72 protein-coding genes are annotated in these 81,331 nt (G+C 71.6%); 61 read left to right on the top strand and 11 right to left on the bottom strand.

Annotation, left to right across the window (positions count from 1 at the left end):
* Positions 1-190: 190 nt before the first annotated feature.
* Positions 191-571: a VOC family protein gene (locus ACFV9T_RS26375; protein ID WP_385444501.1), complete on the top strand. Its 381-nt coding sequence runs from the start codon at positions 191-193 to the stop codon at positions 569-571.
* A 7-nt stretch (positions 572-578) separates the two neighbouring features.
* Here the strand turns inward: ACFV9T_RS26375 and ACFV9T_RS26380 are convergent, their stop codons facing one another.
* The gene (locus ACFV9T_RS26380; RefSeq protein WP_385444502.1) at positions 579-1,304 is read right to left on the bottom strand and encodes a 3'-5' exonuclease; all 726 of its coding nucleotides are present in this window, start codon (positions 1,302-1,304) and stop codon (positions 579-581) included.
* Between the two features lie 161 nt (positions 1,305-1,465).
* Between ACFV9T_RS26380 and ACFV9T_RS26385 the strand changes: the two genes are divergently transcribed.
* The 4 genes from ACFV9T_RS26385 (at position 1,466) to ACFV9T_RS26400 (ending at position 6,041) form a co-directional block, all read left to right on the top strand.
* Complete coding sequence (locus tag ACFV9T_RS26385; RefSeq protein WP_385444504.1) at positions 1,466-2,044, top strand: DUF4365 domain-containing protein; 579 nt, start codon at positions 1,466-1,468, stop codon at positions 2,042-2,044.
* Positions 2,044-3,300, top strand: coding sequence for a hypothetical protein (locus tag ACFV9T_RS26390; protein WP_385444506.1), 1,257 nt, complete (start codon positions 2,044-2,046; stop codon positions 3,298-3,300). The genes ACFV9T_RS26385 and ACFV9T_RS26390 overlap by 1 nt, the downstream gene beginning before the upstream one ends.
* Before the next feature lie 126 nt (positions 3,301-3,426).
* Positions 3,427-5,406, top strand: coding sequence for a threonine--tRNA ligase (thrS, locus tag ACFV9T_RS26395; RefSeq protein ID WP_385444507.1), 1,980 nt, complete (start codon positions 3,427-3,429; stop codon positions 5,404-5,406).
* 68 nt (positions 5,407-5,474) lie between these two features.
* Positions 5,475-6,041: an HIT family protein gene (locus tag ACFV9T_RS26400; protein ID WP_385444508.1), complete on the top strand. Its 567-nt coding sequence runs from the start codon at positions 5,475-5,477 to the stop codon at positions 6,039-6,041.
* A gap of 74 nt (positions 6,042-6,115) precedes the next feature.
* Here ACFV9T_RS26400 and ACFV9T_RS26405 read toward each other — a convergent pair whose 3' ends face one another.
* Together ACFV9T_RS26405 and ACFV9T_RS26410 are read right to left on the bottom strand one after the other, a co-directional pair.
* Positions 6,116-7,771 (bottom strand): hypothetical protein, encoded by a 1,656-nt coding sequence (locus ACFV9T_RS26405; RefSeq protein ID WP_385444510.1) that lies wholly within the window; start codon positions 7,769-7,771, stop codon positions 6,116-6,118.
* A 201-nt stretch (positions 7,772-7,972) separates the two neighbouring features.
* Positions 7,973-10,183, bottom strand: coding sequence for an elongation factor G-like protein EF-G2 (locus ACFV9T_RS26410; protein WP_385444512.1), 2,211 nt, complete (start codon positions 10,181-10,183; stop codon positions 7,973-7,975).
* A gap of 206 nt (positions 10,184-10,389) precedes the next feature.
* On the opposite strand from ACFV9T_RS26410, the gene pgsA reads away from it, so the two are divergent.
* The 15 genes from pgsA (at position 10,390) to ACFV9T_RS26485 (ending at position 26,011) form a co-directional block, all read left to right on the top strand.
* The gene (pgsA, locus tag ACFV9T_RS26415) at positions 10,390-11,058 is read left to right on the top strand and encodes a phosphatidylinositol phosphate synthase (RefSeq protein WP_385444514.1); all 669 of its coding nucleotides are present in this window, start codon (positions 10,390-10,392) and stop codon (positions 11,056-11,058) included.
* Complete coding sequence (locus ACFV9T_RS26420) at positions 11,055-11,963, top strand: phosphatidylinositol mannoside acyltransferase (RefSeq protein ID WP_385444515.1); 909 nt, start codon at positions 11,055-11,057, stop codon at positions 11,961-11,963. The genes pgsA and ACFV9T_RS26420 overlap by 4 nt, the downstream gene beginning before the upstream one ends.
* A complete protein-coding gene (locus ACFV9T_RS26425; RefSeq protein ID WP_385444517.1) occupies positions 11,960-13,120 on the top strand; it encodes a glycosyltransferase family 4 protein in 1,161 nt (386 codons plus the stop codon). The genes ACFV9T_RS26420 and ACFV9T_RS26425 overlap by 4 nt, the downstream gene beginning before the upstream one ends.
* Before the next feature lie 53 nt (positions 13,121-13,173).
* Positions 13,174-13,716, top strand: coding sequence for a hypothetical protein (locus ACFV9T_RS26430; RefSeq protein WP_385444519.1), 543 nt, complete (start codon positions 13,174-13,176; stop codon positions 13,714-13,716).
* A 202-nt stretch (positions 13,717-13,918) separates the two neighbouring features.
* Positions 13,919-14,851 carry a pyridoxal 5'-phosphate synthase lyase subunit PdxS gene (pdxS, locus tag ACFV9T_RS26435; protein ID WP_385444521.1) on the top strand — a complete coding sequence of 311 codons (933 nt, stop codon included), beginning with the start codon at positions 13,919-13,921 and terminating at the stop codon, positions 14,849-14,851.
* Positions 14,852-14,969: 118 nt separating this feature from the next.
* The gene (gene pdxT, locus ACFV9T_RS26440) at positions 14,970-15,569 is read left to right on the top strand and encodes a pyridoxal 5'-phosphate synthase glutaminase subunit PdxT (RefSeq protein WP_385444522.1); all 600 of its coding nucleotides are present in this window, start codon (positions 14,970-14,972) and stop codon (positions 15,567-15,569) included.
* Between the two features lie 116 nt (positions 15,570-15,685).
* Positions 15,686-16,438 carry a YebC/PmpR family DNA-binding transcriptional regulator gene (locus ACFV9T_RS26445; RefSeq protein WP_385444523.1) on the top strand — a complete coding sequence of 251 codons (753 nt, stop codon included), beginning with the start codon at positions 15,686-15,688 and terminating at the stop codon, positions 16,436-16,438.
* Positions 16,439-16,606: 168 nt separating this feature from the next.
* Positions 16,607-17,155 carry a crossover junction endodeoxyribonuclease RuvC gene (ruvC, locus tag ACFV9T_RS26450; RefSeq protein ID WP_385444525.1) on the top strand — a complete coding sequence of 183 codons (549 nt, stop codon included), beginning with the start codon at positions 16,607-16,609 and terminating at the stop codon, positions 17,153-17,155.
* Positions 17,152-17,772: a Holliday junction branch migration protein RuvA gene (gene ruvA / locus ACFV9T_RS26455; protein ID WP_385444526.1), complete on the top strand. Its 621-nt coding sequence runs from the start codon at positions 17,152-17,154 to the stop codon at positions 17,770-17,772. Before ruvC ends, ruvA begins: the two co-directional genes overlap by 4 nt.
* 67 nt (positions 17,773-17,839) lie before the next feature.
* Positions 17,840-18,943: a Holliday junction branch migration DNA helicase RuvB gene (ruvB, locus tag ACFV9T_RS26460; RefSeq protein WP_385444528.1), complete on the top strand. Its 1,104-nt coding sequence runs from the start codon at positions 17,840-17,842 to the stop codon at positions 18,941-18,943.
* Between the two features lie 204 nt (positions 18,944-19,147).
* Positions 19,148-19,654 (top strand): preprotein translocase subunit YajC, encoded by a 507-nt coding sequence (yajC, locus tag ACFV9T_RS26465; protein WP_385444530.1) that lies wholly within the window; start codon positions 19,148-19,150, stop codon positions 19,652-19,654.
* Between the two features lie 149 nt (positions 19,655-19,803).
* Complete coding sequence (secD, locus tag ACFV9T_RS26470; protein WP_385444532.1) at positions 19,804-21,594, top strand: protein translocase subunit SecD; 1,791 nt, start codon at positions 19,804-19,806, stop codon at positions 21,592-21,594.
* 1 nt (position 21,595) lies between these two features.
* Positions 21,596-22,729 (top strand): protein translocase subunit SecF, encoded by a 1,134-nt coding sequence (gene secF, locus ACFV9T_RS26475; RefSeq protein ID WP_385444533.1) that lies wholly within the window; start codon positions 21,596-21,598, stop codon positions 22,727-22,729.
* Positions 22,726-23,319, top strand: a complete 594-nt coding sequence (locus ACFV9T_RS26480; RefSeq protein ID WP_385444535.1) for an adenine phosphoribosyltransferase — start codon at positions 22,726-22,728, stop codon at positions 23,317-23,319. Before secF ends, ACFV9T_RS26480 begins: the two co-directional genes overlap by 4 nt.
* Before the next feature lie 166 nt (positions 23,320-23,485).
* Positions 23,486-26,011: a RelA/SpoT family protein gene (locus ACFV9T_RS26485; RefSeq protein ID WP_385444537.1), complete on the top strand. Its 2,526-nt coding sequence runs from the start codon at positions 23,486-23,488 to the stop codon at positions 26,009-26,011.
* Between the two features lie 91 nt (positions 26,012-26,102).
* On the opposite strand, the gene ACFV9T_RS26490 is transcribed toward ACFV9T_RS26485, so the two are convergent.
* Both ACFV9T_RS26490 and ACFV9T_RS26495 read right to left on the bottom strand, forming a co-directional pair.
* Entirely contained in the window at positions 26,103-27,332 is a 1,230-nt protein-coding gene (locus tag ACFV9T_RS26490; protein WP_385444538.1) for a DUF349 domain-containing protein, read from the bottom strand.
* Positions 27,333-27,546: 214 nt separating this feature from the next.
* The gene (locus tag ACFV9T_RS26495) at positions 27,547-28,407 is read right to left on the bottom strand and encodes a peptidylprolyl isomerase (protein WP_385444539.1); all 861 of its coding nucleotides are present in this window, start codon (positions 28,405-28,407) and stop codon (positions 27,547-27,549) included.
* Positions 28,408-28,565: 158 nt separating this feature from the next.
* Here ACFV9T_RS26495 and ACFV9T_RS26500 point away from each other — a divergent pair, with 158 nt between their 5' ends.
* From ACFV9T_RS26500 to ACFV9T_RS26515, 4 genes are all read left to right on the top strand, one after another.
* Positions 28,566-29,285 carry an MBL fold metallo-hydrolase gene (locus ACFV9T_RS26500; protein WP_385444541.1) on the top strand — a complete coding sequence of 240 codons (720 nt, stop codon included), beginning with the start codon at positions 28,566-28,568 and terminating at the stop codon, positions 29,283-29,285.
* A 14-nt stretch (positions 29,286-29,299) separates the two neighbouring features.
* The gene (gene hisS / locus ACFV9T_RS26505) at positions 29,300-30,562 is read left to right on the top strand and encodes a histidine--tRNA ligase (RefSeq protein ID WP_385444543.1); all 1,263 of its coding nucleotides are present in this window, start codon (positions 29,300-29,302) and stop codon (positions 30,560-30,562) included.
* A gap of 258 nt (positions 30,563-30,820) precedes the next feature.
* On the top strand, positions 30,821-31,468 hold the full coding sequence (locus ACFV9T_RS26510) for a vitamin K epoxide reductase family protein (protein WP_385444545.1): 648 nt from the start codon (positions 30,821-30,823) through the stop codon (positions 31,466-31,468).
* Between the two features lie 91 nt (positions 31,469-31,559).
* A complete protein-coding gene (locus tag ACFV9T_RS26515) occupies positions 31,560-32,930 on the top strand; it encodes a replication-associated recombination protein A (RefSeq protein ID WP_385444547.1) in 1,371 nt (456 codons plus the stop codon).
* A 106-nt stretch (positions 32,931-33,036) separates the two neighbouring features.
* On the opposite strand, the gene ACFV9T_RS26520 is transcribed toward ACFV9T_RS26515, so the two are convergent.
* Complete coding sequence (locus ACFV9T_RS26520) at positions 33,037-33,783, bottom strand: DUF2470 domain-containing protein (protein WP_385444549.1); 747 nt, start codon at positions 33,781-33,783, stop codon at positions 33,037-33,039.
* 193 nt (positions 33,784-33,976) lie between these two features.
* Here ACFV9T_RS26520 and rpsD point away from each other — a divergent pair, with 193 nt between their 5' ends.
* From rpsD to nusB, 14 genes are all read left to right on the top strand, one after another.
* Complete coding sequence (gene rpsD, locus ACFV9T_RS26525) at positions 33,977-34,588, top strand: 30S ribosomal protein S4 (protein WP_009713641.1); 612 nt, start codon at positions 33,977-33,979, stop codon at positions 34,586-34,588.
* 261 nt (positions 34,589-34,849) lie between these two features.
* Positions 34,850-35,290: a DUF948 domain-containing protein gene (locus ACFV9T_RS26530; protein WP_385444552.1), complete on the top strand. Its 441-nt coding sequence runs from the start codon at positions 34,850-34,852 to the stop codon at positions 35,288-35,290.
* A gap of 8 nt (positions 35,291-35,298) precedes the next feature.
* On the top strand, positions 35,299-35,628 hold the full coding sequence (locus ACFV9T_RS26535) for a DUF6167 family protein (RefSeq protein ID WP_385444554.1): 330 nt from the start codon (positions 35,299-35,301) through the stop codon (positions 35,626-35,628).
* Positions 35,628-38,315, top strand: coding sequence for an alanine--tRNA ligase (gene alaS, locus ACFV9T_RS26540; protein ID WP_385444556.1), 2,688 nt, complete (start codon positions 35,628-35,630; stop codon positions 38,313-38,315). The genes ACFV9T_RS26535 and alaS overlap by 1 nt, the downstream gene beginning before the upstream one ends.
* 2 nt (positions 38,316-38,317) lie before the next feature.
* On the top strand, positions 38,318-38,782 hold the full coding sequence (ruvX, locus tag ACFV9T_RS26545; protein ID WP_385444558.1) for a Holliday junction resolvase RuvX: 465 nt from the start codon (positions 38,318-38,320) through the stop codon (positions 38,780-38,782).
* 91 nt (positions 38,783-38,873) lie between these two features.
* A complete protein-coding gene (gene mltG, locus ACFV9T_RS26550) occupies positions 38,874-40,700 on the top strand; it encodes an endolytic transglycosylase MltG (RefSeq protein WP_385444559.1) in 1,827 nt (608 codons plus the stop codon).
* Positions 40,701-40,706: 6 nt separating this feature from the next.
* On the top strand, positions 40,707-41,549 hold the full coding sequence (locus tag ACFV9T_RS26555) for a shikimate dehydrogenase (RefSeq protein ID WP_385444561.1): 843 nt from the start codon (positions 40,707-40,709) through the stop codon (positions 41,547-41,549).
* 187 nt (positions 41,550-41,736) lie between these two features.
* Positions 41,737-42,921 (top strand): chorismate synthase, encoded by a 1,185-nt coding sequence (gene aroC, locus ACFV9T_RS26560; protein WP_385444563.1) that lies wholly within the window; start codon positions 41,737-41,739, stop codon positions 42,919-42,921.
* Positions 42,922-42,968: 47 nt separating this feature from the next.
* A complete protein-coding gene (locus ACFV9T_RS26565) occupies positions 42,969-43,451 on the top strand; it encodes a shikimate kinase (protein WP_385444613.1) in 483 nt (160 codons plus the stop codon).
* Positions 43,448-44,557: a 3-dehydroquinate synthase gene (gene aroB, locus ACFV9T_RS26570; protein WP_385444565.1), complete on the top strand. Its 1,110-nt coding sequence runs from the start codon at positions 43,448-43,450 to the stop codon at positions 44,555-44,557. Before ACFV9T_RS26565 ends, aroB begins: the two co-directional genes overlap by 4 nt.
* Before the next feature lie 269 nt (positions 44,558-44,826).
* Positions 44,827-45,708, top strand: a complete 882-nt coding sequence (locus ACFV9T_RS26575; protein ID WP_385444567.1) for an AAA family ATPase — start codon at positions 44,827-44,829, stop codon at positions 45,706-45,708.
* A gap of 73 nt (positions 45,709-45,781) precedes the next feature.
* Positions 45,782-46,888, top strand: coding sequence for a M24 family metallopeptidase (locus ACFV9T_RS26580; RefSeq protein ID WP_385444568.1), 1,107 nt, complete (start codon positions 45,782-45,784; stop codon positions 46,886-46,888).
* Positions 46,889-47,000: 112 nt separating this feature from the next.
* Complete coding sequence (efp, locus tag ACFV9T_RS26585) at positions 47,001-47,567, top strand: elongation factor P (protein ID WP_385444570.1); 567 nt, start codon at positions 47,001-47,003, stop codon at positions 47,565-47,567.
* A 2-nt stretch (positions 47,568-47,569) separates the two neighbouring features.
* Positions 47,570-48,043, top strand: coding sequence for a transcription antitermination factor NusB (gene nusB / locus ACFV9T_RS26590; RefSeq protein WP_385444571.1), 474 nt, complete (start codon positions 47,570-47,572; stop codon positions 48,041-48,043).
* A gap of 135 nt (positions 48,044-48,178) precedes the next feature.
* Here nusB and bldD read toward each other — a convergent pair whose 3' ends face one another.
* On the bottom strand, positions 48,179-48,679 hold the full coding sequence (gene bldD, locus ACFV9T_RS26595; RefSeq protein ID WP_014056259.1) for a transcriptional regulator BldD: 501 nt from the start codon (positions 48,677-48,679) through the stop codon (positions 48,179-48,181).
* Between the two features lie 220 nt (positions 48,680-48,899).
* Between bldD and pyrR the strand changes: the two genes are divergently transcribed.
* The 14 genes from pyrR (at position 48,900) to ACFV9T_RS26665 (ending at position 65,639) form a co-directional block, all read left to right on the top strand.
* Positions 48,900-49,484 (top strand): bifunctional pyr operon transcriptional regulator/uracil phosphoribosyltransferase PyrR, encoded by a 585-nt coding sequence (gene pyrR / locus ACFV9T_RS26600; RefSeq protein WP_385444573.1) that lies wholly within the window; start codon positions 48,900-48,902, stop codon positions 49,482-49,484.
* A 144-nt stretch (positions 49,485-49,628) separates the two neighbouring features.
* Positions 49,629-50,609, top strand: coding sequence for an aspartate carbamoyltransferase catalytic subunit (locus tag ACFV9T_RS26605; RefSeq protein WP_385444575.1), 981 nt, complete (start codon positions 49,629-49,631; stop codon positions 50,607-50,609).
* A gap of 2 nt (positions 50,610-50,611) precedes the next feature.
* Positions 50,612-51,907: a dihydroorotase gene (locus ACFV9T_RS26610; protein WP_385444577.1), complete on the top strand. Its 1,296-nt coding sequence runs from the start codon at positions 50,612-50,614 to the stop codon at positions 51,905-51,907.
* Positions 51,904-52,515 (top strand): hypothetical protein, encoded by a 612-nt coding sequence (locus ACFV9T_RS26615; RefSeq protein ID WP_385444578.1) that lies wholly within the window; start codon positions 51,904-51,906, stop codon positions 52,513-52,515. Before ACFV9T_RS26610 ends, ACFV9T_RS26615 begins: the two co-directional genes overlap by 4 nt.
* Positions 52,512-53,651: a glutamine-hydrolyzing carbamoyl-phosphate synthase small subunit gene (gene carA / locus ACFV9T_RS26620; protein WP_385444580.1), complete on the top strand. Its 1,140-nt coding sequence runs from the start codon at positions 52,512-52,514 to the stop codon at positions 53,649-53,651. The genes ACFV9T_RS26615 and carA overlap by 4 nt, the downstream gene beginning before the upstream one ends.
* Positions 53,644-56,964: a carbamoyl-phosphate synthase large subunit gene (carB, locus tag ACFV9T_RS26625; protein WP_385444582.1), complete on the top strand. Its 3,321-nt coding sequence runs from the start codon at positions 53,644-53,646 to the stop codon at positions 56,962-56,964. The genes carA and carB overlap by 8 nt, the downstream gene beginning before the upstream one ends.
* 82 nt (positions 56,965-57,046) lie before the next feature.
* Positions 57,047-58,147: a quinone-dependent dihydroorotate dehydrogenase gene (locus ACFV9T_RS26630; protein WP_385444583.1), complete on the top strand. Its 1,101-nt coding sequence runs from the start codon at positions 57,047-57,049 to the stop codon at positions 58,145-58,147.
* A gap of 95 nt (positions 58,148-58,242) precedes the next feature.
* The gene (pyrF, locus tag ACFV9T_RS26635) at positions 58,243-59,100 is read left to right on the top strand and encodes an orotidine-5'-phosphate decarboxylase (protein ID WP_385444585.1); all 858 of its coding nucleotides are present in this window, start codon (positions 58,243-58,245) and stop codon (positions 59,098-59,100) included.
* Positions 59,101-59,305: 205 nt separating this feature from the next.
* A complete protein-coding gene (locus tag ACFV9T_RS26640; RefSeq protein ID WP_009713618.1) occupies positions 59,306-59,629 on the top strand; it encodes an integration host factor in 324 nt (107 codons plus the stop codon).
* Positions 59,630-59,668: 39 nt separating this feature from the next.
* A complete protein-coding gene (gene gmk / locus ACFV9T_RS26645) occupies positions 59,669-60,235 on the top strand; it encodes a guanylate kinase (RefSeq protein WP_385444587.1) in 567 nt (188 codons plus the stop codon).
* A gap of 58 nt (positions 60,236-60,293) precedes the next feature.
* Positions 60,294-60,554, top strand: coding sequence for a DNA-directed RNA polymerase subunit omega (gene rpoZ / locus ACFV9T_RS26650; RefSeq protein WP_020867048.1), 261 nt, complete (start codon positions 60,294-60,296; stop codon positions 60,552-60,554).
* A gap of 97 nt (positions 60,555-60,651) precedes the next feature.
* Positions 60,652-61,869 (top strand): bifunctional phosphopantothenoylcysteine decarboxylase/phosphopantothenate--cysteine ligase CoaBC, encoded by a 1,218-nt coding sequence (gene coaBC, locus ACFV9T_RS26655; RefSeq protein WP_385444588.1) that lies wholly within the window; start codon positions 60,652-60,654, stop codon positions 61,867-61,869.
* Between the two features lie 327 nt (positions 61,870-62,196).
* On the top strand, positions 62,197-63,405 hold the full coding sequence (gene metK / locus ACFV9T_RS26660) for a methionine adenosyltransferase (protein WP_009713614.1): 1,209 nt from the start codon (positions 62,197-62,199) through the stop codon (positions 63,403-63,405).
* An 83-nt stretch (positions 63,406-63,488) separates the two neighbouring features.
* Positions 63,489-65,639, top strand: coding sequence for a primosomal protein N' (locus ACFV9T_RS26665; RefSeq protein ID WP_385444590.1), 2,151 nt, complete (start codon positions 63,489-63,491; stop codon positions 65,637-65,639).
* Between the two features lie 70 nt (positions 65,640-65,709).
* On the opposite strand, the gene ACFV9T_RS26670 is transcribed toward ACFV9T_RS26665, so the two are convergent.
* Entirely contained in the window at positions 65,710-66,225 is a 516-nt protein-coding gene (locus ACFV9T_RS26670; protein WP_385444591.1) for a hypothetical protein, read from the bottom strand.
* A gap of 263 nt (positions 66,226-66,488) precedes the next feature.
* Between ACFV9T_RS26670 and fmt the strand changes: the two genes are divergently transcribed.
* The 4 genes from fmt to ACFV9T_RS26690 all read left to right on the top strand — a co-directional run bounded on the left by fmt (position 66,489) and on the right by ACFV9T_RS26690 (position 73,262).
* Positions 66,489-67,421, top strand: a complete 933-nt coding sequence (gene fmt, locus ACFV9T_RS26675; RefSeq protein ID WP_385444592.1) for a methionyl-tRNA formyltransferase — start codon at positions 66,489-66,491, stop codon at positions 67,419-67,421.
* Between the two features lie 141 nt (positions 67,422-67,562).
* On the top strand, positions 67,563-69,458 hold the full coding sequence (locus ACFV9T_RS26680) for an ABC transporter ATP-binding protein (protein ID WP_385444594.1): 1,896 nt from the start codon (positions 67,563-67,565) through the stop codon (positions 69,456-69,458).
* 52 nt (positions 69,459-69,510) lie between these two features.
* Entirely contained in the window at positions 69,511-70,959 is a 1,449-nt protein-coding gene (locus ACFV9T_RS26685) for an RsmB/NOP family class I SAM-dependent RNA methyltransferase (protein WP_385444595.1), read from the top strand.
* 83 nt (positions 70,960-71,042) lie between these two features.
* Positions 71,043-73,262 (top strand): NADP-dependent isocitrate dehydrogenase, encoded by a 2,220-nt coding sequence (locus ACFV9T_RS26690; protein ID WP_385444597.1) that lies wholly within the window; start codon positions 71,043-71,045, stop codon positions 73,260-73,262.
* A gap of 74 nt (positions 73,263-73,336) precedes the next feature.
* Here ACFV9T_RS26690 and ACFV9T_RS26695 read toward each other — a convergent pair whose 3' ends face one another.
* The gene (locus ACFV9T_RS26695) at positions 73,337-74,260 is read right to left on the bottom strand and encodes a serine hydrolase (protein ID WP_385444599.1); all 924 of its coding nucleotides are present in this window, start codon (positions 74,258-74,260) and stop codon (positions 73,337-73,339) included.
* A 159-nt stretch (positions 74,261-74,419) separates the two neighbouring features.
* Here ACFV9T_RS26695 and rpe point away from each other — a divergent pair, with 159 nt between their 5' ends.
* The 3 genes from rpe (at position 74,420) to ACFV9T_RS26710 (ending at position 77,751) form a co-directional block, all read left to right on the top strand.
* Entirely contained in the window at positions 74,420-75,103 is a 684-nt protein-coding gene (rpe, locus tag ACFV9T_RS26700) for a ribulose-phosphate 3-epimerase (protein WP_385444601.1), read from the top strand.
* Between the two features lie 127 nt (positions 75,104-75,230).
* A complete protein-coding gene (locus ACFV9T_RS26705) occupies positions 75,231-76,220 on the top strand; it encodes a sugar-binding transcriptional regulator (protein WP_385444616.1) in 990 nt (329 codons plus the stop codon).
* A 91-nt stretch (positions 76,221-76,311) separates the two neighbouring features.
* The gene (locus ACFV9T_RS26710; protein ID WP_385444603.1) at positions 76,312-77,751 is read left to right on the top strand and encodes a GuaB1 family IMP dehydrogenase-related protein; all 1,440 of its coding nucleotides are present in this window, start codon (positions 76,312-76,314) and stop codon (positions 77,749-77,751) included.
* Positions 77,752-77,822: 71 nt separating this feature from the next.
* On the opposite strand, the gene ACFV9T_RS26715 is transcribed toward ACFV9T_RS26710, so the two are convergent.
* A complete protein-coding gene (locus ACFV9T_RS26715; RefSeq protein ID WP_385444605.1) occupies positions 77,823-78,689 on the bottom strand; it encodes a DUF2637 domain-containing protein in 867 nt (288 codons plus the stop codon).
* Positions 78,686-78,934, bottom strand: coding sequence for a hypothetical protein (locus ACFV9T_RS26720; RefSeq protein WP_385444607.1), 249 nt, complete (start codon positions 78,932-78,934; stop codon positions 78,686-78,688). The genes ACFV9T_RS26715 and ACFV9T_RS26720 overlap by 4 nt, the downstream gene beginning before the upstream one ends.
* 314 nt (positions 78,935-79,248) lie before the next feature.
* On the opposite strand from ACFV9T_RS26720, the gene ACFV9T_RS26725 reads away from it, so the two are divergent.
* Positions 79,249-80,721, top strand: a complete 1,473-nt coding sequence (locus tag ACFV9T_RS26725; protein ID WP_385444609.1) for an amino acid permease — start codon at positions 79,249-79,251, stop codon at positions 80,719-80,721.
* A gap of 10 nt (positions 80,722-80,731) precedes the next feature.
* Positions 80,732-81,187 carry an Lrp/AsnC family transcriptional regulator gene (locus tag ACFV9T_RS26730; protein ID WP_385444611.1) on the top strand — a complete coding sequence of 152 codons (456 nt, stop codon included), beginning with the start codon at positions 80,732-80,734 and terminating at the stop codon, positions 81,185-81,187.
* The last annotated feature ends 144 nt before the right edge of the window (positions 81,188-81,331 follow it).

Genomic DNA, 81,331 nt, shown 5'->3' on the forward strand with positions numbered 1-81,331 from the left:
CAAACTCCGCCGCCTCCTTATTTTTTTTATACCCCCCCCCCCCCAGTGGTACAGGTGCACCACCCACGCACCCCCCCCCCTCGGGGGGCCGCCCCCCCCCCCGCCGCCCCGGCCCCGGCGTTTTCCGGGCTTGCCGCCACCGGACATGGGTACCCGCCCGCTCACCGCGGATGAATCGGAGGGGAAGCCCATGGCCGCCGTCGCCACCACAGCCGTCCTGTCCCTGGACTGCGCCGAGCCCGAAGAGCTGGCCGAGTTCTACGCCACCCTGCTCGGCGCCGAGATCACGCCGGTGACCAGCCTCGACCGGATCGACATCGTCGCCCCCGGCGGGACGCGCATGTCCTTCCTCCGCGACCACGGCTACGCCCCGCCGAGCTGGCCCCGGCCGGACGACTCCCAGCAGGCCCACCTGGAACTCGTGGTCGACGACATGGACGCCGCGGAACGCCAGATCGTGGACCTGGGGGCGCGGCCGCTGGACACCAAGGACAACGGCGGCCCGAACGACGTCCGCCTCTACTCCGACCCGGCGGGACACCCCTTCAGGCTCCGCACGCCCCCGCGTTAGGGAGCCGTCACGCCGCCGCCGGGAGGTCCGGCCGCAGCGGCCACGCCGGGTCGCAGACCTCGTCCGAGCCGTTGAGCGCGAACCACGCCTGGAGGCCGCGCGCCTGCGCCGCGTACCAGACCGTCTGCCGGGCGTGCAGCTCACTGGGCGTCAGCTTCTCCAGCCGTGACGCGAAGCGGCGGCCCACCGCCCGGACGACCTCCAGGGCGGCTGTCGCGTCCGCCGCCGCGTCATGCGCGCCCGTCAGCTCGACCCCGTAGTGCGCGCACAGATCGGTGAGCGTGCGGCGCCCCTTGCGATAGCGGTCCAGGTGCTTGTCCAGCACCCGGGGATCGAGGACGGACAGCGAACGCAGCGACAGATACGTGGCAAGGGTGGCATTGCGATGCCGCTTCAACTCGCGGTCCAGCAGCGTCAGATCGAACGGCGCGTTCATCACCACCACCGGGGTGCCGCGCGTCGTCTGCTCGGCGAGCGCCCGCGCCACCTCGTCCATCACCGGCGCGGGCCACCGGCCGTGCCGCTGCAGATGCGCGTCGGTCAGCCCGTGTATCTCGGTCGCCGCCTGTGGCACCGGTATGCCCGGGCTCACCAGCCAGCGCCGTATCTCCGGCAGACTCCCCGTGCCCCGCTGGACGACGAGAGCGGCCGACACGATCCGATCGTGCTCGACGTCGATCCCGGTCGTCTCCGTGTCGAACGCGGCGAGCGGCCCCTCGAACCAGGACGACATGGCCTCAACTCCTCGTGCATATGTGCCCCATGACCTCCGTATCCCGCCCCGACCTGGTGATACCCGGAGGGAGGTGGCCGAACCACCACTGTTTGCACGGCATCTGACGGGGAGACAACACAGATGTACGGACACCGGCGACGACCGGAAGGCGTCACATCATGGCGCTCGCGCAGCCCGAACCGGCCCCGTCGGCGAGCGGTTTGCTGCCCGAGCGGACCGCGCCTCTACGCGGCCACATCGCCACCACCGCCTGCATGGAGACCCTGCAGGTCGGCTATCTGCACGCGGTCGCGGCGGCCGCGGGCTGCTCGCTCGCGCAGCCCTTCCCGGACCACGGCATCGACTGGCACGTCAGCCACAGCGCGCCCGGCCACGTGGCGGACGACGAGGTGACGATCAAGGTGCAGCTGAAGGCCACGTACCAGCTGGCACCGCATCCGCCCGGCCCGACCTTCGCCTTCACCCTCGACAACGACCACCTGGTCAAGCTCGCCCGCAGCCCGGTCTCCGTGCACAAGATCCTCGTGGTGATGATCGTGCCGCGCGGCCGGGACGACTGGATCCGGGCCGGGCACGACCGTCTGGCACTGCGGCACTGCTGCTACTGGATCAACCTGGCGGGCCACCCGGTGACGGGCCGCCGCCGGACCACCGTGCGGATCCCGACCTCGCGGATCTTCGACGATCGCGCGCTGTGCGAGATCATGACCCGGGTCGGGGCGGGAGGGAGACCCTGATGGACCGCGACCCCCTGCGCGCCCCTCCGACGGACCGCGACCCCCTGCCCGATCCTCTGCGGGACCCCGGCCCCGCGCCCCGCCCCGACGAGGTGGACCCCGCCGTCCTCGGCGCCCTGCTCGCCCGGCACGGCTGGCACCGCCGAGGCGGCGCCCAGGGGCGGTACGCCCGCTGGACGCCCCCGGGCGAGCTGCCCGGCACCAGCCTGCTCGTGCCCGAGAACCGCGACTTCCCCGACAGCGGCGACCTCCTCGGCGAGGCGCTGCTCGCCCTGGCCCGCAGCGCCGCGCCCTCCGCGCGCGAGGTGCTCACCGGCCTCGCCGTGCCCAGCGACGAGATCCGCTGGTGGCGCGAGGTGCCCGAGTCGCTGCTGCCCGGGTCGCGCGGCGGCACCGCCGCCTGGCCCGCGCAGGAGCGGCTGCGCGCCGCCGCCCGGGCCACCCTGCTGGCCGGGGCGCTCGCCGCCCGCGCCAGGGCCGGGTACTACGGCGCGCGGCACCGCAGGGCGGCCGAGGCGTCCCTGGAGCACGTGCTGACCGGCCCTACGGGCACCGTGTCCGGCGGCCACCAGCTGACCGTCTTCGTCCCCGTCGAGGACGGCCGGGCCACCACCGCCACCCTGCTGCGCGCCCTGTACGCGCTGCGCGACGCCGTCGACTACCGGCGGACCACCGGCGGCATGGAGGCCTTCGACGCGGCCGTGGCGGCAGGGGTGAGCCGCGAGCTGACCGAGGCCGTCGTGGCGCTCGTCCAGGGCACCGAGGGCGCGCGCATGGCCCTGGAGTGGTCACCGGCCGCCGGTCCGCCGCCGGGGCTCTCCACCCGGCCCGCACCGGTCGAGTTCACGCCCGGCGACCTGCCGGGGCTGCGCGAGGCCGGGGCCCGCTACGTACGGGACGAGCCGTCCGTACCCGTGCGGGTCACCGGCGCCGTGGTGCGCCTGGGCCGCGCCGGGCCTGGCGGGCCCGGGACGGTGCGGCTGCGGGTGCTGGCCGGGGCGGACGTGGCACGCTTGCGGATCGTGCTGGACGAGGACGACTACCGGATCGCGGGCCATGCCCATCTGGTCGGGCTGCCGATCCGGGTGAGCGGGCGGCTGGAGAGTCGCGGCGGCTTCCGGCGGCTGAGCGGCGCCGGTGGCGTCACCCCGGTGCGGGTGGACGACGCGGAGCGGGACCGGCTGCTCAAGTCGCTCCAGGAGAACCTGGACTTCTTCGAGGAGGCGTGTGGCGAGGAGGCGTGCGGCGAACCCTGATCGCGCCGGGGCGCCGCCTTCGCCGATCGCGCGGATAACCGTTTCGCGGTCGGGCCCGTCGGCTCGGTACGATTCTCGCTGCGCGGCAATCGCCGCGGGTAGCGATCCTTCAGTCAGGAGAGACCGGTGTCAGACGTCCGTGTGATCATCCAACGCGATTCCGAGCGGGAAGAGCGCGTGGTGACGACGGGCACTACGGCGGCGGACCTCTTCGCCGGCGACCGCTCGATCGTCGCCGCGCGCGTGGCCGGGCAGCTGAAGGACCTGGCGTACGAGCCGGGCGACGGCGAAGAGATCGAGCCGGTGGAGATCACCAGCCAGGACGGTCTCGACATCCTGCGCCACTCGACCGCACATGTGATGGCGCAGGCCGTGCAGGAGCTGTTCCCGGAGGCCAAGCTCGGCATCGGCCCGCCGATCAAGGACGGCTTCTACTACGACTTCGACGTCGAGACCCCGTTCCAGCCGGAGGATCTCAAGCGCATCGAGAAGCGCATGCAGGAGATCCAGAAGCGGGGCCAGAAGTTCTCCCGCCGAGCGGTGACCGACGAGGCCGCGCGCGAGGAGCTGGCCGCCGAGCCGTACAAGCTGGAGCTGATCGGGCTCAAAGGCTCGGCCGCCGACGCCGCCGAGGGCGCGTCCGCCGAGGTCGGCGCGGGCGAGCTGACCATCTACGACAACCTCGACGCGAAGTCCGGCGAGCTGTGCTGGAAGGACTTGTGCCGCGGTCCGCACCTGCCGACCACCCGGAATATCCCGGCCTTCAAGCTGATGCGCAGCGCCGCCGCGTACTGGCGCGGCAGCGAGCGCAACCCGCAGCTCCAGCGGATCTACGGCACCGCCTGGCCGACCAAGGACGAACTGAAGGCGTACCTGGAGTTCCTGGCGGAGGCCGAGAAGCGCGACCACCGCAAGCTGGGCGCCGAGCTGGACCTGTTCTCCTTCCCGGACGAGCTGGGCTCGGGCCTGGCGGTGTTCCACCCGCGCGGTGGCGTGATCCGCAAGGAGATGGAGGACTACTCGCGGAAGCGGCACGAGGAGTCGGGGTACGAGTTCGTCAACACCCCGCACATCACCAAGGCCAAGCTTTTCGAGACCTCCGGTCACCTGCCGCACTACATGGAGGGCATGTTCCCTCCCATGGAGTTCGAGGGGCAGGACTACTACCTCAAGGCCATGAACTGCCCGATGCACAACCTGATCTTCAGGGCGCGCGGGCGGTCGTACCGTGAGCTGCCGCTGCGGCTGTTCGAGTTCGGCACGGTCTACCGGTACGAGAAGTCCGGCGTCGTCCACGGCCTGACCCGGGCCCGGGGCTTCACCCAGGACGACTCGCACATCTACTGCACCAAGGAGCAGATGGCCGATGAGCTGGACAATCTGCTCACCTTCGTGCTGGATCTGCTCCGCGACTACGGCCTGAACGACTTCTACCTGGAGCTGTCCACCCGCGACGACTCCGACAAGTTCATGGGCGAGCCGGAGCAGTGGGAGGAAGCCACCGAGGAGCTGCGCAAGGCCGCCGAGAAGCAGGGCCTGGAACTGGTCATGGACCCGGGTGGCGCGGCCTTCTACGGGCCGAAGATCTCGGTCCAGGCGCGGGACGCGATCGGCCGTACCTGGCAGATGTCGACCATCCAGGTCGACTTCAACCAGCCCGCCCGGTTCAACCTGGAGTACACGGCGGCCGACGGCTCGCGCCAGCAGCCCGTCATGCTCCACCGGGCCCTGTTCGGGTCGATCGAGCGCTTCTTCGCGGTGCTGCTGGAGCACTACGCGGGCGCCTTCCCGGCCTGGCTCGCCCCGGTCCAGGCGGTCGGCATCCCGATCGGCGACGGCCATGTGCCGTACCTGGAGGAGTTCGCCGCCCAGGCGCGGGCGAAGGGCCTGCGGGTGGAGGTCGACTCGTCGTCCGACCGGATGCAGAAGAAGATCAGGAACGCGCAGAAGAGCAAGGTGCCGTTCATGGTCATCGCGGGTGACGAGGACGTGGCGGCCGGGGCGGTCAGCTTCCGCTACCGTGACGGCTCGCAGAAGAATGGCATCCCGATCCAGGAGGCCATCGCCGAGATCGTCGACGTCGTGGAGCGCCGGGTCCAGGTGTGACCGAACTCCGAGGGGCGGTCCCGTGCCGGGGCCGCCCCTCGGGGCATCCCCATCCGGCGGGGACGAATATGCTGGCCCGCATGACGAGTGAGCCGGAACAGCAGATCGGAGTGGGAACGCCGGACGCGTTCCAGCGCCTGTGGACCCCCCACCGGATGGCGTACATCCAGGGCGAGAACAAGCCCACCGGCCCGGGGGCGGGCGACGGCTGTCCGTTCTGCTCCATCCCGGACAAGTCCGACGAGGACGGCTTGATCATCGCCCGGGGGGAGCGCGTCTTCGCCGTGCTCAACCTGTACCCGTACACCGGCGGCCACCTCATGATCGTCCCGTTCCGGCACCTGGCCGACTACACCGAGCTGGACGCCGAGGAAACGATCGAGCTGGCGGAGTTCACCAAGACCGCCATGACCGCGCTGCGCACCGCCTCGGGCGCGCACGGTTTCAACATCGGGCTCAACCAGGGCACCGTCGCCGGGGCCGGGATCGCGGCTCATCTGCACCAGCACGTGGTGCCCCGCTGGGGCGGTGACAGCAACTTCATGCCGGTCATCGGCCGCACCAAGGTGCTGCCGCAACTCCTCGCCGACACCCGCCGGTTGCTCGCCGACGCCTGGCCGAAGTCGAAGCCGTAGCGCACACCCTGGCCCTAGGGCCCGGCGGCACCGCCGCCGGGCCCTTTGCCTTGCGCGTCGCCTTACGCGTTGCTTTACGCGTCGTACAGGTCGGCCTTCTTCGGGGAGGCGTCCTGGACCTGGCCGCTGAGGGCCAGCGAGCGGTTGCCGAAGCGCTCGGTGTCCACGCCGTGGTGCTTGAGCACGCCGATCGCCGCCTCGTGGACCACCCGCAGCACGGGGGCGGCGGTCCGCAGCGCGTCGTCCGCCATGAAGCGGTGCCGCCAGGGCTTGTCGGCCCAGGCGTGCCGCAGCCCGAACGGCTCGGGCAGCACGAGCTTGCCGCCGAGGTGGTCGAGGATCGGCGGGTACCAGGTGAAGGGGGCGCGCGCGGCGAGCCGCACCACCTCCTGGGGCTTCACGAGCGGCAGCGGGACCGACTTGGTCTCCCAGAACCGGAAGGTCTTGGGGACCGTCTTCGAGGGCGCCGACGGCTTGCCGAAGAACAGCGGGTGCACCGGGCCCAGCGCATGTCCGGTGACCTCGATCCGCAGCGTCTTGTGCAGCAGCGTCACCGTGATCATGAGCGTGATCACCAACTGGCCGTCCCACAGCACGAACTGCACGCCCAGGTAGTGCCGGTCACCGGCGCCGAACTGCTGCTGATCGCAGATCCGCTGCAGCTCGACGCCCTTTATCTGGAAGCCCTCCTCCTCGGAGGTGCCGCCGCGCTCGACCGACTTGGCGCCCTCGGTGACGGCGGAGACCACCCAGTGGCGCACCTGGGGCGGGGCGGTGAAGCCGCCGGTGTGCAGCGGGGTGCGCTCCAGCATGCGCAGCTGGTCGTGGATCGCCCGGATGACGTCCCAGCTGCGGAAGGGGTCGATCTCCTTGTCGGGGTCGGCCGACACCAGGTCCTCGGCGAGCTGCCAGCTGCCCCAGCGGGTGCCCATGCCGAGTATGCCCTTGGCTCCGGCGTAGAAGACCACGTTGCTGTACTGCTCGGCGGTGAGCTTGTGCAGTGACTTGCGCAGCACCTCGGCGGAGGTCTGGCCCGGGTGGTTGGGCACGGTCTCGGGCACCTTGGCGCCGACTCCGGTGCCCGAGACCAGCCCGCCCCAGTAGTCCCGCAGCTCCTTGGCGGTGCGCTCACAGATCTGCTTGGCGATGTACCAGCCGATCACCGGGGCGACCACCACGCCCCGCAGGTATATGCCCCAGAAGCCGCTGAACGGCAGCTTGATCAGGAAGATGAGGACGAAGATGCCGAGCGCCGCCATCAGGGCGGTGCCCAGCGCTCCCATCCGCTTGTCCTGGGCCCCGGCCACCGAGCGGCGCAGCTGGAAGGCGCCGAGCCACAGCAGCGCCCCGGGGAGGAACAGCAGCCCGAAGATCACCATGACGACGGTGAGGCGGGCGTCCCGGACCTTGCGGATGCGGTTGGCGGCCAGGCAGTGCTCGACGATCGTCTGGGGCTCGGTGCCGAAGGACTGGATCACCTGGTTGCGGCCGCCGCCGAGCATGCGCAGCTGCACGGCGCGCGAGAACGCCTCGCCCAGGTTCGGCTCGAACAGCGAGATCTTGGGCGCCTTCACCTCCGAGACCGTCCACTCGGAGTTGGCCTCCAGCAGCTTCGCCACCGGGTCGTCACGGTAGGCGGCCGAGGCCAGCGCCTGTGTCGCCGCCGTCTCTCCCGCAGACCCGGACAGGGGCACCTGTGCCCCGGGACTGAAATCGAATCCGTCCGTCACCAACGCCCCCAATACCGCACGCTGTTTGCGCTGCGACCTCAGCGTATAGGGGGTGCGTACCGCCTGTCGCCAGGGCGTCGTGGCCTGTGGATAACTTCCCGGCTCACAGGCGCGCGCCGCCCGCCGCCCGCCCCCGCCGCGTTGGCGGCGTGCGGCGGGCTGCAGGCGACGCGCGGCGGTCGACTGGCGGCGGCCCGTGAACTACGCCCCCGCCCCGGCCCGTTCGCCGCGCATCCGCTCGGCGATCTGCTGCGGCATCGGCTCGTGCCGGGCGTACGAGCGGCTGAACCGCCCGGTGCCGTGCGACAGCGACCGCAGGTCGACCGCGTACCGGCCGATCTCGATCTCCGGGACCTCCGCCTGGATCAGGGTCCGGCCGCCGCCCGACTGCTCGGTGCCGACGACCCGGCCGCGCCGCCCGGACAGGTCGCTCATGACGGCGCCGACATAGTCGTCGGAGATCAGGACGCCGACCTGGACCACCGGCTCCAGCAGCTCGATCCAGGTGTCGGCGGCCGCCTCGCGCAAGGCGAGCGCGCCCGCCGTCTGGAACGCGGCGTCGGAGGAGTCCACCGAGTGCGCCTTGCCGTCCAGCAGCGTGATCCGCACGTCGACCAGCGGGTTCCCGGTGGAGACGCCGCGCGCCGCCTGGGCCCGTACGCCCTTCTCGACGGACGGGATGAACTGCCGGGGCACCGCGCCGCCGACGACCTTGTCCACGAACTCGATGCCCGAGCCGCCGGGCAGCGGCTCCACCTCGATCTCGCAGATCGCGTACTGGCCGTGGCCGCCGGACTGCTTGACGTGCCGCCCGCGCCCGGAGGACTTGCTTCCGAACGTTTCGCGCAGCGCCACCTTGTACGGGACGGCGTCCACCTGTACCCCGTAGCGGCCGCGCAGTCGCTCCAGCGCGACGTCCATATGGGCCTCGCCCAGGCACCACAGCACCACCTGGTGGGTGTCCGGGTTCTGCTCCAGCCGCATCGTCGGGTCCTCGGCGACCAGCCGTGACAGGCCCAGCGACAGCTTGTCCTCGTCCGCCTTGCTGTGCGCCTCGATGGCGACGGGCAGCAGCGGGTCGGGCATCTGCCACGGCTCCATGAGCAGCGGCCGGTCCTTGGCCGAAAGCGTGTCCCCGGTCTCGGCGCGGGTCAGCTTGGCGACGCACGCCAGATCGCCCGCGATGGCCTGGGACAGGGTGCGCTGCTGCTTGCCGAACGGCGTGGACAGGGCGCCCACCCGCTCGTCCACGTCGTGGTCCTCATGGCCTCGGTCCTCCAGGCCGTGCCCCGAGACATGCACCGTCTCGTCCGGGCGCAGCGTCCCGGAGAAGATCCGGACCAGCGAGATCCGGCCGACGTACGGATCGGAGGAGGTCTTGACGACCTCGGCGGCCAGCGGGCCGTCCGGGTCGCAGGTCAGCGCCGGGCAGGGGGCGCCCTGCGGGGTGGTGACCTCGGGTGCCTCGCGCTCCAGCGGGGTCGGGAAGCCGCGGGTGATCAGCTCCAGCAGCTCGGTGGTGCCCAGGCCCTGCCGGGAGCCTCCGGCGGCGGGCGCGGCGGCCAGCACGGGGTGGAAGCTGCCGCGGGCGACGGCCTTCTCCAGGTCGTCGATCAGCGTCTTGACGTCGATCTCCTCGCCGCCCAGATAGCGGTCCATGAGGGTCTCGTCCTCGCTTTCGGCGATGATCCCCTCGATGAGCCGGTCGCGGGCCTCCGAGACCAGCGGGACCTGGCCGTCGGTGGGCGGGGTCTCGGTCCGCGACCCCGAGGAGTAGTCGTAGACCCGCTGGGAGAGCAGGCCGATCAGCCCGGTCACCGGGGCGTGCCCGTCCGGGGCCGGTTCGCCGCGCAGCGGCAGGTAGAGCGGCAGGACGGCGTCGGGGTCGTCGCCGCCGAAGGTCCGGCGGCAGATCTCCGTCATGTCCTCGAAGCTGGCGCGGGCCGCCTCCAGGTGTGTGATCACGATGGCGCGCGGCATCCCGACCGCCGCGCACTCCTCCCACACCATGCGGGTGGCGCCCGCTATGCCCACCGCGTCCTGGGCCGCGGAGACGACGAAGAGGGCCGCGTCCGCTGCCCGCAGACCGGCCCTCAGCTCCCCGACGAAGTCGGCGTATCCCGGGGTATCCAGGAGATTGATTTTCACCCCGCCCCATTCGACGGGGACCAGTGACAGCTGTACCGAGCGCTGCTGCCGGTGCTCGATCTCGTCGTAGTCGGAGAGGCAGCCGCCGTCCTCGACCCGGCCCGCCCGGTTGATCGCGCCGGTCGACAGCGCCAGAGCCTCCACGAGTGTCGTCTTCCCGGACCCGCTGTGGCCGACCAGCACCACATTCCGCAGGGAGCTGGGCCGGTCGGCCGCCGCTGCCCTTCCGGCGGCCCCTGGGTGTGTGTTCGTCTTCTCGCCCATGTGTCTCGCCTCCCGGTCGACACCTTGCGATACTTCGAGCTTTCCACCGAGGTCACGGCGCGTCCATACGTCGCACATCGGGGCGTCACACGGGAGGGGCGTGGGAGCGGTCCGACAGGTGCGCGGCGCCCCGGTAGCGCCTGGCTACGATGGGCCCGCCGGTGGCCTCTTGGCCATCCGGCCCGTATCGACCCACCGGGAAGGCCATGCTGAACAAGTACGCGCGTGCTTTCTTCACGCGTGTTCTCACACCGTTCGCCGCCCTGCTCATCCGTCTCGGCGTCAGCCCGGACGCGGTGACCCTCACCGGAACCGGTGGTGTGATCGCGGGAGCGCTGGTCTTCTACCCCCGCGGCGAGTTCTTCTGGGGCACCGTCGTCATCACGCTGTTCGTCTTCTCGGACCTGGTCGACGGCAATATGGCGCGGCAACTGGGCCGCTCCAGCCGCTGGGGCGCGTTCCTGGACTCGACGCTGGACCGGGTCGCCGACGGGGCGATCTTCGGCGGTCTGGCGTTGTGGTACGCGGGCGGGGGCGACGACAATGTGTTGTGTGCGGTGACCATCTTCTGTCTCACCAGCGGCCAGGTCGTCTCGTACACCAAGGCGCGTGGCGAGAGCATCGGGCTGCCGGTGAACGTCAACGGGCTGGTCGAACGTGCCGAGCGGCTGGTGATCTCGCTGGTCGCCTGCGGCCTCTCGGGCCTGCACATGTTCGGTGTGCCGCACATCGAGATCCTGCTGCCGATCGCGCTGTGGATCGTCGCCGTGGGCAGTGCGGTGACCCTCGTGCAGCGCGTGGTCACCGTGCGCCGGGAGGCGGCCGAGGCGGACGCCGCGGACCGGCCGGTGGCCCAGGGGGGCGAGACACGGTGAGGGAAAAGCTGACCGACGCGCTGTACGGGCTCGGCTGGAGCACGGTCAAGAAGCTCCCGGAGCCGGTCGCTGTAGCGCTCGGGCAGCGCATAGCCGATCAGGCGTGGAAGCGGCGCGGCAAGGGCGTGCTGCGCCTGGAGGCCAATCTGGCGCGCGTGGTGCCCGAGGCCTCGCCGGGGCGGCTGGCCGAGCTGTCGCGGGCGGGCATGCGCTCGTACATGCGCTACTGGATGGAGTCCTTCCGGCTCCCCACGTGGAGCAGGGAGCGCATCCGCGGCGGCGTCGAGATCAAGGACGTGCACTACCTGGTCGACGGCCTGGCCAGCGGCCGGGGCGTGGTCCTCGCGCTGCCCCACATGGGCAACTACGACCTCGCCGGGGCCTGGGTCACCACCAAGCTGGAGGTGCCCTTCACCACGGTCGCGGAGCGGCTGAAGCCGGAGTCGCTGTACGACCGGTTCGTCGCCTACCGCGAGGGGCTGGGCATGGATGTCCTGCCGCACGAGGGCGGAGCCGCGTTCGGCACGCTGGCGCGGCGGCTGCGGGCGGGCGGGCTGGTCGCTCTGGTGGCCGACCGGGATCTGTCCGCCTCCGGGGTGGAGGTGTCGTTCTTCGGAGAGTCCGCGAAGATGCCCGCGGGCCCGGCCCGGCTCGCGGCGCAGACCGGTGCGCTGCTGCTGCCGGTCACTTTGTGGTACGACGAGTCCCCGGTCATGCAGGGCCGGGTGTATCCGCCCGTCGAGGTGCCGGAGAGCGGCACCCGGGACGAGCGCACCGCCGTCATGGCCCAGCAGGTCGCCGACGCCTTCGCCTCGGGGATCGCCGAACACCCGGAGGACTGGCACATGCTCCAGCGACTGTGGCTGGCCGACCTGGATCACGGTCCTGGAATGGAGAAGCCTTGAGGATCGGGATCGTCTGCCCCTACTCCTGGGATGTCCCGGGCGGGGTGCAGTTCCACATCCGCGACCTGGCGGAGCACCTCATCCGGCGCGGCCACGAGGTCTCCGTCCTGGCGCCAGCGGACGACGAGACCCCGCTGCCGCCGTACGTCGTCTCCGCGGGGCGCGCGGTCCCGGTGCCGTACAACGGCTCGGTCGCCCGGCTGAACTTCGGCTTCCTGTCGGCCGCCCGGGTGCGGCGCTGGCTGCACGACGGCGCGTTCGATGTCATCCACATCCACGAGCCCACCTCGCCTTCGCTCGGGCTGCTCGCCTGCTGGGCGGCGCAGGGGCCGATCGTCGCCACCTTCCACACCTCCAACCCCCGCTCGCGGGCCATGATCGCCGCGTATCCGATCCTGCAGCCCGCCCTGGAGAAGATCAGCGCGCGGATCGCGGTCAGCGAGTACGCGCGGCGGACCCTGGTCGAGCACCTGGGCGGCGACGCCGTCGTCATCCCCAACGGCGTCGACGTGGACTTCTTCGCGGACGCCGAGCCGAAGGAGGAGTGGCAGGGCGACACGATCGGGTTCATCGGCCGCATCGACGAGCCCCGCAAGGGGCTGCCGGTGCTGATGCGCGCCCTGCCGAAGATCCTCGCCGAGCGGCCCGGGACCCGGCTGCTGGTCGCCGGGCGCGGCGACGAGAAGGAGGCGGTCGCGGGGCTCCCGGAGGAGCTGCGGGGCCGGGTCGAGTTCCTGGGGATGGTCAGCGACGAGGACAAGGCGCGCTTCCTGCGCAGCGTGGACGTGTACATCGCGCCCAACACGGGCGGCGAGAGCTTCGGCATCATCCTGGTGGAGGCCATGTCCGCGGGCGCCCCGGTCCTCGCGAGCGACCTGGACGCGTTCGCCCAGGTCCTGGACGGGGGAGCGGCCGGTGAGCTGTTCGCCAACGAGGACGCGGACGCGCTGGCGGCCGCCGCGGTACGGCTGCTGGGCGACCCGAAGCGGCTCGCCGAGCTGCGCGAGCGGGGCAGCAGCCATGTGCGCCGCTTCGACTGGTCGACGGTCGGGGCGGACGTCCTGGCGGTCTACGAGACGGTGACGGACGGTACGTCGTCCGTCGACGCGGATGACCGCGTCGGCCTGCTGACCCGGCTGGGCCTGACCCGCGACTAGGGTCCGCGACTGGGCTCCGGCCGCGCGGGCCGTAGGCGGTAGCGTGGCGCGCCGTGAGCACACTGATCTGGATCGCGGTCGCGCTGGTCGTCGTCGCCGTCTATCTGAGCTGGACCGCGGGGCGGCTGGACCGGCTGCACAGCCGCCAGGACGCGGCGCGGGCGGCGCTGGACGCGCAGCTGCTGCGCCGCGCCTCCATCACCCAGGAGCTGGGCACCGCCGGGGTGCTCGACCCGGCCTCGTCGATGGTGCTCTACCAGGCCGCGCACGCCGCCCGGCAGGCCGAGGAGGAGCACCGCGAGGTCGCCGAGAGCGAGCTGAGCCAGGCGCTGCGGGCCGTCTTCGAGGAGCCCGCGCAGGTCGAGGCGGTGCGGGAGGCGCCGGGCGGTGAGGCGGCGCTGGAGGAGCTGGCGGAGGCGGTGCGCCGGGTGCCGATGGCGCGGCGGTTCCACAACGACGCGGTGCGGGCGTCGCGGGCGTTGCGGCGCCACCGCAAGGTGCGCTGGTTCCGGCTGGCGGGGCATGCCCCGTTCCCGCTGGCGTTCGAGATGGACGACGAGCCTCCGGCGGCCCTGGTGGCGCGCGCGGCGCACTGATAGCTGGAGCTGCCGGGCTTCCGGAGGGCGTTGGAGCCACCGGCCTTCGATTGGCCCTTGCCGAGGCCCGGCCGGACCGGGTTTCGTTGATGCGTGTACCACACACGTCCATGACCCGGACCGGATGGCCGGGTCATGAACAGGTATCGAACGGCCCTACGATGGGCTCATCGCACTTTTCACTATCGAGTGAGGTCAAACCGTGTCCACCACGTCCGCCAGCACGTCCCCGTCCGCCCAGAACCCGGCGGCTCCCGCGACCGGCACCGCCCGCGTCAAGCGCGGCATGGCCGAGCAGCTCAAGGGCGGCGTGATCATGGACGTCGTCACGCCGGAGGAAGCCAAGATCGCCGAGGACGCCGGTGCCGTCGCGGTCATGGCGCTGGAGCGGGTCCCGGCCGACATCCGCAAGGACGGCGGCGTGGCCCGGATGTCCGACCCGGACATGATCGACGGCATCATCAGCGCGGTCTCCATCCCGGTCATGGCGAAGTCCCGGATCGGCCACTTCGTCGAGGCGCAGGTGCTGCAGTCCCTGGGCGTCGACTACATCGACGAGTCCGAGGTGCTGACCCCGGCCGACGAGGTCAACCACAGCGACAAGTGGTCCTTCACCACCCCGTTCGTGTGCGGTGCCACCAACCTGGGCGAGGCGCTGCGCCGCATCGCCGAGGGCGCGGCGATGATCCGTTCCAAGGGCGAGGCCGGTACCGGCAACGTCGTCGAGGCGGTCCGTCACCTGCGCCAGATCAAGAACGAGATCGCCCGGCTGCGCGGCCTGGACAACCACGAGCTGTACGCCGCGGCCAAGGAGCTGCGCGCCCCGTACGAGCTGGTCGCGGAGATCGCGCAGACCGGCAAGCTGCCGGTCGTGCTGTTCTCCGCCGGTGGTGTCGCCACCCCGGCCGACGCCGCGCTGATGCGTCAGCTCGGCGCGGAGGGCGTCTTCGTGGGCTCCGGCATCTTCAAGTCCGGCGACCCGGCGAAGCGCGCCGCGGCGATCGTGAAGGCGACCACCTTCTACGACGACCCGAAGGTCATCGCGGACGCGTCCCGCGACCTGGGCGAGGCCATGGTCGGCATCAACTGCGACACCCTCCCCGAGGCCGAGCGGTACGCCAACCGCGGCTGGTAGCCACGGGCTGATCAGCACCGCATGACGCGTCCGGTGGACGGTCCGCGCCGCCCGCGGGCCGTCCACCGTTCGCGTATCTCCCGTACAACCGAGCTGACATCCGAGAGGTCCCCGTACCGTGTCCGAGACGTCCCAGACTCCCCTCATCGGCGTGCTCGCCCTCCAGGGCGACGTCCGTGAGCACCTGGCCGCGCTCACCGCCGTCGGCGCCGAGGCCCGGCCGGTGCGCCGCCCCGAGGAGCTGGCCGAGGTCGAGGGTCTGGTGATCCCCGGCGGCGAGTCCACCACCATGTCCAAGCTCGCGGTGATCTTCGGGCTGCTGGAGCCGCTGCGCGAGCGGGTCCGGGCGGGCCTGCCGGTATACGGCACCTGCGCCGGTATGATCATGGTCGCGGACAAGATCCTCGACGGCCGGGAGGACCAGGAGACCCTGGGCGGCATCGACATGATCGTGCGCCGTAACGCCTTCGGCCGCCAGAACGAGTCCTTCGAGGCCGCCGTCGGCATCAAGGGCATCGAGGGCGGCCCGGTGGAGGGCGTCTTCATCCGTGCGCCGTGGGTCGAGTCGGTGGGCGCGGGTGCCGAGGTGCTGGCGACGTACGAGGGGCACGCGGTCGCGGTCCGGCAGGGCAATGTCCTGGCGACGTCGTTCCACCCGGAACTGACCGGTGACCACCGGGTGCACGCCCTGTTCGTGGAGATGGCTCAGCGCGCGTAGCGCTCCGTTGAGGGTGGCGGTGGGCGACGGGAGGGCGCGGACCGCGCGCTGAGCGGCGATCCCGGTAGGATCTCAGGCGTTCGTACAGAATTGGGTAACGCGAAGGAGACAGGCGGATGTCCGGCCACTCTAAATGGGCTACGACGAAGCACAAGAAGGCCGTGATCGATGCCAAGCGCGGCAAGCTCTTCGCGAAGCTGATCAAGAACATCGAGGTCGCGGCCCGGATGGGCGGAGCCGACATCGACGGCAATCCGACGCTCTTCGACGCCATCCAGAAGGCCAAGAAGCAGTCGGTTCCGAACAAGAACATCGACAGCGCGGTCAAGCGCGGTGCCGGTCTTGAGGCGGGCGGCGCCCAGTACGAGACGATCATGTACGAGGGCTACGGCCCCAACGGCGTCGCGGTGCTCATCGAGTGCCTGACCGACAACCGCAACCGCGCCGCCTCCGACGTCCGCGTGGCCATGACCCGCAACGGCGGTTCGATGGCCGACCCGGGCTCGGTGTCGTACCTGTTCAACCGCAAGGGCGTCGTGATCGTCCCCAAGGGCGAGCTGTCCGAGGACGACGTGCTGGCCGCGGTGCTCGACGCGGGCGCCGAGGAGGTCAACGACCTCGGTGAGTCCTTCGAGGTCCTGAGCGAGGCCACCGATCTGGTCGCGGTCCGCACCGCGCTCCAGAAGGAGGGCATCGACTACGACTCGGCCGACACCAACTTCGTGCCCACCATGCAGGTGGAGCTGGAGGAAGACGCCGCGCGCAAGATCTTCAAGCTGATCGACGCGCTGGAGGACAGCGACGACGTGCAGAACGTCTTCGCCAACTTCGACGTCTCCGACGAGGTCATGGCCAAGGTCGACGCCTGAGGGCACATCAGCGCACACGCGGGGCGGGCGGGTCGGCGGGGACACACCCCACCGGCCCGTCGGCGTTGTCGGCCGGTGCTGTCGGTGGCAGCCGCTAGCCTGCAGGAACACATGACCGAAGCGTGATCGGGGCGACAGCGTTATCAGGGTGACGAGGGGAGGGCCGCGGTGCGGGTGCTGGGCGTGGACCCGGGGCTGACCCGGTGCGGCATCGGCGTGGTCGAGGGGGTCGCGGGCCGCCCGCTGCGGATGCTGGGCGTCGGCGTCGTACGGACCCCGGCGGACGCCGCGATCGGCGACCGCCTCGTCCTCGTCGAGCGCGGCATCGAGGAGTGGCTGGAGGCGTACCGGCCCGAATACGTCGCGGTGGAGCGGGTGTTCAGCCAGCACAACGTGCAGACCGTGATGGGCACCGCCCAGGCCAGCGCCGTCGCCATGCTCTGCGCCGCCCGCCGCGGGCTGCCGGTCGCGCTGCACACCCCCAGCGAGGTCAAAGCGGCCGTCACCGGCTCAGGGCGCGCCGAGAAGGCCCAGGTCGGCGCGATGGTCACCCGGCTGCTGCGGCTGGACGCCCCGCCCAAACCGGCCGACGCCGCCGACGCCCTGGCGCTCGCCATCTGCCACATCTGGCGCGCCCCCGCGACCAACCGGCTCCAGCAGGCCGTCGCCGCCCACCGCACCACCCCGAGCCGCCCCAGGAAAGGCCGTATTACATGATCGCGTTCGTCTCCGGTCCGGTCGCGGCCCTCGCCCCGGACACCGCCGTCGTCGAGGTCGGCGGCGTCGGGATGGCGGTCCAGTGCACCCCGGGCACCCTGGCCGGGCTGCGGGTCGGCGAACCGGCCCGGCTCGCCACCTCGCTCGTGGTCCGCGAGGACTCCCTGACGCTGTACGGCTTCGCGGACGACGACGAGCGCCAGGTCTTCGAACTGCTCCAGACCGCCAGCGGGGTCGGCCCCCGGCTCGCCCAGGCCATGCTGGCCGTCCACGCGCCGGACGCGCTGCGGCTCGCCGTCTCCACGGGAGACGAGAAGGCGCTCACCGCCGTCCCCGGCATCGGCAAGAAGGGGGCGCAGAAGCTGCTTCTGGAGCTGAAGGACCGGCTCGGCGCGCCGGTCGGCAGGAGCGTGCCCGCCGCCCGCCCGGCCGCCGCCGGGGGCTGGAGCGACCAGCTGCACACCGCCCTGGTCGGCCTCGGCTACGCCACCCGGGAGGCCGACGAGGCGGTGGCCGCCGTCACCCCGCAGGCCGAGGCGGCCCTGGCCGAGGGCGGTGCGCCGCAGGTGGCGCAGCTGCTGCGGGCCGCCCTGCAGACCCTGAACCGCACCCGCTGACCGGCCGCCGGGGCGCGATGCCGCGCCCGGCCGGACCGCTCGATGAGATCTCGCGAGGCGAAACGCAGTGAACTGGGACGAGACCGCACCGGCCGACGCCGACGACGCCCTCACCGGCGCCCTGCCCGGCGACGCGGGCAGCCGGCTGGTGGGCGCCGACGCCGACGGGGACGACCAGGCGGTGGAGGCCGCACTCCGCCCCAAGGACCTGGGGGAGTTCGTCGGCCAGGAACGGGTCCGCGAGCAGCTGGACCTGGTCCTCAAGGCGGCCCGGCAGCGCGGCGGCACCGCCGACCACGTGCTGCTCTCCGGCGCGCCCGGGCTCGGCAAGACCACCCTCTCGATGATCATCGCGGCCGAGATGAACGCCCCGATCCGCATCACCTCAGGACCGGCCATCCAGCACGCGGGCGACCTCGCCGCGATCCTCTCCTCGCTCACCGAGGGCGAGGTGCTGTTCCTGGACGAGATCCACCGCATGTCCCGGCCCGCCGAGGAGATGCTGTACATGGCGATGGAGGACTTCCGCGTCGACGTCATCGTCGGCAAGGGGCCCGGGGCCACCGCCATCCCGCTGGAGCTGCCGCCGTTCACCCTGGTCGGCGCGACCACCCGTGCCGGGCTGCTGCCGCCCCCGCTGCGCGACCGCTTCGGCTTCACCGGCCACATGGAGTTCTACGCCCCCGCCGAGCTGGAGCGCGTGATCCACCGCTCCGCCCGGCTGCTGGAGGTGACCATAGAGCCCGAGGGCGCGTCCGAGATCGCCGGGCGCTCCCGGGGCACGCCCCGGATCGCCAACCGGCTGCTGCGCCGGGTCCGCGACTACGCCCAGGTCAAGGCGGACGGCCTCATCACCCGGGAGATCGCCGCGAGCGCCCTGGCGGTCTACGACGTGGACGGCCGCGGTCTCGACCGGCTGGACCGGGCGGTGCTCAGCGCCCTGCTCAAGCTGTTCGGCGGCGGCCCGGTGGGCCTGTCCACCCTGGCGGTAGCGGTGGGGGAGGAGCGTGAGACGGTGGAAGAGGTCGCCGAGCCGTTCCTGGTACGCGAGGGCCTGCTGGCCCGTACGCCCCGGGGCCGGATCGGGACCCCCGCGGCCTGGGAGCATCTGGGCCTCACCCCACCGCAGCGCGGTGCCGGGGGCGGCCAGAGCGGCCTCTTCGAGGCATGAAGGCGCGTAACCCCGGCATCATGGCGTTAAGACCGAATAATGGTGGGGTCAGGAACCCCGGTGCCACGCCGGGCGTTGTTCCATAGGTGCGGGCTCGCTTAGACTCCGCCGATGCCGTCCGTATGCCGTCCGTTCTTCCGGCTGGCATACCCACCCCCGTAGACCAGGCCGCGCCCCAGCGGTCGTGTGAAGGATCTCCGTCCCGTGAATATCGTGACTCTCCTGCCGTTCATCGTGCTCATCGGGGCCATGTTCCTGATGACTCGGTCGGCCAAGAACAAGCAGCGCCAGGCCGCACAGATGCGCGACACCATGCAGCCGGGCACCGGCGTGCGGACCATCGGCGGCATGTACGCGACGGTCAAGGAGGTCCACGACGACACGGTCCTTCTTGAGGTGGCCCCCGCCGTTCACGCGATCTACGCGAAGAACGCGATCGGCGCCGTCCTCTCCGACGCCGAGTACAACCACATCGTCCACGGCATCGACCCCGACGAGGACGAGGCCGCCAAGACCTCGGTCGTCCCGGACGACGCCTCCTCGCTGACCACGCCCGCGGGCGGCGCCGACGACGCCGCCGACGCCCCGGCGTCCGGTGAGCCGGAGGACGAGAAGGCCGGCGCCAAGAAGATCGACCTCGGCAAGAACGACGCCGACGCGGCCGACGCGCCCGAGGACGAAAAGCGGGACGGCGGCGCCGACGCGAAGTAGTCCTGCACTGTGTGAACACGGCGTGCCCCCGCTCGGCGCGCCGTGATTCATGGACGGTCTAGGCTCCGGCGGGGGCACGTCCCCACAAGACTTCGTGGCCGCCCCGCGCGCATGCGTCGCGGGGCGGCCTGACAGGGAGATACGACAAGGTGGCAGCACCGAAGAAGGGCCGCAGGTCCCCAGGGTCGCAGGGCAGGCCCGGGCGCGCGCTGGCCGTGATCCTGATCGCCATGGTGGCGCTCACCGCGGGGATGTTCATCTCCGGTCACACCACACCGCGCCTGGGTATCGACCTCGCGGGCGGCACCAGCTTCACGCTGGAGGCCAAGAACCAGCCGGGCAAGCCCAACGCGATCAACACGGCCAACATGAACACCGCCGTGGGCATCATCGAGCGGCGGGTCAACGGCCTGGGCGTGTCCGAGGCCGAGGTCCAGACACAGGGTCCGAAGCACATCATCGTGAACATCCCCAAGGGGACGAACGCGAAGCAGGCCCGGCAGCAGGTCGGCACCACCGCGCAGTTGTACTTCCGGCCGGTGATGACCACCACGTCCGGCGGCAAGACCAAGCAGCCCGGCAGCACCCCGAGCCCCTCCGCGAGCGCGTCCAAGGGCAAGCCGGACAAGGGTGACCAGGGCAGCAGCGGGAAGCCCGAGAACGCACCCAGCCCCTCCGCGAGCACCCAGGGCCGTGCCGTCCCCGAGGCGCTGAAGGCCGATAACGCCGATAAGGCCGACAAGGCCGCGCCGACCCCGGACCCGTCCAAGACCCCCCAGAGCGGCGAGACGGGCAAGCCGTCGGACGCCCCCAGCCAGCCCGACCAGGAGAAGCTGGCCAAGGACTTCGCGGCGCTGGACTGCACCACCAGGGCGGGGCGTGCCGCGGCAGCGGAGAAGGCGGCCAACACCAAGCCGACCGACCCCGTTCTGGCCTGCAGCCAGAAGGGTGACTCGAAGTTCGTCCTGGCCCCCTCCGAGGTCGAGGGCACCGACGTGGACGACGCCTCGTCCGTCTTCGACAGCCAGAACGCCTCGGGCTGGATCGTGCAACTCGACTTCAACAGCAAGGGCGCCAAGAAGTTCGCGAAGACGACCGGTGAGCTGACCAAGCAGCAGTCGCCGCAGAACCGCTTCGCGATCGTCCTGGACGGCGAGGTCGTCTCCGACCCCGAGGTCACCCAGGGCGCCATCACCGGCGGCCGCGCCACCATCTCCGGCGGCTTCACCCAGCAGAGCGCCTCGGACCTGGCCAACGTGCTGTCCTTCGGCGCCCTGCCGCTGTCCTTCGACATCGCGGACGAGACCACCGTCTCCGCGGCCCTCGGCGGCGAGCAGCTGAACGCCGGTCTGATCGCCGGTGCCATCGGCCTGGCCCTCGTGGTGATCTACCTGGTCGTCTACTACCGAGGCCTGTCCCTGGTGGCCATGGCGTCCCTCGCGGCCTCCGCCATACTGACGTACACGATCATGGTGTTGCTCGGCCCGGGCATCGGCTTCGCGCTGAACCTGCCAGCCGTCTGCGGCGCGATCGTGGCCATCGGTATCACCGCCGACTCGTTCATCGTCTACTTCGAGCGCATCCGTGACGAGATCCGTGAGGGCCGCTCGCTGCGCCCGGCCGTCGAGCGCGGCTGGCCCCGGGCCCGGCGCACCATCCTGGTCTCCGACTTCGTGTCGTTCCTCGCCGCCGCGGTGCTCTTCATCGTGACCGTCGGCAAGGTGAAGGGCTTCGCCTTCACCCTGGGGCTCACCACGCTGCTCGACGTCGTCGTGGTGTTCCTGTTCACCAAGCCGCTGATGACGCTCCTCGCCCGCCGCCCGTTCTTCGGGAACGGTCACCCGTGGTCCGGTCTGGATCCCAAGCGCCTCGGGGCCAAACCGCCACTGCGCCGCAGTCGTCCCGCCGCCCCCGGCCCCGCCGACACGAAGGAGGCGTGAGATGTCGCGACTCGGCAATCTCGGCGCCAGGCTCTACCGAGGCGAGGTCGGCTACGACTTCGTCGGCAAGCGGAAGATCTGGTACGCCATCTCGATACTGATCACCATCACGGCCATCGCCGGCCTGGCGGTGCGCGGGCTCAACATGGGCATCGAGTTCTCCGGCGGCGCGGTCTTCAACACCCCGAGCAGCAACATCTCGGTCTCCCAGGCCCAGGAGGTGGCGGAGAAGGCGTCCGGCGGCCACACCGCCGTCGTCCAGGAGCTGGGCCGCGGCGGTCTGCGGATCCAGATCAGCGAACTGGGCACCAAGGAAGCGGTGCCGGTCCAGGAGAACCTGGCCAAGGAGCTGGGCGTCAAGACCGACAAGATCGACACCCAGCTGGTCGGCCCGAGCTGGGGTGAGGAGATCGCCGGCAAGGCATGGCAGGGCCTCGCGATCTTCATGGTCCTGGTGGTGATCTATCTAGCCATCGCCTTCGAATGGCGGATGGCGCTGGCCGCCCTGATCGCCCTGATCCACGACCTCACCATCACCGTCGGTGTCTACGCGCTGGTCGGCTTCGAGGTCACCCCGGGCACCGTGATCGGTCTGCTGACGATCCTCGGTTACTCCCTCTACGACACCGTCGTCGTCTTCGACGGTCTCAAGGAGGGCGCCAAGGACATCACCAAACAGACCCGCTACACCTACGCCGAAGTGGCCAACCGCAGCCTCAACTCGACCCTGGTGCGCTCCATCAACACCACGGTCGTGGCGCTGCTGCCGGTCGGCGCGATGCTCTTCATCGGCGGCGGTCTGCTCGGCGCGGGCATGCTCAACGACATCTCGCTCGCCCTGTTCGTCGGCCTCGCCGCCGGTGCGTACTCCTCGATCTTCATCGCCACCCCGCTGGTCTCCGACTTCAAGAGCCGTGACCCGCAGATGAAGGCGCTGGCCAAGCGGGTGCGCGCCAAGCGCGCCGCGGCCGCCAAGGCCGAGGCCGAGCGCGAGGGGAAGGACGAGGACCACCCGGCCGACGACGGCGACGAGGCGGACCTGGAGGACGCGGCCCCGGCCGGAGTCGTCGGCCAGCGCCGCCAGCCCGCCGCCCGCAACCGGGGCCGCGGCCGACCGTCGGGGAAGCGCCGATGAGCGGGCAGGCCGCGGAACAGACCACGACCGCGACCCCCGGCCCCCTCGGCACCGAGGAGCTGCGCGGGCTGCTGCTCAGCCGCATCCAGGACGTGCCGGACTACCCGCAGCCGGGCGTGATGTTCAAGGACATCACCCCGCTGCTGGCCGACGCCGCCGCCTTCTCCGCGCTGACCGAGGCGCTCGCCGAGCTGTGCGTGCGGCACCGGGCGGACAAGGTCGTGGGCCTGGAGGCGCGCGGCTTCATCCTCGCCGCCCCGGCCGCCGTGCGCGCCGGGATCGGCTTCGTACCGGTCCGCAAGGCCGGAAAGCTCCCCGGGGCGACCCTGGGGCAGGCGTACGAGCTGGAGTACGGCACCGCGGAGATCGAGATACACGCGGACGCGCTGGCCCCCGGCGACCGGGTCCTGGTCATCGACGACGTGCTCGCCACCGGCGGTACCGCCGAGGCCTCCCTCCAGCTCATCCGGCGGGCCGGCGCGCAGGTCGCCGGAGTCGCCGTGCTCATGGAGCTGGGCTTCCTGGAGGGCCGCAGACGCTTGCTGAGCGCGCTCGACAGCGCCCCGCTGGAGGCCCTGATCACGGTCTGACCGGAATCCGCCGAAACCGCCGCCGGAGGGCGGGGACCTGCGCAAGGAACAGGTCCCCGCCCTCCGGCGTTCCCCAGCATCGCGGCCGAGAGGCAAGCGGAGTGGCGGGATCGATACCATTGGCACCCCGACCCCCCGGGGTCCGGACCGCTTGAGGAGTGCTCTCTTGCCAGACGAGGCCCAGCCGCTCTCCCCCGGAGTCCGTCCCGCAGCGGACGCGACCACCGCCGCCGAGCCGACGGCGGCCTCAGCCACGCCCGGAAACGGCGCGGACCGTCCGGCCCCGGCGTCCGGCGCCCCCGAGCAGACGCGCCCGAAGCCCCCGGCGGCGGGCCGCCCGGGCGAGCTGAGGCCCGCCCCGGCCGCGCCGCGCACCACCCAGAGCCCGGCCCCGCGCTCCGGCTCGTCCAACCGCGTACGCGCCCGCCTCGCCCGCCTCGGCGTGCAGCGCTCCAGCCCGTACAACCCGGTCCTGGAGCCCCTGCTGCGCATCGTGCGCGGCAACGACCCCAAGGCGGACGGCGCCACGCTGCGCCAGATCGAGCGCGCGTACCAGGTGGCCGAGCGCTGGCACCGGGGCCAGAAGCGCAAGAGCGGCGATCCGTACATCACCCACCCGCTCGCGGTGACCACGATCCTCGCCGAGCTGGGTATGGATCCGGCCACGTTGATGGCCGGGCTGCTGCACGACACCGTCGAGGACACCGAGTACGGCCTGGACACCCTGCGCCGCGACTTCGGCGATCAGGTCGCCCTGCTCGTCGACGGCGTCACCAAGCTGGACAAGGTCAAGTTCGGCGAGGCGGCCCAGGCCGAGACCGTGCGCAAGATGGTCGTCGCGATGGCCAAGGACCCCCGGGTGCTGGTGATCAAGCTCGCCGACCGGCTGCACAACATGCGCACCATGCGCTACCTGAAGCGGGAGAAGCAGGAGAAGAAGGCCCGCGAGACGCTGGAGATCTACGCCCCGCTCGCCCACCGGCTGGGCATGAACACCATCAAGTGGGAGCTGGAGGACCTCGCCTTCGCGATCCTCTACCCCAAGATGTACGACGAGATCGTCCGGCTGGTCGCCGAGCGCGCCCCCAAGCGCGACGAGTACCTGGCCGTCGTCACCGACCAGGTCCAGGGCGATCTGCGGGCGGCCCGCATCAAGGCGACCGTCACCGGCCGCCCCAAGCACTACTACTCCGTCTACCAGAAGATGATCGTGCGGGGCCGGGACTTCGCCGAGATCTACGACCTGGTGGGCATCAGGGTGCTCGTCGACACCGTCCGCGACTGCTACGCGGCGCTCGGGACCATCCACGCGCGGTGGAACCCGGTGCCCGGGCGGTTCAAGGACTACATCGCGATGCCCAAGTTCAACATGTACCAGTCGCTGCACACGACGGTCATCGGGCCCAGCGGCAAGCCGGTCGAGCTGCAGATCCGCACCTTCGACATGCACCGCCGCGCCGAATACGGCATCGCCGCGCACTGGAAGTACAAGCAGGAGGCCGTCGCGGGCACCTCCAAGGTGCGCACCGACGTGCCCCGGGGCAAGGCCGGCAAGGACGACGCCGTCAACGACATGGCGTGGCTGCGGCAGCTCCTGGACTGGCAGAAGGAGACCGAGGACCCGGGCGAGTTCCTGGAGTCGCTGCGGTTCGACCTGTCCCGCAACGAGGTCTTCGTCTTCACGCCCAAGGGCGACGTCATAGCGCTGCCCGCCGGGGCCACCCCGGTGGACTTCGCCTACGCCGTCCACACCGAGGTCGGCCACCGCACGATCGGGGCGCGGGTGAACGGGCGGCTGGTGCCGCTGGAGTCGACCCTCGACAACGGCGACCTGGTGGAGGTCTTCACCTCCAAGGCGGCCGGTGCCGGGCCGTCCCGCGACTGGCTGGGCTTCGTCAAGTCGCCGCGGGCCCGTAACAAGATCCGCGGCTGGTTCTCCAAGGAGCGCCGCGACGAGGCCATCGAGCAGGGCAAGGACGCGATCGTCCGGGCGATGCGCAAGCAGAACCTGCCGATCCAGCGGATCCTGACCGGCGACTCGCTGGTCACCCTCGCCCACGAGATGCGCTACCCGGACATCTCCTCGCTCTACGCGGCCATCGGCGAGGGCCATGTCTCCGCGCAGAACGTCGTCGGCAAGCTCGTCTCGGCCCTCGGCGGCGAGGAGGCCGCCAACGAGGACATCGCCGAGACCGCCCCGCCCATCCGGCGCTCCAAGCGCCGCTCCAACGCCGACCCGGGCGTCGTCGTCAAGGGCGTCGAGGACGTGTGGGTCAAGCTGGCCCGCTGCTGTACGCCGGTGCCGGGCGACCCCATCATCGGCTTCGTCACCCGCGGCAGCGGCGTCTCCGTGCACCGCGCCGACTGCGTCAACGTCGACTCGCTCTCCCAGCAGCCCGAGCGCATCCTCGACGTCGAGTGGGCGCCCACCCAGTCGTCGGTCTTCCTGGTCGCCATCCAGGTCGAGGCGCTGGACCGGTCCCGGCTGCTGTCGGACGTCACCCGCGTCCTGTCCGACCAGCACGTCAACATCCTGTCGGCGGCCGTGCAGACCTCCCGCGACCGGGTGGCCACCTCGCGCTTCACGTTCGAGATGGGCGACCCCAAGCACCTGGGACACGTCCTGAAGGCCGTACGCGGCGTCGAGGGCGTCTACGACGTGTACCGGGTCACTTCGGCCCGGGCGCGCTGAGAAAGCGCCGCAGAACGCCCGCAGAACGCGAAGGGCGGCCCCGGACTCTCCCGGGGCCGCCCTTCGCGTTCAGACGTTCAGCTGTCCGGCGTCAGCCGCCGAACTCCTCCAGGCCCTTGAGCGCCTGGTCCAGCAGCGCCTGCCGGCCCTCCAGCTCCTTGGAGAGCTTGTCGGCCTTCGCGTTGTTCCCCGCCGCGCGGGCCGCGTCGACCTGGGAGCGCAGCTTGTCGACGGCGTCCTGGAGCTGACCGGTGAGCCCCTGGGCGCGCGCCCGCGCCTCCGGGTTCGTACGCCGCCACTCGGCCTCGTCGGCCTCCTGGAAGGCGCGCTCGACCGTGTGCAGCCGGCCCTCGACGCGGGCGCGGGCGTCCCGCGGCACATGGCCGATGGCCTCCCACCGCTCGTTGATCGACCGGAACGCCGCGCGGGACGCCTTCAGGTCCGAGATCGGCAGCAGCTTCTCGGCCTCGGCGACCAGCTCCTCCTTGCGCTCCAGGTTCTCCCGCTGCTCGGCGTCGCGCTCCGCGAAGACCGCGCCCCGGGCCTGGAAGAAGACGTCCTGAGCGCCCCGGAACCGGTTCCACAGGTCGTCCTCGTGCTCGCGCTGCGCGCGGCCCGCGGCCTTCCAATCGGACATCAGCTCCCGGTAGCGGGCCGCGGTCGGCCCCCAGTCGGTGGAGCCGGACAGCGCCTCCGCCTCGGCGACCAGCTTCTCCTTGGTCTGCCGGGCCTCCTCGCGCTGCGCGTCCAGCGCCGCGAAGTGCGCCTTGCGCCGCTTGGAGAACGCCGAGCGGGCGTGCGAGAACCGGTGCCACAGCGCGTCGTCCGCCTTGCGGTCCAGCCGCGGCAAGCCCTTCCAGGTGTCGACCAGGGCGCGCAGCCGCTCCCCGGCCGCCCGCCACTGCTCACTGGCCGCCAGCTCCTCGGCCTCGGCGACCAGCGCCTCCTTGGCCTGCCGGGCCTCGTCGGCCTGGACCGCCTTGGCCGCCCGGCGCTCCTCACGGCGCGCCTCGACGTCCTTGGCGAGCTGGTCGAGCCGCTTGCGCAGCGCGTCCAGGTCGCCGACCACATGGTGCTCGTCGACCTGCTGCCGGATGTGTTCGATGGCCGCCGTCGCGTCCTTGGCCGACAGGTCGGTGGTCTTGACCCGGCGCTCGAGAAGGTCGATCTCGACGACCAGACCGTCGTACTTGCGTTCGAAGTAGGCGAGGGCCTCTTCCGGCGACCCCGCCTGCCACGATCCGACGACCTGCTCACCGCCGGCCGTACGCACGTACACGGTCCCCGTCTCGTCGACGCGGCCCCAAGGCTCGCTGCTCACAGCGCCTCCTCCACATGATGCCGGGGCGGGCGTGCGGCCCGCGGGCATCGTCCACAGTTTCTTCCGGCCGGGCAGCGACGCCCGGGCCGGTCTCCCAGCAGGATGGTGCGGCCATCGCGGCAGACACCCTGCACAACGCCAACATAGGCGACCGGTGCCCCGGCTGTCCGTATCCTGCGCGACCGAAATTTCGCGGTACGCACGCCCGGCGACCTCAGGACTTGGTGACCGTCGCCTTGTTGATCACCACGCTGGCGTTCGGGGCGGTGTTCTGCATCTGATCGGGGGCCGCCGCTCCGGCGGAGGCGATCTTCTTCAGGACCTTCATACCGTCCTTGGAGATCTTCCCGAAGGGCGTGTAGTCCGGCGGCAGCGGGCTGTCCTGGTAGACCAGGAAGAACTGGCTGCCGCCGCTGTCGCGGCCCTGCTTGGTCTGCGCGTTGTACTGGTTCGCCATCGCGACCGTGCCCGCCGGGTACTTGCCGCCCTTGAGCGAGGGGTCCTTCAGGTTCTCGTCCGGCAGCTTGTAGCCGGGGCCGCCCGCGCCGGTGCCCTGCGGATCACCGCACTGGAGCACGTAGATCTGCTGGGGCACCAGCCGGTGGCACTTGGTGTGGTCGAAGTACCCCTTGCCCGCCAGGAAGTTGAACGAGTTCACCGTGTGCGGCGCCTTGGCCGCGTCCATGTCGATGGAGATGTCCCCGCAGGTCGTCTCCAGGTTCATGGCGTACGAGGCCGACTTGTCGATGGAGACCGCGGGCTCCTTCTTGAACGACATCTTCTTCGGCTTCTTCCCCGCGACCGCCTTCGCCTCCTTGGCGCACGGGTCCGGCGCCTTGCTGGTGGAGGGGGCCGAAGGAGTGGACGCGGCGTCGTCCTTCTTCTTGTCCTTGTCGTCCCCGGAGAAGGCGCCCGCGGCCGCCACGGCCCCGCCGCCCGCCAGCACCACGGCCAGCACGGAAGCGATCACCACATTGCGCTGGCGGGACTTGCGCCGTGCCGTCTCGCGCCGCTGCTGCTGCCGCAGGTACTTCTCCCGGGCAAGCTGCCGCCGCCGCTGCTCGCTACTGACCACCGGGTCGTCTCCTCACGCCGTATGTCATTCGGTGTCCTGCCGGAGGGCTCGGCCGTACCGTATACGGGTTCGCTGTGCCGGGGCCGCCGCCGGTAAGCTCTGGAGCTGCCGACATTCTTCCGCCGGCCGACTCTTCCGGACGACATTTAAGGACGATCGTGCTCATTGCCGGGTTCCCCGCCGGGGCCTGGGGGACCAACTGCTACCTGGTCGCCCCCGCCGCGGGTGAGGAGTGCGTGATCATCGACCCGGGCCACCAAGCGGCCCAGGGCGTCGAGGAAGCCGTCTCCAAACACCGGCTCAAGCCTGTCGCCGTCATCCTCACCCACGGCCACATCGACCATGTCGCCTCGGTGGTCCCGGTCTGCGGCGCCCATGACGTACCGGCCTGGATCCACCCCGCCGACCGCTACATGATGAGCGACCCGGCCAAGGCGCTCGGGCGGTCCATCGGGACGCAGCTGATGGGCGAGCTGACCGTCGGCGAGCCGGACGACGTGAAGGAACTGGCGGACGGCTCCGAACTGAAGCTGGCCGGGATGGAGTTCACCGTCGCGCACGCGCCGGGCCATACCAAGGGGTCGGTGACCTTCAGGCTGCCCGAACAGGCGGACATCCCCCCGGTGTTCTTCTCGGGCGACCTGCTCTTCGCCGGCTCCATCGGACGCACCGATCTGCCCGGCGGCGACCACGCCGAGATCCTCGAGTCCCTGGCCCGTGTGTGCCTGCCGCTCGACGACTCGACCGTGGTGCTGTCCGGCCACGGCCCCCAGACCAGCATCGGCCGCGAGCGCGCCACCAACCCCTTCCTGCGGCAGGTGGCCGCCGGCCCCCAAGGCGCCGCCGACGCGGCCGCGGCTCCGCGACGAGGAATGTGACGAGAGAACCCACGTTGAGCACCTTCAAGGCCCCCAAGGGCACCTATGACCTGATCCCGCCGGTCTCCGCGACCTACCTCGCGGTGCGGGACGCCATCGCCACCCCGCTCCGGCGGTCCGGCTACGGCTACGTCGAGACCCCCGGCTTCGAGAACGTCGAACTCTTCGCGCGCGGTGTCGGCGAGTCCACCGACATCGTCACGAAGGAGATGTACACCCTCACCACCAAGGGCGGCGACGAGCTGGCGCTGCGCCCCGAGGGGACCGCGTCGGTGCTGCGCGCCGCGCTGGAGGCCAACCTGCACAAGGCCGGGAGCCTGCCGGTCAAGCTCTGGTACTCCGGCTCGTACTACCGCTACGAGCGCCCCCAGAAGGGCCGCTACCGCCACTTCTCGCAGGTCGGCGCCGAGGCGATCGGCGCAGAGGACCCGGCCCTCGACGCCGAGCTGATCATCCTCGCGCACGACGCCTACCGGTCGCTGGGGCTGCGTGACTTCCGCATCCTGCTGAACTCGCTCGGCGACGCCGAGTGCCGCCCCGTCTACCGGGCCGCCCTCCAGGACTTCCTGCGCGGGCTCGACCTGGACGAGGACACCCGGCGGCGCATCGACATCAACCCGCTGCGGGTGCTCGACGACAAGCGGGACGCCGTCCAGAAGCAGCTGACCGGAGCGCCGCTGCTGCGCGACTACCTGTGCGACGGCTGCCGCGAATACCACGCGCAGGTGCGCGAGCTGATCACCACGCAGGGCGTGGTCTTCGAGGACGACCCGAAGCTGGTCCGCGGCCTCGACTACTACACCCGGACCACCTTCGAGTTCGTCCACGACGGGCTCGGCTCGCAGTCCGCGGTCGGCGGCGGCGGCCGGTACGACGGCCTCTCCGAGATGATCGGCGGCCCGGCGCTCCCGTCGGTCGGCTGGGCGCTCGGGGTGGACCGTACGGTGCTCGCGCTGGAGGCCGAGGGCGTCCGGCTGGACCTGCCGGACGCGACGAGCGTCTTCGCCGTGCCGCTGGGGGAGGAGGCCCGGAAGGTCCTCTTCGGCGTCGTCGCCGAGCTGCGCAAGGAAGGCGTGGCGACCGACTTCGCGTACGGCGGCAAGGGGCTCAAGGCCGCGATGAAGGCCGCGAACCGCAGCGGGGCGCGGTACGCCATCGTGGCGGGCGAGCGTGACTTCGCGGAGGGCGTGGTCCAGCTGAAGGACATGGAGTCGGGCGAACAGGAGGCCGTTCCGCTGTCCAAGATCGTGACCGCGGTCCAGGCGAAGCTGAGCTGACTCCCTCAGAGGGGGCTGCCGTCAACGCGGCGGGAGCGATTCATCCTGCCAATCGACGCGGCCCCCCGGGGCCGGTCCCGCCCCTCGGGGCGGGATCATGGCCCCCCGCTGCGCCCCGGAGCCCGTGCTTATCCGCGCCCAACGGAAGATCCGCGAAGATGGTCGGGCCCTGACAACGGGGCATTGCGGCGCCATGGGTTGGGGCACAATGGCCGTGCCCGACGGGGCCGGACAGTGTGGAGAGCGACGGACGGCGATATGGCGACGACACTGATGGACGACGTGGAGTCCGACGAGGCGCGGGACGGCGCTCGGACCGGAACGGGGGGCGGCCGCGCCTTCGCGCTCCTGCTCATGATCACCGGCGCGATGGGGCTGCTGGCGGCCTGGGTCATCACGCTCGACAAGAACAAGATCCTTGAGTTCAAGGCCGACGGCAAGGTCTTCACCCCCGGCTGCAGCCTCAACCCCGTGGTCTCCTGCGGCAACATCATGGAGAGCAAGCAGGCCGAGGCGTTCGGCTTCCCGAACCCGATGCTCGGCCTGGTCGCCTACGGGATCGTCATCTGCGTGGGCGTCTCCCTGCTGGCCGGGGCGCGCTTCCCGCGCTGGTACTGGCTGACGTTCAACGCGGGCACCCTCTTCGGCGCCGGTTTCGTGACCTGGCTCCAGTACGAGTCGCTGTACGTCATCGGCTCGCTGTGCCTGTGGTGCTGCCTGGCCTGGGTCGCCACCATCGTGATGTTCTGCTACGTCACCGGCCACAACCTCAAGCACGGCTACCTCCCGGCGCCCGACGGACTGCGGCGCGGGCTGCTGGAGTTCCACTGGGTGGTTCCGGTGATGTGGCTCGGCGTGATCGGGATGCTGATCCTGACGCGCTGGTGGGACTTCTGGACCAGCTAACCCCAGCCCGGGAATCCGCCCGAGCCCGCGAAACCGCTGGCCCGGGCCCCGGGGAAGGGGCGCTGTCGGTGCGGTGTCATAGGCTTCCCGGGTGGAGCCAGATCTGTTCACCGCCGCCGCCGAGGACCGCCAGGAGAAGGACCCGTCCAGCAGTCCGCTGGCCGTGCGCATGCGCCCGCGCACGCTGGACGAGGTCGCAGGCCAGCAGCATCTGCTGCGCCCCGGGGCCCCGTTGCGCAGACTGGTCGGCGAGGGCAGCGGGGGCCCGGCCGGGCCGTCCTCGGTGCTGCTGTGGGGCCCGCCCGGCATCGGGAAGACCACCCTCGCGTATGTGGTCAGCCAGGCCACCCAGAAGCGGTTCGTGGAGCTTTCGGCGATCACCGCGGGGGTGAAGGAGGTGCGGGCCGTCATCGACGGCGCACGCCGCTCCTCGGGGGCGTACGGCCGGGAGACCGTGCTCTTCCTGGACGAGATCCACCGTTTCAGCAAGGCGCAGCAGGATTCGCTGCTGCCCGCCGTGGAGAACCGCTGGGTCACCCTGATCGCGGCCACCACCGAGAACCCGTACTTCTCGGTGATCTCCCCGCTGCTGTCCCGCTCGCTGCTGCTCACCCTGGAACCGCTCACCGACGAGGATCTGCGCGGGCTGCTGCGCCGTGCGCTGGCCGACGAGCGGGGGCTCGGCGGCGCGGTCACCCTGCCCGACGAGGCCGAGGGGCATCTGCTGCGGATCGCGGGCGGGGACGCCCGGCGGGCGCTCACCGCGCTGGAGGCGGGGGCCGGGGCGGCGATCGCCAAGGGCGAGGCGGAGATCACGCTGACCACGCTGGAGGAGGCGGTCAACCGGGCCGCGGTCACCTATGACCGGGCCGGTGATCAGCACTATGACGTGGCAAGCGCTCTCATCAAGTCGATCCGCGGCTCGGATGTGGACGCCGCGCTGCACTATCTGGCGCGGATGATCGAGGCGGGGGAGGACCCGCGGTTCATCGCGCGGCGGCTGATGATCTCGGCGAGCGAGGACATCGGGCTGGCCGATCCGACCGCCCTGCCCACCGCCGTGGCGGCGGCGCAGGCGGTCGCGCTGATCGGTTTCCCCGAGGCCGCTCTGACGCTCAGCCATGCCACGATCGCGCTGGCGCTCGCGCCCAAGTCCAACGCGGCCACGACGGCGATAGGGGCGGCGCTGGCGGACGTCCGGGCGGGGCTCGCGGGCCCGGTGCCGCCGCATCTGCGGGACGGGCACTACAAGGGCGCCGAAAAGCTCGGCCACGCCCAGGGCTATCTGTATCCGCACGATCTGCCGGGCGGTATCGCGGCGCAGCAGTACGCGCCGGACAAGATCCACGGGAAGCGCTACTACGAGCCGACGCGGTACGGGGCGGAGGCCCGCTACGCCGATGTGGTCGAGCGGGTCCGGGCGCGGCTGCGCGGTGACCCGCCGCCGGAGTCCTCGCAGTAAGGGGTCCTCTTAGTAAGGGGTTTCGGCCCGCGCCGCCCCCGCACCCCTGGTCCGGGGGCGCCGTCACGGGCTTGCTCCGTCCCGGGCCGGGCGCCCGGGGCCGCTCCTAGTCGGCGGCCGCCTCGAACAGGGCGTGCATCGCGCGGCGCAGTTCGGAGACGCTCTCCACCGGCTCCGGGAAGTCGAAGCGCGCGTCGAACGGCTGGTCGGCGTCGTCGGTGAAGCGGACGCGCAGGCCGAAGCGGTCGAGGGCCACGGGGATCGCGGCGCCACGGGTGCACACCATGGACGAGCGCTCGCCCAGCAGGGCGCACAGCCCGCTCACCTGGTCGCTGTGGGCCGCGTGCAGATGCTGCAGCAGCTCGGCCTCGTGCGGGGCGAGCGGGTCGGGGGCGGCCTGCGCGAAGTCGTCCGGCTCGACGCCGTCCGCGCCCCACAGGTCGTCCACACAGGCCTCGGCGACCTCCAGCCGCAGCAGCGTCCACGCGGCGGTCCGGCTGCGCGGTCCGGCGGCGGAGTCGGGCTGCAGGGCCTCCCCGAGGCCCAGCAGCTCACCGACCGGGTGGTGCTGGGCGAGCAGTGCCGCGCTCGCGGCGCGGTCGCCGCCGCGTACGGGGGTGAGCCAGCCCGCCACCCAGGCGCGGCCGCGAATCCGCTGGGGCACCGAGACCGGGGCGACATCCGTGATCTCTATCACGCAGGTCAGGTCGTCATCCTGCGCGTAGGCCGCGGCGCGGGCCGCCGGTGAGGCGCCGGAGACCAGCAACAGCACATCCCCGTCCGGGGTGACGGCGCGGGCGGCCGGTCCGTCCGTGCCGAGATCATCGGGGACCTCGATTCCGGGAATCGTCAATGACGCCGTAGCCTTGGCTTCCACGAGAGTTCGTACACGCTCTGCCGCCGTAGGCCGCAGGGCGTCTTCCTTGGGACGCGGCTGACCCTCCTGAAGGCTCTGAGCAGTGCTGGGCAGGGGGATCCCAGGTCGAAACATGCGTTCTCCTCGGCTAAGGTAAGGCATACCTAACTTACATGGAGGTTCGTTCCACGTGAACCAGTCGCGTCCCAAGGTCAAGAAGTCGCGCGCACTCGGCATCGCGCTGACGCCGAAGGCCGTCAAGTACTTCGAGGCCCGTCCCTACCCGCCCGGCGAGCACGGCCGTGGCCGCAAGCAGACCAGTGACTACAAGGTCCGGCTGCTGGAGAAGCAGCGCCTGCGCGCTCAGTACGACATCAGCGAGCGCCAGATGGCCCGTGCCTACGACCGCGCTCGGAAGGTCGATGGCAAGACAGGCGAGGCCCTGATCATCGAGCTTGAGCGCCGTCTGGACGCGCTCGTCCTGCGGTCGGGAATCGCCCGCACGATTTACCAGGCCCGCCAGATGGTGGTCCACGGTCACATCGAGGTCAACGGCCGCAAGGTCGACAAGCCCTCCTTCCGGGTCCGCCCGGACGACGTGGTGATGGTCCGCGAGCGCAGCCGCGAGAAGCACCCCTTCCAGGTGGCCCGTGAGGGTGGCTACGCCCCCGACGGCGAGACCCCGCGCTACCTGCAGGTCAACCTGAAGGCGCTCGCCTTCCGCCTGGACCGGGACCCGAACCGCAAGGAGGTCCCGGTGATCTGCGACGAGCAGCTCGTCGTCGAGTACTACGCCCGCTGACCCAGCGGATCCGTCTGTGCTCAACAGCCCGCGGGTTCCCCATCGACCGCTGTGTCGGAGGGGAGCCCGCGGGCTGTTTGGCTGAGGGGAATGCGTTTCAGCCGGGCCTGCCCGGCGCGATAGGGTCGATACCTGCCGCCCGCGCCGGATGACCGCCCGAGACCGGCGGGCGACGGACGACTCGAATCGACGCACGATTCGAATCGACGGACGACCTGAACGACGACGACCGACGTGATCGGCAGCAGGGAGCGGTGCAACGTGTCCGGTGGAGAGGTGGCCGGGATCCTCGTGGCCGTCTTCTGGGCGATCCTGGTGTCCTTCCTCGCCCTCGCCCTGGTGAGGCTCGCCCAGACGCTCAAGGCGACGACCCGGCTGGTGGCCGAGGTCACCGAGCAGGCGGTGCCGCTGCTCAGCGAGGCGTCAGCGACCGTGCGCGAGGCGAACACCCAGCTCGCGCGCGTGGACTCGATCGCCTCCGACGTCCAGGAGGTCACCTCGAACGCCTCCGCGCTGTCCTCGACCGTCTCCTCCGCCTTCGGCGGACCGCTGGTCAAGGTGGCCGCGTTCGGCTACGGCGTCCGGCGCGCGATCGGCCGTAAGGCGGCTCCCGAGGACGCGCCCGCGCGCACCGTTGTCATCGGCAAGACCCTGCCGTCCGCCCGCCGGGGCGGCCGCCGCAACCGTGGATCGAAGGGCTGAGAGACCGGATGTTCCGCCGCACTTTCTGGTTCACCACCGGCGTCGCAGCCGGTGTGTGGGCCACCACCAAGGTCCAGCGCAAGCTCAACCAGCTCACCCCCGAGAGCCTGGCGGCGCAGGCCGCCGACCGGGCGGTGCTCGCCGGACGGCGGATCAAGGTCTTCGCGCTCGACGTGCGCGACGGCATGGCCGACCGCGAGGCGGCCCTCAAGGACGCCCTGGGACTGACCTCGGCGCCGCCCAACGACCTCACGCAGCTCCCCGCCCAGCGCGGCCGGGCCCAGCTCACCCACACGTCTCCGTACCCCTACCCGAACGCCCGAAATGAGGACCACTGATGGAGTCGGCTGAAATCCGCCGCCGCTGGCTGCGCTTCTTCGAGGAGCGCGGGCACACCGTCGTGCCGTCGGCGTCGCTCATCGCGGACGACCCGACCCTGCTGCTGGTCCCCGCGGGCATGGTGCCCTTCAAGCCGTACTTCCTCGGCGAGGTCAAGCCGCCCTTCGACCGCGCCGTCAGCGTGCAGAAGTGCGTGCGGACGCCGGACATCGAAGAGGTCGGCAAGACCACCCGGCACGGCACGTTCTTCCAGATGTGCGGCAACTTCTCGTTCGGCGACTACTTCAAGGAAGGCGCCATCACCTACGCCTGGGAGCTGCTGACCAGCTCCGTGGCGGACGGCGGCTACGGTCTCGACCCCGAGCGCCTGTGGATCACCGTCTACGAGCAGGACGACGAGGCCGAGCGCATCTGGCGCGACGTCGTCGGCGTCCCCGCCGAGCGCATCCAGCGCCTGGGCATGGGCCCCAACTACTGGTCCATGGGCGTCCCCGGCCCCTGCGGCCCCTGCTCCGAGATCAACTACGACCGTGGTCCGGAGTTCGGCGAGGAGGGCGGCCCGGCCGTCAACGACGAGCGCTACGTGGAGATCTGGAACCTGGTCTTCATGCAGTACGAGCGCGGCGCGGGGGAGGGCAAGGAGAACTTCCCCATCCTCGGTGAGCTGCCCAGCAAGAACATCGACACCGGCCTCGGCCTCGAACGCCTCGCGATGATCCTGCAGGGCGTGCGGAACATGTACGAGACCGACACCCTGCGCGTCGTGATGGACAAGGCCACCGAGCTGACCGGGGTCGCCTACGGCGCCGCCCACGAGTCCGACGTATCGCTGCGCGTGGTCGCCGACCACATGCGCACCTCCGTCATGCTCATCGGCGACGGCGTCACCCCCGGCAACGAGGGCCGCGGCTATGTGCTGCGCCGCATCATGCGCCGCGCCATCCGCAACATGCGCATCCTCGGCGCCACCGAGCCGGTCGTCGGCGAGCTGGTGGACACGGTCCTCAAGACGATGGGCCAGCAGTACCCGGAGCTGCTGACCGACCGCAAGCGCGTCGAGACCGTCGCGCTCGCCGAGGAGTCGGCCTTCCTGAAGACCCTCAAGGCCGGTACGAACATCCTCGACACCGCTGTCACCGACACCAAGGCCGCGGGCGGCTCGGTGCTGGCCGGCGACAAGGCGTTCCTGCTCCACGACACCTGGGGCTTCCCGATCGACCTCACCCTGGAGATGGCCGCCGAACAGGGCCTCTCGGTGGACGAGGACGGCTTCCGCCGCCTGATGCGGGAGCAGCGGGAGCGCGCCAAGGCCGACGCCAAGTCCAAGAAGACCGGCCACGCCGACCTGTCCGCCTACCGCGAGGTCGCCGACACCTCCGGCTCGACCGAGTTCACCGGCTACAGCGACACCTCCGGCGAGTCCACCGTCGTCGGCCTGCTGGTCGACGGGGTGTCCTCGCCCGCCGCCTCCGAGGGCGACGAGGTCGAGGTCGTCCTCGACCGCACCCCCTTCTACGCCGAGGGCGGCGGCCAGCTCGCCGACATGGGCAGGATCAAGCTGTCCTCCGGCGCCGTCGTCGAGGTGCGGGACGTCCAGCAGCCGGTGCCCGGCGTCAGCGTGCACAAGGGCGTCGTCCAGGTCGGCGAGGTGACGGTCGGCTCCGCCGCGTACGCCGAGATCGACGTCGCCCGCCGCCGGGCCATCGCCCGCGCCCACAGCGCCACCCACCTCACCCACCAGGCGCTGCGCGACGCCCTGGGCCCGACCGCCGCCCAGGCCGGTTCGGAGAACTCGCCCGGCCGCTTCCGCTTCGACTTCGGCTCGCCGTCCGCCGTCCCCGGCGGGGTGCTCACCGACGTCGAGCAGAAGATCAACGAGGTGCTCTCCCGCGAACTCGATGTCCGCGCCGAGGTCATGAGCATGGACGACGCCAAGAAGCAGGGCGCCATCGCCGAGTTCGGCGAGAAGTACGGCGACCGGGTGCGCGTGGTGACCATCGGCGACTTCTCCAAGGAGCTGTGCGGCGGTACGCACGTCCACAACACCGCCCAGCTGGGTCTGGTGAAGCTGCTCGGCGAGTCCTCCATCGGCTCCGGCGTGCGCCGCGTGGAGGCTCTGGTGGGCGTGGACGCGTACAACTTCCTCGCGCGTGAGCACACGGTCGTCTCCCAGCTCACCGACCTGGTCAAGGGGCGTCCTGAGGAGCTTCCGGAGAAGATCTCCGGCATGCTCGCCAAGCTCAAGGACGCCGAGAAGGAGATCGAGCGGTTCCGCGCCGAGAAGGTGCTGCAGGCCGCCGCCGGGCTCGCCGACGGCGCCAAGGACGTCCGGGGCGTCTCGCTGGCCACGGGCCGAATGCCGGACAGCACCTCCGCCGACGACCTGCGCAAGCTGGTGCTGGACGTACGCGGACGGCTGGACCAGAAGTCGGGCGCCGTCGACCGGCCCGCCGTCGTCGCCCTGTTCACCGTGGCGAACGGCCGTCCGCTGACCGTCATCGCCACCAACGAGGCGGCCCGCGAGCGCGGTCTCAAGGCCGGTGACCTGGTCCGTACCGCCGCCAAGACGCTCGGCGGCGGAGGCGGCGGCAAGCCGGACGTCGCCCAGGGCGGCGGCCAGAACCCGGACGCCGTCGGCGACGCCATCGAGGCCGTCGAGCGGCTCGTCGCGGAATCGGGCCAGTAGCCGTGCGGCGCGGCCGGCGTATCGCCATCGACGTCGGGGACGCCCGGATCGGGGTCGCCTCGTGCGACCCCGACGGGATCCTCGCCACCCCCGTGGAGACCGTGCCGGGACGCGACATCCCGGCCGCCCACAAGCGGCTGGCGGCCCTCGTCGAGGAGTACGAGCCCATCGAGGTGGTGATCGGCCTCCCGCGCTCGCTCAACGGGCGTGAGGGGCCGGCCGCGACCAAGGTGCGCACCTTCGCCCGGGAGCTGGCGCGGCGGGTCCAGCCGGTCTCCGTACGGCTCGTGGACGAACGTATGACGACCGTCACAGCGACGCATGGCCTCCGGGCTTCCGGGGTGTCGTCCAAGAAGGGCCGTTCGGTGGTTGACCAGGCAGCTGCGGTGGTCATCCTGCAGAGCGCGCTGGAGACCGAGCGGGCCTCGGGGCGGGCCCCGGGCGAGGCCGTCGAAGTGGTCATCTGATCGCGATACTGTAACGTTCCGCGCGACATGGCAGCCGTCGCTTGTGCCGCGAGCGCACACGGTGGCTGCCACCGCCATCGCTAGGGGTTCGATGACTGAGTACGGCCGGGGACCCGGCTCCCAACCGTGGCATCCCGAGGACCCGTTGTACGGGGACCAGGGATGGGGCGGGCATCAGGCGGTGACGGGTCAGGAACCGTATCCGCAGGACCCGAACGACCCCTACGGACAGGTCCCCTACGCACCGGACGGCTACGCGCAAGGCGGCTACGACCCGGCTCTCCACAGCCAGGACGTCTACGGGCAGGACCCCTACGGGCACCAGCAGTACCCGCACGGATACCCGCAGGACGCCCAGCCGTTCCCGCAGCAGCAACAGCAACCCCCCTGGGACCAGCACGGCCAGCAGGGGCAGCAGCAGTACGACACCGGCGGCTGGGACGTCTCGTACGGCGCCGGGATGGACCCGAACGACCCGTACGGCTACGCGGCCCAGGGCGGCGGCCAGGAGGGCTTCCCGCAGCAGGCGGCGCACGAACCCCCGCAGGCGATGCCGCAGGACGCGCAGATGCCGGGGCAGACCCAGCAGATGCCCCAGGTACCGCAGCAGGCACAGCCGCCGCAGCAGGAACAGGAGCCGCAGGAGCCGCAGGAGCCGCAGGAGCCGGAGCAGCGGGCATCCCGGAAGGACGCCCCGGCGGACGACCACCCGTTCTTCCGGAACGACAGCGGCGGCACGGCGGACGACGGCGAGGACGACGCCTCCGAGGGGCGCTCCAAGAAGTCCAAGAGAGCCCAGAAGGCCGAGCGGGCCGAGAAGGCGAAGAAGGGGAAGTCCGAGCCCAAGCGCCGCAACGGGGTCGCCTGTCTCTTCGTCACCGTCGTCCTGGTGGGCGTCGTCGGCGGAGGCGGCTACTTCGCCTACGACTTCTGGCAGACCCGCTTCGGCCCGGCGCCGGACTACGAGGGCCAGGGCTCCGGTCAGGTCGAGGTGGAGGTCCCCGACGGCTCGGGCAACGCCGAAATCGGCGGCATCCTCGCCGAAAAGGGCGTGGTGAAGAGCAGCGGCGCATTCGTGGAAGCCGTGGAGAGCAGCGGCAAGTTCGTCCAGCCGGGCAGCTACAGCCTCCGCAAGGAAATGTCCGGCGAGGCCGCGGTGAAGCTGATGCTCAGCCCCGCGGGCAACAACGCGCTGATCGTCACCGAGGGCATGCGCGATGTGGCGGTCTACGCGGCGATCGACAAGAAGACCGGCGTCAAGGCGGGCACCACGGCGGGCGTTGCCAAGAAGGAGGCCAAGAACCTCGGGCTGCCTTCCTGGGCGAATGACAATGCGAAGATCAAGGATCCGCTGGAAGGATTCCTCTACCCGTCCCGCTACAGCGTGGGCAAGAACGCGAAGCCCGCGGACGTGCTGCGCAAGATGGTCGCCGAGGCCAAGCGGAACTACGCGAAGCAGGACCTGGAGGGCCAGGCCAAGGAGCTGGGTCTCAAGAGCCCGCTGCAACTCATCACGGTGGCGAGCCTGGTCCAGGCAGAGGGCATCACCCACAGCGACTTCCGCAAGATGGCCGAAGTGGTCTACAACCGGCTCAAGGTCGGCAACACCGAGACCAATGGCAAGCTGGAATTCGACTCGACGTACAACTACGTCAAGAACCAGAGCAAGCTCGATATCTCGATCAGCGAGATCAAGGGCTACGACAACCCGTACAACACCTACTTCTACAAGGGTCTGCCGCCGGGCCCGATCGGGAACCCCGGCGCGGACGCGCTCAAGGCGTCGATGAACCCGACCGGCGACGGCTGGTACTACTTCGTGGCGATCGGCAACAAGAGTCAGTTCTCCAAGACCTACGCGGAACATCAGAAGTGGGTCGACAAGTTCAACAAGCAGCAGCGCGAGAACACCGGCTGAGGAAAGATGTCGCACAACCGCAAGGCAGCCGTGCTCGGCTCGCCGGTCGCCCACTCCCTGTCCCCGGCGCTGCACAACGCCGCGTACCGGAAGCTGGGGCTCGACGGCTGGCACTACGGCACCGTCGAACTCGACGAGGCCGCGCTGCCGGGCTTCTTCGAGCGGCTCGGCACGGCGGGCGAGCCGGACTGGGCGGGGTTCTCGGTGACCATGCCGCTCAAGCGCGCGGTCATCCCGCTGCTGGACCGGGTCAGCGACACGGCGGCCTCCGTGGAGGCGGTCAACACGGTCGTCCTGACCGACGACGGCCGGCGGCTCGGCGACAACACGGACATCCCCGGCATGGTGGCGGCACTCGCGGAGCGCGGCGTCCAGCGGGTGGAGCGGGCGGCCGTCCTGGGCGCCGGGGCCACCGCCTCCTCCGCCCTGGCCGCGCTCTCCCGCATCTGCGACGGCGAGGTCACCGCGTACGTCCGCAGCGACGCCCGGGCCGCCGAGGTGCGGCAGTGGGGCGAGCGGCTGGGCGTGACGGTGCATACGGCGGACTGGGCCGACGCGGCCGAGGCGTTCGACGCGCCGCTGGTGATCGCCACCACCCCCGCCGGGACGACCGACGCGCTCGCGGCGTCAGTCCCCGAGCGGCCCGGCACGCTCTTCGACGTCCTCTACGACCCCTGGCCGACCGCCCTGGCCGCCGCCTGGTCGGCGCGCGGCGGCGCGGTAGTCGGCGGGCTCGACCTGCTGGTCCACCAGGCCGTGGGGCAGGTCGAGCAGATCACCGGGCGCGCCCCGGCGCCGCTCGCCGCGATGCGCGAGGCGGGCGAGGCGGCCCTCGCCGCCCGTGGCTGACGCCCGCGCGGCGTTCCCGATCCCGCCCCGACCCGGCCTCGACCCTGTACGGCGTCTCAGGCTCAGGTCCGTCTGATGGACCACTGCCCCGGCCGCCTGGGCGGACGTGGGAGGATCGGAGGAGGCGGGCCAGGCCCCACCAGGTCCCGCCACGAGACGTCGAGGGGCAACGCATGAGGGAGCACCGTTGAGCAGGTTGCGCTGGCTGACCGCGGGGGAGTCGCACGGCCCCGCGCTTGTGGCGACGCTGGAGGGGCTGCCCGCCGGGGTGCCGATCACCACCGACATGGTGGCGGACGCCCTCGCGCGGCGCCGACTCGGTTACGGCCGCGGGGCGCGGATGAAGTTCGAGCGCGACGAGGTCACCTTCATTGGCGGCGTCCGGCACGGTCTGACCCTCGGCTCCCCGGTCGCGATCATGGTCGGCAACACCGAGTGGCCCAAGTGGGAACAGGTCATGGCCGCCGACCCGGTCGACCCCGAGATCCTGGACGGGCTGGCCCGTAACGCGCCGCTGACCCGCCCCCGCCCCGGCCACGCCGACCTCGCGGGCATGCAGAAGTACGGTTTCGACGAGGCGCGGCCCATCCTGGAGCGCGCCAGCGCCCGCGAGACCGCAGCCCGCGTCGCCCTCGGCGCCGTCGCCCGCTCCTACCTCAAGGAGACGGCCGGGATCGAGATCGTCTCCCATGTGACCGAGCTGGCCGCCGCCAAGGCCCCGTACGGCGTCTACCCGAAGCCGTCCGACGTCGAGCGGCTGGACGCCGACCCGGTGCGCTGCCTGGACGCCGACGCGAGCAAGGCGATGGTGGCCGAGATCGACCAGGCCCACAAGGACGGCGACACCCTCGGCGGCGTCGTCGAGGTGCTGGCGTACGGCGTGCCGGTGGGTCTCGGCTCGCATGTGCACTGGGACCGCCGACTGGACGCCCGGCTGGCCGCCGCGCTGATGGGCATCCAGGCCATCAAGGGCGTCGAGGTCGGCGACGGCTTCGACCTGGCCCGGGTGCCCGGCTCCCAGGCGCACGACGAGATCGTGGCGACCGACGAGGGCATCAAGCGCTCCTCCGCCCGCTCCGGCGGCACCGAGGGCGGGCTGACCACCGGCGAGCTGCTGCGGGTACGGGCCGCGATGAAGCCCATCGCGACCGTGCCGCGCGCGCTGGCCACCATCGACGTCACCACCGGCGAGGCCACCAAGGCCCACCACCAGCGCTCGGACGTGTGCGCGGTGCCCGCCGCGGGGATCGTCGCCGAGGCGATGGTCGCCCTGGTCGTGGCGGACGCGGTCGCCGAGAAGTTCGGCGGCGACTCGGTCGCCGAGACCCGCCGTAACGTCCAGGGCTTCCTCGACAGCCTGGCCATCCGGTGAGCGGGCCACACGAGGGGGACGGCCCCGCCGCGGTCCTGGTCGGGCCCATGGGCGTCGGGAAGACCACCGTCGGACGGGGGCTCGCGGAGCGGCTGGGCACCACGTTCCGCGACACCGACACCGACATCGTGGAGAGCGCGGGCAAGGAGATCTCCGAGATCTTCATCGACGAGGGCGAGCCCCACTTCCGCGAGCTGGAGCGGCAGGCCGTGCGGACCGCCGTCGCCGGTCATCAGGGCGTGCTGGCGCTCGGCGGCGGCGCGATCCTGGACCCGGGCACCCGCGCCCTGCTCACCGGCCTCCCGGTGGTCTTCCTGGAGATGGGCGTCGCCGAGGCCGTCAAGCGCACCGGTCTGGACGCCCCCCGCCCGCTGCTCGCCGTCAACCCGCGCCAGCGCTGGCGCGAGCTGATGGAGCAGCGCCGCCCGCTGTACACCGAAGTCGCCCGGGCCGTCGTGACGACCGAGGGCCGCACCCCGGACGAGGTCGTCGACGCCGTCATGGACGCACTGGAGCTGAAAAAGGCATGAGCACCGAAACCCCCACGCGCATCCAGGTCGGCGGCACCGCGGGCACCGCGCCGTACGAGGTCCTGGTCGGCCGCCAGCTCCTCGGCGAACTGCCCGGGCTCATCGGGGATGCTGTCAAGCGCGTCGCCGTCCTGCACCCCGAGGCGCTGGCCGACACCGGTGAGGCGATCCGCCAGGACCTCGCCGACCAGGGGTACGAGGCCGTCGCGATCCAGCTGCCGAACGCGGAGGAGTCCAAGACCGCCGAGGTCGCCGCGTACTGCTGGAAGGCGCTCGGCCAGACCGGCTTCACCCGCAGCGATGTGATCGTCGGCGTCGGCGGCGGCGCCACCACCGACCTCGCCGGTTTCGTCGCCGCGACCTGGCTGCGCGGGGTGCGCTGGATCGCCGTCCCGACGACCGTGCTCGGCATGGTCGACGCGGCGGTCGGCGGCAAGACGGGCATCAACACCGCCGAGGGCAAAAACCTCGTCGGCGCCTTCCACCCCCCGGCCGGGGTGCTGTGCGACCTGGCCGCGCTGGACTCGCTGCCCGCCAACGACTACATCAGCGGCCTCGCCGAGGTCATCAAGGCCGGATTCATCGCCGACCCGGCCATCCTGGAGCTGATCGAGCAGGACCCGGCCGCGGCCCGCACCCCCGGCGGCGCGCACACCGCCGAGCTGATCGAGCGTTCCATCCGGGTCAAGGCCGAGGTCGTCTCCAGTGACCTCAGGGAGTCCGGCCTGCGCGAGATCCTCAACTACGGGCACACGCTCGCGCACGCCATCGAGAAGAACGAGCGCTACAACTGGCGGCACGGCGCCGCCGTCTCCGTCGGCATGGTCTTCGCCGCCGAACTGGGCCGTCTCGCGGGCCGCCTGGACGATGCGACCGCCGATCGGCACCGCGCCGTCCTGGAGTCCGTCGGACTGCCGCTCACCTACCGCGGCGACCAGTGGCCCAAGCTGCTGGAGACCATGAAGGTCGACAAGAAGTCCCGCGGTGACCTGCTGCGCTTCATCGTGCTGGACGGCATCGCCAAGCCGACCGTGCTGGAAGGCCCGGACCCGGCGGTGCTGCTCGCGGCGTACGGGGAGATCTCCCGGGAGACGTCCGGGAGCTGACCGGGTTCCGTCACAACCGTGTCATCACCATCGAAGCCCGCGGCACCGCCGCGGGCTTTCGAACACCCCGGTACGGGACGGAAGTTGCGGCCGCTTGAAGACAAATTGCCTGGCTGACGCGCCGGGACGGGCACTCATCGGGTTTCCGGGGCGTTCACACAGCGCGGGCCTGGGCAGGTACCGTTCGGTAGGAGCGGCCTCACCGCCGCGTCACCACGCGACAGTTGTTCCGTCACGACTGCCGCCTGTACGAGACGGAGTGCCACCGGATGCAGCACGCAGTGGGCGCAGGCTGGGCCCAGAGCGCGAGCCAACCCCCCGGTCCCCATGCGCACCCCCCGGCCCCGCCCGTACCTCCGGTGCCCACCCCACCGGCGCCGCCCGCGCACCCCGCGGTGCCCATGCAGCCGGTGCCCGTGCCCCCGGTGCCCGCCCCGCCCGCGCCCCCGGTGACGGGCCATCCGCAGCCCGCGCACCCCACCCCGCAGCCGCCCGTCGAGCACCCCGGCTCCACCGGCCACATCCAGCTGCCGCCCGGCGGGCCCGTCCCGCTGCCGCACCCGCCCGCCGACCCGGCCATGGCCGACGCCTCCCACGCGGCCGTCGCCGTGCTGCTCATCGGACCGGCCGGAGCGGGCAAGACCACCGTCGCCCGCTACTGGGCCGACCGCCGCCGGGTGCCGACCGCCCACATCAGCCTCGACGACGTCCGCGAATGGGTCAGGTCGGGCTTCGCCAACCCCCAGTCGGGCTGGAACGAGAACTCCGAGGCGCAGTACCGCCTCGCCCGCCGCACCTGCGGCTTCGCCGCCCGTAACTTCCTGGCCAACGGCATCTCCTGCATCCTGGACGACGCCGTCTTCCCGGACCGCCCCGTCGTCGGCCTCGGCGGCTGGAAGCGGCACGTCGGCCCCGGCCTCCTGCCCGTGGTGGTGCTCCCCGGCCTGGAGATCGTCCTGGAGCGGAACGCGGCCCGCAGCGGCAACCGCCGCCTCAGCGACGAGGAGGTCGCCCGCATCCACGGCCGGATGGCGGGCTGGTACGGCTCGGGGCTGCCGATCATCGACAACTCGACGTACGACGTGGAGACCACCGCCCGCATGCTGGACGAGGTAGTGGCCCGCTCCATCGCCAGCCCGCCCGCTTTCTAGGAGCTGAGGCCCGGCCGCTCGTCCGGCGGCGCTCAGACGGCCGGGGCGGGCCGGAGTGCGTACGCTCAGGGGCATGTCCCAGGTGTACGCGGCCCGACGTGCCCGCCTGCACGACCAGTACGCGGCCGCCGGGAGCGAGGCCGCCCTGGTCTCCCGGCCCGCCAACGTGCGCTATCTGTGCGGCGACGCGCCCCCGGGCGCCACGCTGCTCCTCGGGCCCGTCCAGGACGTCCTGGTGGCGCCCGAGGCGTCCTCGTGGGGGCCGGTGCCGGGGCCGCATCCGGAGGATCTGCGGCTGCTCCTGCTGTCCGGGCCTGACAGCGACCCGGCCGTGGCCGCCGCCGACCTGGCGGCGGCGGACGGCGCCGAGTCGCTGGCCGTCGAGGAGCACGATCTGACCGTGGCCCGCCACCGGGCGGTCGGCACCGCCGCCCCGCGGCTGCGCCTGACCGATCTGGGGCGGACCGTCGAGCAGCTGCGGATCGTCAAGGACGACGAGGAGATCTCCTGCCTGCGGATCGCCGGGGAGCTGGCCGACCAGGCCCTCGGCGAGCTGCTGGAATCGATCCTGGTGGGCCGCACCGAGCGGCATCTCGCGCTGGAGCTGGAGCGCAGGCTGGTGGATCACGGGGCGGACGGCCCGGCGTTCCCCACCGTCGTCGCCGCGGGGCCGCACGCGGGCCGGGCCGGGCATCCGCCCACCGACCGGCGGGTGGAGGAGGGCGACTTCCTGACCATCTGCCTGGGCGCCGACTACCGGGGGTACCGCTGCCAGGTGGGCCGTACGTTCGTCATCGGCCCCTCGCCCGCGGACTGGCAGGTCGAGCTGTACGACCTCGTCTTCGCCGCTCAGCGGGCCGGTAGGGAGGCGCTGCTGCCGGGGATGGCGTACCGGGACGTGGACCGGGTGACCCGCCAGGTGCTGGACGCCGCGGGGTACGGGGAGGGTCTTGAGACGCGTACCGGACACGGTGTGGGCCTCGAAATCGACGAGGACCCTCGGCTCTCGCCGTCGGCCATGGGTAAACTGGACGCTTGTGTGCCGGTCACCGTCGAACCGGGGGTCCACCTCCCGGGGCGGGGCGGTGTCCGGATCGACGATACGCTCGTCGTCCGCCCCGAGGCGGACGGCGGACCCGAGCTACTCACCATCACGACCAAAGAGCTGCTCGCGCTGTAGTTCTGGCTGACAGTCTTCGGCTGACGGCACTGTCGGCTGACGGCATTGGCTGATAACGGCGCATCGCGGCTCTCTGGTCTCCACCAGCTGTAGTCCAGGAGATCCCGCAACCGTGGCATCCACGAACGACCTCAAGAACGGCCTTGTGCTCAAGCTTGACGGCGGCCAGCTCTGGTCCGTCGTCGAGTTCCAGCACGTCAAGCCCGGCAAGGGCCCTGCCTTCGTGCGCACCAAGCTCAAGAACGTGCTGTCCGGCAAGGTGGTCGACAAGACTTTCAACGCCGGCGTGAAGGTCGAGACGGCCAATGTCGACAAGCGCGGCATGCAGTTCTCGTTCAAGGACGGCGAGAGCTTTGTGTTCATGGACATGGACACCTATGACCAGATCTACGTCACCCCCGAGGTCGTCGGCGACAACGCCCGGTATCTGCTCGAGGGCTTCGAGGCGGTCGTCGCGATGTACGAGGGCAACCCTCTGTATGTCGAGCTGCCCGCCGCCGTCGAGCTGGTGATCGAGTACACCGAGCCCGGCGTCCAGGGTGACCGCTCGACCGGTGGCTCCAAGCCCGCCAAGCTGGAGACCGGCTACGAGATCGGCGTCCCGCTCTTCATCACCACCGGTGAAAAGATCAAGGTTGACACCCGTTCCGGTGAGTACCTCGGCCGGGTGAACAACTAACCGTGGCTGCCCGCAACAAGGCCCGTAAGCGTGCCTTTCAGATCCTTTTCGAGGCCGACCAGCGTGGCAGCTCCGTGCAGACCGTCCTCGCGGACTGGATTCGGCACGCCCGGACCGACGACCGGCAGCCCCCGGTCAGCGAATACACGATGCAGCTCGTCGAGGGATACGCGGAGCACACCGCGCGAATCGACGAGCTGCTCGCCACCTACGCGGTGGGCTGGACGCTGGACCGGATGCCGGTCGTCGACCGGAACATCCTGCGGCTCGGTGCCTATGAGCTGGTGTGGGAGGACGCGACCCCGGACGCGGTGGTGATCGACGAGGCGGTTCAGCTCGCCAAGGAGTTCTCCACCGACGACTCGCCGTCGTTCGTCAACGGTCTGCTGGGCCGGCTCAAGGAGCTGAAGCCCGGCCTGCGCCGCGACACGGAGACCCGGGACCCGGAGACCCAGGACTCGGAGACCCAGGCCTAGCCCAGGCCCTGGCCGCCCGGTCAGCAGGAGTCAGCACAAAGCCGCCGGGGGCGGTGGAGGCCGTACGGCACTTCCACCGCCCCCGGCGGCACGTTTCTGCTGGTGGAGAGGGTGCGAGAGCGCTATGCGCGCCCGTTACACATCCTCGTGCTGGACCGCGCGACGCGCGTCGGCACCCAGCACTCCCCAGCTGATCAGCTGTTCGGTCAGCACGGACGGCGACTGGTCGTAGATCACGGCGAGGGTGCGCAGGTCGTCCTGGCGGATCGACAGCACCTTGCCGTTGTAGTCGCCGCGCTGGCTCTGGATCGTGGCGGCGTACCGCTGGAGCGGGCCCGCCTTCTCGACCGGCACATGGGCCAGCCGCTCCAGGTCCAGCACCAGCTTCGGCGGCGGCTCCGCCGCCCCGGCCGGGCTGGTGCCCGGCAGCAGCTCCTGCACCGGGACGCCGTAGAAGTCGGCCAGTTCGGCGAGACGCTGGACGGTCACGGCGCGGTCGCCGCGCTCGTACGATCCCACCACCACGGCCTTCCACCGGCCCTGGGACTTCTCCTCGACGCCGTGAAGGGAGAGGCCCTGCTGGGTGCGGATGGCGCGGAGCTTGGCCCCGAGCTGTTTGGCGTATTCGCTGGACATAAAGCTCCCCGGACACTGAATCGACGTGCGGCTCCGCCGCGCGGCTGGTAACTCACTGTGAAGGTTACGTAGCGTAATCTCCATTCGTCAAGCCGAATGGAGCGGAGGGGCTCCCGCCAGGGGTGTTGACGAGCGCCCCATGCGCCCCTGCTACTGTGAATGGCGCAAATCCGACGTCCTTTAAGGTCCGTCCCGTGAGGCGGAGAAGGAGGTCCGTTCCATGGACGCCCGTACCTCGGACGCCGCGCGTTCCGTGCTCGAAGCACCGGACATCGCGCGCGTTCTGACCCGCATCGCCCACGAGATCGTCGAGCGCGCCAAGGGCGCCGACGACGTGGTGCTCCTCGGCATCCCGACCCGCGGTGTCTTCCTCGCCCGGCGGCTGGCCGCCCGGCTGGAGGAGATCACCGGCAGGTCGCCCGGTGAGCTTCCGGTCGGCTCGCTCGACATCACGATGTACCGCGACGACCTGCGGCTGCGGCCCGCCCGCGCGCTGGCCCGCACCGAGATCCCCGACGACGGCGTCGACGGCCGCCTGGTCGTCCTCGTCGACGATGTGCTCTTCTCCGGCCGCACCATCCGCGCCGCGCTCGACGCCCTCGGTGACATCGGGCGGCCGCGCGCCGTCCAGCTGGCGGTCCTCGTCGACCGGGGTCACCGGGAACTGCCGATCCGGGCCGACTACGTCGGCAAGAACCTCCCCACGTCGCTGCGGGAGACGGTCAAGGTCCAGCTCACCGAGGAGGACGGCCGCGACAGCGTGCTCCTCGGCCTGCGCGAGACCACCCCCGCGGACGGGAAGTAGCGCCCCGGTACCGACGGCGACGGCTCCCGGCGATCCCGGGTACCCGGCCTCGGTGCCACCGGTACGGAGCCCCACGGCCCGGCACCGGACCCGGCGCATGCCCGCCCGCACGCCCGCATCCCTCCTCAACCACGGAGCAACCGGATGAAGCGTCACCTCATCTCGGCCGCCGACCTCTCGCGCGACGACGCCGTCCTGATCCTCGACACCGCCGAGGAGCTGGCCCGGCTCGCCGACCGGCCGATCAAGAAGCTGCCGACCCTGCGCGGCCGCACCGTCGTGAACCTCTTCTTCGAGGACTCGACCCGCACCCGCATCTCGTTCGAGGCGGCCGCCAAGCGGCTGTCCGCCGACGTCATCAACTTCTCCGCCAAGGGCTCCTCGGTCTCCAAGGGCGAGTCCCTGAAGGACACCGCGCTCACCCTGGAGGCGATGGGCGCCGACGCCGTCGTCATCCGGCACCCCTCCTCCGGCGCCCCGCACCGGCTGGCCACCTCCGACTGGATCAACGGCTCGGTCGTCAACGCCGGTGACGGCACCCATGAGCACCCCACCCAGGCGCTGCTCGACGCCTTCACGATGCGCCGCAGGCTGGCCTCCGGGGGCGCCGGGGTGGGCCAGGACCTGGCCGGCCGCCGGATCACCATCGTCGGCGACGTGCTGCACAGCCGGGTCGCCCGCTCCAACGTCCACCTGCTGTCCACCCTCGGCGCCGACGTCACCCTGGTCGCCCCGCCCACCCTCGTCCCCTTCGGCGTCGAGAGCTGGCCCTGTGACGTCTCGTACGACCTGGACGCGGTGGTGGGCAAGTCCGACGCCGTGATGATGCTGCGGGTCCAGCGCGAGCGCATGAACGCCGCCTTCTTCCCCACCGAGCGCGAGTACGCGCGCCGCTACGGCCTGGACGCCGACCGGATGGCCCGGATGCCCGAGCACGCCATCGTCATGCACCCCGGCCCGATGAACCGCGGCATGGAGATCACCGCGGAGGTCGCCGACTCCGACCGCTGCACCGCCGTCGAGCAGGTCGCCAACGGCGTCTCGATCCGCATGGCCGTCCTGTACCTGCTGCTCGGCGGCAACGAGCCCGCCGTCACCGCCGCCCGCACCGAGGAGAACCAGTAACCATGAGCGACACGAACAAGACGCTGCTGCGCGGCGCGAAGGTGCTCGGCGGCGAGCAGCGGGACGTGCTGATCGAGGGCGAGCGGATCGCCGCCGTCGGCACCGGCCTCGACGCGGACGGCGCCACCGTCATCGACGCCGCCGGGCAGATCCTGCTGCCGGGCCTGGTCGACCTCCACACCCATCTGCGCGAGCCCGGTCGGGAGGACTCCGAGACCGTCCTCACCGGCACCAAGGCCGCCGCGGTCGGCGGCTTCACCGCCGTCCACGCCATGGCCAACACCTTCCCCGTGGCCGACACCGCGGGCGTCGTGGAGCAGGTGTGGCGGCTGGGCAAGGAGTCCGGCTACTGCGATGTGCAGCCCATCGGCGCCGTCACCGTCGGCCTGGAAGGCAAGAAGCTCGCCGAGCTGGGCGCCATGCACGAGTCCGCCGCCGGGGTCCGGGTCTTCTCCGACGACGGCAAGTGCGTCGACGACGCCGTGATCATGCGCCGCGCCCTGGAGTACGTGAAGGCCTTCGACGGCGTGATCGCCCAGCACGCCCAGGAGCCGCGGCTCACCGAGGGTGCCCAGATGAACGAGGGCATCGTCTCCGCAGAACTGGGCCTGGGCGGCTGGCCCGCCGTCGCCGAGGAGTCGATCATCGCCCGCGACGTACTGCTCGCCGCGCACGTCGACTCCCGGGTGCACATCTGCCACCTGTCCACCGCGGGATCCGTCGAGATCGTCCGCTGGGCCAAGTCCAAGGGCTGGAACGTCACCGCCGAGGTCACCCCGCACCACCTGCTGCTCACCGACGAGCTGGTCCGCTCGTACAACCCGGTCTACAAGGTGAACCCGCCGCTGCGCACCGAGGCCGACGTGATGGCGCTGCGCGAGGCGCTGGCCGACGGCACCATCGACTGCGTCGCCACCGACCACGCCCCGCACCCCCACGAGGACAAGGACTGCGAGTGGGGCGCGGCGGCCATGGGCATGGTCGGCCTGGAGACCGCGCTGTCCGTCGTCCAGCACACCATGGTCGACACCGGGCTGCTGGACTGGGCGGGCGTCGCCGACCGGATGGCCGTCCGTCCCTCCGCCATCGGCCGCCTCACCGGCCAGGGCCGTCCCATCGCCGCGGGGGAGCCCGCCAACCTCACCCTGCTGGACTCCGCATACCGTGGTCAGGTAAACCCCGCGGGCTTCGCCTCCCGCAGCCGCAACACCCCCTACGAGGGCCGGGAACTGCCGGGCCGGGTGACGCACACCTTCCTGCGGGGCCGGGCGACGGTCGTGGACGGGAAACTGGCGTGATATCTCCGAACCCTTTGATCTCCTTGGCGGCCGAGCAGCGGTCCCAGGACGTCACCGACTGGGCCGCCCGCATCGGCTGGGTCGTCGGCCTGCTGCTCTTCATCGCGCTGGTCTACTGGCTGATGCGCGAGGGCTGGAAGTGGCGCGGCACGCTCCAGGGCGATCTGCCCGAGCTGCCCGAGGCCCCGGCCGCACCGGGCCCCGCGCAGCTCACCCTCACCGGCCGCTACCACGGCTCCACCACCGCCGGACAGTGGCTCGACCGCATCGTGGCCCATGGCCTCGGTACCCGCAGCCGCGTCGAGCTGACCCTCACCGACCAGGGCATGAGCGTCGTACGGCCCGGTGCCCAGGACTTCTTCATCCCGGCCGGAAGCCTCCGCGGCGCCCGGCTCGACAAGGGCATCGCGGGCAAGGTCCTCGCCGAGGGCGGGCTGCTGATCGTCACCTGGCAGCTCGGCGACCGGCAGATCGACTCCGGATTCCGCTCCGACCACGCCGCCGAGCACGCGGCCTGGGTCGAAGCCCTCGGCGTCACCGAAGACGTCACGGACGACGTCAAGAACGACGTCAAGAACGCAGAGCTCAACCAGGAAGGCGCACGATGACGACCTCCACCAGGGGGGCCCAGACCCCCGCCGTACTCGTCCTGGAGGACGGCCGCAGCTTCCGTGGCCGCGCCTACGGGGCCGTGGGGGAGACCTTCGGCGAGGCCGTGTTCTCCACCGGGATGACCGGCTACCAGGAGACCCTGACCGACCCGTCCTACCACCGCCAGGTCGTCGTCATGACCGCGCCGCACATCGGCAACACCGGCGTCAACGACGAGGACCCCGAGTCGGGCCGCATCTGGGTCTCCGGCTACGTGGTGCGCGACCCCGCCCGTACGCCGTCCAACTGGCGCTCCCGCCGCTCGCTGGACGACGAGCTGACCGCCCAGGGCGTCGTCGGCATCAGCGGCGTCGACACCCGCGCCCTCACCCGCCATCTGCGCGAGCGCGGCGCCATGCGCGTCGGCATCTTCTCCGGCGAGGCCCTCGCCGACGAGGCCACCCTGCTCGCCCGGGTGCAGGCGGCCCCGCAGATGAAGGGCGCCGACCTGAGCGGCGAGGTGGCGACCAAGGAGACGTACGTCGTCCCCGCGATCGGCACCAAGCGGTTCACCGTCGCCGCCGTCGACCTCGGCATCAAGGGCATGACCCCGCACCGGATGGCCGAGCGCGGCATCGAGGTGCACGTCCTGCCCGCCACCGCCACGGTCGACGACCTCTACGCGGTGAACCCGGACGGCGTGTTCTTCTCCAACGGCCCGGGCGACCCGGCCACCGCCGAGCACCCGGTCTCCCTGATGCGCGCCGTGCTGGAGCGGTCCACCCCGCTGTTCGGCATCTGCTTCGGCAACCAGATCCTGGGCCGCGCCCTCGGCTTCGGCACCTTCAAGCTGAAGTACGGCCACCGCGGCATCAACCAGCCCGTGCAGGACCGCACCACCGGCAAGGTGGAGGTCACCGCGCACAACCACGGCTTCGCCGTCGACGCCCCGCTCGACGCGCCCAGCGACACCCCCTACGGGCGGGCCGAGGTCTCCCACGTCTGCCTCAACGACAACGTGGTCGAGGGGCTGCGCCTCCTCGACCGCCCCGCATTCAGCGTCCAGTACCACCCCGAAGCCGCCGCGGGCCCGCATGACGCCGGGTACCTGTTCGACCGCTTCGTCACCCTGATGGAGGGCCAGCGTGCCTAAGCGCACCGACATCCAGTCCGTCCTGGTCATCGGCTCCGGCCCGATCGTCATCGGCCAGGCCGCCGAGTTCGACTACTCCGGCACCCAGGCCTGCCGGGTGCTCAAGGCCGAGGGCCTGCGGGTCATCCTGGTCAACTCCAACCCGGCCACGATCATGACCGACCCGGAGATCGCCGACGCCACGTACGTCGAGCCGATCACCCCGGAGTACGTCGAGAAGATCATCGCCAAGGAACGCCCCGACGCGCTGCTGCCCACCCTCGGCGGCCAGACCGCGCTCAACACCGCCATCTCCCTCCACGAGGCGGGCACCCTCGACCAGTACGGCGTCGAGCTGATCGGCGCCAACGTCGAGGCGATCAACAAGGGCGAGGACCGCGACCTCTTCAAGGACGTCGTCGAGGCGGTCAACGCCAAGATCGGCCACGGCGAGTCCGCCCGCTCGTACATCTGCCACTCCATGGACGACGTCCTCGCGGGCGTCGAGGAGCTGGGCGGCTACCCCGTCGTCGTCCGCCCCTCCTTCACCATGGGCGGCGCCGGCTCCGGCTTCGCCCACGACGAGGACGAGCTGCGCCGCATCGCCGGGCAGGGCCTGAACCTCTCGCCCACCACCGAGGTGCTGCTGGAGGAGTCGATCCTCGGGTGGAAGGAGTACGAGCTGGAGCTGATGCGCGACAAGCACGACAACGTCGTGGTCGTCTGCTCCATCGAGAACTTCGACCCCATGGGCGTGCACACCGGTGACTCGATCACCGTCGCCCCGGCGATGACGCTGACCGACCGCGAGTACCAGGTGCTGCGCGACATCGGCATCGCCGTCATCCGCGAGGTCGGCGTGGACACCGGCGGCTGCAACATCCAGTTCGCGGTCAACCCCGAGGACGGCCGGGTCATCGTCATCGAGATGAACCCGCGCGTCTCCCGCTCCTCCGCGCTCGCCTCCAAGGCCACCGGCTTCCCGATCGCGAAGATCGCCGCCCGGCTGGCCGTCGGCTACACGCTGGACGAGATCCCCAACGACATCACCGAGAAGACCCCGGCGTCCTTCGAGCCCACGCTCGACTACGTCGTGGTCAAGGTGCCGCGGTTCGCCTTCGAGAAGTTCCCGGCCGCCGACGCCCGCCTCACCACCACCATGAAGTCGGTCGGCGAGGCCATGGCCATCGGCCGTAACTTCACCGAGGCGCTGCAGAAGGCGCTGCGGTCGATGGAGAAGAAGGGCAGCCAGTTCGACTTCACCGGTGACCCCGGTGGCCTCGGTGACAAGGCCGAGCTGCTGGAGCGGGCCGATGTCCCGACCGATGGCCGGATCAACACCGTCATGCGGGCCATCCGCGCCGGGGCCACCCCGCAGGAGGTCTTCGACGCCACGAAGATCGACCCCTGGTTCGTGGACCAGCTCTTCCTGATCAAGGAGGTCGCGGACGAGCTGGCGGCCGCCGACAAGCTGGGCCCGGAGCTGCTCGCCGAGGCCAAGCGGCACGGCTTCTCCGACGCCCAGATCGCCGGGATCCGCTCGCTGCGCGAGGACGTGGTCCGCGAGGTGCGGCACGCGCTCGGCGTCCGGCCCGTCTACAAGACGGTCGACACCTGCGCCGCCGAGTTCGCCGCCAAGACCCCGTACTTCTACTCCTCCTACGACGAGGAGTCCGAGGTCGCCCCGCGCGAGACCCCGGCCGTGATCATCCTCGGCTCCGGCCCCAACCGCATCGGCCAGGGCATCGAGTTCGACTACTCGTGCGTCCACGCCTCCTTCGCGCTGAGCGCCGCGGGCTACGAGACCGTCATGGTCAACTGCAACCCGGAGACCGTCTCCACCGACTACGACACCTCCGACCGGCTCTACTTCGAGCCGCTCACCCTGGAGGACGTCCTGGAGATCGTCCACGCCGAGCAGCAGGCGGGCCCCGTCGCGGGCGTCATCGTCCAGCTCGGCGGACAGACCCCGCTCGGCCTCGCCCAGGCCCTCAAGGACAACGGCGTGCCCATCGTCGGCACCTCGCCCGAGGCCATCAACCTCGCCGAGGAGCGCGGCGCCTTCGGCCGGGTGCTGACCGAGGCCGGACTGCCCGCCCCCAAGTACGGCACCGCCTTCTCCTTCGAGCAGGCCAAGGGCATCGCCGCCGAGATCGGCTACCCGGTCATGGTCCGCCCGTCCTACGTGCTGGGCGGCCGCGGCATGGAGATCGTCTACGACGAGGCCTCGCTCGCCGCGTACCTGGAGCGGCACGCGGGCCTCATCTCCGAGCACCCGGTGCTCATCGACCGCTTCCTCGACGACGCGATCGAGATCGACGTCGACGCGCTCTACGACGGCCAGGAGCTGTACCTCGGCGGCGTCATGGAGCACATCGAGGAGGCCGGTATCCACTCCGGCGACTCGGCGTGCGCGCTGCCCCCGATCACCCTCGGCGGCTTCGACATCAAGCGGCTGCGCGCCTCCACCGAGGCCATCGCGCGCGGCGTCGGCGTGCGCGGGCTGATCAACATCCAGTTCGCGATGGCCGGGGACATTCTCTACGTCCTGGAGGCCAACCCGCGCGCCTCCCGTACGGTCCCCTTCACCTCCAAGGCCACCGCCGTACCGCTGGCCAAGGCCGCCGCCCGGATCTCGCTGGGCGCGACCGTCGCCGAGCTGCGCGCCGAGGGCCTGCTGCCCGCGACCGGCGACGGCGGCACCCTGCCGCTGGACGCGCCGATCTCGGTCAAGGAGGCCGTCATGCCCTGGTCGCGGTTCCGCGACGCCTCGGGGCGCGGCGTGGACACCATCCTCGGCCCGGAGATGCGCTCGACCGGCGAGGTCATGGGCATCGACTCGGTCTTCGGCGCGGCGTACGCCAAGTCGCAGGCCGGGGCGTACGGGGCGCTGCCCACCAAGGGGCGCGCCTTCGTCTCCGTCGCCAACCGCGACAAGCGCTCGATGATCTTCCCGGCCCGGGAGCTGGTCGCCCTCGGCTTCGAGCTGATGGCCACCTCGGGCACGGCGGAGGTGCTGAAGCGCAACGGCATCAACGCCACCGTCGTCCGCAAGCAGAGCGAGGGGGAGGGGCCGGACGGTACGAAGACCATCGTCCAGCTCATCCACGACGGCCAGGTCGACCTGATCGTCAACACCCCGTACGGCACCGGCGGCCGCCTCGACGGCTACGACATCCGTACGGCGGCCGTCGCCCGCGGCGTCCCGTGCCTGACCACCGTCCAGGCGCTCGCCGCCGCCGTCCAGGGCATCGAGGCGCTCGGCCGGGGTTCGGTCGGCGTCCGGTCGCTCCAGGAGCACGCGGAACATATGACGTCCGCCCGCGAGGAGTGAGGCGAGGGAGGGGGACACCGGCCGGTGTCCCCCTCTTCGCGAGCCCCCTTCTTCTCGTCTCGCCGCGCGCAGAAAGCTGCCCATGTACTCGCTGTTCTTCAACCTGATCTTCCGGCGCATGGACCCGGAGAGCGCCCACCACCTGGCCTTCGGCTGGATCCGGCTGGCCGCCCGCGTCCCCGTCCTGCGCACCTTCCTCGCGGCCCTCCTCGCCCCCCGCGACAAGGCGCTGCGCACCGAGGCGCTGGGCCTGCGGATGCACGGGCCGTTCGGGCTCGCCGCCGGGTTCGACAAGAACGCCGCCGGGATCGACGGCATGGCCATGCTCGGCTTCGACCACGTCGAGATCGGCACCGTCACCGGACAGCCGCAGCCCGGCAACCCCAGGAAGCGGCTCTTCCGGCTGGTCTCCGACCGTGCGCTGATCAACCGCATGGGCTTCAACAACGAGGGCTCGGCCGCCGTCGCCGCCCGTCTCGCGGCCCGCCGCGCCGCCTTCCGTACGACGGTCGGCGTCAACATCGGCAAGACCAAGGTCGTCCCGGAGGCGGAAGCGGTCGCCGACTATGTGACCTCGACCGAGCGACTGGCCGCCTACGCGGATTACCTCGTCGTCAACGTCTCCTCGCCCAACACCCCCGGACTGCGGAACCTCCAGGCCGTCGACCACCTGCGGCCGCTGCTGACCGCGGTCCGCGAGGCCGCCGACCGCAGTGTGAGCGGACGCCGGGTGCCGCTGCTGGTAAAGATCGCGCCAGATCTCGCCGACGCGGACGTGGACGCGGTCGCCGATCTCGCCGTCGAACTCGGGCTGGACGGGATCATCGCGACGAACACGACCATCGCGCGGGACGGGCTCGGTCTGACGTCCCCGGCGGGGGTCGTCGGTGAGACCGGCGGGCTGTCCGGCGCCCCGCTCAAGGCCCGCTCGCTGGAGGTGCTGCGGCGGCTGTACGCGCGGGTGGGGGACCGGCTCACGCTCGTGGGCGTGGGCGGGATCGAGACGGCCGACGACGCGTGGGAGCGGGTCCTCGCGGGGGCGACGCTGGTGCAGGGCTACAGCGCGTTCGTCTATCGCGGGCCGTTCTGGGCCCGCGAGATCCACCGTGGGCTCGCCGCCCGGCTTGCCGCCTCGCCGTACGAGACCTTGGCCGACGCGGTCGGTGCGGACGCGCGCGCGTAGTCGGGTGGGGGCTCCGCCCCCACACCCCCGCCGGGGCTCCGCCCCAGACCCCGCTCCTCAAACGCCGGAGGGGCTGAATACCTGAGGAGAGAACCATGACCCTGCCCACCCCCTTCGGCACGCGCCTGCGCCAGGTCATGGACGACCGTGGCCCGCTCTGTGTCGGCATCGATCCGCATGCCTCCCTGCTCGCCGACTGGGGGCTCGGGGACGACGTGGCGGGGCTGGAGCGGTTCACGCGGACCGTGGTGGACGCCCTCGCCGGGCGCGTCGCCGTGCTCAAGCCGCAGTCGGCCTTCTTCGAGCGCTTCGGGTCGCGCGGCATCGCCGTGCTGGAGCGGGCCGTGGCGGACGCGCGGGACGCCGGGGCGCTGGTGCTGATGGACGCCAAGCGCGGCGACATCGGGTCCACCATGGCCGCGTACGCCGCCGCCTACCTCGACCCCGCCAGCCCGCTGTTCTCGGACGCGGTCACCGTCAGCCCCTACCTCGGATTCGGCTCGCTGCGGCCCGCGCTGGACGCCGCTCGGGCGAGTGGTGCGGGGGTGTTCGTACTGGCGCTGACGTCCAACCCGGAGGGCGCCGAGGTGCAGCACGCGGCGCGGCCGGACGGGACGACCGTCGCCGCGTCCGTGCTGGCCCACCTCAAGGCGGAGAACGCCGAGGAGGCCGGGCAGGGCGCGCTCGGCTCGTACGGCGCGGTCGTCGGGGCGACCCTGGGCGGCACCGCGGAGCGGATCGGGGCGGAGCTGGCGATCGACGGGCCGCTGCTGGCGCCCGGCATCGGCGCCCAGGGCGCGACCCCGGCGGACCTTCCGGCGGTGTTCGGCGCGGCGGTCCGTAACGTCGTTCCGAGCGTCAGCCGAGGGGTCCTGAAGTACGGACCGGATGCCTCCGCACTGGTCGAGGCGGCGGCCCGAATGGCTGATGACGTGCGTGCCGTGGCTGAATAACCGGGCTATTTTGTCCATGAATGTCCCAGTCGAGCGAGTCTGACCAGGACTTTTCGTCTGTTCTCGCTGACTGGAGCGGGATCGGCCGCTAGTCTCCGACGAGAGCGAACGCGCTGTTGCGTTGCGCGTTGCTCCCCAGGTGAGGGCCGACTAGGTTCCTCACCGGTCCCTATCCGATCAGTTCGACATCCGAGGTGACGTAGGCGTGGCTCTTCCGCCCCTTACCCCTGAACAGCGCGCAGCCGCGCTCGAAAAGGCCGCCGCGGCTCGCCGGGAGCGCGCCGAGGTCAAGAATCGGCTCAAGCACTCCGGCGCGTCTCTGCACGAGGTCATCAAGCAGGGCCAGGAGAACGATGTCATCGGCAAGATGAAGGTCTCCGCCCTCCTGGAGTCCCTGCCCGGCGTCGGCAAGGTCCGCGCCAAGCAGATCATGGAGCGGCTCGGCATCTCCGAAAGCCGTCGTGTGCGCGGGCTCGGCTCCAACCAGATCGCATCCCTCGAGCGTGAGTTCGGCGGCGCCGCCGGCTGACGTTTTCCGGCACCGCCGGGAACCTGGATAATCTGCTGCATGGCAGCACATCCAGTACGTCCGCGGCTGACCGTGCTCTCCGGCCCCTCCGGGGTCGGTAAGAGCACGGTCGTCGCGCATATGCGCAAAGCACACCCCGAGGTCTGGCTCTCGGTCTCCGCCACGACTCGTAAGCCCCGCCCCGGTGAGCGTCACGGTGTCCAGTACTTCTTCGTGGACGACGGAGAGTTCGACAAGCTCATCGCCAACGGTGAGCTGCTGGAGTGGGCCGAGTTCGCCGGTAACCGCTACGGCACCCCCCGCGAGGCGGTCATCGACCGGCTCGACGCGGGCGAGCCGGTGCTGCTGGAGATCGACCTGCAGGGCGCGCGGCAGATCCGCGAGTCCATGCCGGAGGCCCAGCTGGTCTTCCTCGCCCCGCCCAGCTGGGAGGAGCTGGTCCGCCGGCTCACCGGCCGGGGGACCGAGGCGCCCGAGGTCATCGAGCGGCGGCTGGAGGCGGCCCGGATCGAACTGGCCGCCGAATCCGAGTTCGATACCACCCTGGTCAATACCTCCGTCGAGGACGTGGCGGCTGAGCTGCTAGCCTTGATGCGAGTGGCTTGATCTTCAATTCATTCTTGCCATGAGGCGTAATAAGGAAGGCTAGAGAGTGTCCTCTCCCATGACCGCGCCCGAGGGCATCATCAACCCTCCGATTGATGAGCTGCTCGAGGCGACCGACTCGAAGTACAGCCTCGTGATCTACGCGGCCAAGCGCGCGCGTCAGATCAACGCGTACTACTCGCAGCTCGGTGAGGGTCTGCTCGAGTACGTCGGCCCCCTGGTGGACACCCACGTCCACGAGAAGCCCCTGTCGATCGCGCTCCGCGAGATCAACGCGGGTCTGCTGACCTCCGAGGCCATCGAGGGCCCGGCTCAGTAGGTTTAAGATCGCTCATCACCGGCCCGGCGGCCTCGCTGCCGGGCTTGTGGTGTGTCATGGGTACGTATCTTCGTAAACGGCGGGGAAGAGGCGAGCGATGGCCAAGGCGGACACACCCCGGGTCGTACTGGGGGTCAGCGGCGGGATCGCCGCCTACAAGGCGTGTGAGCTGCTGCGGCGGCTGACGGAGTCCGGGCATGACGTACGCGTCGTGCCGACCGCGTCCGCCCTGCACTTCGTCGGCGAGGCGACCTGGTCGGCGCTCTCCGGGCATCCGGCGGGCACCGAAGTGTGGGAGTCCGTCCACGAGGTGCCGCATGTGCGCATCGGCCAGTCCGCCGACCTGGTCGTGGTCGCCCCCGCCACCGCCGACCTGCTCGCCAAGGCCGCCCACGGCCTCGCCGACGACCTGCTCACCAATACGCTGCTCACCGCGCGATGTCCGGTCGTCTTCGCCCCCGCCATGCACACCGAGATGTGGGAGCACCCCGCGACCCGGGAGAACGTGGCGACCCTGCGCCGCCGCGGCGCCGTGGTCATCGAGCCCGCCGTCGGGCGGCTGACCGGTGTGGACACCGGCAAGGGGCGGCTGCCGGACCCGCAGGAGATCTTCGAGGTCTGCCGCCGGGTGCTGACCCGCGGGCCCGAGGCGACCCGCCCGGATCTGGCCGGACGCCATGTGGTGATCAGCGCCGGAGGCACCCGCGAGCCGCTGGACCCGGTGCGCTACCTGGGCAACCGCTCCACCGGCAAGCAGGGGTACGCCCTGGCCCGCTCCGCCGTGGCCCGGGGCGCCAGGGTGACTCTTGTCTCGGCCAACAGCGAGCTGCCCGACCCGGCCGGTGCCGATGTGGTGCGGGTCGGGACCGCGGTCCAGCTGCGGGAGGCGGTCCTGAAGGCCGCCGCGGACGCCGACGCCGTCGTGATGGCCGCCGCGGTCGCCGACTTCCGGCCCGCCCGGTACGCCCCGGGAAAGATCAAGAAGCGGGACGGGCAGGAGCCCGAACCGGTCGCCCTGGTGCGCAACCCGGACGTTCTGGCGGAAATCTCCGCCGATCGCTCCCGCCCCGGGCAGGTCGTCGTCGGTTTCGCGGCCGAGACCGATGACGTTCTGGTGAACGGCCGGGCGAAGCTCGCCCGCAAGGGCTGCGATCTGCTCGTGGTGAACGAGGTGGGGGAGCACAAGACCTTCGGCTCGGAGGAGAACGAGGCCGTGGTGCTCGGGGCGGACGGCACCGAGACGCCCGTTCCGTACGGCCCGAAGGAGGTCCTGGCCGACACGGTCTGGGATCTGGTGGCGGCCCGTTTGGGCTGAGTCCCCGGGCTCCCCGGTCGGCCGTCGCGCGATCTTCACAGGACATTCGCGTGACCTTTGGCCCTTCGTGGGTAGGGATTGTCGGCACCGTGGGTTGATCGAGGCGGGAGCGCCCGTTCGGGCCATGACAGCTTTCTGTCATGGAGGCCTTGCTGTATTTCAGCTCGAGGCGAGGTATGTTCCAGGTCAGGCCAGCTCGTCCTGTGAGACGGGGATGCTCGACCGGCGGATACGCCGGATAAACTGGCCCAGGAACCGCATCGGGCGCAGCCCCCGGGCGGTCCCGCCCATGATCAGCCAGCAGCCGCTGCAACCCCAGGGAGCGATGTGTCCCGCCGCCTGTTCACCTCGGAATCCGTGACCGAGGGTCACCCCGACAAGATCGCTGACCAGATCAGCGACTCCATCCTCGACGCGCTCCTCAAGGAGGACCCGACCTCCCGGGTCGCCGTCGAGACCCTGATCACCACCGGTCTGGTTCACGTGGCCGGTGAGGTGACCACCAAGGCGTACGCCGATATCGCGACGCTCGTCCGCAACAAGGTCCTCGACATCGGCTACGACTCGTCGAAGAAGGGCTTCGACGGCGCCTCCTGCGGCGTCTCGGTGTCGATCGGCTCACAGTCCCCCGACATCGCCCAGGGCGTCGACTCCGCCTACGAGCTGCGGGTCGAGGGCGACGAGGACGAGCTGGACAAGCAGGGCGCGGGCGACCAGGGCCTGATGTTCGGCTACGCGTGCGACGAGACGCCCGAGCTGATGCCGCTGCCGATCAACCTGGCGCACCGGCTCTCCCGCCGCCTGTCCGAGGTCCGCAAGAACGGGACCATCCCGTACCTGCGCCCGGACGGCAAGACCCAGGTCACCATCGAGTACGACGGCCACAAGGCGGTCCGCCTGGACACCGTCGTCGTCTCCTCGCAGCACGCCTCGGACATCGACCTGGACTCGCTGCTCGCTCCCGACATCAAGGAGTTCGTGGTCGAGCACGTCCTGAACGAGCTGGTCGAGGACGGCATCAAGCTGGAGACCGAGGGCTACCGGCTGCTGGTCAACCCGACCGGCCGCTTCGAGGTCGGCGGCCCGATGGGTGACGCGGGCCTGACCGGCCGCAAGATCATCATCGACACCTACGGCGGCATGTCCCGCCACGGTGGCGGTGCCTTCTCCGGCAAGGACCCGTCCAAGGTCGACCGCTCCGCCGCGTACGCGATGCGCTGGGTCGCCAAGAACGTCGTCGCCGCGGGCCTCGCCCAGCGCTGCGAGGTCCAGGTCGCCTACGCCATCGGCAAGGCCGAGCCGGTCGGTCTCTTCGTCGAGACCTTCGGCACCGCCACGATCGACGCCGAGAAGATCGAGAAGGCCATCTCCGAGGTCTTCGACCTGCGCCCGGCCGCGATCATCCGCGACCTCGACCTGCTCCGTCCGATCTACGCCCAGACGGCGGCCTACGGCCACTTCGGCCGCGAGGACTCGGACTTCACCTGGGAGCGCACCGACCGCGTCGACGCCCTCCGCGCGGCGGCCGGTCTGTAAGGACCACAGCTTGCGGTACGGCCCGGACGCCCCTGCGGCGTCCGGGCCTTCGCATGTCCGAGTCCTCTGCTAAGACTTGATCTGTGAGCAGGGACGACGAGCAGCGTGAGACCCCGGCGGAGGAGCCGCAGGGGGGTGAGCAGCTCGCGCTCATCCGGGACAGTGTGCGCAAGGCCAAGGTGCCCCGGGCCAAGCCTCGGACCTGGCGCGGAGCCGCGCTGGCCAAGGAGCTGCCGGTGGCCAAGGTGCTCGTGGACAAGGGGCCGGTCCACCTCGACAAGCTGTGGGACTACGCGGTCCCGGCCGAGATGGACGCCGAGGCGCGGCCCGGGGTGCGGGTGCGGGTGCGGTTCGGGGCCGGGACGGGGCGGGTGCGCGAGGGGCGGCGCGAGGGCGGCGGGCTGCTCGACGGGTACATCGTCGAGCGGGTCGCCGAGTCCGACTACCGTGGGCCCCTCGCGGCCATCGCCCAGGTCGTGTCGCCCGAGCCGGTACTCGGGCCGGGGCTGCTCGCGCTGTGCCGGGCCGTCGCCGACCGGTACGCCGGATCGCTGGCCGACGTCCTGCAGCTGGCCATGCCCAAGCGCCACGTCCGCGCCGAGTCCGAGACGTCCCCGCCGCCGCTGCCCCCGCCCGGGCCGCCCGCGCCCGGCAGCTGGCAGCGCTATCCGGCCGGGCCCGGGTTCCTGGAGGCGCTGGCGGGCGGCGGCACGCCCCGGGCCGTATGGACAGCGCTGCCCGGGCCGCACTGGCCGGACGAGTGGGCCGCCGCCGTCGCCGCCACGCTCGCGTCGGGGCGCGGCGCGCTCGTCGTCGTACCGGACGGGCGCACCGCCGCCCGGGTCGACGCGGCGCTCACCCGGGCGCTCGGCGGCGCGGGGCGGCATGTGCTGCTGACGGCGGACCTCGGGCCCGAGGAGCGCTACCGGCGGTGGCTGGCGGTCAGCCGGGGGTCGGTGCGGGCCGTCGTCGGCACCCGGGCGGCCATGTTCGCGCCGGTTCGCGACCTCGGCCTGGTGGGCATCTGGGACGACGGCGACCAGAGCCACAGCGACGACCACGCCCCGCAGCCGCACGCCCGCGACGTCCTGCTGCTGCGCGCCGTCCACGAGAAGACGGGCTTCCTGCTGGGCGACCTCGGCCGCACCGTGGAAGCCGCCCAGCTGGTGGAGAACGGCTGGGCGCGCCCCCTGGAGGCCGGCCGTGAGCAGGTCCGCGCGGCGGCCCCGCTGATCCGTACCGTCGACGAGGGCGAGGTGGCCCGGGACGCCGAGGCCCGCGCGGCCCGGCTGCCCACGCTCGCCTGGCAGACCGTACGGGAGGCGCTGACCCGGGGCCCGGTGCTGGTGCAGGTGCCGCGCCGGGGCTACGTACCCCGGCTGGCCTGCGAGCGCTGCCGCGAGCCCGCCCGCTGTCGGCACTGCTCGGGCCCGCTGGAGGCGCGCGACGCGGACCGGCTGGCCTGCGGCTGGTGCGGGCGGGCCGAGACGGCCTGGCACTGCGCGGAGTGCGGGGGCTCCCGGCTGCGGGCGAGCGTCGTCGGTGCCCGGCGCACCGCGGAGGAGCTGGGCCGCGCCTTCCCCGCCGTGCCGGTCCGTACCTCGGGCCGGGACCACGTACTGGACACCGTGCCGGACCGTCCGTCGCTCGTCGTCTCCACTCCCGGTGCCGAACCGGTCGCCGAGGGCGGTTACGCGGCCGCCCTGCTGCTGGATGGCTGGGCCCTGCTCGGCCGCCCCGACCTGCGCGCGGGCGAGGACGCGCTGCGCCGCTGGCTGGAAGCGGCCGCGCTGGTGCGGGGGCAAGAGGACGGCGGGCTCGTCGTGGTGACCGCCGAACCGACGCAGCGGCCGGTCCAGGCGCTGGTCCGCTGGGACCCCGCCGGTTACGCGGCGCGCGAACTCGCCGAGCGGTCGCAGCTGGGCTTCCCGCCGGTCTCGCGGATGGCGGCGGTGGCCGGGCCCGCGGAGTCGGTGGCCGAGCTGATCGCGTCGGCGCCGCTGCCGGAGGGGACGGAGACCCTGGGGCCGGTCCCGCTGGCCCCCACCCCGCAGGGCCGCCCGCGCCGCCCCGGCGATCCGCCGCCCGGTGCGCAGTGGGAGCGCGCCCTGCTGCGGGTGCCTCCGGGCCAGGGCCGAGCCCTGGCGGCGGCCGTCAAGGAGGCCAAGGCGCTACGGCTGGCCCGTGGCGACAAGGACCCGACGGTCCGGGTGGACCCCCTGGACATCGGCTGAGTGCGACCAGCCTCAAAACCAGTCTCAAAACCAGCTTCAAAAACCAGCCTCAAAAAGAGGGCGGGCGTTCTTAGCCGTTGCGGGGGCTCGGGAAGACGCCCGGGCGGGGTTCGGGGAGGGCCGGGGCGGGGTGCGGGACGGAGCGGGCGGCCGGGACCGACGGGACCGGCGGCACGGCGGCGGGCTCGGGGCTGTGCCCCGCCGGGGGCTCGCCGCCCTCCGCGGGGCTCGCCGCCGAGGCGCGGCGCGAGCCGTAACGGCGGTGCACCGCCTGCTTGGTGACGCCGAGCGCCGAGCCCACCGCGTCCCAGGAGAAGCCGAGCGAGCGGTCGAAGTCCACCGCGGCGGTGACCAGGGTTTCGACGCTGTCCCGCAGCTCCTGGGCGAGCCGTACGGTGGGCGCCGGGGCGCGGCCGTAGACGACGAAGCCCGCGGCCGGTCCGGTGCGCCGCGGCCGGTAGACGTTGCCCAGTTGGGCGGTGAGGGTGCGCAGCGCGTCCACCTGTCGGCGGACCCGCTCGATGTCCCGGACCAGGAGGTGCAGGCTGGCCCGTGCCTGGGCGTCGTGAGTTGCGTGGTCGGCCATGAACAAGCCTCTCGAACCGGCGGTGAAGGGGGCGGGCGGGAAGGGTGCCGGGCCGCGGGTCGCGGCCCGGCGCGGTCAATCTCTCTTGACCAACGCGGCACCCGCCCGTCGGTCACGGTCCGGGGCGTGCGGGAGTTGGCCCGTACGCCCCCTGGGGTGCCGGACCATAGACTGAGACGCCGTTTCCGCCGTTTCGCGCTCCGTGTCACGCCCCGCGTCACGGCCCCGTGTCACGCCCCGCAACGAGAGGTAGTCCGTCACCCATGAGGCTCGTCTTCGCCGGTACCCCCGAGGTCGCTCTGCCCGCGCTGGACGCACTGATCGCGTCCGACCGGCATGAGGTGGTGGCGGTCGTGACCCGTCCCGACGCGCCCGCCGGGCGCGGCCGCCGGCTGGTGGCCAGCCCGGTCGCGGAGCGGGCCGAGGAGGCGGGCATCGAGGTGCTGAAACCGGCCAAGCCGAGGGACGCGGACTTCCTCGCCCGGCTCACCGAGATCGCCCCGGACTGCTGCCCGGTCGTGGCGTACGGCGCGCTGTTGCCCAAGGCGGCGCTGGAGATCCCGGCACACGGCTGGGTCAATCTGCACTTCTCGCTGCTGCCCGCGTGGCGCGGCGCGGCGCCCGTGCAGCACGCGGTGCTCGCGGGCGACGAGGTGACCGGCGCGTCGACGTTCCAGATCGAGGAGGGGCTGGACTCCGGGCCGGTGTATGGGGTGGTCACCGAGGACGTACGGCCCACCGACACCAGCGGCGATCTGCTGGCCCGGCTGGCCATGGCCGGGTCCGGGCTGCTCGCGGCGACGATGGACGGCATCGAGGACGGTTCGCTGCGCGCGGTGCCGCAGTCCGCCGAGGGCGTGTCCCTCGCCCCGAAGATCAACGTCGAGGACGCGGAGATCGACTGGTCGGCGCCCGCGCTGCGGGTCGACCGGCTGGTGCGGGCGTGCGCCCCGGCCCCGGGCGCGTGGACCACGTTCCGCGGGGAGCGGCTGAAGGTGGTCTCGGCGGCCCCGGCGGCGGACCGTACGGAGCTGGCCCCCGGCGCGCTCGCCGCGACCAAGAAGGCGGTGTACGCGGGCACGGCCAGCCACGCCGTGGAGCTGACCTGGGTCCGGCCGCAGGGCAAGAAGCCGATGCGGGCGGCGGACTGGGCCCGTGGCGTACGGATCGCCGAGGGCGAGCGGCTCGGCGGCTGACGGGGCCCAAGCGGACGCGCCGGGGGAGGCCGGTCGTTGACTTCAACCTTGGTTGAAGTCCTACCGTCCTGATCGTGCCGCCGGTCCGGACCCACCGGCGTAACTCCGTGGCGGCACCCCGGAACCCTTCGGAGGTGCGCGATGAGCATGGAAGTCACCGCGTGGCATTCCCTGTACCAGGCCACCCACGCCAACGACGACCGGCGGCCCTTCTCGCGGGCGACCCTGCGCCGCATCGGGACCTTCGCCCGCCCGCACCGCCGCCCGCTGCTGCTGTTCGTCCTGCTGAGCACGGTGGTGGCGGTGACCGCGGTCGCCACCCCGCTGCTCGCGGGCCGGGTGGTGAACGCGATCGACCGCCACGCCCACCAGTCCACGGTCCTCGGCCTGGCCGGGCTGATCGCCGCCATCGCGGTGGCCGAGGCGGGCGTCGGGCTGCTGACCCGGCGGCTGTCCGCGAACATCGGCGAGGGGCTGATCCTCGATCTGCGCACCGCCGTCTTCGACCATGTGCAGCGGATGCCGGTCGCCTTCTTCACCCGCACCCGCACCGGTGCGCTGGTCAGCCGCCTCAACAATGATGTGATCGGCGCGCAGCGGGCGTTCAGCGACACCCTCTCCGGAGTGGTGAGCAACGCGGTGACGCTGCTGCTCACCTTCGTCGTGATGGTCGGCATCTCGTGGCAGATCACGCTGCTCGCGCTGGTGATCCTGCCGGTGTTCCTGCTGCCCGCCCGCCGGGTCGGCCGACGGCTCGCCACGCTGCGGCGCGAGGCGGCGGCCCACAACTCCGCGATGGGCACCCAGATGACCGAGCGGTTCTCCGCGCCCGGCGCGACGCTGGTGAAGCTCTTCGGCCGCCCGGCCGACGAGTCCGCCGAATTCGCCGCGCGGGCCCGCCGGGTGCGGGACATCGGCGTCCGCACCGCGATGGTCCAGGTCTCGTTCGTCACCGCGCTGACCCTCGTCTCCGCCCTGGCCCTCGCCCTCGTCTACGGCCTCGGCGGCTACTACGCGCTGCGCGGCAGCCTCGACCCCGGTGCCGTCGTCGCCCTCGCGCTGCTGCTCACCCGGCTGTACGCGCCGCTGACCGCGCTGGCCGGGGCGCGGGTGGAGGTGATGAGCGCCCTCGTCAGCTTCGAGCGGGTCTTCGAGGTGCTGGACCTGAAGCCGCTGATCACCGAGAAGCCGGACGCCCGCCAGGTGCCGGAGGGGCCGGTGGCGGTGGAGTTCGACCACGTCGACTTCGGCTATCCGTCCGCCGACAAGGTGTCGCTGGCCTCCCTGGAGGAGGTCGCCCAGCTGGACACCCGCGGTGGCGTCCAGGTGCTGCACGACGTGTCCTTCCGCGCCGAACCCGGCCAGATGGTCGCGCTGGTGGGATCGTCCGGCGCGGGCAAGTCGACCATCGCGCAGCTGCTGCCGCGCCTGTACGACACCGACGAGGGCGCCGTCCGGCTGTCCGGCGTGGACGTCCGCGACCTGACCGCCGCCTCGCTGCGCGGAGCCCTCGGCATGGTCACCCAGGACGGCCACCTCTTCCACGACACGATCCGCGCCAACCTGCTGCTGGCCCGCCCCGAGGCGGCCGAGGAGGAGCTGTGGGAGGTGCTGCGCCGGTCCCGTCTCGACGGGCTGATCGCGTCGCTCGCGGACGGTCTCGACACGGTCGTCGGCGAACGCGGCTACCGGCTCTCCGGCGGTGAGCGCCAGCGGCTGACCATCGCCCGGCTGCTGCTGGCCCGCCCCCGGGTGGTGATCCTCGACGAGGCCACCGCCCACCTCGACTCCACCTCCGAGGCCGCCGTGCAGGAGGCGCTGGCCGAGGCGCTGGAGGGACGGACCGCCGTGGTGATCGCCCACCGGCTGTCCACGGTGCGGGCGGCGGACCTCATCCTCGTCGTGGAGGACGGCCGGATCGTGGAGCGCGGCACCCATGACGCGCTGCTGGCCGCCGAGGGGCGCTACGCGGAGCTGTACCGCACCCAGTTCGCACAGCGCCCCGCGGCCGGGGAGGCAGCGAAAGCGCTGAGCTGAGCGGCGTAGGCTGGTGTGCTGATCACCCCATACCTTCCGGAGCACATTTCCCGTGAGCCACCAGCCCGGCCCTCCCCGTCGCAGCCGCCCCGGCAAGCCCTACCGCCGACCGAAGAAGGACCCCGTACGGATCCTCGCCTTCGAGGCGCTGCGGGCGGTCGACGAACGGGACGCGTACGCCAACCTCGTCCTCCCGCCCCTGCTCCGCAAGGCGCGGGAGGACGACGGCTTCGACGCCCGGGACGCGGCGCTCACCACCGAGCTGGTCTACGGCACCCTGCGCCACCAGGGCACCTACGACGCGATCATCGCCGAATGCGTGGACCGCCCGCTGCGCGAGGTGGACCCGCCCGTCCTCGACGTGCTGAGCCTGGGTGCCCACCAGCTGCTGGGCACCCGCATCCCCACCCACGCCGCCGTCTCCGCGACCGTCGAACTGGCCCGGGTGGTGCTCGGCGACGGCCGCGCCAAGTTCGTCAACGCGGTCCTGCGCAAGATCGCCGCAGCGGACCTCGACACCTGGCTGGAACGGGTCGCCCCGCCGTACGACGAGGACCCCGAGGACCACCTCGGCGTCGTGCACGCCCACCCGCGCTGGATCGTCTCGGCGCTGTGGGACGCGCTCGGCGGCGGCCGCGCCGGGATCGAGGACCTGCTGGAGGCCGACAACGAACGGCCCGAGGTCACCCTCGTCGCCCGCCCCGGCCGGTCCGGCACCGACGAACTGGTCGCCGCCGTCGGCGAGGAGTCCGCGCTGCCGGGCCGCTGGTCCCCGTACGCCGTGCGGCTCACCGAGGGCGGCGAGCCCGGCGCGCTGGACGCGGTCCGCGAGGGGCGCGCCGGGGTGCAGGACGAGGGCAGCCAGCTCGTCGCCCTCGCCCTCGCGAACGCCCCGCTGGAGGGCCCCGACCGGCGCTGGCTGGACGGCTGCGCGGGCCCCGGCGGCAAGGCCGCCCTGCTCGGCGCGGTCGCCGCCGGGCGCGGCGCGGCCCTGGTCGCCGCCGAGAAGCAGCCGCACCGGGCCCGGCTGGTGGAACGGGCCCTCACCGGCAACCCCGGCCCGTACCAGGTGATCACCACCGACGGGACCCGCCCGCCCTGGCGTCCCGAGAGCTTCGACCGGGTGCTGGTGGACGTCCCGTGCACCGGCCTCGGCGCCCTGCGCCGCCGCCCCGAGGCCCGCTGGCGCCGCCGCCCCGAGGACCTGGCCGGATTCGCCCCGCTCCAGCGCGGCCTGCTGCGCGAGGCGCTGGCCGCCGTACGGATCGGCGGCGTCGTCGGCTACGCGACCTGCTCCCCGCACCCGGCCGAGACCCGCGCCGTGGTCGAGGACGTCCTCGGCGAGGCCCGCAAGGGCGAGGCCGCCACGGCCGAGTGGATCGACGCCCGCCCCCTGATGCCCGGCGTCCCCGCGCTCGGCGAGGGTCCCGACGTCCAGCTGTGGCCCCACCTCCACGGCACCGACGCCATGTACCTGGCCCTGCTGCGCCGCACGGGCTGAAGGGGCGGGGGGCGTTCGAACAGAAGGCGGTCACGGGATATCTTGATGTCGAGCAATGTTACAGACGTGGAGCGGAGCACCCGGTGACTGACTCGACCATCATCTATACGCACACCGACGAGGCCCCGGCCTTGGCGACGTATTCGTTCCTGCCTGTGGTCGAGGCCTACGCCTCGACGGCCGGGGTCTCCGTGGAGCGGCGGGACATCTCCCTGGCCGGGCGCATCATCGCTCAGTTCCCGGAGCGCCTTGAGGAGAGCCAGCGCATCGAGGACGCCCTCGCCGAGCTGGGCGACCTGGCCAAGACGCCCGGGGCCAACATCATCAAGCTGCCGAACATCTCGGCCTCCATTCCGCAGCTGAAGGCGGCCATCGCCGAGCTGCAGGAGCAGGGCTACGCGCTGCCGGACTACCCGGACGACCCGAAGACCGACGAGGAGCGGGACATCGGCGCCCGGTACGACAAGGTCAAGGGCAGCGCCGTGAACCCGGTTCTGCGCGAGGGCAACTCCGACCGCCGCGCCCCGGCCTCGGTCAAGAACTACGCCAAGGCCAACCCGCACCGCATGGGCGCCTGGTCGGCCGATTCCAAGACCAACGTCGTCCACATGACCGGCGACGACTTCCGCTCCACCGAGAAGTCCGCCGTGATCGCCGAGGACGGTTCGCTGCGCATCGAGCTGACCGGTGACGACGGCTCCACCACCGTGCTGCGCGAGTCGGTGCCGGTGCTCGCGGGCGAGGTCGTGGACGCGTCCGTGCTGCGCGTCGCCGTGCTGCGCGAGTTCCTGAAGGAGCAGGTCGCGCGGGCCAAGGCCGAGGGCGTGCTGTTCTCGGTGCACCTGAAGGCCACGATGATGAAGGTCTCCGACCCGATCATCTTCGGCCATGTCGTACGGGCCTTCTTCCCGAAGACCTTCGCCGAGTACGGCCAGGTGCTGGCCGCGGCCGGGCTCACCCCGAACGACGGGCTCGGCGGCATCCTCAAGGGCCTGGAGTCGCTGCCCGAGGGCGCGAAGATCAAGGAGTCCTTCGAGGCGGAGCTGGCCGAGGGCCCGGAGCTGGCCATGGTCGACTCCGACCGGGGCATCACCAACCTGCACGTCCCGAGCGACGTCATCGTCGACGCCTCCATGCCCGCCATGATCCGCACCTCGGGTCACATGTGGGACACCAAGGGCGAGGAGGCCGACACCCTCGCGGTCATCCCGGACAGCAGCTACGCGGGCATCTACCAGGTCGTCATCGACGACTGCCGCGCCAACGGCGCCTTCGACCCGTCCACCATGGGCTCGGTGCCCAACGTCGGCCTGATGGCGCAGAAGGCCGAGGAGTACGGCAGCCACGACAAGACCTTCGAGATCCCGTCCACCGGCACCGTGCGGGTGACCGACGGCCAGGGCAACCTGGTCCTGGAGCAGACGGTCAGCGAGGGCGACATCTTCCGGATGTGCCAGACCAAGGACGCGCCGATCAAGGACTGGGTCAAGCTGGCCGTCACCCGCGCCCGCGCGACCGGCGACCCGGCGGTGTTCTGGCTGGACGAGGGCCGCGCCCACGACGCCAACCTGATCGCCAAGGTCGAGCAGTACCTCCCGGAGCACGACACCGAGGGGCTGCGGATCGAGATCATGTCGCCCGTCGACGCGATCGCGTTCTCCCTGGAGCGCATCCGCCGTGGCGAGAACACGATCTCGGTGACCGGCAATGTGCTGCGTGACTACCTGACCGACCTGTTCCCGATCCTGGAGCTGGGCACCAGCGCCAAGATGCTGTCGGTCGTGCCGCTCATGAACGGCGGCGGGCTGTTCGAGACCGGCGCGGGCGGCTCCGCGCCCAAGCACGTGCAGCAGCTGGTCAAGGAGAACTACCTGCGCTGGGACAGCCTGGGCGAGTTCCTGGCGCTCGCGGTCAGCTTCGAGCACCTCGCGCAGACCACGAACAACGCGCGGGCCCAGGTGCTCGCCGACACCCTCGACCGGGCGACCGCCACGTTCCTCCACGAGAACAAGTCGCCCAGCCGCCGGGTCGGTGGCATCGACAACCGCGGCAGCCACTTCTACCTGGCGCTCTACTGGGCCCAGGAGCTGGCCAAGCAGACCGAGGACACCCAGCTCGCGGAGTCGTTCAAGGCGCTGGCCGCGACCCTGACCGAGCAGGAGCAGACCATCGTGGACGAGCTGCTGGCCGTCCAGGGCTCGCCGTCCGACATCGGCGGCTACTACCAGCCCGACGGTGCCAAGGCGTCGGCCGTGATGCGTCCGTCGCAGACCCTCAACCAGGCGCTGGCCGCCCTGCGCTGACGGTCGTCTCCGTAACGCCCGTGTTCCGCCCCGGCTCGGCCTCGCGCCCGGCCGGGGCGGTTCCGTATCCCCCGCTACGGGACAGCGGGCATCGCTTCCTGCGGGGCGCGGGTCGGGGTGTACGGCGTTGCCGACCTCGGGCCGAGGTCCTTGTGGACCGCGCGGGCCACGGCCTGGATGGCGGCGACCCCGTCGTGCATCTTCGCGTTGTCCTGGGTGAGCACCGTGAGCGTGTAGTCATGGCCGCGCCCGGTGAACGCGCCGATGCTGTGCACCCGCCAGCCGTGCGCCGCCCGGGACAGCCAGCCGTTCTTCACCTGGATCGTGGTGCCGCGCGGCGCGCCCGCCGGGGTGCCCCAGCGCTGGGATGGCACGACGCCACGCATCAGCCGCAGGATGTACGTACGGGAGCGGTCGCCCAGCACCGTGTTGCGCCGCGTCACCCGCTCCAGCAGCTTCTCCTCGTCGTTCGCGGTGATCTGGGTGAGCCCCCAGTAGCCACCGCCGCCGGGCACGGTCCTGGTCATCCCGGCGGCCCGCAGGAACGCCTTCACCCTGACCACCTTGAGCTGCCGCCACAGCGCGCTGGTGGCGCCGTTGTCCGACTTCGTGATCATGGCGGTGGCGAGCCGGGACTCGCGCCGGGTCAGCGTCCGGCCGTGCTTCTCGGCGTCCCACAGCAGCGTGGCCAGCACCGTCACCTTCACCACGCTCGCGGAGTCGAACGGCCGGTCCGCGCGCAGCGTGCAGCGGGTGTGCGTGGCCGGGACCCGGAGGCTGACCGCCGTGGTGGCGGACCGGCCGTGCAGCGCCGCGGTGATGTCCCGGGCGAGCCTGGCGGCCTGCCCCGCCCGGTCGGAGACGCAGACCGTCCGCGAGGGCCGGGGTGTCGCGGCCGTGGCGGTCTCCGCCCCGGTGAGCGCCGGGGCCAGCAGCCCTGCGGCCAGCGCCACGGAGAGTGCGGCGCGGGTTCGCGGGCGTATTCGCTTTTCCGTCATGGTCGGTTGCCTCTGGCTTACGTGGTCCTGTCCGTCACCCCATCGCGGCTCCCGCGCGGCGGCAACCGGAGCGGGGCAACCGGGGCGGACAGCGGGCGGCGGCCGGATCGTGATCATCCCGCGTCCATGGCCCGGCCGCGGGCGTGGCAGGCTGGTCCCATGGCCGTGCAGATCAACCCCAGCATCCTGTCCGCGGACTTCTCCCGCCTGGCTGACGAAGCCAAGGCCGTCGAGGGCGCCGACTGGCTCCATGTCGACGTGATGGACAACCACTTCGTGCCCAATCTGACCCTCGGAGTGCCGGTGGTGGAGGCGCTGGGCAAGGCGACGGACACGCCCATGGACTGCCACCTCATGATCGAGGACCCGGACCGCTGGGCCCCGAGTTACGTGGAGGCGGGCGCCGGTTCGGTCACCTTCCATGTGGAGGCCGCGGCCGCGCCGGTGCGGCTGGCGCGCGAGATCCGGGCCAAGGGCGCGCGGGCGGCGATGGCGCTCAAGCCCGCGACCCCCATCGAGCCGTACGAGGACCTGCTGCCCGAGCTGGACATGCTGCTGGTGATGACCGTGGAGCCCGGCTTCGGCGGGCAGGCGTTCCTCGACATCATGCTGCCCAAGATCCGCCGCACCCGTGAGCTGATCTCCCGGCACGGCCTGGAGATGTGGCTCCAGGTGGACGGCGGGGTCTCCGCCTCGACCATCGAGCGGTGCGCGGAGGCGGGCGCCGACGTGTTCGTGGCGGGTTCCGCGGTCTACGGGGCGCAGGACCCGGACCAGGCCGTACGCGATCTGCGCGCCCTGGCCGAGAAGGCGGCGGGCACAGGCGGACTGTGCGGCCACTGAGCCACCGCTCGGTGAACGTCACGGTAAAGCACGAACCAACTCCACCGTTTCTGACAGGATGAACGGTGAGGCCGGAACATTGACAAGTGAGGAGACCGCGGTGTCGACGGGCCGTTCAGCCACGCGGATGGGACCCGCCGAACTGGTGCAGGCGGCGGCCATGGCGCGCCGCTTCTACCTTGAGGGCAAGTCCAAGATCCAGATTGCCGAGGAGTTCGGGGTCAGCCGCTTCAAGGTCGCGCGCGTGCTGGAGACCGCGCTCGAACGTGACCTGGTGCGGATCGAGATCCGGGTTCCCGCCGAACTCGACGCGGAGCGCTCCGACGCGCTGCGCGCCCGCTACGGGCTGCGCCACGCGGTCGTCGTCGAGTCCCCGGCCGACGCCGAGGCCGACTCCCCGGACCCGGAGAACCTGGGCGAGGTCGCCGCGGACCTGCTCGGCGAGCTGGTGAACGAGGGCGATGTGCTCGGGCTGGCCTGGGGCCGTTCCACCATCCACATGGCCGCGGCGCTGCACCGGCTGCCCCCGTGCACCGTCGTGCAGCTGACCGGCGTGTACGACGCGGGCACGGCCGAGCGCGGCTCGGTCGAGGCGGTCCGGCGCGCCGCCGCCGTCTCCGGCGGCGAGGCCCACCCGATCTACGCGCCGATGCTGCTGCCGGACACCGCGACCGCCGACGCGCTGCGCGGGCAGACCGGGATCGCCCGCGCTTTTGAGTACTTCGACAAGGTCACCGTGGCCTGCGTCTCCATCGGCTCGTGGGAGGCCGGGATCTCGACGGTCTACGACATGATCAGCGAGAAGGAGCGGGCCCACTACGAGAGCCTCGGCGCCGCCGCCGAGATGTCGGCCCACCTCTTCGACGCCGAGGGCCGCCGCATCGGCCGCGACCTGGGCGAGCGCTGCATCACGGTCGAGGCCGACCGGCTGCGCCGGATCCCCGAGGTGGTGGCCATCGCGGGCGGCCGCCGCAAGGCGGAGGCGATCGGCGCGGTGCTGCGGTCGGGCCTGGTCACCAGCCTGGTGACGGACACGGCGGCGGCCGACCACCTGCTCCTGGAAGCGGACCCCGGCCCCCGCCCCGCCCTCGACCGGGCCGACCCCGACGGGGTGTAGCGGCCCGCCCCCGGCGCCCCTGGCGCCGGGCCCGTGGAATGACGGTTCGTATTACGGTTTGTATTGAGGTCCGCATGGGACACTGAAGTACGTGCGTTTCCTCAATGATCAGAAGCCGCAGTACGACCTGACATACGACGATGTGTTCATGGTGCCGAACCGCTCCGCGGTCGGCTCCCGCCAGGGCGTCGATCTGGCCTCACCCGACGGCACCGGCACCACCATCCCGCTCGTGGTCGCGAACATGACCGCGATCGCGGGGCGCCGGATGGCCGAGACGGTCGCCCGGCGCGGTGGCCTCGTCGTCATTCCGCAGGACATCCCGATCGACGTCGTCGCCGATGTCGTCCGCTGGGTCAAGGGCCGCCACTTGGTCCTGGACACCCCGATCGTGCTCGCACCCTCCGGCACCGTCGCCGACGCGCTGTCGCTGCTGCCCAAGCGGGCGCACGGCGCGGGCGTCGTCGTGCAGGACGGCCGTCCGGTGGGCGTGGTGACCGAGACCGACCTGACCGGAGTGGACCGGTTCACGCAGCTGTCCGAGGTGATGTCCCGGGAACTGCTGCTGCTCGACGCCGACATCGACCCGCAGGAGGCCTTCGGCCGCCTCGACGCGGCGCACCGCAAGTTCGCCCCGGCCGTCGACGCGGACGGGAAGCTGGCCGGCATCCTGACCCGTAAGGGCGCGCTGCGCGCCACGCTGTACCAGCCCGCCGTGGACGGGCGCGGACAGCTGCGGATCGCCGCCGCCGTGGGCGTCAACGGCGATGTGGAGGGCCACGCCAAGGCGCTGCTCGACGCCGGGGTGGACACCCTGGTCGTGGACACGGCGCACGGCCACCAGGAGTCGATGATCACCGCGCTGAGGGCGGTCCGCGCGCTGGACCCGCGGGTCCCCGTCGTCGCGGGCAACGTGGTCGCCGCGCAGGGGGTGCGCGATCTGGTCGAGGCGGGCGCCGACATCGTCAAGGTCGGCGTCGGACCGGGCGCCATGTGCACCACCCGCATGATGACCGGCGTGGGCCGCCCGCAGTTCTCGGCGGTCCTGGAATGCGCCGCCGAGGCGCGGAAGCTGGGCAAGCACGTCTGGGCGGACGGCGGGATCCGGCACCCGCGCGACGTGGCGATGGCGCTGGCGGCCGGGGCGTCCAACGTGATGGTCGGCTCGTGGTTCGCGGGGACGTACGAGTCCCCTGGCGACCTCCAGCACGCCGCCGACGGGCGGCCGTACAAGGAGAGCTTCGGCATGGCGTCCGCGCGCGCCGTGCGCAGCCGCACCAGCGAGGAGTCGCCCTACGAGCGCGCCCGCAAGGCGCTGTTCGAGGAGGGCATCTCGACCTCGCGGATGTTCCTGGACCCGTCCCGGCCGGGCGTCGAGGACCTGATCGACTCGATCATCGCGGGCGTGCGCAGCTCCTGCACCTACGCGGGCGCGGGCTCGCTGGAGGAGTTCCACGAGCGCGCCGTGATCGGCGTACAGAGCGCGGCGGGCTACGCCGAGGGCAAGCCGCTGCACGCCAGCTGGGAGTAGGCACATGAGCACATGACGGTGGCCCCACTCGGCTCGGGTGAGTGGGGCCACCGTCATGTCGCTTCACCGCATCACCGGATGACGCCTCGCGGGTCACCGCCCCGGCGGGGCAGGGCGTGCCGGGGCGGGCTGGTGAGGGTGATCTGACGTACCAGCTGGTGGAACGAGACCAGCGCGGCGACCGGGGGGAGACCGGCGACGGCCATGCTGGGCGCGTTCCTGGGGGCGTGCGCGACGCACAGGAACACCGCGATCGTCGAGAAGAGCACGACCACCACCCAGGAGTGCGCCGCCCCGCGGCGGTGCAGCGCGGCCCGCAGCACGGACAGCGAGGCGACCAGCCACGGCCCGTAGACCAGCAGGGGCCACCACGCCGCCATGGACTCCGAGGTGCTGGGGGAGGCCAGATAGCGCAGCGGGCGGTACGAGATCATCCCGCCCAGCACGCTCAGCATGGCGACGATCACGGTGGTCATCGCCGCGAAGATCAGGCTGATCATCTGGAGCCACGGCATGGTCGGCAGCCGGAAACGGACCCGGCGGCGCTTGCCGCGCCCGCGCACGTGGGTGGGCGAGGGGGTTGTGAGGGGGACCGGGCCGGTGGAGTGCACCGGATCCTCGAACTCGAAGGGGACGGCACCGGGGACAGGGCCTGGGACGGAACCGGGGATGGGGCCGGGCACAGCACCGGGGATAGGCCCGGGGACGGGACCGGGCGCCGGGGCCGGGACGGTGGGGATGGCCCCGGTGCTCTGGAGCAGCCGCGCCAGGTCTCCCTCCAGGTCCCAGCGGCCCTCCAGGGAATCCGGGTCCGGCAGGGGGAAAGGATTCATCTGGTACGCGACGCCCGTGTCGAACCGCTCCGCGGGGTCGGGGGGCGGGCGGTGGCCGGTGGGGTGGGGCCCGTAGCCGCCCGGCCTCGGCTCGGTGTACGTCATGCCTGGACGCCCGCCTCGACGCCCGGCTCCGCCGGGCCGGAGCGCTGGAGGAAGTCGTCCTCGATCCTGCCCAGCGTCTTGAGGAAGTCCTCCCAGACCCTCGAACAGTATTCGAGGGGGTAGTCGTGCGGGAACCGCTCGTCCTCCGAAGACCCGTGACCCGAGGGCCCGTGGTCCCGGGCCCGGAACACGGGTTCGGCCGTAAGCGGAGCGTGGTCAGGGGGCTGCAGCCTGTCAGTCGTCACGTCCCCACCAACGACCGCCAAATTGGTGCCGTATCGCGGCATTCGGGTGAACCGGGGGGTGACCCGCGCACGGGTGTCGCAATGATTCCCTGGCGAGCGCCCCCGCGCGCAATGATCGGACACGTATGCGCAAGGATGGTGCATTACGGCCGCGGCCGGACGACTCATAGGGTCTTGCGCTAACGCTGAGTGGCGGGGACCGACTGCTCGGCGATTCCCATCTGCGGATTTGTCACCCGGGCATCCCTATGCCCGCGTTCGGTCGTACGCCACCAGATACCTACGCCGATGGCAGCGATTAAGGAGCCCCCCACGTGTTGGAGCACGGCACAGCCCCTCCCACCCCCCAGCGACCGGAGTCAGGTCCTCCGGCCGGTGGGCTAGGCGCCCGCCTGATGCGGCGCAAACCGGTGGAGCGGCTGGTCGCCGAGGGTGGCCAGGGTGCGGGCGGGAGCCTGCGGCGCTCCATGGGCGTCTGGCAGCTGACCATGATCAGCATCGGCGCGACGCTGGGCACCGGCATCTTCGTCGTCCTCGGCGAGGCGGTACCGGACGCGGGCCCCGCGGTCATCGTGTCGTTCGTCATAGCCGGTCTCACCGCGCTGTTCTCCGCGCTCTCGTACGCGGAACTGGCGGGCACGATCCCGGTCTCCGGGTCCTCGTACTCGTACGCCTACGCGACCATGGGCGAGCTGGTCGCCTGGGTGTGCGGCTGGTGTCTGATCCTGGAGTACGGCGTCTCCGTCGCGGCCGTCGCCGTCGGCTGGGGGCAGTACCTCAACGAACTGCTGGACGGCACGCTCGGCATCACCATCCCCGACGCGCTGGCCGCCCCGCCCGGCGATGGCGGCGTCTTCAACCTGCCCGCGCTGCTGGTGGTGTTGCTGTCCATGGCGTTCCTGCTGGGCGGCGCCAAGGAGAGCGCCCGGGCCAACGCGATCATGGTCGGGGTGAAGATCGCCGCGCTGATCCTGTTCTGCGCCGTCGCCTTCACCGGCATCCGGGCCGGGAACTACACGCCGTTCATGCCGCTGGGCATGGCGGGTGTCAGCGCCGCCGGGGCCACCCTCTTCTTCTCGTACATCGGCTTCGACGCCGCCTCCACGGCGGGCGAGGAGGCCAAGAACCCGCAGCGCGACCTGCCGCGCGCGATCATGCTCTCGCTCGTCATCGTCACCGCGCTGTACTGCCTGGTCGCGGCGGTCGCGGTGGGCGCCCTGCCGTGGAAGAAGTTCGAGGGCACCGAGGCCGCGCTCGCCGGGATCATGGAGGACGTCACCGGTCAGAGCTTCTGGGCCGTGGTGCTGGCGGCCGGTGCCGTCGTCGCGATCGCCTCCGTGGTGCTGACCGTGCTCTACGGCCAGACCCGCATCCTCTTCGCGATGTCCCGCGACGGGCTGGTGCCGCCGGTCTTCTCCAAGATCCACCCGGGGACCCAGGTGCCGCGCGCCAACACCGTGATCGTCTCGCTCTTCTGCGGCGTCCTGGCCGCCGCGATCCCGCTCGGCCAGCTCGCCGACGCCACCAGCATCGGCACGCTCTTCGCGTTCGCGCTGGTCAACATCGCCGTGATCGTGCTGCGGCGGCGCCGTCCCGACATGCCGCGGACCTTCCGGGTGCCGCTGTCGCCGCTCTTCCCACTCATCGGCTTCGGGCTGTGCCTGTGGATGATGAACAGTCTGGAGATGGTGACCTGGGTGGTCTTCGGTGTCTGGATGGCCGTCGGCCTTGTGCTGTACTTCGCATACGGCATGCGCCGATCCCGACTGGCCACAGCAGAGAAGTGACACCCCCTCAGTGCGACTGAACGACCTTGACGAACGCATCGTCCACGCCCTAGCCGAAGACGCCCGCCGCTCCTACGCCGACATCGGCGAACAGGTCGGCCTGTCCGCCCCCGCCGTCAAACGGCGGGTGGACCGGCTGCGGGCCGACGGCGCCATCACCGGCTTCACCGTACGGGTGGACCCGGCGGCGCTGGGCTGGGAGACCGAGGGGTTCGTCGAGCTGTACTGCCGCCACAACACCGCGCCCGACGACATCCGCCGAGGCCTGTCGCGCTACCCGGAGGTGGCGTCCGCGTCGACCGTGACCGGCGACGCGGACGCCGTCGTCCAGGTGTTCGCCGCCGATATGCGCCACTTCGAGCGGGTGCTGGAGCGGATCGCGGGCGAACCGTTCGTGGAGCGCACCAAGTCGGTGCTGGTGCTGTCGCCGCTGCTGCGGCGCTACACCTCGGGCGCCCCCGCGTAGGGGAGTGCCTTCGCCGGGGGGCGGGGGGGCGCGGCCCCCACCCCCCCCCCCCCGGCAAATGCCCGCGGGGAGAACGACACCAAAAAAAATCCCAACGCGGCGGGTGGGTTTTAAAAAAAAAAAGCCCCCCACACAAAGGTTAGT

The sequence above is a fragment of the Streptomyces sp. NPDC059850 genome (genome assembly GCF_042731515.1).
Classification (GTDB): Bacteria; Actinomycetota; Actinomycetes; order Streptomycetales; family Streptomycetaceae; genus Streptomyces.

Excerpts from the sequence above, each read along its gene's own strand:
- ACFV9T_RS26670 (WP_385444591.1), bottom strand. The coding sequence starts at position 66,225 with ATGGCCGACCACGCAACTCACGACGCCCAGGCACGGGCCAGCCTGCAC.
- ACFV9T_RS26695 (WP_385444599.1), bottom strand. The coding sequence starts at position 74,260 with ATGACGGAAAAGCGAATACGCCCGCGAACCCGCGCCGCACTCTCCGTG.
- ACFV9T_RS26715 (WP_385444605.1), bottom strand. The coding sequence starts at position 78,689 with ATGACGTACACCGAGCCGAGGCCGGGCGGCTACGGGCCCCACCCCACC.
- bldD (WP_014056259.1), bottom strand. The coding sequence starts at position 48,679 with ATGTCCAGCGAATACGCCAAACAGCTCGGGGCCAAGCTCCGCGCCATC.
- pyrF (WP_385444585.1), top strand. The coding sequence starts at position 58,243 with ATGACCCTGCCCACCCCCTTCGGCACGCGCCTGCGCCAGGTCATGGAC.
- carA (WP_385444580.1), top strand. The coding sequence starts at position 52,512 with ATGACGACCTCCACCAGGGGGGCCCAGACCCCCGCCGTACTCGTCCTG.
- ACFV9T_RS26630 (WP_385444583.1), top strand. The coding sequence starts at position 57,047 with ATGTACTCGCTGTTCTTCAACCTGATCTTCCGGCGCATGGACCCGGAG.
- ACFV9T_RS26705 (WP_385444616.1), top strand. The coding sequence starts at position 75,231 with ATGGGACCCGCCGAACTGGTGCAGGCGGCGGCCATGGCGCGCCGCTTC.
- aroB (WP_385444565.1), top strand. The coding sequence starts at position 43,448 with ATGAGCACCGAAACCCCCACGCGCATCCAGGTCGGCGGCACCGCGGGC.
- pyrR (WP_385444573.1), top strand. The coding sequence starts at position 48,900 with ATGGACGCCCGTACCTCGGACGCCGCGCGTTCCGTGCTCGAAGCACCG.
- ACFV9T_RS26510 (WP_385444545.1), top strand. The coding sequence starts at position 30,821 with ATGGCGACGACACTGATGGACGACGTGGAGTCCGACGAGGCGCGGGAC.
- ACFV9T_RS26375 (WP_385444501.1), top strand. The coding sequence starts at position 191 with ATGGCCGCCGTCGCCACCACAGCCGTCCTGTCCCTGGACTGCGCCGAG.
- ACFV9T_RS26445 (WP_385444523.1), top strand. The coding sequence starts at position 15,686 with ATGTCCGGCCACTCTAAATGGGCTACGACGAAGCACAAGAAGGCCGTG.
- ACFV9T_RS26575 (WP_385444567.1), top strand. The coding sequence starts at position 44,827 with ATGCAGCACGCAGTGGGCGCAGGCTGGGCCCAGAGCGCGAGCCAACCC.
- rpoZ (WP_020867048.1), top strand. The coding sequence starts at position 60,294 with ATGACCGCGCCCGAGGGCATCATCAACCCTCCGATTGATGAGCTGCTC.
- alaS (WP_385444556.1), top strand. The coding sequence starts at position 35,628 with ATGGAGTCGGCTGAAATCCGCCGCCGCTGGCTGCGCTTCTTCGAGGAG.
- ACFV9T_RS26535 (WP_385444554.1), top strand. The coding sequence starts at position 35,299 with ATGTTCCGCCGCACTTTCTGGTTCACCACCGGCGTCGCAGCCGGTGTG.
- coaBC (WP_385444588.1), top strand. The coding sequence starts at position 60,652 with ATGGCCAAGGCGGACACACCCCGGGTCGTACTGGGGGTCAGCGGCGGG.
- ACFV9T_RS26480 (WP_385444535.1), top strand. The coding sequence starts at position 22,726 with ATGAGCGGGCAGGCCGCGGAACAGACCACGACCGCGACCCCCGGCCCC.
- ACFV9T_RS26605 (WP_385444575.1), top strand. The coding sequence starts at position 49,629 with ATGAAGCGTCACCTCATCTCGGCCGCCGACCTCTCGCGCGACGACGCC.
- mltG (WP_385444559.1), top strand. The coding sequence starts at position 38,874 with ATGACTGAGTACGGCCGGGGACCCGGCTCCCAACCGTGGCATCCCGAG.
- fmt (WP_385444592.1), top strand. The coding sequence starts at position 66,489 with ATGAGGCTCGTCTTCGCCGGTACCCCCGAGGTCGCTCTGCCCGCGCTG.
- rpe (WP_385444601.1), top strand. The coding sequence starts at position 74,420 with ATGGCCGTGCAGATCAACCCCAGCATCCTGTCCGCGGACTTCTCCCGC.
- ACFV9T_RS26390 (WP_385444506.1), top strand. The coding sequence starts at position 2,044 with ATGGACCGCGACCCCCTGCGCGCCCCTCCGACGGACCGCGACCCCCTG.
- ACFV9T_RS26555 (WP_385444561.1), top strand. The coding sequence starts at position 40,707 with ATGTCGCACAACCGCAAGGCAGCCGTGCTCGGCTCGCCGGTCGCCCAC.
- ACFV9T_RS26385 (WP_385444504.1), top strand. The coding sequence starts at position 1,466 with ATGGCGCTCGCGCAGCCCGAACCGGCCCCGTCGGCGAGCGGTTTGCTG.
- ACFV9T_RS26565 (WP_385444613.1), top strand. The coding sequence starts at position 42,969 with ATGGGCGTCGGGAAGACCACCGTCGGACGGGGGCTCGCGGAGCGGCTG.
- gmk (WP_385444587.1), top strand. The coding sequence starts at position 59,669 with ATGGCAGCACATCCAGTACGTCCGCGGCTGACCGTGCTCTCCGGCCCC.
- ACFV9T_RS26680 (WP_385444594.1), top strand. The coding sequence starts at position 67,563 with ATGAGCATGGAAGTCACCGCGTGGCATTCCCTGTACCAGGCCACCCAC.
- ACFV9T_RS26610 (WP_385444577.1), top strand. The coding sequence starts at position 50,612 with ATGAGCGACACGAACAAGACGCTGCTGCGCGGCGCGAAGGTGCTCGGC.
- ACFV9T_RS26380 (WP_385444502.1), bottom strand. The coding sequence starts at position 1,304 with ATGTCGTCCTGGTTCGAGGGGCCGCTCGCCGCGTTCGACACGGAGACG.
- pgsA (WP_385444514.1), top strand. The coding sequence starts at position 10,390 with ATGCTGAACAAGTACGCGCGTGCTTTCTTCACGCGTGTTCTCACACCG.
- ACFV9T_RS26400 (WP_385444508.1), top strand. The coding sequence starts at position 5,475 with ATGCTGGCCCGCATGACGAGTGAGCCGGAACAGCAGATCGGAGTGGGA.
- ruvA (WP_385444526.1), top strand. The coding sequence starts at position 17,152 with ATGATCGCGTTCGTCTCCGGTCCGGTCGCGGCCCTCGCCCCGGACACC.
- ACFV9T_RS26410 (WP_385444512.1), bottom strand. The coding sequence starts at position 10,183 with ATGGGCGAGAAGACGAACACACACCCAGGGGCCGCCGGAAGGGCAGCG.
- ACFV9T_RS26580 (WP_385444568.1), top strand. The coding sequence starts at position 45,782 with ATGTCCCAGGTGTACGCGGCCCGACGTGCCCGCCTGCACGACCAGTAC.
- secF (WP_385444533.1), top strand. The coding sequence starts at position 21,596 with ATGTCGCGACTCGGCAATCTCGGCGCCAGGCTCTACCGAGGCGAGGTC.